The organism is Cryobacterium sp. TMN-39-2 (assembly GCF_004402745.1).
Lineage (GTDB): Bacteria > Actinomycetota > Actinomycetes > Actinomycetales > Microbacteriaceae > Cryobacterium > Cryobacterium zongtaii.
On record NZ_SOFX01000028.1, the window covers coordinates 1 to 110,493 of the forward strand.

Annotated in this window: 113 protein-coding genes; 53 read left to right on the plus strand and 60 right to left on the minus strand. The window is 67.9% G+C overall.

Annotated features, from left to right (window positions below; all coding sequences use genetic code 11):
* Positions 1-381: 381 nt before the first annotated feature.
* The 3 genes from E3O57_RS10260 to E3O57_RS10270 all read right to left on the minus strand — a co-directional run bounded on the left by E3O57_RS10260 (position 382) and on the right by E3O57_RS10270 (position 3,222).
* On the minus strand, positions 382-1,047 hold the full coding sequence (locus tag E3O57_RS10260) for a hypothetical protein (protein WP_103460704.1): 666 nt from the start codon (positions 1,045-1,047) through the stop codon (positions 382-384).
* 460 nt (positions 1,048-1,507) lie between these two features.
* Positions 1,508-2,548: a CU044_5270 family protein gene (locus tag E3O57_RS10265; RefSeq protein ID WP_103479634.1), complete on the minus strand. Its 1,041-nt coding sequence runs from the start codon at positions 2,546-2,548 to the stop codon at positions 1,508-1,510.
* On the minus strand, positions 2,545-3,222 hold the full coding sequence (locus tag E3O57_RS10270; protein ID WP_133159800.1) for an RNA polymerase sigma factor: 678 nt from the start codon (positions 3,220-3,222) through the stop codon (positions 2,545-2,547). The genes E3O57_RS10265 and E3O57_RS10270 overlap by 4 nt, the downstream gene beginning before the upstream one ends.
* Before the next feature lie 1,155 nt (positions 3,223-4,377).
* Between E3O57_RS10270 and E3O57_RS10275 the strand changes: the two genes are divergently transcribed.
* The 5 genes from E3O57_RS10275 (at position 4,378) to E3O57_RS10295 (ending at position 9,640) form a co-directional block, all read left to right on the plus strand.
* Positions 4,378-4,866, plus strand: coding sequence for a hypothetical protein (locus tag E3O57_RS10275; RefSeq protein WP_133159801.1), 489 nt, complete (start codon positions 4,378-4,380; stop codon positions 4,864-4,866).
* A 738-nt stretch (positions 4,867-5,604) separates the two neighbouring features.
* Positions 5,605-6,759, plus strand: a complete 1,155-nt coding sequence (locus E3O57_RS10280) for a hypothetical protein (RefSeq protein WP_103479635.1) — start codon at positions 5,605-5,607, stop codon at positions 6,757-6,759.
* Positions 6,760-6,898: 139 nt separating this feature from the next.
* Positions 6,899-7,507: a DUF4232 domain-containing protein gene (locus E3O57_RS10285; protein ID WP_165787964.1), complete on the plus strand. Its 609-nt coding sequence runs from the start codon at positions 6,899-6,901 to the stop codon at positions 7,505-7,507.
* Between the two features lie 1,115 nt (positions 7,508-8,622).
* A complete protein-coding gene (locus E3O57_RS10290; protein ID WP_133159802.1) occupies positions 8,623-9,054 on the plus strand; it encodes a hypothetical protein in 432 nt (143 codons plus the stop codon).
* A gap of 349 nt (positions 9,055-9,403) precedes the next feature.
* Positions 9,404-9,640, plus strand: a complete 237-nt coding sequence (locus tag E3O57_RS10295) for a hypothetical protein (protein WP_133159803.1) — start codon at positions 9,404-9,406, stop codon at positions 9,638-9,640.
* A 178-nt stretch (positions 9,641-9,818) separates the two neighbouring features.
* Here the strand turns inward: E3O57_RS10295 and E3O57_RS10300 are convergent, their stop codons facing one another.
* Both E3O57_RS10300 and E3O57_RS18965 read right to left on the minus strand, forming a co-directional pair.
* On the minus strand, positions 9,819-10,382 hold the full coding sequence (locus E3O57_RS10300; protein WP_103479636.1) for a DUF6578 domain-containing protein: 564 nt from the start codon (positions 10,380-10,382) through the stop codon (positions 9,819-9,821).
* A gap of 274 nt (positions 10,383-10,656) precedes the next feature.
* Positions 10,657-10,869, minus strand: a complete 213-nt coding sequence (locus E3O57_RS18965; RefSeq protein ID WP_133159804.1) for a hypothetical protein — start codon at positions 10,867-10,869, stop codon at positions 10,657-10,659.
* A gap of 701 nt (positions 10,870-11,570) precedes the next feature.
* Between E3O57_RS18965 and E3O57_RS10310 the strand changes: the two genes are divergently transcribed.
* Both E3O57_RS10310 and E3O57_RS10315 read left to right on the plus strand, forming a co-directional pair.
* Complete coding sequence (locus tag E3O57_RS10310) at positions 11,571-12,074, plus strand: hypothetical protein (protein ID WP_241990374.1); 504 nt, start codon at positions 11,571-11,573, stop codon at positions 12,072-12,074.
* Entirely contained in the window at positions 12,067-12,372 is a 306-nt protein-coding gene (locus E3O57_RS10315; protein ID WP_103460721.1) for a transcriptional regulator, read from the plus strand. The genes E3O57_RS10310 and E3O57_RS10315 overlap by 8 nt, the downstream gene beginning before the upstream one ends.
* A 198-nt stretch (positions 12,373-12,570) precedes the next feature.
* On the opposite strand, the gene E3O57_RS10320 is transcribed toward E3O57_RS10315, so the two are convergent.
* From E3O57_RS10320 to E3O57_RS10340, 5 genes are all read right to left on the minus strand, one after another.
* Positions 12,571-13,470, minus strand: coding sequence for a MerR family transcriptional regulator (locus E3O57_RS10320; protein WP_103479639.1), 900 nt, complete (start codon positions 13,468-13,470; stop codon positions 12,571-12,573).
* A 226-nt stretch (positions 13,471-13,696) separates the two neighbouring features.
* Entirely contained in the window at positions 13,697-14,275 is a 579-nt protein-coding gene (locus E3O57_RS10325) for a hypothetical protein (RefSeq protein WP_103460724.1), read from the minus strand.
* A gap of 187 nt (positions 14,276-14,462) precedes the next feature.
* Positions 14,463-15,728, minus strand: a complete 1,266-nt coding sequence (locus tag E3O57_RS10330) for an RNA polymerase sigma factor (RefSeq protein WP_198416826.1) — start codon at positions 15,726-15,728, stop codon at positions 14,463-14,465.
* Positions 15,729-15,760: 32 nt separating this feature from the next.
* Entirely contained in the window at positions 15,761-16,117 is a 357-nt protein-coding gene (locus tag E3O57_RS10335; RefSeq protein ID WP_103460726.1) for a YciI family protein, read from the minus strand.
* Between the two features lie 257 nt (positions 16,118-16,374).
* Complete coding sequence (locus E3O57_RS10340) at positions 16,375-17,370, minus strand: DMT family transporter (protein WP_103479640.1); 996 nt, start codon at positions 17,368-17,370, stop codon at positions 16,375-16,377.
* A gap of 72 nt (positions 17,371-17,442) precedes the next feature.
* Between E3O57_RS10340 and E3O57_RS10345 the strand changes: the two genes are divergently transcribed.
* A complete protein-coding gene (locus E3O57_RS10345; protein WP_103479641.1) occupies positions 17,443-18,360 on the plus strand; it encodes a LysR family transcriptional regulator in 918 nt (305 codons plus the stop codon).
* 305 nt (positions 18,361-18,665) lie between these two features.
* On the plus strand, positions 18,666-19,097 hold the full coding sequence (locus E3O57_RS10350; RefSeq protein WP_133159805.1) for a hypothetical protein: 432 nt from the start codon (positions 18,666-18,668) through the stop codon (positions 19,095-19,097).
* 533 nt (positions 19,098-19,630) lie between these two features.
* On the opposite strand, the gene E3O57_RS10355 is transcribed toward E3O57_RS10350, so the two are convergent.
* A complete protein-coding gene (locus E3O57_RS10355; RefSeq protein ID WP_103479643.1) occupies positions 19,631-20,089 on the minus strand; it encodes a MarR family winged helix-turn-helix transcriptional regulator in 459 nt (152 codons plus the stop codon).
* A 69-nt stretch (positions 20,090-20,158) separates the two neighbouring features.
* On the opposite strand from E3O57_RS10355, the gene E3O57_RS10360 reads away from it, so the two are divergent.
* Positions 20,159-20,527 carry a VOC family protein gene (locus E3O57_RS10360; RefSeq protein ID WP_103460735.1) on the plus strand — a complete coding sequence of 123 codons (369 nt, stop codon included), beginning with the start codon at positions 20,159-20,161 and terminating at the stop codon, positions 20,525-20,527.
* 337 nt (positions 20,528-20,864) lie between these two features.
* Here E3O57_RS10360 and E3O57_RS10365 read toward each other — a convergent pair whose 3' ends face one another.
* Positions 20,865-21,521 carry a CatA-like O-acetyltransferase gene (locus E3O57_RS10365; protein ID WP_103479688.1) on the minus strand — a complete coding sequence of 219 codons (657 nt, stop codon included), beginning with the start codon at positions 21,519-21,521 and terminating at the stop codon, positions 20,865-20,867.
* A gap of 362 nt (positions 21,522-21,883) precedes the next feature.
* Here E3O57_RS10365 and E3O57_RS10370 point away from each other — a divergent pair, with 362 nt between their 5' ends.
* Entirely contained in the window at positions 21,884-22,408 is a 525-nt protein-coding gene (locus tag E3O57_RS10370) for a hypothetical protein (RefSeq protein ID WP_133159806.1), read from the plus strand.
* Between the two features lie 127 nt (positions 22,409-22,535).
* Here E3O57_RS10370 and E3O57_RS10375 read toward each other — a convergent pair whose 3' ends face one another.
* From E3O57_RS10375 to E3O57_RS10385, 3 genes are all read right to left on the minus strand, one after another.
* The gene (locus tag E3O57_RS10375) at positions 22,536-23,492 is read right to left on the minus strand and encodes an aminoglycoside phosphotransferase family protein (protein ID WP_103479644.1); all 957 of its coding nucleotides are present in this window, start codon (positions 23,490-23,492) and stop codon (positions 22,536-22,538) included.
* Between the two features lie 544 nt (positions 23,493-24,036).
* Complete coding sequence (locus E3O57_RS10380) at positions 24,037-25,092, minus strand: DNA polymerase IV (RefSeq protein WP_103479689.1); 1,056 nt, start codon at positions 25,090-25,092, stop codon at positions 24,037-24,039.
* 50 nt (positions 25,093-25,142) lie between these two features.
* A complete protein-coding gene (locus E3O57_RS10385; protein ID WP_241990375.1) occupies positions 25,143-25,856 on the minus strand; it encodes a hypothetical protein in 714 nt (237 codons plus the stop codon).
* 153 nt (positions 25,857-26,009) lie between these two features.
* On the opposite strand from E3O57_RS10385, the gene E3O57_RS10390 reads away from it, so the two are divergent.
* The 10 genes from E3O57_RS10390 (at position 26,010) to trxA (ending at position 37,330) form a co-directional block, all read left to right on the plus strand.
* Positions 26,010-29,408: a BTAD domain-containing putative transcriptional regulator gene (locus E3O57_RS10390; RefSeq protein WP_103479646.1), complete on the plus strand. Its 3,399-nt coding sequence runs from the start codon at positions 26,010-26,012 to the stop codon at positions 29,406-29,408.
* 51 nt (positions 29,409-29,459) lie between these two features.
* Positions 29,460-29,888 carry an NAD(+)--rifampin ADP-ribosyltransferase gene (arr, locus tag E3O57_RS10395; RefSeq protein ID WP_103460744.1) on the plus strand — a complete coding sequence of 143 codons (429 nt, stop codon included), beginning with the start codon at positions 29,460-29,462 and terminating at the stop codon, positions 29,886-29,888.
* Positions 29,889-29,903: 15 nt separating this feature from the next.
* Complete coding sequence (locus E3O57_RS10400; RefSeq protein ID WP_103479647.1) at positions 29,904-30,668, plus strand: GAF and ANTAR domain-containing protein; 765 nt, start codon at positions 29,904-29,906, stop codon at positions 30,666-30,668.
* Positions 30,661-31,374: a GAF and ANTAR domain-containing protein gene (locus E3O57_RS10405; RefSeq protein WP_103479648.1), complete on the plus strand. Its 714-nt coding sequence runs from the start codon at positions 30,661-30,663 to the stop codon at positions 31,372-31,374. Before E3O57_RS10400 ends, E3O57_RS10405 begins: the two co-directional genes overlap by 8 nt.
* Before the next feature lie 23 nt (positions 31,375-31,397).
* Positions 31,398-32,054, plus strand: a complete 657-nt coding sequence (locus tag E3O57_RS10410) for a YigZ family protein (RefSeq protein ID WP_103479649.1) — start codon at positions 31,398-31,400, stop codon at positions 32,052-32,054.
* A gap of 58 nt (positions 32,055-32,112) precedes the next feature.
* Positions 32,113-32,745, plus strand: a complete 633-nt coding sequence (locus tag E3O57_RS10415; RefSeq protein ID WP_103479650.1) for a dihydrofolate reductase family protein — start codon at positions 32,113-32,115, stop codon at positions 32,743-32,745.
* An 80-nt stretch (positions 32,746-32,825) separates the two neighbouring features.
* Positions 32,826-33,434: a CueP family metal-binding protein gene (locus E3O57_RS10420; protein ID WP_174776335.1), complete on the plus strand. Its 609-nt coding sequence runs from the start codon at positions 32,826-32,828 to the stop codon at positions 33,432-33,434.
* Positions 33,435-33,535: 101 nt separating this feature from the next.
* A complete protein-coding gene (locus E3O57_RS10425) occupies positions 33,536-34,558 on the plus strand; it encodes an NYN domain-containing protein (RefSeq protein ID WP_103460758.1) in 1,023 nt (340 codons plus the stop codon).
* A 201-nt stretch (positions 34,559-34,759) separates the two neighbouring features.
* Positions 34,760-36,799, plus strand: a complete 2,040-nt coding sequence (locus tag E3O57_RS10430; protein ID WP_088455402.1) for a glucose PTS transporter subunit IIA — start codon at positions 34,760-34,762, stop codon at positions 36,797-36,799.
* 147 nt (positions 36,800-36,946) lie between these two features.
* On the plus strand, positions 36,947-37,330 hold the full coding sequence (gene trxA, locus E3O57_RS10435) for a thioredoxin (protein ID WP_088455401.1): 384 nt from the start codon (positions 36,947-36,949) through the stop codon (positions 37,328-37,330).
* A 55-nt stretch (positions 37,331-37,385) separates the two neighbouring features.
* Here the strand turns inward: trxA and E3O57_RS10440 are convergent, their stop codons facing one another.
* Complete coding sequence (locus E3O57_RS10440; RefSeq protein WP_103460762.1) at positions 37,386-38,036, minus strand: acetoacetate decarboxylase family protein; 651 nt, start codon at positions 38,034-38,036, stop codon at positions 37,386-37,388.
* Between the two features lie 59 nt (positions 38,037-38,095).
* Between E3O57_RS10440 and E3O57_RS10445 the strand changes: the two genes are divergently transcribed.
* Complete coding sequence (locus tag E3O57_RS10445) at positions 38,096-39,031, plus strand: alpha/beta hydrolase fold domain-containing protein (protein ID WP_103460765.1); 936 nt, start codon at positions 38,096-38,098, stop codon at positions 39,029-39,031.
* Here E3O57_RS10445 and E3O57_RS18690 read toward each other — a convergent pair.
* Genes E3O57_RS18690 through E3O57_RS10460 form a run of 5 tightly spaced genes read right to left on the minus strand, consistent with a single transcriptional unit; the run spans position 38,997 to position 41,488 of the window.
* Complete coding sequence (locus E3O57_RS18690) at positions 38,997-39,161, minus strand: hypothetical protein (RefSeq protein WP_165787965.1); 165 nt, start codon at positions 39,159-39,161, stop codon at positions 38,997-38,999. The two genes, E3O57_RS10445 and E3O57_RS18690, sit on opposite strands and share 35 nt — an antisense overlap.
* 56 nt (positions 39,162-39,217) lie before the next feature.
* Entirely contained in the window at positions 39,218-39,382 is a 165-nt protein-coding gene (locus E3O57_RS18695; protein WP_165787966.1) for a hypothetical protein, read from the minus strand.
* A gap of 48 nt (positions 39,383-39,430) precedes the next feature.
* Positions 39,431-40,096, minus strand: coding sequence for an SUMF1/EgtB/PvdO family nonheme iron enzyme (locus E3O57_RS10450; RefSeq protein WP_103460768.1), 666 nt, complete (start codon positions 40,094-40,096; stop codon positions 39,431-39,433).
* Between the two features lie 40 nt (positions 40,097-40,136).
* Positions 40,137-40,802: a hypothetical protein gene (locus E3O57_RS10455; protein ID WP_103479651.1), complete on the minus strand. Its 666-nt coding sequence runs from the start codon at positions 40,800-40,802 to the stop codon at positions 40,137-40,139.
* Between the two features lie 26 nt (positions 40,803-40,828).
* Entirely contained in the window at positions 40,829-41,488 is a 660-nt protein-coding gene (locus E3O57_RS10460; RefSeq protein ID WP_133159807.1) for a hypothetical protein, read from the minus strand.
* Positions 41,489-41,544: 56 nt separating this feature from the next.
* Between E3O57_RS10460 and E3O57_RS10465 the strand changes: the two genes are divergently transcribed.
* Positions 41,545-42,429, plus strand: a complete 885-nt coding sequence (locus E3O57_RS10465; protein WP_103460773.1) for a neutral zinc metallopeptidase — start codon at positions 41,545-41,547, stop codon at positions 42,427-42,429.
* 9 nt (positions 42,430-42,438) lie between these two features.
* On the opposite strand, the gene E3O57_RS10470 is transcribed toward E3O57_RS10465, so the two are convergent.
* Positions 42,439-42,624, minus strand: a complete 186-nt coding sequence (locus E3O57_RS10470; RefSeq protein WP_103460775.1) for a DUF1508 domain-containing protein — start codon at positions 42,622-42,624, stop codon at positions 42,439-42,441.
* 35 nt (positions 42,625-42,659) lie between these two features.
* Positions 42,660-43,340 (minus strand): TetR/AcrR family transcriptional regulator, encoded by a 681-nt coding sequence (locus E3O57_RS10475; RefSeq protein WP_103479652.1) that lies wholly within the window; start codon positions 43,338-43,340, stop codon positions 42,660-42,662.
* 117 nt (positions 43,341-43,457) lie between these two features.
* Here E3O57_RS10475 and E3O57_RS10480 point away from each other — a divergent pair, with 117 nt between their 5' ends.
* Entirely contained in the window at positions 43,458-44,972 is a 1,515-nt protein-coding gene (locus tag E3O57_RS10480) for an MFS transporter (RefSeq protein ID WP_103479653.1), read from the plus strand.
* On the opposite strand, the gene E3O57_RS10485 is transcribed toward E3O57_RS10480, so the two are convergent.
* Entirely contained in the window at positions 44,969-45,925 is a 957-nt protein-coding gene (locus E3O57_RS10485) for a DMT family transporter (RefSeq protein ID WP_103479654.1), read from the minus strand. The two genes, E3O57_RS10480 and E3O57_RS10485, sit on opposite strands and share 4 nt — an antisense overlap.
* Before the next feature lie 82 nt (positions 45,926-46,007).
* Between E3O57_RS10485 and E3O57_RS10490 the strand changes: the two genes are divergently transcribed.
* Entirely contained in the window at positions 46,008-46,556 is a 549-nt protein-coding gene (locus E3O57_RS10490) for a CGNR zinc finger domain-containing protein (RefSeq protein ID WP_103479655.1), read from the plus strand.
* 1 nt (position 46,557) lies between these two features.
* On the opposite strand, the gene E3O57_RS10495 is transcribed toward E3O57_RS10490, so the two are convergent.
* From E3O57_RS10495 to E3O57_RS10505, 3 genes are read right to left on the minus strand one after another with little or no spacing between them, the layout of a single operon-like run.
* Positions 46,558-48,555, minus strand: a complete 1,998-nt coding sequence (locus tag E3O57_RS10495) for an AarF/ABC1/UbiB kinase family protein (protein ID WP_133159808.1) — start codon at positions 48,553-48,555, stop codon at positions 46,558-46,560.
* Positions 48,556-48,608: 53 nt separating this feature from the next.
* On the minus strand, positions 48,609-49,139 hold the full coding sequence (locus E3O57_RS10500) for a GNAT family N-acetyltransferase (RefSeq protein WP_103479656.1): 531 nt from the start codon (positions 49,137-49,139) through the stop codon (positions 48,609-48,611).
* On the minus strand, positions 49,136-49,564 hold the full coding sequence (locus tag E3O57_RS10505; RefSeq protein WP_103479657.1) for a hypothetical protein: 429 nt from the start codon (positions 49,562-49,564) through the stop codon (positions 49,136-49,138). Before E3O57_RS10505 ends, E3O57_RS10500 begins: the two co-directional genes overlap by 4 nt.
* 119 nt (positions 49,565-49,683) lie before the next feature.
* On the opposite strand from E3O57_RS10505, the gene E3O57_RS10510 reads away from it, so the two are divergent.
* On the plus strand, positions 49,684-50,472 hold the full coding sequence (locus tag E3O57_RS10510; protein WP_133159809.1) for a LysM domain-containing protein: 789 nt from the start codon (positions 49,684-49,686) through the stop codon (positions 50,470-50,472).
* 11 nt (positions 50,473-50,483) lie between these two features.
* On the opposite strand, the gene E3O57_RS10515 is transcribed toward E3O57_RS10510, so the two are convergent.
* The gene (locus tag E3O57_RS10515) at positions 50,484-51,269 is read right to left on the minus strand and encodes a hypothetical protein (RefSeq protein ID WP_088455385.1); all 786 of its coding nucleotides are present in this window, start codon (positions 51,267-51,269) and stop codon (positions 50,484-50,486) included.
* A gap of 10 nt (positions 51,270-51,279) precedes the next feature.
* Positions 51,280-52,266 carry a DMT family transporter gene (locus E3O57_RS10520; protein ID WP_241990376.1) on the minus strand — a complete coding sequence of 329 codons (987 nt, stop codon included), beginning with the start codon at positions 52,264-52,266 and terminating at the stop codon, positions 51,280-51,282.
* An 83-nt stretch (positions 52,267-52,349) separates the two neighbouring features.
* Here E3O57_RS10520 and E3O57_RS10525 point away from each other — a divergent pair, with 83 nt between their 5' ends.
* Positions 52,350-52,937 carry a hypothetical protein gene (locus tag E3O57_RS10525; RefSeq protein WP_103479659.1) on the plus strand — a complete coding sequence of 196 codons (588 nt, stop codon included), beginning with the start codon at positions 52,350-52,352 and terminating at the stop codon, positions 52,935-52,937.
* Here the strand turns inward: E3O57_RS10525 and E3O57_RS10530 are convergent.
* Complete coding sequence (locus tag E3O57_RS10530) at positions 52,916-54,136, minus strand: low temperature requirement protein A (protein WP_103479660.1); 1,221 nt, start codon at positions 54,134-54,136, stop codon at positions 52,916-52,918. The genes E3O57_RS10525 and E3O57_RS10530 overlap by 22 nt on opposite strands.
* A 23-nt stretch (positions 54,137-54,159) precedes the next feature.
* A complete protein-coding gene (locus E3O57_RS10535; RefSeq protein WP_088455381.1) occupies positions 54,160-54,483 on the minus strand; it encodes a metal-sensitive transcriptional regulator in 324 nt (107 codons plus the stop codon).
* 134 nt (positions 54,484-54,617) lie between these two features.
* On the opposite strand from E3O57_RS10535, the gene E3O57_RS10540 reads away from it, so the two are divergent.
* Together E3O57_RS10540 and E3O57_RS10545 are read left to right on the plus strand one after the other, a co-directional pair.
* Positions 54,618-54,863 carry a heavy-metal-associated domain-containing protein gene (locus E3O57_RS10540; RefSeq protein ID WP_103460800.1) on the plus strand — a complete coding sequence of 82 codons (246 nt, stop codon included), beginning with the start codon at positions 54,618-54,620 and terminating at the stop codon, positions 54,861-54,863.
* A gap of 29 nt (positions 54,864-54,892) precedes the next feature.
* The gene (locus tag E3O57_RS10545) at positions 54,893-57,100 is read left to right on the plus strand and encodes a cation-translocating P-type ATPase (RefSeq protein WP_103479692.1); all 2,208 of its coding nucleotides are present in this window, start codon (positions 54,893-54,895) and stop codon (positions 57,098-57,100) included.
* Here E3O57_RS10545 and E3O57_RS10550 read toward each other — a convergent pair.
* Positions 57,097-57,564: a hypothetical protein gene (locus E3O57_RS10550; protein WP_133159810.1), complete on the minus strand. Its 468-nt coding sequence runs from the start codon at positions 57,562-57,564 to the stop codon at positions 57,097-57,099. The genes E3O57_RS10545 and E3O57_RS10550 overlap by 4 nt on opposite strands.
* 86 nt (positions 57,565-57,650) lie before the next feature.
* Positions 57,651-59,195: an MFS transporter gene (locus tag E3O57_RS10555; protein ID WP_088455378.1), complete on the minus strand. Its 1,545-nt coding sequence runs from the start codon at positions 59,193-59,195 to the stop codon at positions 57,651-57,653.
* A gap of 105 nt (positions 59,196-59,300) precedes the next feature.
* Here E3O57_RS10555 and E3O57_RS10560 point away from each other — a divergent pair, with 105 nt between their 5' ends.
* Positions 59,301-59,834 carry a TetR/AcrR family transcriptional regulator gene (locus E3O57_RS10560; RefSeq protein ID WP_103460807.1) on the plus strand — a complete coding sequence of 178 codons (534 nt, stop codon included), beginning with the start codon at positions 59,301-59,303 and terminating at the stop codon, positions 59,832-59,834.
* Between the two features lie 50 nt (positions 59,835-59,884).
* Here E3O57_RS10560 and E3O57_RS10565 read toward each other — a convergent pair whose 3' ends face one another.
* Positions 59,885-60,682, minus strand: a complete 798-nt coding sequence (locus E3O57_RS10565) for a gamma-glutamyl-gamma-aminobutyrate hydrolase family protein (RefSeq protein ID WP_241983625.1) — start codon at positions 60,680-60,682, stop codon at positions 59,885-59,887.
* A 210-nt stretch (positions 60,683-60,892) separates the two neighbouring features.
* Between E3O57_RS10565 and E3O57_RS10570 the strand changes: the two genes are divergently transcribed.
* Complete coding sequence (locus E3O57_RS10570) at positions 60,893-62,995, plus strand: TPM domain-containing protein (protein ID WP_198416827.1); 2,103 nt, start codon at positions 60,893-60,895, stop codon at positions 62,993-62,995.
* 154 nt (positions 62,996-63,149) lie between these two features.
* Here E3O57_RS10570 and E3O57_RS10575 read toward each other — a convergent pair whose 3' ends face one another.
* From E3O57_RS10575 to E3O57_RS10585, 3 genes are read right to left on the minus strand one after another with little or no spacing between them, the layout of a single operon-like run.
* Positions 63,150-64,259 (minus strand): FAD-dependent oxidoreductase, encoded by a 1,110-nt coding sequence (locus tag E3O57_RS10575; RefSeq protein ID WP_103479662.1) that lies wholly within the window; start codon positions 64,257-64,259, stop codon positions 63,150-63,152.
* Complete coding sequence (locus E3O57_RS10580) at positions 64,256-65,587, minus strand: M20/M25/M40 family metallo-hydrolase (protein WP_103479663.1); 1,332 nt, start codon at positions 65,585-65,587, stop codon at positions 64,256-64,258. Before E3O57_RS10580 ends, E3O57_RS10575 begins: the two co-directional genes overlap by 4 nt.
* The gene (locus tag E3O57_RS10585; RefSeq protein WP_165787967.1) at positions 65,587-66,138 is read right to left on the minus strand and encodes an alpha/beta hydrolase; all 552 of its coding nucleotides are present in this window, start codon (positions 66,136-66,138) and stop codon (positions 65,587-65,589) included. The genes E3O57_RS10580 and E3O57_RS10585 overlap by 1 nt, the downstream gene beginning before the upstream one ends.
* A gap of 104 nt (positions 66,139-66,242) precedes the next feature.
* Here E3O57_RS10585 and E3O57_RS10590 point away from each other — a divergent pair, with 104 nt between their 5' ends.
* The 6 genes from E3O57_RS10590 (at position 66,243) to E3O57_RS10615 (ending at position 71,367) form a co-directional block, all read left to right on the plus strand.
* Entirely contained in the window at positions 66,243-66,974 is a 732-nt protein-coding gene (locus E3O57_RS10590) for a PspA/IM30 family protein (protein WP_088455373.1), read from the plus strand.
* Positions 66,975-67,047: 73 nt separating this feature from the next.
* Positions 67,048-67,707: an NADPH-dependent F420 reductase gene (locus tag E3O57_RS10595; protein WP_088455372.1), complete on the plus strand. Its 660-nt coding sequence runs from the start codon at positions 67,048-67,050 to the stop codon at positions 67,705-67,707.
* Positions 67,708-67,765: 58 nt separating this feature from the next.
* On the plus strand, positions 67,766-68,599 hold the full coding sequence (locus tag E3O57_RS10600) for an arginase family protein (protein WP_103479694.1): 834 nt from the start codon (positions 67,766-67,768) through the stop codon (positions 68,597-68,599).
* A gap of 36 nt (positions 68,600-68,635) precedes the next feature.
* Positions 68,636-69,427, plus strand: coding sequence for a crotonase/enoyl-CoA hydratase family protein (locus E3O57_RS10605; RefSeq protein ID WP_103460817.1), 792 nt, complete (start codon positions 68,636-68,638; stop codon positions 69,425-69,427).
* A 48-nt stretch (positions 69,428-69,475) separates the two neighbouring features.
* Positions 69,476-70,957 (plus strand): NAD(P)/FAD-dependent oxidoreductase, encoded by a 1,482-nt coding sequence (locus tag E3O57_RS10610; RefSeq protein ID WP_241979933.1) that lies wholly within the window; start codon positions 69,476-69,478, stop codon positions 70,955-70,957.
* Positions 70,957-71,367, plus strand: coding sequence for a Fe-S oxidoreductase (locus E3O57_RS10615; protein ID WP_103479664.1), 411 nt, complete (start codon positions 70,957-70,959; stop codon positions 71,365-71,367). The genes E3O57_RS10610 and E3O57_RS10615 overlap by 1 nt, the downstream gene beginning before the upstream one ends.
* Here E3O57_RS10615 and E3O57_RS10620 read toward each other — a convergent pair.
* From E3O57_RS10620 to E3O57_RS10635, 5 genes are all read right to left on the minus strand, one after another.
* Positions 71,327-72,265 carry a siderophore-interacting protein gene (locus E3O57_RS10620; RefSeq protein WP_103479665.1) on the minus strand — a complete coding sequence of 313 codons (939 nt, stop codon included), beginning with the start codon at positions 72,263-72,265 and terminating at the stop codon, positions 71,327-71,329. The genes E3O57_RS10615 and E3O57_RS10620 overlap by 41 nt on opposite strands.
* 70 nt (positions 72,266-72,335) lie before the next feature.
* The gene (locus tag E3O57_RS18700) at positions 72,336-72,503 is read right to left on the minus strand and encodes a hypothetical protein (RefSeq protein ID WP_165787969.1); all 168 of its coding nucleotides are present in this window, start codon (positions 72,501-72,503) and stop codon (positions 72,336-72,338) included.
* Positions 72,504-72,623: 120 nt separating this feature from the next.
* A complete protein-coding gene (locus E3O57_RS10625) occupies positions 72,624-74,126 on the minus strand; it encodes a catalase (RefSeq protein WP_103479666.1) in 1,503 nt (500 codons plus the stop codon).
* Between the two features lie 38 nt (positions 74,127-74,164).
* Positions 74,165-74,644, minus strand: a complete 480-nt coding sequence (locus E3O57_RS10630) for a Fur family transcriptional regulator (protein WP_103479667.1) — start codon at positions 74,642-74,644, stop codon at positions 74,165-74,167.
* Between the two features lie 64 nt (positions 74,645-74,708).
* Positions 74,709-76,136 (minus strand): amidase, encoded by a 1,428-nt coding sequence (locus E3O57_RS10635; protein ID WP_103479668.1) that lies wholly within the window; start codon positions 76,134-76,136, stop codon positions 74,709-74,711.
* A gap of 55 nt (positions 76,137-76,191) precedes the next feature.
* On the opposite strand from E3O57_RS10635, the gene E3O57_RS10640 reads away from it, so the two are divergent.
* Positions 76,192-77,016, plus strand: a complete 825-nt coding sequence (locus E3O57_RS10640; RefSeq protein WP_240632383.1) for an SDR family oxidoreductase — start codon at positions 76,192-76,194, stop codon at positions 77,014-77,016.
* Between the two features lie 14 nt (positions 77,017-77,030).
* Here the strand turns inward: E3O57_RS10640 and E3O57_RS10645 are convergent, their stop codons facing one another.
* The 4 genes from E3O57_RS10645 to E3O57_RS10660 are packed head-to-tail and all read right to left on the minus strand — an operon-like array spanning position 77,031 to position 79,625.
* A complete protein-coding gene (locus E3O57_RS10645) occupies positions 77,031-77,609 on the minus strand; it encodes a GNAT family N-acetyltransferase (RefSeq protein ID WP_088455365.1) in 579 nt (192 codons plus the stop codon).
* A 25-nt stretch (positions 77,610-77,634) separates the two neighbouring features.
* The gene (locus tag E3O57_RS10650) at positions 77,635-78,354 is read right to left on the minus strand and encodes a uracil-DNA glycosylase (RefSeq protein ID WP_103479669.1); all 720 of its coding nucleotides are present in this window, start codon (positions 78,352-78,354) and stop codon (positions 77,635-77,637) included.
* 3 nt (positions 78,355-78,357) lie between these two features.
* Positions 78,358-79,089, minus strand: a complete 732-nt coding sequence (locus tag E3O57_RS10655; protein WP_103479670.1) for a Type 1 glutamine amidotransferase-like domain-containing protein — start codon at positions 79,087-79,089, stop codon at positions 78,358-78,360.
* Complete coding sequence (locus tag E3O57_RS10660; RefSeq protein WP_088455362.1) at positions 79,086-79,625, minus strand: phosphoribosyltransferase; 540 nt, start codon at positions 79,623-79,625, stop codon at positions 79,086-79,088. The genes E3O57_RS10655 and E3O57_RS10660 overlap by 4 nt, the downstream gene beginning before the upstream one ends.
* Before the next feature lie 88 nt (positions 79,626-79,713).
* Between E3O57_RS10660 and E3O57_RS10665 the strand changes: the two genes are divergently transcribed.
* Both E3O57_RS10665 and E3O57_RS10670 read left to right on the plus strand, forming a co-directional pair.
* Entirely contained in the window at positions 79,714-79,980 is a 267-nt protein-coding gene (locus E3O57_RS10665; protein ID WP_103479671.1) for a hypothetical protein, read from the plus strand.
* A 7-nt stretch (positions 79,981-79,987) separates the two neighbouring features.
* Complete coding sequence (locus tag E3O57_RS10670) at positions 79,988-80,596, plus strand: MOSC domain-containing protein (RefSeq protein WP_240632382.1); 609 nt, start codon at positions 79,988-79,990, stop codon at positions 80,594-80,596.
* Here E3O57_RS10670 and E3O57_RS10675 read toward each other — a convergent pair.
* From E3O57_RS10675 to E3O57_RS10695, 5 genes are all read right to left on the minus strand, one after another.
* The gene (locus tag E3O57_RS10675) at positions 80,529-81,374 is read right to left on the minus strand and encodes an NAD-dependent epimerase/dehydratase family protein (RefSeq protein ID WP_088455360.1); all 846 of its coding nucleotides are present in this window, start codon (positions 81,372-81,374) and stop codon (positions 80,529-80,531) included. The genes E3O57_RS10670 and E3O57_RS10675 overlap by 68 nt on opposite strands.
* 29 nt (positions 81,375-81,403) lie before the next feature.
* On the minus strand, positions 81,404-82,594 hold the full coding sequence (locus tag E3O57_RS10680; protein WP_103479672.1) for a bifunctional 2-methylcitrate synthase/citrate synthase: 1,191 nt from the start codon (positions 82,592-82,594) through the stop codon (positions 81,404-81,406).
* A 69-nt stretch (positions 82,595-82,663) separates the two neighbouring features.
* Positions 82,664-83,572, minus strand: coding sequence for a methylisocitrate lyase (gene prpB, locus E3O57_RS10685; protein WP_088455358.1), 909 nt, complete (start codon positions 83,570-83,572; stop codon positions 82,664-82,666).
* Entirely contained in the window at positions 83,572-85,107 is a 1,536-nt protein-coding gene (locus E3O57_RS10690) for an MmgE/PrpD family protein (RefSeq protein WP_103479673.1), read from the minus strand. The genes prpB and E3O57_RS10690 overlap by 1 nt, the downstream gene beginning before the upstream one ends.
* A gap of 26 nt (positions 85,108-85,133) precedes the next feature.
* Positions 85,134-85,817: a GntR family transcriptional regulator gene (locus tag E3O57_RS10695; RefSeq protein WP_240632381.1), complete on the minus strand. Its 684-nt coding sequence runs from the start codon at positions 85,815-85,817 to the stop codon at positions 85,134-85,136.
* A gap of 89 nt (positions 85,818-85,906) precedes the next feature.
* Here E3O57_RS10695 and E3O57_RS10700 point away from each other — a divergent pair, with 89 nt between their 5' ends.
* Genes E3O57_RS10700 through E3O57_RS10710 form a run of 3 tightly spaced genes read left to right on the plus strand, consistent with a single transcriptional unit; the run spans position 85,907 to position 89,873 of the window.
* Positions 85,907-87,898 (plus strand): AMP-binding protein, encoded by a 1,992-nt coding sequence (locus E3O57_RS10700; protein ID WP_103479674.1) that lies wholly within the window; start codon positions 85,907-85,909, stop codon positions 87,896-87,898.
* A complete protein-coding gene (locus E3O57_RS10705) occupies positions 87,895-88,242 on the plus strand; it encodes a DUF485 domain-containing protein (RefSeq protein ID WP_088455355.1) in 348 nt (115 codons plus the stop codon). The genes E3O57_RS10700 and E3O57_RS10705 overlap by 4 nt, the downstream gene beginning before the upstream one ends.
* Positions 88,239-89,873: a cation acetate symporter gene (locus tag E3O57_RS10710; RefSeq protein WP_240632380.1), complete on the plus strand. Its 1,635-nt coding sequence runs from the start codon at positions 88,239-88,241 to the stop codon at positions 89,871-89,873. Before E3O57_RS10705 ends, E3O57_RS10710 begins: the two co-directional genes overlap by 4 nt.
* A gap of 117 nt (positions 89,874-89,990) precedes the next feature.
* On the opposite strand, the gene E3O57_RS10715 is transcribed toward E3O57_RS10710, so the two are convergent.
* Positions 89,991-90,794, minus strand: a complete 804-nt coding sequence (locus E3O57_RS10715; RefSeq protein ID WP_103479675.1) for an SDR family NAD(P)-dependent oxidoreductase — start codon at positions 90,792-90,794, stop codon at positions 89,991-89,993.
* Between the two features lie 29 nt (positions 90,795-90,823).
* Here E3O57_RS10715 and E3O57_RS10720 point away from each other — a divergent pair, with 29 nt between their 5' ends.
* From E3O57_RS10720 to E3O57_RS10755, 8 genes are all read left to right on the plus strand, one after another.
* Positions 90,824-91,939: an acyltransferase family protein gene (locus E3O57_RS10720; protein WP_088457879.1), complete on the plus strand. Its 1,116-nt coding sequence runs from the start codon at positions 90,824-90,826 to the stop codon at positions 91,937-91,939.
* A 132-nt stretch (positions 91,940-92,071) separates the two neighbouring features.
* Complete coding sequence (locus E3O57_RS10725) at positions 92,072-93,400, plus strand: bifunctional o-acetylhomoserine/o-acetylserine sulfhydrylase (RefSeq protein WP_103479676.1); 1,329 nt, start codon at positions 92,072-92,074, stop codon at positions 93,398-93,400.
* A gap of 75 nt (positions 93,401-93,475) precedes the next feature.
* A complete protein-coding gene (locus E3O57_RS10730) occupies positions 93,476-94,669 on the plus strand; it encodes a homoserine O-acetyltransferase (protein ID WP_103479677.1) in 1,194 nt (397 codons plus the stop codon).
* Between the two features lie 47 nt (positions 94,670-94,716).
* The gene (locus E3O57_RS10735) at positions 94,717-96,189 is read left to right on the plus strand and encodes a DUF4389 domain-containing protein (RefSeq protein WP_103479678.1); all 1,473 of its coding nucleotides are present in this window, start codon (positions 94,717-94,719) and stop codon (positions 96,187-96,189) included.
* Positions 96,176-96,850 carry a hypothetical protein gene (locus E3O57_RS10740; protein ID WP_198416828.1) on the plus strand — a complete coding sequence of 225 codons (675 nt, stop codon included), beginning with the start codon at positions 96,176-96,178 and terminating at the stop codon, positions 96,848-96,850. Before E3O57_RS10735 ends, E3O57_RS10740 begins: the two co-directional genes overlap by 14 nt.
* A gap of 58 nt (positions 96,851-96,908) precedes the next feature.
* The gene (locus tag E3O57_RS10745) at positions 96,909-98,078 is read left to right on the plus strand and encodes a sensor histidine kinase (protein WP_103460844.1); all 1,170 of its coding nucleotides are present in this window, start codon (positions 96,909-96,911) and stop codon (positions 98,076-98,078) included.
* Positions 98,075-99,355: a hypothetical protein gene (locus tag E3O57_RS10750; RefSeq protein ID WP_103460847.1), complete on the plus strand. Its 1,281-nt coding sequence runs from the start codon at positions 98,075-98,077 to the stop codon at positions 99,353-99,355. The genes E3O57_RS10745 and E3O57_RS10750 overlap by 4 nt, the downstream gene beginning before the upstream one ends.
* A 55-nt stretch (positions 99,356-99,410) precedes the next feature.
* Positions 99,411-100,082 carry a response regulator transcription factor gene (locus E3O57_RS10755; RefSeq protein WP_255416771.1) on the plus strand — a complete coding sequence of 224 codons (672 nt, stop codon included), beginning with the start codon at positions 99,411-99,413 and terminating at the stop codon, positions 100,080-100,082.
* 28 nt (positions 100,083-100,110) lie between these two features.
* Here E3O57_RS10755 and E3O57_RS10760 read toward each other — a convergent pair whose 3' ends face one another.
* From E3O57_RS10760 to E3O57_RS10775, 4 genes are read right to left on the minus strand one after another with little or no spacing between them, the layout of a single operon-like run.
* On the minus strand, positions 100,111-101,388 hold the full coding sequence (locus tag E3O57_RS10760; protein ID WP_088455346.1) for an MFS transporter: 1,278 nt from the start codon (positions 101,386-101,388) through the stop codon (positions 100,111-100,113).
* Positions 101,389-101,446: 58 nt separating this feature from the next.
* Positions 101,447-101,758 carry a thiamine-binding protein gene (locus E3O57_RS10765; protein WP_088455345.1) on the minus strand — a complete coding sequence of 104 codons (312 nt, stop codon included), beginning with the start codon at positions 101,756-101,758 and terminating at the stop codon, positions 101,447-101,449.
* 2 nt (positions 101,759-101,760) lie between these two features.
* A complete protein-coding gene (locus E3O57_RS10770; protein ID WP_103479679.1) occupies positions 101,761-103,023 on the minus strand; it encodes a glycosyltransferase 87 family protein in 1,263 nt (420 codons plus the stop codon).
* A gap of 50 nt (positions 103,024-103,073) precedes the next feature.
* Positions 103,074-103,916, minus strand: coding sequence for an ADP/ATP-dependent (S)-NAD(P)H-hydrate dehydratase (locus tag E3O57_RS10775; protein WP_103479680.1), 843 nt, complete (start codon positions 103,914-103,916; stop codon positions 103,074-103,076).
* Positions 103,917-103,938: 22 nt separating this feature from the next.
* Here E3O57_RS10775 and E3O57_RS10780 point away from each other — a divergent pair, with 22 nt between their 5' ends.
* Positions 103,939-105,075, plus strand: coding sequence for an NADH:flavin oxidoreductase/NADH oxidase (locus E3O57_RS10780; protein WP_241990377.1), 1,137 nt, complete (start codon positions 103,939-103,941; stop codon positions 105,073-105,075).
* A 4-nt stretch (positions 105,076-105,079) separates the two neighbouring features.
* Here the strand turns inward: E3O57_RS10780 and E3O57_RS10785 are convergent, their stop codons facing one another.
* The gene (locus E3O57_RS10785) at positions 105,080-105,457 is read right to left on the minus strand and encodes a VOC family protein (protein ID WP_088455342.1); all 378 of its coding nucleotides are present in this window, start codon (positions 105,455-105,457) and stop codon (positions 105,080-105,082) included.
* A 105-nt stretch (positions 105,458-105,562) separates the two neighbouring features.
* On the opposite strand from E3O57_RS10785, the gene E3O57_RS10790 reads away from it, so the two are divergent.
* Positions 105,563-106,414, plus strand: a complete 852-nt coding sequence (locus E3O57_RS10790; protein ID WP_103460854.1) for a Cof-type HAD-IIB family hydrolase — start codon at positions 105,563-105,565, stop codon at positions 106,412-106,414.
* A gap of 1 nt (position 106,415) precedes the next feature.
* Here E3O57_RS10790 and E3O57_RS10795 read toward each other — a convergent pair whose 3' ends face one another.
* From E3O57_RS10795 to E3O57_RS10805, 3 genes are all read right to left on the minus strand, one after another.
* Positions 106,416-107,483, minus strand: a complete 1,068-nt coding sequence (locus E3O57_RS10795) for a hemolysin family protein (protein ID WP_103479681.1) — start codon at positions 107,481-107,483, stop codon at positions 106,416-106,418.
* Positions 107,480-108,850, minus strand: coding sequence for a hemolysin family protein (locus E3O57_RS10800; RefSeq protein ID WP_103460856.1), 1,371 nt, complete (start codon positions 108,848-108,850; stop codon positions 107,480-107,482). The genes E3O57_RS10795 and E3O57_RS10800 overlap by 4 nt, the downstream gene beginning before the upstream one ends.
* A 132-nt stretch (positions 108,851-108,982) precedes the next feature.
* On the minus strand, positions 108,983-110,422 hold the full coding sequence (locus E3O57_RS10805) for a GuaB1 family IMP dehydrogenase-related protein (RefSeq protein ID WP_088455339.1): 1,440 nt from the start codon (positions 110,420-110,422) through the stop codon (positions 108,983-108,985).
* Positions 110,423-110,493: the final 71 nt, after the last annotated feature.

Here is a 110,493-nt window from a genome sequence, read left to right on the forward strand (position 1 = left end):
GGCGAGAAGCGGCCCAGTACGTCCGTCGAAACCAAAGGGCTTGGGAGCGAGCGCTCTCGCAGTCGGAGTAGTCGACCCATCACTGTTTTTCTTGCGGAAAGCTTGTTCGGGAGGGACCGCTGAGCCGCCCTTGAGTCCCATTCCTGTGAGAGGTGTCTCGAAACGTCATAGTGTCGAAACACATGGGTTACGAGACGTCAAAGATCGCCTACTCGCGCGAACGAGCCGCACCTCACTTGTCTCGTATCTGGACCTGTCTCGCATCCGTAGGGTTTCGAGACACGAATCCGGGTTCGTGGAGTCATGCGCCTCGCATCTGACAGTCTCCGGTCGCTGGCTCGGCAGTGATCGGCGCCATCCCGCTCACTGCGTGCTGGCGCGCTACTCGTCGATGGGAGGAAGGACCTGCTCGGTGCCTACACCCATGGTGACTGGTGAGGTGTTTGTGGCATCAAACGCCACGCTGAAAGGCGGGTCGACGTCAATGGACTCGGCCAGCCCCGGGTCGATGGTCAGCGTCGGGTCGAGCGACTGGAAGCTAACTTCGATTAGGCCCGGCACATCCGAGGAGCTCTGGGAAACCTGCACCTGTCGTTCGGCAGAAACGTACTGGCGGGTCTGCCTGGTCACCTCGTTGGCCGCCGTTTGGTATTCAGCTGCGTTGAAACCCACAGACTCGACGATGACGAAGGGCAAGCCGGTGTTCTGTAAAAGTACGACGGCCTCGGCCGGAGCTGATCCCTTGAACGCGACATGCATAGTGGGGGTCTTGTCGAAGAATGCGTAGCCGAACTCTTCCGGAAATTGCTCCTCAATGGCTGCGGTGGCGGTTCCAAGCGGAGCGTAATTTGCTTCCCAGAACTCATCGTCGCCGGGAGTGGACGCGTCGGCGGGCGGAGTCTGTGGCAGGACCTGCTTGGTATCCACTCCCAATACAGCACCGGCCCCCGCAGCAGCAGCAGGTTCGGATACGGGAGGCGTAGCGCAACCGGACAACAACAGCGCGGCTAACCCGGCGGCAACGAAGTAGGAAGCGAGCTTGGTCATTTTGTTCCTTCAAAAGTTGTTGCCAGCATTGGCGGGAGCCAGTTGGTCGATCCGCGCCGAACGGATTCTCCCGTTCATTCAATAATGTCCGGAACATGCCGCTCGGGTCCCGCCTGCCCCGAACTGGGGTGTCCCCTGGACGCCTACGATGAATGGCCGAGCATTAATCCATGGCGGGTCCAACCGCATGCGACGCGGCAGCTGACTTGTCTCGAATCTGGACCCGTCTCGCATCCGTAGGGTTTCGAGACAGCACCGTTCGAAAAGGTCCACCAGCTCAGATCGTGCTCGTGCCAAGAAGGGGTGACAGACCGAGCGGCTCGAGGACTAATGTCCTCGAGCCGGCAGATATGTAGGTCTCTATCGATCGAGCATCTCTCGCACCGCGTAGGTAACGTCTATCCAATACGTCGCGGACGGCACCGATGCCGACTCTTGGTCCGTGATCATCCGCGTGTCTCTAGCCCTGCGGGGGCCGCACGGTGAAGGGACCAGTGGGGGCTTGATCAACCACCGTGGTTTCCAATGTCACGTTTCCACTCGTGCCAGCCGGTACGAATTGGCGGTCAATGAGTTGAACGCTTCTGGTCCCGATAAGTAGCCCTGTGGTTGGGTCGATGATGAGCTGGTGGGATTCCGAGTCGGAGTTGGTCTTGCGGCCGATTGCTACGCCGGTGCGGCCATCGACGGTCACTTCACCCTCCGCGACATAGACCCCCGGTATCTGGGCAAGAGCCTCATACATTGCAGCGCGTAGTTTCGCCGGCACCACACCCGTCGACAGGTGGTCACAGATGTCAACAAAGGCTTGTTCGTCTCGCGGGTTCTGGCCGGTGAGGTTGTTGTAGACGAACTCCAGCAGTTCGGTGGGATCTGTGGGCATGGATGCCATCTCCGGGTACGACCGGTCAGATCCGGCGAAGATACCGGCCGGCCCCTCGTAGAATTTCGCGTCACCGCGTCCCGGCGTGCTCCAGAAATCGTCGATCTCTGCTTGTGCCTTCACGGCATCACCGAAGATCTCGCCAGCGGGGAGCCACTGTATCTCTTCAATCCAGGTGTCTGCCCGGTCATAGGGGATGTACATAGCGCTGCGACGGTTGTCGATGTAGCCGTAGTCGTTGCCTCTCCCCAGGGCGCCTTCGGTGCGTTGGGTCATGAGGTATTGGCCTGGGCCGACGACCGGGTCGGCGGTGATGATGGTCGCGGCTGCGGCTGAACGGAGCACTTCCGCAGCCGTCGCGGTCGCTACGTTCGGGCTGAAGAGGTTGGCCCCCAACAGGGCCACGGTGATCGCTGCTGCTGCCACGGCCATGGCACCTGCCCACCGTCGCCGCGTCGTCTTCTTCGCAGGGTCGTGTATGGGCGTGACCGGAGCAATCAGATCGATTGATGGGGCGAGCTCGTCGGCGTCGATTCGTTCGAACAGGTCCTGCTTCATCCGGGTGAAAGCCTCGTCGTTCGGCAGGAGGTCGCTGCGCAGGTCAGTTGACTTGGTCATGAGGTTCCTTCCTCCAGGTGCAGTTCGTGGCGTAGTTGTGTGCGTGATCGGGCGAGTCGGTTTCGCACCGTGGCGTGAGTGATGCCGAGTTGGAGCGCGGCCTGTTCGTACGTAAGGCGGTCGACCAGGCACAGGTGCACAATGCTCTGTTCGAGAGGACCCAGATCGGCGATGATTTCTTCGAGCCGTTCGGTGAGCTGGCGTTCGGCGGCGATCGTCTCGGCGCTAGCCGAGGAATGGGTATCCACGTCGTCGTTGAGCGAGATCGTCGCCTCCCGGAAACGTGCCCGTTGGTGATTCATCGCGTGGTATCGGGCGGTCGCGATCAACCACGGTAAGGCCGATCCGTCGGTGAATCGCACCGTCGCCCGCTTCTTCCACAGCGTGAAGAACGTGTCTGAGGAAACTTCCTCAGCGTCGGCCGCGTTTCGCGTGGCCGTGATGGCGACGGCGTAGACGATTCGGCTATGTCGGTCGTGCAGGGTGCCGAAGGCTCGTCGGTCACCGTCAACGCTCTGCTGTAGGAGCTTCTCGTCTGTCACCGGCCCTGACGAGATCTCTGTCACGACCGCTGTTCGCATCTTTTTCTCACGCTGTCCCCCCAAAATTGTGGTCTTTCCAAAGAATGTCAGGAACGTTCGATTCGTCTCCGAAATTGCAGACCGTTCGAACAACTCGTCTGCCGGACGCAGCCATCATTTTCCGAACGTGGGCTGATGCCTGTTCTCGACTTCCTCGCTGACATCCATGTCGGACCACCGGTTCCCCCAACCACCTCGCGACTCAAAGCAGGAGTGTCTCGAAACCAAAGTGCCTCATATCCCATGCGATATGAGACTCGGTCGGGGCGACGAGCAAGAGGTGGCTTGTCTCGCATCCGGACGTGTCTCGCATCGGTAGGGTTTCGAGACAGATGTGGGCTATTCCAGCTCCGGTGGCAAGTGGGCCTTCAGAGTGGGCGCTAGCCGGTCCGACGGACATACATCAGGGGTGTGCCAACGACGAAGCACAGGATGCAGCTCCCGACCAGTGCCAGTACCAAGCCGCCTTGCGGGTGCCCCTGGATAGTGCCAATGAGAACTACAACCGCTCCAGCCAAGGCAAGAACGACGCCGCACAACACGAGCGCACCACCAAGACGAACTGATCGAGACAACCCCGATCGAGAGGTCCCCGCTGCAGTGATATCGCGGCCGGATCCGTCCGGCTCTCGCGGGAGCGTCGTCGGCGGTGTCAGTATCCGGTCACTGTGTCGTCTCGCAGTTTCGAAGGCCACAGGTGACGGGTGGGCGACGTAGCTGCCGGCCTGTGGGACGCCTGCGATAACCATGAAGTCATCGAATCGGTCCGGGCGAACCAGGTACATCGTGGGAACGGTTTTGTAAGTGGAGTACCGGCTCAAGCCAATGTGCTGTGCTGCGAGTGCTCCCGCACGCCGTTTCAAAACTGTTCCGACGACCATTGCACTCATCACGAGCGGGAGCACTCCCACGAAACCGACGACGAGTAGCGCAGCGCCGTACTGCTCCGGCGCAGACACCATACGGCCTACGAATGTAGCCAACATGATGGTTCCGATGCCCGCTGCCACCGCCCCAAACACGATCGGGTCGGCCTTACGGCGCACTCTCGCTGCTTCCGAGCCGATTCGCTGAACCCACGCGTCGGTTTCTTCGCCCTGAGGCATTGATTTCCTCGTTTCGGCGACTGTCGAGTGCGGAGTGGCAGGTGCTCGTATGCGCGACGATTGACACCTTAGGACATGGGACGGCAAACGCATGATCGATGTGCGTGACCAACGGCTCCGAGAGGTCGCATATGCTCGGGCCATGTCGCGAAGATTTTCGCTAGCCACCCGAACAACTCTTGGCTTGATAGGCGGGCTCGTTTCAGCGGGGCTGCTGGCGGGGTGCAGCCTCCTCGAGCTGAGGACGTCGTCTCCCGACGAGGTCGAGACAGCGAACCTGCGGATCTCAGCTGATCAGATCAGCTACTCCTTCGACGGCTACTGCGGAGTCGGAGTGAAAATCGAGAACCTCAGCCCCACGCCGATCAAGTTCAACGAAAGCGACCTTGCAGTCTTCGACGGCTCAAGCTCGACCGAGTGGGATCTTCCCTTCGGCGGTCGCGCCGGATCAGTGACGACGGAGCACCGAGGTTATGCGATCGGCGAGTTCCCCTCGATCATCGAGCCGGGCGCCACCGCTACGGATGCCTTCGTCGTGTACTGCAAGGAAGGCAACACGTACACAGTCACCGTCACTTCACTCGACGGCGACAGCGCCTCATTCGATTTCACCAGCGCGCCAGGCGGTTGACATGGGCGCAGCTACGATCGGGCACCTGCTGGTCGTCGGCCTGTTCATATGCGCCGGGTTGTTGTTCGGCGTATAGGTGCCGGGTTGTTGCGTACGGGTAGCCGCCTGCGGGTGCCGGCTCCTCCTCTGAGCCCAACCTCGGTGTCTCATAGCCTCGGTGTCTCGTATCCCATACGAACAGCGGCAGACGCTGCTACTGCGGCGTCCGCGGGAGCAATACCCACGAGACTTTACGCGTCGGTAGGGTTTCGAAACAGGCAAGCCCAACAGGCGTTGAGAAAGTTGCTTTGGGTCCGAGGGTCAAACCCCGAGCTGCGGGATTCCAACCAAATAGCCAGTGCAGCCGGGCTCTCGAACTTTCGCTTGGGGTGGGTGCGCTTCGCAGGATTGTGATCCGATCCCAACGGGCATGGACGGTTGCCGGTCATGGCAGGCCCTGGAGAATCTAGGCTGCCCGAATTGGGGGCAGAACGCGAGGAGTAGGGACCAGATAGATGGCGGAGCTTGCCTACACTGCCCACTACTCTCGCAAGAGGAGCCGTGTTGTTTTTTTCGGTCCGCCCGGACAGAAGAGAACGATCAGAGGGTCCGGTCCGTCGTTTCTACGCCGATGCAACTGCGGATAGGAACTGATGCGGATCGACTACGCGCGTTGGCCAGGCGACTAGGCATCTTCAGCGTCGTCGGCTAGAGACCCTAGATACACCTTCTGTCCGTTTCGTTCAAAGGATTCGCCGTATGCGCACGACCCGGACTGGCCGCATCGCCCTCACGCCGGCTGTTTTGCTCGCCATCGTGGTCCTCAGCGGATGCACTGCGGGGCCCCCGATAGAACCGTCAGCGTCCGTCGCACCAACACCAGCGGCAGCGAGCGTTTACACCTGCGACGACATTGCCGCCCTTGATGACGTGGCACCCGTTTTCGTCACCGCTGGCGGAACCGCGCCGACCCCGGTGGCCGCGATCCAGCCAGCGTTTAACCTCATTGACTACGTCGTGCCAGCCCTGGGCGGTCTGTCCTGCTCCTGGCGGGTCGGCCCCGCGGTCACCAACCCGTTGCTCGACCCGGTCGATTTCGACTGGGCTTACGTCAGCGTCAAGGTCGTTCCCGGCGGCGCCGACTCTTGGGCGCCCTACACGGTGGGCGACGACGCCTTATCGTTCGGCGACGGCCCTTCCGACACCGCGATGACCATCGGAGGCATTGAAGCGGCGACCGGGTGCGGCTACGACACCGGCTGCTTCATCAGCGCGCCGGTCGGCGATGCCTGGGTCGAAATCGTGTTGAGCACGAACTGGATCCAACGCGACGGTTGGTATTTCTCCGGGCTGACGCCCGGCGCGATTCTGGCGCAGATGCAGCCGCTCGCGGCATCCGTTTTCACCGCTCTGACGGATGCTCAGCCCGGCCAGTTCGTCTGGCCGACGGTCGATCTGGTCGAACACGAATCGGACTGCACCCGCGCGGTGGGGTCGGAGGGCATCGCCACGGCTCTCGGCGTCGACTCGCTCGAATACGAAGTCCGGTCCCCACCAAACGGCTTGACCTACTTTGAGAACTACGTGGCGCAGCGGGCCGGGGTATTCCAGTGTGATGTGGATGCCGCCGGCGTCCCGGTCGACTTGATCGCCGCCGGGGTTTTGGGTACGTCGGTCACGGTCGGTTACGACCTGGCCGGACTCGTCGACACGGTGGTCTCCACACCAGACAGCCAGGCCCTGCCGACGATTGCGCTGAAGGGCGCGGTCGAGGGTGAGCACGCCGTGCAGATGTGCTCCGACGTGACACCGTTCTGCGTCGTGATCTTCTCACTCGGCCAGTCGGCCTACCAGGTCGCGTCGAACAGCGACACGGTGGCTATCGCCGAAGCGATCATCGCCCACACCCGCTAGTGGTCATGTTTGTAAGTTCGTCGAGGGTTATTGACTGTCCGACAACGCGACACTGTCAATGGACGACAGCCTCCATCGTCTGGCTGGCAAAAGAGACCTTAGATGCACCTTCTGTCCGTTCATTCAAAGGATTCGCCGCATGCTCAAGACCCGGACTGACCGCATAGCCCTCATCGCGCTGCTGATGCTGCCCACTCTCGCGCTCGTAGGATGCGCCGAAGGGGCCGCCGAGGCTCCGGAGCCCACTGTGGCCAGCGCACCCGTGTCGAGCTCGACCCCGACTGCAACCCCCCAAGTCGAAGCGGCGGAACCTGTGTGGCCAAACGACCGGTGTCAGGACGAACAGCTCGCCGCTGAGCTTGTAGAGCGTCCCGACCTTTCTACAGCGACCCGGGAGGGGCTCGCGATCGTGCTCACGAACGTGTCGGAGCAATCCTGCTCCTACTACGGGGGACCAGGAGTGCTGTTGCTCGGCGCCGACGGCACTAATCTGGCCAGCCGTGACGACAAGATATTGGGCCCCATCGAGCCGGAGGCCGGGGCGCTCGCCCCGGGCGAGTCGGCCCAGGTGGAAGCGCTCCTCACGTACGTCGTCACGTACGACTGCACGCCGGCGAAAGTGACGACCATCCGGGTGCTCGTGACATCGGATGGTGCTGGCCCGGGCATCGACGCGCCAGCTGATCTGCAGGTCTGCGGCGACGCTTGGACCGACTTCACGGTCGGGTCACTCGTTCCTGCATCCTGACTCCGCCGGATGCCGCGCTGCGCTCGGCAGGCCGTCGTCCTGTTGAGACTGCACATCTGAAGCACTGTCTCGTTACTTATGTGTGTCATATCCCATGGGATACGAGACATGGAGATCGCTCCCGTCCACGAGATGAGCGGCAGACGACTTGTCTCGTATCCTGGCCTGTCTCGCATCGGTAGGGTTTCGAGACAGAATTACCGTCGTCGTCTGCTCTACGACCGCTTCTGCAGGCTCCACACACCGTGGATGGGAATCGGCATTCCCCGCGTTGGCGAAGCCTGAGCTGATTTGGGAGCCGGGGTAACGCGATTCGTGCGCCATCCTGGTGACCCTGCCGATTTGCGACGGGCCAGTGGTCGGTTCACCAGAGGTCGAGCATCCGTATTCGGTGTTCTGTTTGGTGCATCTTGCTTCCAGGGATCCATTTGACTCGTGGCTTCGCGATGAACGGTCGTAGTGGGCCGCGCTGGAGCGCAACGCAGAAATTCAGATCGAGCCAACCCAGGAATTGTCCGAGCGAGACATGTTTGAGCAGGAACCACGGCGACCCGAGCACCCAGGCGGCGAATCCGAGCGGGATGAGTATCCAGAGCAGAAGTGCTCGAGAAAACAGCATGAGGAGCGCGGGTAGGGGTTCTAGTGGTTGCCGACCTGTCTGGAGTGCGTGCTCGGTTCGCCAATCCGGTCGGAACTGATTCCCTCGCCATGATCTCCCCATGAAGAGATCGTATTGCTCCGGAGGCGGCATCGCGGCGCGGTCTTCGCAGACTTTGCCGTCTCGGCAGAAACGCAAAGAGAGCCTCAAACGATCCTTCCGCCGGGTGCGACCGTGACGCGATGAAATGTCTCGCAACCGAAGTGCCTCATATGCCATGGGATACGAGACTTGGGAAATCGCAGCTCAAACGACGATGCAAAGGAACTCGCTGAACGGCTACCGCCGTGGCCAAGGTCTCGCATTCGATAGGTTTAGCAAAGCCGCCCGCAGGTGAAGGACAAGGTCATCTCGGTTTCCTGAATCCACTCAGGCCGGTCGAGGATCTCCCGGACCGAATTTGAATAGCGGAATTTGTAAGTGGAGAACTTGTCGAGCGAGGGACAGGAGAGTCACCGTGGGAGCGAATGATGGCAAAAGTTCTGGCGCAGGATATGAAGATCCCCTGAGGGGACTTAGCGAGCAGGACCTGATCCTGGGCAAAAGAGCCGTGAAATTCAAAACGATTCTTTGTGTGGTTACTTTTGTAGTCTCTGCCGGGATCGCTGTTTTCGTATTTGTGAATGTGCCATGGGACACCCGAATGCCGTATGACGGGAAGTACAACCGGAGCGGCAATGGGATTCCGATGCAGATTGCACTGCTTCCCGTTTTGATACTTCTCTTTCGTCTGTGGCGCACAGGGAAGAAGCCTGATGCGCATCATATGGGCAAAGGATCCCGAGTCGGCTACTACATCCTTGCGCCGGCGATGATCTTGGCGTGTGGCGTTGCCCAGTGGGTTATGGGCCAAACGATTCTGACCAACGGTGGATATTTCGCTGGTTAGTGCACGTCGGGCTCGTTGAGTAACCCATCTTGGGGTTACCGGATCACAGTGTCTTGAAACCTCATTGTCTTGAAACCCATGGGATACGAGACAAAGGAGATCGCCTGTTCAGCGACGAGCGGCAGCTGACATGTCTCGCATCTGGACCTTTCTCGCATCCGTACGGCTTCGAGGCACATCACAGGCTTCGTTCGTGGGACCATACCGTCGGCGATAGGCGGCATCTCGATAACGACGGGTCGAAATCAGAGGGAACCCGTTATGGTTCGAAATACGTACGAGCCAAGGGGACGGGCCAAGCGATGCGAACGAAGACTGTCCAGATCGACTACTCGGGAGGCACATGCAGATGACCGACACCGAATATCGCCGCTCTTTGAAACGACGATTGTCCGTTCTGTTCTCGCCTATCCGTCTCGCCCTCTTCCTGGGGTCTGTGGTGTGGCTCATCGTGCTGAACTTGATCTACATCAGCAACTCCGGCAATCCGTCATGGGCTGGTCCCGCCTCGGCCTTTTCGATCCTGGTATGGGTGACGGTCATGCTGATCACGGACAGCCGTTATCGGAGGGCGGAGAAAACCTAGCTCGAGCATTTCGGTCAACCCTGAAAACGTCGAGCAATGCCATGGTCACCTTGGATGAGTTGAAGAGCTCCCTTCCTCCCTGAGCTGCCCCCTTCACGTGTCTGGCCAATCTGCCTCATATCCCATGGATGCGAGACATCGGGCACCTGCCGGCACTGAGTCCATGGGCCCTGAGCTCCTATTTCCGGACACGGACTATCCAGCCGACAAGTACACCGTGATGTACGCGCGGACTTTGCAGGCTCAAGACGCTGTGCTGCATGGCACCACCAGTTTCTGCCACCCTCACTCCGCGTTCCGCTGGGTCTTCCGACGGGTGAAAGCGCACGGAGATCTGGTCGATTCGAGTCACGCGACCGGTGAGGTGAGTCCAAACCAAAGTCTCCGTTGGGTGCCGCCGCGCTTCGGCGTAAGTGTCCAGCTGTAGAGAGATTGTTCGGCGGCCTGCAAACAACTGGGTCGCCCAGTCGTCGTCCATCGGCACGAGTTGCCAGTCGACGTAGTGATCGAGTGCGACGCCGAAGCCCTCCTCAGCGACCTGCCATTCGGTCAGCCACACATCGGTCTCGTGTGGACCGCTGCTCGGCTCGATGTCCTCCGCGTCGACCGCTCCTACATCTTCTTTGACGAGTGGGCGGAAGGAGAAGACGCCGAGACGCTCACCACTGCTCGCGCCGGGGGAATCATCACGTTGACTCCGCGCACGCATCGCCAAACGCCGCTCACTGCTCGGGACCGTCATTCAGCCAGAATACGAACCCCAGCAGCTGAGCACTACTTCTCTGCGGGAGGCCCGCCTACGTCACGAAGGTTGCGGACAATGCGAGGGGTTCGAGGCGTCTCATTACCTATGTGTCTGGTATCCCGTGGGATACGAGACATAGGGATGCGTTCTGGAGGCTGGACGAGCCGCGAATGAGATGTCTGCCTAAGGTTTCGAGGCACCGCCGGCCAGGCATTTCGAGCTGAGCGCCACGCTGGCTTGGGACACCTGGATGCGGCGGAGGCTGCGCTCGTCAGCCCGCTCGAATTAGGTCGACGATCTCCTTGGCGATGACATCCGGCGAGAGACCGATTTGTGCGTGATCGCCTTTCAACGCTTCCATCACCAGGACCGCAGCCTGCAGCTCGCCCCCGATCTTTATGACTAGGCGCGCCGAATCTCCGGCTCCGACGGCCTTCTCCGTGAGCGCGTGAAAGACCTCGGCCCCATCTTTGTCGAACGTCACATCAACCGTGTTCTGCCCGTCTTCGGAGACACTGGAATCCCTGACCCCGGCTTCTTCGAATCCAGACGGGAGCAGGACACTCGTACCGTTGACAGATACACACTGGGCATCCGACCCATCAGTGCACGCTTCCGAAATCGCCATCTCTATCATTTCCCCCGGTGCCCGGCGATGCCTCGTCGGCGCCAGCAGCAGCGGAGCAGGCGCTGAGCGCCAACACGGCGAGTACAGCCAAAGAGAGCCTGGGCGTTCGAGAAGTCATGAGGTCCTTCCTCGAGGCGGGAGCTGGACACTGACACCGACCCCGCTTGCGACCCTAGGTGACGGGACAGACAAGCACCAGCATCCAGTGGTTTGCGGGCTCCAGCTGTCACTCCGGTGTCAGCAACGTGTCTCGTTATGTATCTGGCCCGACCTGCTGACAGGCCGCCCCCACTTCGGGCAGCCCCAGAAGCGCACGGACCAATAACCACGGTCATGATTCCCACGGCCGGTATCGAAAACCGCCAAGCGCAATGTCGAGTGTCTCGAAACCTAGCGCCTCATTAGCCACGGGATATTAGGCACGGGAAACCCACTGAACGCATGATTCGCATCGTGCGGTGCCTGTGCCGTGCACGCGAGTGTGAGGACTCGTGCAGACGAGTGCGAGAAGCGACAATGGTCGTCAATTTCCGTGCATTGTCCAACGAGCAAGTCACTTGCCGTCATGGAAAGAAATCGTTACGCTTTCCAATATGGAAAATCACTTTCGAGATCCCTCACGAGCGGAAGCCGCGGCTGCCCTGAACGCGCTGTCGTCCGACCGGGAGCACCTCGCGGCGAGCGTGCACGCGCCCTGGACATTGTTAGCCGCCTTCGGAGGTGTCGGTGCGTGGTGGGTTTCGGCAGCAGCGGCCACCAACCCAGGTGCGAACTACGAACCGCCCTCATCGAGTTGGTTAGCCCTCGTCGGAACGCTCATCGTCCTGTATCTGATCCAACGTGAGACCGGCGTCCGCTTTCGAAGGATGGGCGCGCGTGCAGGCTGGGCGATAGTCGGAATCATCGCCGCTTGTCTCCTACTCTTTAGCGTGTCACTCGGCTTCGTATCGTTCGGAATGCACTGGGCCGTCGCGCCCACCAGTTTGGTCGCCTTTGCGACGACGACCTGGCTGGCCAATGTCGCTTATCGATCAGCGGTGGAGCACCTGCGCCATGGCTGAGACGCGGTTCGACGAAATCATCCACGCACCCGTACGACTTCGGATCTGCGGGCTCCTGCGACCGGTCGACCATCTCGACTTCGCCGTGCTCCGCGACACACTAAGTGTGTCCGACGCCACACTCTCCAAACACCTGAAGACCCTCGCCACAAGCGGATACGTCACCTCGCGCAAGGCCGTATCGGCAGGTCGCGACGACGCGCGCCGAATCACTTGGTTGGCCCTCACCCGTGCGGGACGAACTGCGTTCGACGCACACGTCCGCGCTCTTCAGGAGATCGCGACACCCTCCATCTGACATCGAATGTTGAAATTGGGCACCGCCGCCTGTACCCGCCAATACCAGGTAACCCGCGATGGATCATGGGAGTTCTCCGGAGCCAACGAACGCGCAACGATCGACTTCAGCGAAGACGGGCGCGTCCAGTGCGACCGAACACCCGTAAGCCCATGGTTCATCGAGTCGATCGGTACCTTGCCGACGCTGCCGGCCCACTTAGGGCGCCGGCGCCGCCGCCGCGCCGAGTTGCACCGCCAGCTCCATGCTTCGCAGGCGGGCCGGGGAGAAGTCGTAGGGCATGCTCCGGATGATCTCCGCCGCGCTCCTCCCGCGGGAGCCCTCTGCCGGGCCGGGGTCGGGCGCCGGGTCAGCGCCCTCGGGTGGGTGCAGCTCGTCCCAGGCGTCGAAGATGGCGTCGTCTTCCTCCAGCTGACCGGACTCCTCGATGACGCGCATCAGCGCGGTCTCGAAGGCGTGCCGCTCGGCCGCCACCTCCACCACCCGGGGGTCGTCGACGGCGACCGTGTCGTCCAGGGCCTCCTCGGCGGCGTCGACGCGGTCGGACTCCGCTCGCAGTGCCGGATCGGCGGCCAGAGCGAGGAAGCGGCCGGCCTGGACGGCGGCGCCGAGCGGACCGAAGATCCGCTCGGTGACCAGCAGGACGTCCAGGTCGTCCGGGCGCAGCGAGCCCTCGGGTGCGCCCTCGAGGCGGCCGGAGACGAGATCGTCGAGCAATCCCAGTCGGCTGCCGAGGGTCCGCATGCGCTGCACCGAGGCGCGCTTCCGCCGCAGCTCGGCCTCCTGCGCTGCGAGGGTGTCCTCCAGTCGCGCGAGGACGCCTGCGATCTCGTCCTCGCCGTCGGCACCGCTCGGTGCGGCGCCGTGGAAGGCGTCGCGGATGTCGTCGAGGGCGATCCCGGCGTCGGCCATGCGGCGGATCCAGAGCAGCCGGATGATCTCCGCGTAGCCGTACCGGCGGCGGCCGTCGCCGCCCCGCTCCCGCTCGGGCAGCAGGCCGACCTGGTGGTAGTGGCGGATCGTCCGCGGAGTGACGCCGACGAACGCCGCGGCGTCGCCGATCAGGACCTCTCGGGGCGGGGTCGGGAACGGGCGCATGGCAAACCTCTCGGATTGGGACGGGATGTGTTTCCAGCAGACCACATGACGCTACGGCAGGAGCAACCCCCTCTGACACAAAACGCCGACTCCAGGCGCGAGGGCCCGCAGTGCAACCCGCGTCAGCCTGCGCCTCGTACTCGCGAGCTTGCAGCTCGAGCACAACCGCCTGATCCACGCGCCCCGACCGTGCTGCGCAGCGCCGGGACTTCGAGGATGCGGATGATTACTCGACAACGACCATGTAGGCGTCGTGCGATTCGGCCCAGTCGGTAACCGCGGCCACCATCGCCTCTTGGTCGCTGGTGCCTGCTAGCCCGGTCCCGCCTGAAGCGTCGACGGAGGAGATCGAGCCCCAATAGCCGAAGTCGTCCCGGTAGACGATGACGACGATGCGACCAAGCTCGTTCGCGTATGAGCTTGCGACCTCGCGGATGCTTCTCATGCCCGCAATGGGCGCAAACTCGTCGGCGGTCTGTGCCTGGGCCGCGCCGGGCGCCGCATCGGCGGCTATCTGGTCGATGACCGGCTGCGGGAGGGGCTGACCGGGTGTTACGACGACGACGGTGCCATCGTGGAGGGTGATGTCGCGGGGAGCGTTCATCGTGAGCACCTGCTTCTCGAACTCGGAGAGCTTGCCGTCCCCGTTCGAGTCCCCTTCGATTGGCGCGGAGGCCGCGGCAGTCGCCTGCGGGGTCCTGTCGGTGTCGGGCAGAAACGAGGCGTCCCCAGTGGTACAGCCGGTGAGCACGGCGAGCACGAGCAGGCCAGCGCCGGCTGCTGTGGCGGCGCGGATGGTAGTCACTCGGTGGTCCCCCTCTAGCTGCACTGACCTGGAGGGTTGACTACGCGGGCCGCTGGGGGCTTGCCTCCGAGGCGTGTGGCGATCGGTGGCGATTGTAGTCGTGGAGCCAGGGTCCGGATGCAGCTGGCCATGCCGGTGAGGGATCCTCATACGGATACCCGCCCTCACTCCAATCAGTGGGCCGTACTCAAAGCCCGGCGGCGCGGCTGACCTCGGCCAGGCGCTGCTCCAGGAAGGCGCGCTCCGCGGCGTTCGCCGTGAGCTCCATCGCGCGCCGGTACGACTGAGCCGCGCCGGCGGCGTCGCCGAGGCGGCGCAGCAGGTCGGCGCGGGTGGCGGGAAGGTAGGGGTAGTCGGCGAGCCGGGGATCGGTCGCCAGCTCGTCGAGGAGCGGCAGGGCGGCGGCCGGACCGTCGGCGAACGCCACGGCGGCGGCCCGGTTGAGCGCGACCACCGGGGTGTTCCACACCGCCAGCAGCCGGTCGTAGAGGTGCACGACGCGCGGCCAGTCGGTCTGCTCCAGGGACGGCGCCATCGCGTGCACGCCGGCGATCGCCGCCTGCAGGGTGAACCGCCCCGGTGGGCCGGACGCCAGCGCCCCGGCCGTCATCGTGAGCCCCTCCAGAATCGCGCGCTGGTCCCAGCGCGTCCGGTCCTGGTCGGCGAGCAGGAGCAGCCGGCCCTGCTCGTCGGTCCGGGTGGCCCGGCGCGCGTCGGTGAGGAGCAGCAGGCCCAGCAGGCCGCGGGTCTCGGCCTGCTCGGGGAGCAGCGCAGCGAGGGTGCGCGCGAGGTGCACGGCCCGGTCGCAGAGCTCCTCACGGACGAGCGCGTCCCCCTCGCCGGCCGTGTGGCCGGTGCTGAAGAGCAGGTGGACGGCGGTGAGCACGCTGTCCAGGCGCTCGGGCAGCTCCGCCCGGCCCGGAACCCGGTAGGGGATCCGCGCCGCGGAGATCTTCTTCTTGGCCCGGGTGATCCGTGCCGCCATCGTCGGCTCGGACACCAGGAAGGCCCGGGCGACGTCGGGCGTGGGAACGCCGCAGACCAGGCGCAGGGTGAGGGCGACGCGGGCCTCGGGGGCGAGGGTGGGGTGGCAGCAGGTGAACACCAGCCGGAGCCGGTCGTCCGGCACCGCGGCGTCGGGCCAGTCCAGGTCGGCCGGGTCGTGCGGATCGACGGTCGCCGGCTCCACGAGCAGCGGGAGCTTGCGCCGGAGGGTGACCTCCCGACGCAACCGGTCCAGCGCGTGGTTCCGCGCCGCCGTGGTCAGCCACGCGCCGGGCCGCTCCGGGACGCCGTCCCGGGTCCAGGCCTGCAGCGCGCTGACGTACGCCTCCTGCGCGCACTCCTCCGCGACGTCCAGGTCGCCCGCGACGCGCACCGTGGCGGACAGCACGAAGGCCCACTCGGAGCGGTGGGCCTGCGCCAGCGCGGCAGCGACCGCGTCCGCCTGCATGGCGGACGCGGTCGGCTCGTCGCTGGGTGCGATCAGAACGGGTTCGTCGACGCGTCCACGAGCGGGCGAACCTCGACGCCGCCGCCGGGGGCCGGGCACAGCTTGGCGATCTCGACGGCGTGGTCGAGGTCGCGCGCCTCGACGATGTAGTAGCCGCCGAAGGCCTCCTTGGTCTCGACGAACGGGCCGTCCGTCACCGTGCCGCCACCCTTGATCGTGGTGGCCGTCGTCGTGGGCGCGAGCGCCCCGCCGCCCGCGAGGGACCCACCGAGCTCGGAGACCTGCTTGGTGAACGTGTTGTGCGCGTCGATCACCGCGCCCCACGCCTCGGGCGACGCGTTTGCGTAGAACGCCGGGTCTTCGTAGATGAGGATTGCGTACTGGGACATGGAGCTGCCTCCTGTATTAGGTCGCGGGCCGGCCTGTCCGGCTCCGTCATTAACTACGACGAACATCCTGCCGCCGGATCGACAGCTAGACCTGGATTTTCTTCAAGATTTTTCCGGCGCCGCCGCCGCCGTGCGTGCCGGAGTCGGCTTTGCGTGCTGAAGTGCACTCTAGCGGCCCCACCTGACGCTCCGTCTCGCCGCGGAGCGGCGCGACGGGATGCCGCCCGCTGACGCCTAGATGTACTCGCCTGACACTTTCATGACAGTCGGCTGATCGGGGGAAGGCCTCTGATGGATGAGCGGCGTCGTCCAAAACCTGCAGATACCGCTCGTAAGTCTCGACGGTCACGTGGGGCCAGGGTGAGTTGGTGCCGTTGCTCGATGGAGCGACCCCATGCCGTTCCCGCGAGGATGAGGGCGACACCTAAATATCCAGTGACGGTCACGAAGTCACGAGCAATCGTAATTCCGATGATCACGGCCCAGACGGGCTCAGTTCCCAGGAGGAGGCTCACTCTCGATGGCGATGTTCGCCGGACCGCCCAGGTTTGCACCAGGAAGGCGAAGACTGTGCAAGCGACGACGAGGTAGAGGAACATGACCGCGCGTCGCGGGTCGAGGTCGGTCAGGAAGTGTGGGATTGGGTCGCCGTAGAACAGTGACGCCACCGAAAAGACTGTCGCGCAGGTAACGAGTTGAACCGTGGTGAGGTGAAGCGAGTCCATCGGTTTGTTGCCGGTGAGTTTAGACATCGACGTGACGTGGATGGTGCGCACGATTGCCGCAATGAGGATAAGTAAGTCGCCAAGGCTTGGCGTCTGAAAAGTGCCGTTGCTGGCGAGAAGCGCAACACCGATGACGGCGATCATTGCGGCAAAGAAGAAACTGCCGGGCAGAGGTCGACCGGATACCGCGGAATCGAGAAGAGGAGTGAACACGATTGTCAGGCTGATGATGAGGCCGGCATTCGTTGCTGACGTGTGGGCGATCCCGAAAGTCTCGAATGCGAACACTGAAGCCAACACCATCCCGAGGATCACACCCGCTCGCAGTTCGGCTGCAGTTACACGGTGCCGCCGGGCGGCCACGATTGCCGCCATGAGGGCCCCGGCGAGCAGCATGCGCAGCGCGAGGAGTGCCACTACGGAATCGAGCGTGACTAGCTCTTTGGCCACGAGGTACGTCGATCCCCACGAGGCGGCGACTAAGAGCAGGAGTAGGTCGACACGGAATCGGCTGAGTGGAGCGGTCATTCCACCATCGTCCGGTTTGCTTTCACGTAAGACAAGAGAGAAGTTTCGTCATGGATGGTTTAGTTTGAACTTATGGAACTGGGTCAGCTTCGCGCCCTAAGAGAGTTGGGTGACCGGGGCAGTATTACCGCCGTCGCTGCGGCGCTGTACGTCACGCCGTCGTCGGTCTCGCAACAGATCAGCGCCTTGCAACGTCACTCGGCCGCACCGTTGACTTACAGGGACGGACGGCGGACAGCGCTCACCGACGCAGGGCGCGCCCTGGCGATGGCGGCGATCGACGTGGAAGTGGCGCTCGAACGTGCCCAGCAGGCAGTGGCCCGCTTCCAAGACGATCGCTTGGGCGCCGTTTCAGTGGCGGCTTTCCATAGCGTGGGCCTTGCGGTCTTTGGCGCCCTGATCGCCGCATGTGGCAGTCCAGATCAGCCCGATGTACGGCTGAGTGATTTCGACGTAGCCCAGGAGGATTTTCCACCTCTCACGGCCGATCACGATCTTGTCCTTGCGCACAGGCTGGTCGGTAGCCCGTCGTGGCCGGGGTCGGTGCGTGTGGAACCGCTCCTGTACGAGCCTCTGGATATCGCTATCCGACAAGATCACCCCCTCGCAGCGAAAGCCGCGATCCAACCGGCAGACCTTCAGGACGAAGCATGGATCGCTGTACATGAAGGATTCCCGCTCAAGCAGGCTCTCTCAGTAATCTCAGGAATCGGTGGGAGTGAGGCGCGCATCCTGCACCGGATCAACGAGTTCTCCGTAGCTGCCGCAGTTGTCGAAGCGAGCGGTTGCATCGCGCTCATGCCCCGATACACAACCAACATCCGCGACCACCCGGATCTGGTTCTTCGTCCGCTCGCCCACCCTGGGCTGGGCCGGCACATCGACTGCCTTGCTCGACCGGAAACTCTGGAGCGAAACAACGCAAAGGCGGTCCTTTCACAGGTCAGGGCCATAGCAACGGCCCTCACCCAACGACCGCCCGGCGTCTAGAACCGGTGTCGCGTGGGGAGTTCCTCTTGTGGGGAACGTCACGACAGTGGCCAATTCACTCTTGTCTCGTAACCTCCGTGTGACCGCCTGTTCGAGCGTCGAACATCAGGCGACTTGTCTCGTATCTGGACCTGTCTCGCATCCGGTGGGGTTACAAGACACGAAATCATGTCGCAGATAATGCACCCTTACATCCCGACCGATTACCGACCGCCCATTGGGCAAGGTCGGTGGTCCGAATTCGGCCGCAGAACTGGCTCTGCGCGACTGTGCCCCAGTTCACACCCGTACCGTAGCCTCGAATCGTGATTGAGGAGCACCCTGTAAGTGGAAGTGACGGCCGGTACCGCCGCGTGGTTGACCCGGGGACGCAGATTGAGATACTCGTGCCCGCGGAAATCCCAGACGATCGCGCCGTCGACCATGCCCGGCGGGAGCAAGCAGGCGAGCTGCACCGGATCCGGTTCTTCCTGGACTGGGGCCATGACTATCCGTTATGGGAGAGCTTCACTGACAAGTACGCCATGGAGCCGGACGATTATGGCATCTCCTCTGAACTGGGCCGACGCCTCAACGACTGGTCGCTTTTCTGGCAACGTCACTTTGACCCGTTTGACGGCTGGGACGAATCCAGGAATCAGACTCGATGGTTGGCGACGGGAGATGAGTTAGTGCGTCTGCTTGAGGTTGAGGTCTACGACATCGCGGTGGTTTTGCCCCAATTCCGCCCCAGCTGAAGAAATCGNGGATCGCTATTTGCGGAATCTTAACTCGAGCACACGAGACGCCTCACAAGCCATCGGATGCGGTACAGCCGAGCAACACGGCATGCTGAGGCCATGCCCAGTCGCACGCAGGGTGCACGCTCATCGACAACCAAAGCGCGCTCACCGTCGAGGCAGTGGTGAATGCTGAGTACCAACCGGATGCCACGACCAATCCTCAGGATGTCACCGCGGATAAATGCGGAGCAACCGTTGACTGAGTCGAGGCCTTCGCGGGTCATGACGCCCCCATAGAAAGTCAACGGTGGGCGATGGAAGCGCTCGCTGGGACTTGGCAAGACTACGAGGGAACCTTCCCCGCACGGTAGACGCCCGAAGCCGCGGGGTGTCGCGTAACTTCTGTGTCGCGTGTCCCATCGGATACGAGACATCAGAGGTCGGCCGCCAAGGTCCTTGCCGGCGTCGCGGTGTTTGCACGTTCTGGGTCGTTTGGCCCAGCCGGTCCAGAGTCGCGATTACGAGAGTGAATCGCCGGGCACAGCCACTTACCGCGATCCACTCTCGCCGTCATTGCGCAGAGAGTGGATCATGCTCCGCAGGATTCTGTGCGCACCGGACTGCTCTTCTTGGGTCATGCCGCCCAGCATCCTGACCTCGACGGATCGGACCGCAACGGTCGCCTTCTCGAGGCTCCGTCGACCGCGTGGCGTGAGCTGCGCGGGAAGGACTTTACCAACGCGGGCCTCCGCCGGCCGGGTCACGTCTCCGTCTCGTTCCAAGGCTTGCAGCAGCACATTCATCGATTGCCGCGTCACGAACGCTCCTCGCGCGAGCTCGGAATTGGACAGGCCAGGGCGCTGTGCGAGCAATTCGAGGCAGGAGTAGTGCGTCACGCTCATTCCGAGCGGGCGCAGTACTGCCTCCATGGCGGCGCGGAGGCCGCTCGAGGCCTCTTTCAGCAGGTAGCCCAGTGACGTCTCCAGGTCTATACCGTCTTGACTCATGTCAGTATTTTGACATACATTGGTCTGTGTCAGATAACTGACACTGTCACAACTGAAAGTAGCATCCCCATGCCCGTAACCGGCCCTGACTTCATCTCCCTTCAAGCTCGCGATCTCGCCGCGTCGCAGGCGTTCTACGAGCAGTACCTCGGCCTCGTTCGCTCGCAGACGGGCCCACCCCATGCTGTCGTCTTTGAGACGACCCCGATCGCGTTTGCGCTTCGAGACATCGTTCCCGGCACCGATCTCGCGTCCGTTGCTCAGCCCGGTATCGGGGCCGCGATCTGGCTCCACGCCACCGACGTCCAAGCCATCCACGACGCTCTCGTCGCCGACGGCCACACGATCGTCTCGGCCCCGATCGACGGCCCTTTCGGTCGAACCTTCACCTTCTCCGACCCCGACGGCTACCAGGTCACCCTCCACGACCGGCCCTAAGGCGCCGAACGCCGCCGCACGGCTGGTGAGCCGCAAACTAGGCGGGGACAGCGCCTCAGCATTTGGAGCGCTCGCTGAGCGTGCGGCGTGAGTGTCACCAACGTCATGCCTCAGTACACCTAAACGGCACTCCAGCCGGATCGACGAGCGGCACTTCACTTGTCTCGTATCTGGACTTGGCTCGCATCCGTAGGGGTTGCGGACAACGGATGACGTGCTCAAGCTCGTGCGTATGGTGTCCCGCCATCTGGCTTATTCTCGGGACGGTCAAAACTTGTACCGTCGTAATCCGGCAGGCGCGGAACCGCCTGGCTCCGGGCGATGAGTTGAAAGTCAGTTACGTGGCGAGCCACGAGGGGTCGGAAAACAGTTCTTGCAGCTCGTGGACAAGGCGAGCGGTGTGGAAACCGTCAGCGGCCGCATGGTGCACCTGAATGGCGACGGGCATCGTGGTTCGCCCCCCAGACTCCCTGTACCGACCCAGGGTGAATATCGGCAGAAGATGCTTCCAACCGTCGCGTATCTGCAGGCTGAACCCAGTGAACGACGTCCACGGAACGCTTGATATATCAAACACATTTGCGGGCATGTCTGGTTGCGGCTGAAACGACGTGGAGGTGCGGTATCTGGCCAAGACGTCGGCCGCGTGTTCATGGAAGGTAAAGAAGTCGGCGTGAAAGGGAGACCAGACGTTGGAGAACGTCTCTCGCTCGGGATTGAAGACGGTGAATGCAGGGTGAACGATGTCCCAGGTCGCCGGGCCGTTCCCCTCAGTGAGGGTCATCCGGAATTCAACGTGACTATTCACTACTGACGCGATGGCCCACATCTGCGCGATATAGCTCTTCCATGGACGGACACGAAGCGCCGCTACCAACTCTGTGACATCGAGTTCGACCGTGATGGCATAAGTGCACTCGACGCGGGTGAGGTAGTGCTCGAAGTGCTCCCGCCGAGGCCAATTGTCCATATCGATCGCACGTGTATGTGTCATGCTCTCGAGCCTAAGTCGGGTAGGCAGCTCCACCGGTCGGCTACGTGGTCGGCAGCGTCGGGCTGGCTTTCGTCTGGCTGTTGGGGGCTCTCTCTTTCTCCGCACCCGGCGGCCAACGCCGCGCGTGGGGAGTGTGTGCCGGCCCGCAGCACTCTGGGCAGGTGACGCCAGGGCGCAATAGGGTGGGCGGATGAACTGTGATGGTGTTGTTGGCGGGGCGACATGAGCAGGACGCCTTGAGTCCGAGGGGCAGAGCGCTTCTGAGTCTGAGCGTCGGCTTCGTTGCATCCGTTTTTGCGGGAAGTGGCTTTCTGCTGGGACTTGTGCGGGAGGACCTACATTTCCAGTGCAGTTTCCATCAAATGGGCAGCGATGATCCTGGCTCGTTCTATTGCGCAGACGGCATCAGTTACATCGGCGTTGGAGTGGCCACGTATGGTGTGTATGGCGTTATTCTGCTGATCGCTCTCGGTATTGCCATGGCGGACTTGAAGTCGTCGGGAATGCAGTCGCGGCTCCTGGCAGGCATCTCGATTCTGCCCATCGCCATGTTCAGCTGGTCCACCTGGTACGCGACGAGTTCCCGTCCTATCGATCAGGCGCCGGGTGCCAACTACTGGATCCAGCCCCTTCTCCCCGTGACGGCAGTCTTGGTCACTGCCGTGATCGTCATCCTGGCAGCCGGGCTTATTCCTCGACCACGGTTACGCACCGCTGGATTCCGGCTGGCAATGGCACTGTTCGTCGCGGCTGCGCTCATTCAGCCTGGCAGTCTCTCGGCCGTCGCCGTCACCCTCGGGACATTGGCTGCGGCAGTGTGTCTCGAGTGGCGAGTGCCAGACGAGGTCGAAACCCCCACGGTCACGTCCGCCAGGAAACCCCTCTAAGACAAACCGCAGCATCCGACGGCAAAGGCATAGCCCGTGTGATGTCTCGCAACCTGCTCCCAGATGTCGGATGATCCCCCGCTACTCATTGCACGGAAGGGCGGTTCATCCCCGTGCACCCAAGGACTCAGACCAGCGGAGCCAGCAGTAGCGCTGCCCGCCTCAGTCTGGCCACGTTAGCGGATGCCCCCTCGTTTTGTGACTCCCAGTAGTACGACCCGACGTAACGCGCGAAAGAGAGAGCTTGAGCCCAGGTGTAGTCGACTCCTGCCGTCTCGGTAAAGCGTCGAGTCCAGTCGGCCAGGACTGCGACAGGGGCGTCAGCGCTCATGGCGGTACTCAAGTGGCTTCTAACCACTGTGTGTGCTTCGTTGGCCGAGGTCCCGATCAGCAGGAGGGGGTCGATGGCGACCCAGCGATCAGAATCCGCCTGAAGGATGTTGGAGAGACTGAGATCTCCATGGGTAAGGGTCGATGTGCCGTCTGACGCGAGCTGCTGAACAATCCGGACAGCCAGCTGCAGGTGCTCGTCTGACATCGCAGAACCAGATTGTTGTGCGACCTCGTGCTGTTCGCGCAGTTGGGCCAACCAACCACACGCCTGTCCGGCGAGGCCAGGCGCACCGGCCGGTGAAGTCGCAGTGGCCAACTCGTGACTGAGCTGGCCGGCAATCGCCATCGCGGCACCTTTGTCCGCCATCTCGCTAAGCGCTGGGCCGTCTATCCACTCAAGCAACATCGCTTGACGCGTGGTGTCCGCATCCAGCAAAATCACCGCCCCCAGACCCCCAAACGCGGATAGCGCTGACACCTCGGCCTCGATACGGACCACCGGACTCACGAGCTTCACCGCGGCGCGGATGCCAGTCCGTGTGACCACTGGAACGACGAGTGAGGTTGCGCCGGTCCGTGGGGATCCGACAACGTCCAAGCCCCATGCCGCCGCCAGGCTTCGCCAAAGTCCAGGTAGACCCTCAAGCCACTGGGCCGCTAAGGCATCACGGCGGGTAACCTCCGCTCTGAAAGCAGAACTGATCTCTGGGAAGGTATCCATTCCCCCCATCTTCTCGTCATTCAGCTGCACTGACCCGCTTTTGGTGTGAGGCTATAGCCAACAACTCTGTTTGAAGGCCACGAAGGGAACTCCTATGACCGCCGGCGCTCTCATGATTGTGCTCATCGCCGGGGGTGGTCTAGGTCTCGCGCTCGTCATTCTGGCGGCCTTCTACCTGCTGTCTTCGCGGCGGCGACTCAACCCATCGGCAGCTCGGGATCTTCGAGGTTCTGACCCGGAGTTGGCTCAAGCCTTGTCGGACGTTCGAGCAGACATCGAGAGAGGCCAGCGCGGGTTCTAGGGGTTTAGGCGGTCAAGAGTGCGGGTCTGAGCATCAAGAATGCTTCGTCGAGCAATTGCCGAGATGACACGTCGCCGCCGCGGTGCACCCACTCGGCTGAGCAGACGTCCAGGCAAGTCAGGGCGCACAGGGTGACCGCCCGCGCCTGGTAGTGCCGATCCGCCTCGGGACCAGTCAGGGCGTCAGCGACCAGCGGCTCGAGGCCGGTCATCCAAGCCAGGTGCTTCTCCGTGTCATCGATTCCAGGCCTTGCGCCAGGCGGGAACGTCGCTGTCACCAACCGCCACGCGTCGGCGTATGGCCCTGTCGGGCGTCGTCGGGCATCGCCATCTCGGCTCGCAGGCCTAGGAGCCGGATCGGACGGCCCGCTTCGATCCCGGCCGCGAGATCCAGGGCCCCCGCGAGGATTTCGCTCCGGTCAGATGTGTCGGGGATCTTTCTCGCGCGTGTCGTGGTGACGAACGGCGCATAGCGAATCTTGAGGGTCAGCCCGATGACGGGCCGCCCTTCGGCCAGGACATCCTCGAGCACCCGCGCCGTCAGCTCACGCACGGCGTCGTCCACCTGGGCGGGGTCGGTCAGGTCGCGTTGGAAGGTGGTCTCCCGGCTATGCCCGCGGGCGACCCACGGGGTGTCATCCACAACACTGGCACCGTCCCCGCGTCCGAGTTCCGCGTACCACGGCCCCATCTTGGGCCCGAACTCCGGGATCAGGTGCTGGGGGTCGGTCGAAGCGAGTTCGGCGACGGTTTTGATACCGAGTTTCGCCAGCCGGCCAGACACTTTGCTTCCCACGCCCCACAGATCCTTGGTGGGCCGGCTGCCCAAGACACCGAGCCAGTTCCCGGCCGTGAGACGGAAGACGCCGGCCGGCTTGGCAAAACCGGTGGCGACCTTGGCGCGGACCAGAGTGTCGCCGATGCCCACACTGCACTGCAGCAGAGTCCGCTCCAGAACGGCAGCCTGCACCTGCCGGGCGTAGCTTTCCGGATTCTCGGTCTCTATGCCGACAAAGGCTTCATCCCAACCCAACACCTGCACGGTGGCTCCGGGCTGCGCACGCAGGGCAGCCATCACAGTTTCCGACGCCGCGAGGTACGCCTCCTGATCAACCGGCAGGATCACGGCGTCGGGCACCTTGCGGGCCGCAATGCGCAGGGGCATCCCGGAGCCCACGCCAAACGCCCTGGCTTCGTAAGAGGCGGTCGACACCACCGCTCGTTCCGTGGGGTCACCCCGACCGCCGACGATGACCGGCCGGCCGGCAAGTTCCGGTCGTCGGAGCACTTCGACCGCCGCAATGAACTGGTCAAGATCGACGTGCAGTATCCAGGGGATTCCGCTCACGCCGCCAGTCTGCCCCGACCTCGTCGAGAGTGTCACTCTTCACGGACGAACTCGATCGAATCGAAGACGGCGCGCGCCTCTTCCGTCAACTCGTCAGTGACCGATTGGAACTCACCCACCGCGAAGAGAGCGAGCTCGCCATTCAGGTCGAGCACCCGCTCGGTCTCGCGTTCGGTCACCATTGAGTACCCGCGTGTGCAGTCGGTGGCCTGTTCCGACCAGAGGCAGACGTGTTCCTTGCCGCAGTCGTTGATGTTGATGCCGCTCTCGACGGAGTAGTCGAACTCGAAGCCTGAATAGTCGCCCATCACGACCTCAACCGGCGGTGTGGTCTCCGTTGAAGCCTGCGCGGTCATCGCAGCGACAAAGGCCTCAGGCGACGGGTCCACGGCGACGAGCGCGTTCTGCCAGGCGCAGGCATCCGTCGGCACATAGCCGGGGCTCAGGAAATTCACGAAGACCTCCCAATCCTTCAGGACACCCCAGCCGAAGGATTCCCAGCCGTCTGGAACGGTGACCTCGAAGGGTGCTGTGAAGCCGTAGACGACGTACGTGCCGGCGTCGATGGCACCGGTCGCCGGCAGCGGTTTGGTCGTTTCAGTCTCCGCGGTCGGTGCGGGGGCGGGCGTCTCGGCCGCTGCGGTGCAGGCCGCGAAACCGGCGCACGCCAGCAGGGCGACCACGACACCCGCCAGCGGCGAGCGCGTCCGATGAGTGGCGCCGGAGCGCCGGGATGATGTCCACATGTCTGATCCTTCCGTTCGGACCGTGCAGCGAGATGGCTGCAAAGTCAGTAAAGGACGCGCCGATATCAGCTGCATACCGGAAGCCCAGCCGGCCGGTATCAGCCCGGTATCGGCCGTCTTGACTGATGTCGGAGGCGAGCGCACAGTGGCGTCATGGAGATACGCGTCCTTGGATCGCTGACTCTTGACGACGGTCGGATTCCTCTTGCTCCGCGCGATCGTGCGGTGATGAGTGCGCTCACGGTCCGCCTCGGTGAATCCCTGTCGGTCGAGTCCCTCGCGGCGGCGCTCTGGGGCGACAACTTGCCCGCGTCGTGGTCGCACGTCATTCCTGGATGCATCATGCGGTTGCGCCGGCTGATCGCACCGGCGCAGATCGAGACCACCGCACTCGGATACCGGCTGTCCGCGGAGCACCTCACGGTCGACGCCGATCAGTTCGAGCGACTCGTTGCGCGGGGCACTCAGCAACTGGAGCTCGGTGAACCCGAGCGTGCCACGCATACGTTTTCGGAGGCGCTCGCGCTGTGGCGAGGTGAGCCCTTCGTCGACCTCATTGACTGGGCGCCGGCAGAGATCGAGTCCGGTCGTCTCGAGGAGATGCGGTTGGGGGTCGAGGAGCTTCTCCTCGACGCACGGCTCCAGGCCGGCGAGGTTCAGGAGGTCGCCGCATTGGCGCGCGCCCGCGTCGCCGAAGCTCCACTGCGGGAGCGACGATGGGTGGTGCTGAGCGTGGCGCAATATCGCCAGGGGCGGCAGGCGGAGGCCATCGCCACCGTACGCAGGGCGCGAGGGCTTCTCGCTTCCGAGCTGGGGCTGGATCCGTGCACGGAGCTCGCTGAGCTGGAACAAGCTATCCTCCGGCAAGATCCATCCCTGCTGTCCGACCGAGTGTTCCGGCCCGGGAGTACCGAGTGTCCGTACTTCGGTCTGCCTCACGCGCGCGTGGAGGACGCCGAGCGGTACTTCGGTCGCGAGCGGGAGCTGTCCGGGGCGCTGCGAGCGCTCGACGAACACGGCGTGCTGCTCGTCACCGGCTCATCGGGTGTCGGCAAATCCTCGTTCGTCAGGGCGGGGATCGGCGCGGAGATGATCGCCCGCGGCAGAGAAGTCGCCATCGTGACGCCCGGCGAGCATCCGATCGATGCACTGCGCGATGTTGGTCTCACGCCCGGAAACTCACTGCTCATCGTTGATCAATGCGAGCACGCGTTCGCCGCGGACGACCCCGCCGAGATTCGGGAGTTCTTCGGCGCCCTGCAGCGCATGGTCTACCGTGGCCTGCTCGTCATCGCGATCCGCGCAGACCGTCTCGGCGACTTGGCCGATCACGACGGCTTTGCCGGGATCATTCAGTCGCACATGCTCATGCTCACCGCGCTCGGCCCCGACGGGCTCCGGGCCGTGATCGAAAAGCCCGGGGAGCAGGCCGGGCTCATCCTGGAGCCGGGCCTCGTCGAGATCCTCGTCCGCGACGCCGATGGGCGAAACCTTCCGCTGCTGTCCCACGCCCTGCGCCAGGTGTGGGCACGGCGTGAGGGCCGCGTCCTGACCGTCGACGCCTATCGGGCATCCGGTGAGATCAAGGGCGCCGTCGCGAAGACGGCTGAAGAGGTCATCGCCGCGCTCCCGGCTGAGGACAGGCATTTGCTGCGCGACATCCTCCTCCGACTCGTCGAAGCGTCCGCGGACGGTGCGGTCGTAGCTCGTCGGATTGAACGCTCACGGATTTCGATCGACGACGCCCACGCGAGGATTGTCGATCGGTTGGTCGATGCGCGCCTGCTCACCACCGACGAGGAATCGGTGCAGTTGTCGCACGAAGCACTCGCACGGGAATGGCCCCGGTTGAAGGACTGGCTAGCGGACGATGTCGAGGGCCAGCGGATCATGCGACACCTTGGAGCCGCGGCCGCCGCCTGGGATGCGATGGGACGACCCGAAAGCGAGCTCTATCGCGGCGGCCGGCTGACGGCGACCCAGCATTGGAGGGATGCGGCCGATCCCGCACTCACGCCGGTCGAGCGAGACTTCCTCAACGCGGCGGCTGAGCAGGAGTCCGCCGGACTCGAGGCCGCCCAAAGGCAGCTGCGGAAAGAGCGCCGGATGGTGCGACGTCTGAAATGGGTGTCGGCCGGCGCGGCGGGTCTCGCGATCCTCGCTGTCACGGCGGGCCTCATCGCGGGCTTCCAGACGAACCTCGCGGGCGAGCGTGCGACGGTTGGGGAGGCACGCCGCGTCGCCGCGTCGGCGCTCGAGGAGCCGCACTTCGATCGCGCGCTGCTGCTCGCGGTCGAGGCCATCCAGCTCTGGGACAGTTCCGAAACACGTGTCAATCTTGTGCGGGTCTTCGCGCGCGCGCCCCGCTTGACGAGCATCATTCGAATCCAGGAAGACGGTGTGGCTGCGAAGAGCATGTCGGTCGCGGAGAACGGGACTCGAGCAGCGGTGATCGATAGCGATGACGATGTGCGCCTCTTCGATCTTGACAGCCGCTCGCAGCTCGGCGAGTACGGCCCCTTCGGCGGGAATGTGGTGTCATCGGCCGTCGACCCCGCTTCGGGCACCGTCGCGTACAGCGCCACCTCGGACCTGTGTAGCGTCCTCCCCTGTCCTAGTGGGCGAACGGGAACGGTGGATCTCGCGGACGGAGGACGCTCGTCCGTGACGACCTTTGCGGGCCTGGCTGGGACAGCGGCGGATGTCGAGTACTCCGCCGACGGATCCCTGTTCGCTGCGCTCGCGGCGACACGCCCGTTCGAGCCGTCCGGGAGGGTCGCCCTGTGGCGAGGCGGAGGGGAGAACCCGTCCGGCCCGACAATCCTGAGTTTGGACGTGAGCGGTTCAGAGCTCGCCGCCCCAATCGGGTGGGTCGGCCAGTTCGGCGCGGTGAAGTTCTCGCCGGACGGTTCGCGGCTGTACGCCAGCCGATTCGGACCGACCGTGGTGTACGAGACGACATCGGGTGCCGTGCTGGATCGGATCGCCGGCGCCGGGATTCTGGCCGTCAGCCCGGACGGCCGTCGGATCGCGGTCCGCGATGGCTTACTCGCGGCGCGCATCGTCGACTCGTCCGGGGGCGCAGCGCCCGTCACCGTCCCGCTGACTGACTTTCCATCGGTGGCCGATTTCAGCCCTGACGGCAGTCACCTCGCTGTCGCCGCCGGCACCGGCGTCGTGGTGTTCAACACCGAGACCGGAGACGTTGCGGAGTCGCTTCGTAATCACGAAGGCGCGGTCACCGCGATCGAGTACCGGCCGACCGGTGAGCTGGTGGCCGCCGGGGAGGACGGCGCGATCATCACGTGGGACCTCGGCGACTGGTCGGCGGGTTTTCGCACCGACCAGTTCGTCGTGCGGAGGTCGGCCGGCGCGGAGAGCAGCGAACGTACCCTGGCTCTTGAACGATCCGATGGGAGTACGCAGGTGGTCATCGCCGACCCGGCGGCCTGGGAGGAACGCGCGTGTCAGGTCGCGGGACGGGTACTGACCGAACAGGAGTGGGGGGAGCTCCTGGGCGCTCGGCCCTACTCGCCGGCCTGCCGCGATTGATCCCCGCCGTCAGCCGATTCGCGCGTAGGTTGGAAACGGATTGGGGGCCTCATGACCGGTGAACCGATACCGTTCGAAGCGCACGAAACGGGTGCGCTGTTCCACGGCACGAAAGCCGACCTGGCGGCGGGTGAACTCCTGATTCCGGGCCGTCGTTCGAACTTCGGCGGCGGACGGAGCGCGAACCACGTCTACGTGACCGCCACACTGGATGCGGCAACCTGGGGCGCCGAACTGGCCGCCGGCGAGGGCCGTGGTCACATCTACATCGTGCAACCGCTGGGCCCTCTCGAAGACGATCCCAATGTGACCGACAAGAAGTTCCCCGGCAATCCGACCCGGTCATACCGCACCCGGGAGCCGGTGAAGGTCATCGGTGAGCTCACGGACTGGGTCGGACACACACCCGAACAGCTGCAAGCCATGCGGGACGGCCTTGCTGAGCTGGAGCGTCAGGGTATTGCCGTCATCTACGACTAACCGCGCCGGAATGCAATGGGTTGGCTAGCCGATCTCTGCCGCGTACTCTGGCTAAAAACAGGAGGAATAGCAGTGATGGCGAATGATCCGTTCCTGATGGCATCGGATGCCCTGTCCGATAGCGGAGCCCGGATCTCCGAGCTTGCCCGTCCATTCCTGCGGTTTCTGCCCATTTCTGGCGCCTCGATCTCGACCTTCGGATCGTTTCTTGGCGCCGAAACGATTTCAGCCACGGATGCCCGCGCCGGGCGTGTGGATGAACTGCAATTCGACCTCGGTGAAGGTCCGTGCTGGGACGCATTGGTCAACCGGGAACCTGTTCTCGAACCCGACCTTGCCTCCACGACCAGCGTCTCCTGGCCGACCTTCCTGGACGCCATTCGTGAGGAGGAGATCGGGGCGATCTTCGCCTTTCCGCTTCTCTTCGGCCCGCTGGAGATCGGCGCCGTCGACCTGTACTCCATAGCCCCGGTCTCCCTCACCCCCGAGCAACAGGGGCAGACGCTCGCCCTCTCAGCCCTGGTCAGCCGGATTATCCTGCGCCACGCCATCAGCACCGACAGCATCCCCGACGATACGACGACATTCTCACGGCGACTCATCCATCAGGCGACGGGCATGGTCCTCGCCCAACTCGGAACGACCGCCGAGGACGCACACCTGATCATCCAGGCGCGGGCCTTCGCCGAGAATCGTCCGATGCGCCAGATCGCCCAGGACGTCATCGAACGGCGGATCCGCTTCACCGCGCTGACCAACACGGGCCGATCTCATGAATGAAACGACCCGCCTCGAATTGCTCTTTGATGCCTTCGCCACCTTCGCGGACACCCTCGTTGTCGGATATGACGTCCTCGAGCTCTTGCAAACCCTGGTGGAGACCTGCCGCGATCTCCTCGACGTCGATTCCGCCGGAATTCTCCTGGCCAATGCCGCAGACAAGCTCGAGGTCGTCGCCTCCACCAGCGAGGCGAACACCCTCGTGGAAGTGATGCAAATCGACGCTGACGCGGGGCCCTGCCTGGAGTGCTTCCGCACCCGTGCCGTGGTGTCCTTGCCGGACATCGACGTCGGTTCCTCCCGCTGGGCAGCGTTCTGCGAAACCGCCCGCTCGCAGGGCATCCACTCGGTCTATGCCATCCCCCTGCGACTCCGGGAGACGACAATCGGCACGTTGAATCTCATGCGGAACGAGCGAGGAGAGCTCAATCAGTACGATATCCGGGCCGCACAGGCCCTCGCCGACGTGGCGACCATCGGCATCCTGCAGGAGCGCACCATCCGTGATGCCTCAACGCTTCGCGATCAGCTGCAGAAAGCCCTCTCAAGCCGGATCATCATCGAGCAGGCCAAGGGCGTCGTCGCGGAAACCGCCAACGTGTCGATTGAGGCGGCTTTTGACCTCATTCGCCGACACGCCCGTTCGCACCAGACGTCCCTGACCCTGGTCGCACAAAGTCTCGTCACCCGGGAGCTCAGCCTCTGATCCAACTGCGCGAGACTGGGCACATGTCTGATCTCACTCTGCGCGGCGGCCTCGGCAGCCATGTTGAGGCCGAAATCGACGTCAAACGATCCAGATTCCTCTGCAGTCTCGTCAGAATCGACACCGAGGATGCCGCGCGTGCGGCGATCGACGAAGCGCGCAAGAAGCACTGGGGCGCCCGCCACCACTGCTCGGCATTCGTGATCGGGCCGTGGGGCACACCCGATCAGGTGCGCCGCTCGAATGACGACGGGGAACCCTCCGGAACCGCGGGGCGACCGATGTTGGAGGCGCTGTCCGGACGCGGATTGGTCGACTGCCTGGCTGTCGTCACTCGGTACTTCGGTGGCACGCTCCTCGGTGCCGGCGGTCTTGTGCGCGCCTACTCGGAGGCCGTGACCACCACGATCGATCGGGCCCAGGCCCTCGGGGTGCTCGTGGGACGCGAGCGCCGTGAGTTGTTCACGCTCACCCTCCCCCATGCGGATGCGGGCCGCATCGAGGCCGAGTTGCGCCAGCGGGGTGTGCTCCTCCTGGGCACGGACTATGGGCGGGACGCGGTGATGCACATCACCGATACTGACGCCGAGCGGCTCGCCGCGATCGTCGCCCACGTCACGGCCGGAAGCGCGCACCTGAAGGCCCTCGGCCACGAATGGGTCGACGTCGAACCCGCCTGACGCCCCGCCGGGGCAACAGAGGCCTACAGTGGGCTGCATCGCGCCGAAGGGAGATCATATGTCCGGTCGGATTCACATCGACCACTTCACCACCCTCGACGGGGTCGCCCAGGCTCCCGGCGGTCCCGACGAAGACACGGATAGCGAATTCGCGTTCGGCGGGTGGCAGGCCCCTCTGCTCGATGAGACCGTTGGCGACCAGGTCGACGCGGGCATCCGGGCCATGGACGCGTTGCTGCTGGGACGGCGCACCTACGACATCTTCGCCGCGTATTGGCCCCATCAGCTCGACGGGCCCGCCGCCGGCATCGCCCGCAAGTTCGACACGATCCCCAAGTACGTCGCGTCACGGGGTAGGCCGGAACTCGGCTGGCGCGACTCGCACCTGCTTGTGGGTGATCTCGTCGCGGAGCTGACCGCCCTGCGCGAGCGGCACCGGGAGATCCACGTGATCGGCAGCATCGATTTCGCCCGCACCCTCGTCGCCGGTGGCCTGTTCGACCAGCTGAACCTCTGGGTCTACCCGATCGTGCTCGGGGCGGGCAAACGCCTGTTCCCCGACGACGGTCCGCCTGCCGCCCTGCACCTGCTCGCCGCCGAGCCCGTCTCGGAGAAGGGAGCCGTTCTCCTCCGATACGCCTCGACGGGTTTGGTGCCGACGACGGGCGACATGACCCGAGCCGACCCGTGAACCTCGGAAAAAGCTGAGCATCCTCGCTCCCGGGACCTTGGTCACTGGGACCGGCGACCGGCCGGCATCACGCTGGAGGAATGTTCCGTTCACGATCTGCAGCGAGCCTCGGCACGCTAGTCCTCCTCTTCTCCATCTCAGCGTGCGCCGGCGGCGGTGCGACGAGCCCCACATCCACTGCGGGCTCGATCGGCCTGGGGGCGGATGCCGATGCCATGCTCGCCGAGTTCGACATCGCGGCGCCCACAGACGTGAAAGATCTCATTGAGCAACTCCAGTCACAGCCGCTGGCCGAGCGCCCGGCCGGCTTGATGGCCTCGGTCCGTGTCGACGAGCTCCTCCTCAGCAGCGGGGACGACGAGGTCGGCGTCCCCCTCCCGACCGACGACTTCCACCTCTCCGTCGCGCCCTATCTGAACGACACCCACGACTGCTACTTCCACTCGCTGACGACCTGCGTCGGGGAACTCGCCGACGAGGAGCTGCAGGTGACGATCACCGACGACGCCAACAACGAGGTGTTCCTCGACGAGACCGTCACCACGTTTGAGAACGGATTCTTCGATGTGTGGCTCCCGGCCGGGCGCGAGCTCACGATGCGCATCGACGACGGTGAGAACACCGCAGAGGTGCCGGTCGGCACCGGCACGGACGATCCCACCTGTGTCACCACCGTGCAACTGAGTTGACCGACCGCGGGCGCTCCGAGTTGCTCTCGCCGCACCACGCGCACCAGACTGGAACCACCGGATCGCTATTGAGTTTTCCGCCTGTGGCTAAGGAGCTCACCATGACCGAACCGAACGACGCACGCGTAGGCCTGTACATCGACTTCGACAACATCGTCATCTCGCGCTATCAGCAGCTGCACGGCCGCAACGCCTTCCAGCGCGACGGCATCCGCAACTTCGACAAGACGAGCCGGGATGCCGACCCCGAGGTCGCCGCCCGGCTGGCCGCCGCGACGGTCGACTTCAACGCCATCATCGACTTCGCCGCATCCTTCGGCACGCTGGTCGTCAACCGCGCATACGCCGACTGGTCGGTGCCCGTGAACGCTAGCTACCAGCGCCAGCTGATGTCCCGCGCGGTGGACCTCACTCAGCTGTTCACCACCACCACCCGGGGAACGAAGAACGGCGCCGACATCCGTCTGGCCGTCGACGTGGTCGAAGACCTCTTTCGGCTGCCCGATCTCACCCATGTCATCATCATCGCCGGTGACTCCGACTACATCGCCCTCGCCCAGAAGTCGAAGCGGCTGGGCCGCTTCGTCGTCGGCATCGGTGTCGCCGGGTCCACCAGCACCTCTCTCGCGGCCGCGTGCGACGAGTTCGAGGACTACGACTCGCTGCCCGGAATCGTGAAGGTCACCGCGAACGCCGACGCCGACACCGCCCGTGCGGACAAGCCCAAGGGTGGCCGCCGAGCTGCCGAACCCGTTGAGGTGGAGCCCGCACCGCCGGCCAGCACGACCCGCAAGCTCACGACAATCCCGATGTTCTCGCACACCGACGATTCCCCCTACGACGAGCCGGAAACGGCCGAAGACATCGACCCGCAGTCGCTCGCGACGGAGCTCCTCGTTCGTGCGCTGCAGATCGGTCACGCCAAGGGCGATGACGACGAGTGGCTGAACACGGGCACGGTCAAGAACCAAATGCGTCGGATGGACCCGTCTTTCAACGAGAAGCCGCTCGGCTTCCGCTCCTTCACCGACTTCCTCTCCTCACGCAGCGACCTGGCCGAGCTGGCCGAGGACGGCTCGCAGCGCCTCATCCGGCTGCGCCCGGAGGCGAACGCCGGACACTGAGCCGTCGGCGTTTCGGGCCCCGCGGCGGGCCCATACCCCCACCTTGCGGGACTAACGACCCAGCGCGGGCCGCGCTGAGCGTGTAAATTCAACTGTTGTGTGAAATTTAACAGGAGAAACTCAGTCGGCTAACCCGGTTCGACTGAGCTGTGTACCAAGCGGGAACCACGCGTTTGGCATCCACACCGTAAGGAGATTCAGGTGGCGTCCTCGCCCGCTAAAGACATTATTGAGAGCATCGGAGGGGCCGCGAATGTCGTCGCGCTCACTCACTGTGCCACCCGACTGCGCTTCACACTGAAGGACGCATCGGGAATCGACCTGCCGACTGTTGAGGGTATCCCCGCAGTCCTGGGTGCCGTTCCCCAGTCCGGAGACCGCTTCCAGGTCGTCATCGGCGGCGCGGTCGAGACCGTGTACAACGAGATCCTGGCTCTGCCCGAGATGAAGAAGGTCGGAACGGGCGAAAGCGCCGACGACATCAAGGCCGCCGAGCGCGCCAAGGGCCCCCGCGGCAAGTTCGCCGGGCTCGACACCTTCTTCGAGGTCCTCTCCGACTCCTTCCGCCCGATCCTGGGCGCGCTGCTGGGCGCTTCACTGTTCATCACCTTCATGGCGCTGATGGCCACCCTCGGTGTCATCCCCGCATGGAACGCGCCGGGCGTCACCTTGGAACCGGGCTGGGCGTTCATCAACCTGATGTGGCAGGGCGTGTTCGTCTTCCTGCCCCTCATGGTCGCCTACAACGCCTCCAAGCGCCTCGGCGCCGACCCGTGGGTCGGCTTCGGCATCATGGCCGTCGTCATGCTGCCGGGCTTCTCCGCCCTGGCCGCCTCTGACGGAGCCCAGACCGTCTTCGACGGCAAGGCCGCCATCGTCTCGATCTTCGGCCTGCCGCTGACCGTCACCGACTACAGCTCGCAGGTCTTCCCGCCGCTGCTGATGGCTGCCGCTCTCGGTCTCCTCACCAAGGGCCTGAAGAAGATCATCCCGGCCAGCGTCCAGCTGATCTTCGTGCCGTTCCTGAGCATGCTCGTCATGATCCCCGTCACGGCCTTCCTCATCGGCCCGATCGGCGTCTTCGGCGGAGCGGCCATCGGCGAGTTCCTCAAGTCCATCAACGACTTCTCACCGCTCATCTTCGCCATTGTCATCCCACTGGCCTACCCGTTCATGGTTCCGCTGGGCCTGCACTGGCCGCTGAACGCCGTCATGCTGCTGAACATCCAGTCCTTGGGCTATGACTTCATCCAGGGCCCGATGGGCGCCTGGAACTTCGCCTGCTTCGGTGCCACGGCCGGCGTACTCTTCCTCGCCATCCGCGCCAAGAACAGCCAGATGAAGCAGACCGCGACGGGTGCTCTTGCCGCCGGTCTCCTCGGTGGTATCTCCGAACCGTCGCTGTACGGCATCCACCTGCGGTTCAAGCGCATCTACCCGCGCATGCTCGTCGGTTGCCTCGTCGGTGGTGTCATCATCGGTCTCGGCGGTGGCGTCACGACCAACGCGTTCGTGTTCACCTCGCTGCTGACCATCCCGGCGTTCAACAACATCCCGTTGTACGCACTGGCCGTTGCCGCGTCGTTCTTCACCGCGATGATCCTCGTGATCCTCTCCGGCTACCTCTCGCCCGAGCAGAAGGCCGAAGCGGCCGCTCAGCTCGCCGCAGACACGGCTGCTGAAGAAGCCAAGCACGCGCCCGTCGCCCCGGTTGCCGCACCGGTTGCCGCTGCAGCTACCGCCGCACCTGCCGCCGGCGGCACGGCGACCATGGTCGCCACCGTCCTGGCCACGATCGGTTCGCCGGTCGCCGGCATCGTCGTCCCGCTCGCCGACGTTCCCGACCCCGTGTTCAGCAAGGGCATCGTCGGACTCGGCGTGGGCGTCGACCCGACCGAGAACACCGTGTACGCACCCGCCGCAGGCAAGGTCCTGGTCGCTCAGCCGACCGGACACGCCTTCGGACTGATGCTGGACGGCGGCATCGAAATGCTCATTCACGTGGGCATCGACACCGTCAACCTCGCCGGTAAGGGCTTCGACGTCAAGGTCAAGGCCGGCGACAGGGTCGAGGCGGGTACCCCGCTGGTGACCTTCGACCGCGCCGTGATCGAGGAAGCCGGCTACTCGCTGGTCACCCCGGTCCTGGTGACCAACCCGAAGAAGTTCGGCTCGATCGACCAGGCCGCTTCCGGCCAGGTGAGCGTCGGAAGCCCGCTTCTCACGGTGACCGCCAAGTAACACCCCGCACGAACAAAGGTGGGCAGAGAGTTCTCTGCCCACCTTTGGTGTACCCGCCGGCGCCGGTCGCCGCCGCCCATGGAATACCGGGGAGGTGCCCACGGTTGTAACCAATTCGTCCGCGACAACCTCAGCAAGGAGACCTACATGAGCACCCTCGACGTGACCGAGACCACATTCGGCGAGACCCTGTCAGCCAACGACATTGTTCTGGTGGACTTCTGGGCCGACTGGTGCGGCCCGTGCAAGCAGTTCGCGCCGACCTATGCGGCGTCCTCCGAGCAGCACCCCGACGTGGTGTTCGCCAAGGTCGACACCGAAGCCGAGCAGCAGCTGTCCGCGGCCGCCGGCATCCAGTCGATCCCCACGCTGATGGCCTTCCGTGAGGGCGTCCTGGTGTTCTCCCAGCCCGGAGCGCTGCCGCCGGCGGCACTCGAGCAGGTCGTGACCGCGGTCAAGGCGTTGGACATGAACGATGTGCACCGTCAGGTGGCGGAGCAGAAGGCCGCCCAGCAGACCGCACAGGCCTGACCCCGCGGGCTGGACTGGTACGCGGCGCGAGCCGCCGGGTCACCGCCCAGGTCTGTCATGACCGCCTCACATCCATGCCGAAGATGATCGCCGCATCGTGCACGGCAATGTTGAGGACCGGCCGGCGCCCGCTCAGGTAGCCCAGCGGGCCGTTTTCGGGAAAATGCCATGCCGCACGCAAACCCGCCATCCGGCCGATGACCCGGTTGTGTGACAGCGTCACCCGGCCGTCGAGGTCTTGCAGGACCGGCAGCGTGAGCTGGCGCATCCCGGGCAGCAAGGGCAGCCCGCGGCGAGCGCGCAGGCCCGCGACCGCGGCACCGTCGACCGACATGGTCATACTCGTGACACCCCTGCGGTCGCTCTGCCGAAACACGGCCAGGTGTTTGGGGATGCCCCAGAGGTCGCGCCCGCCGCGCACCGACGTGGGGCTATCGACCCAGATCTGCGGGATGGTCACGCGCAGGCCACCGCGCCCGAGACTCGGCACCGCCACCAGCAGCTCGTCGTAATCGAGCACCCCGCCGGGCAGATAACGCACAGCGGCGACCCCCACGACGACCCGTGAACCCAGACGCAGCGCGCGCCGCCCGCTCGGCAGCTCGAACCCGGCAGGCAGGCCGGCCGCCGGCACGAGGAACACCGACACGTTCAGGGAACCGCCGAGATACCAGGGCTCGGGCGGGTACCCGGTGCTGTCGGTCATGGGAGGTCCCTTCGCCTGGTGCAGGTCTCGTTTTCAGTGTGGCATGCAGAATGGATGGCATGGTCACCGTTCCGAGCAGCCTCATCGCCCCCGCTCTGCGTCTCATGCGCGCGAACCGCGTGTTCGCCACGGCCGACGGGGCGCGCCGCCGGGTGCGCGAGCTCGAACTCCGGCCGACCCCATACGGGCCACCGAGCAGAATGCGCCGAGATGTACGGATAGACGTTTCCAATCGGAGCTGGCCGGTCTACACCATCACCCCCTTCGGCAGCACCCCGACCGGAAGCGTGGTGTACGTGCACGGCGGCGGCTGGCTGAATCAGATCGCTGGGCAGCACTGGCATCTGGCCGCCCAGATCGCCGCGGAGGCGAACACCGTCGTCACGGTGCCGATCTACCCACTCGTGCCCTTCGGGACCGCAGCCGTCGTGGCCGCCGGAATCGTCGACCTCGTGCTGGATAACCTGCAGTGGTACGGCGCCACCTGCATCGCCGGGGATTCCGCCGGCGGCCAGATTGCCCTGTCCACCGCGCTCGCACTGCGGGATGAGCACGGCATCACGCTCCCCCAGACCGTCTTGGTCTCACCCGCCCTCGATCTCAGCTGGAGCAACCCGCGCATACCGGCCGTGCAGCCGAGCGACCCCTGGCTCGCCACTCCCGGCGGAGAGGTTCTGGCCCGCCTCTGGAAGGGCGACCGGGACATCCTGGACCCCGTGGTGAGTCCGTTGATGGGCGACCTGGCCGGGCTGGGACCGCTCACCCTGTTCAGCGGCTCCAGGGACGTGCTGAATCCGGATGCGCACCTACTCGTCGGCAAGGCCGCAGCAGCGGGGGTTGACCTGGATTTCCACGAGGCCGTGGGGCAGCTGCATGTGTACCCGTTGCTCCCCACGACGATCGGCGGCGATGCCCGTGCGACGATCGTGCACGCGCTGCGCCGGGGAGTGACCACACCGCTCAGCGTCGGCGAGACGCCACCTGCGCCCCGATAGCCAGGGTGAATGCGCCAAGCGCGGGGAGGAGGCCCAGCGCAGCGATCTCTCCGATCACGACAAAGCCCACCATCGACACGACAAAGAGCACTGCGGCGAGGAGCAGGCTGGCGATGGCAAGAATGCGCATGCGCCCATCCTGCTACATCGCCGTGAACTACACCCGGCCCGGCAGTTAACGGCGGATCAGTTGGGCCAGAGACCCGGCACGACGATCGCGAGCTTGCAACGCGGGCAGCGGTGGCAGGACTCGAGACCCTCGGCCGTGTCGACGCCGTCGGGGCTCATCTCGATGCCGCAGGCCGGGCAGAGCGGGCCGGGCTCGTCGAAATCGAATCCGTCGTCGTCCATAGGTGAGCTAAGCCTCGCATGCCTACCGTCGCCAGTCGACCAGGCCGATCAGGAGTTCCGGGCGATCCGGAAACCGACGTCGTCGATCTGGAGGCCCGGGTAGCTGCCCCGCCGCACGGAAGCACGGCAACTCCAGTGCTGGTCGAACCAGCCGCCGCCGCGCAGCACGCGGTAGGTGCCGTACCGCTCGGGGTCGGCGAAGTCCCAGCACCACTCCCAGACACTGCCCAACGTGTCGTACAGACCCCAGGCGTTCGGCTGCTTGCCGCCGACGTCGTGCGGGTGTTCGTCTGAGTTGCCGCGGTACCAGGCGATCTCGTCGAGGTCCCCGTAGCGAGGTCCGGCGGTTCCGGCACGGCAGGAGTGCTCCCATTCCGCCTCGGTCGGCAGCCTGTAGCCCTCCGCTGCGGGGTCCCAAACGATGGCTTCGTCGGCGCCCAGCCGATACGCCGGGGTGAGGCCGGCCCGCTCCGATAGGGCATTGCAGAAGCGGATCGCGTCCCACCACGACACTCCCTCGACGGGCAGCCGTGCGCCCAGGGTCGCGGCAGGCCGAAGACCGGTGACCTGGGCGTACTCCTCCTGGGTCAGCGGATACGCTGCGATCTCGATCGCGGCGACATCGGCGCTCCAGCTGCGGCGGGTGCGCGCATCCGTCATGGTCACGGTCCCCGAAGGAACGGCGACCAGGCTGGGGGCGGCATCCGTCGGCATACCTGCACGGTACCGGCCCGCGCGCCAGGGCACCGCTGTGTTACGCCGGGGTGGCGACAAGGACCAGGGCGCGCAGGGTGGGCTGATCCGACCACGTTCCGGCGAGCACCTCATGGGCCGAATCCGGAGCCTGGTTCGCCAGGACGTCGTCGTCGCCGAGCACACGTGCCACGATTATCCGCAGCGTTCCGGCAGTCACGACGGTGGCGCCGGGCTCCTGCCGGATGCTGATCTCGGCCACCGCGGGCGGTGTCACGGCGGCACCGCCGGGCGTGCCGCTGCCTGCGACGACGGCGGTGGGCTCACGCACCACCATCTGCCGGTCGATCTCGATGGTGAGCTCGGCCTGGTGGCCTCCGGTGAGCGCGGCGGTAGCGACGGCCGCGAGGTAGGCCGGGTCGCCGGTAGCGTCGTAGACCCACCGCTCCCCCAGCACCGAGTGCTGCATGGTGGTGATGAGTGACGCGTCAGCGCCGGCGAGCGGGGCGTCCCGGTACGTGACGGGAATCTGCAGTACCGGGCCGGCGCCGGCCGTGATGAGGATGGTCTCGATGCCGACCTGTCCGTCCGGATCGTCGAACCTGTAGGCGGCGAGGTTCGTCACGCTCACGCCGGCATCGCCGACGAACCAGGGCTGGGTGGGCGCCCAGCGGCTGAGCATGTCGATCTTGGTCGGGGTGATGTCAGCTTGGTGAAGGAGGGCCATGAACCGATCCTACGGCGGCCGGATGATCACTCGGCGTCAGTCAGGGCGGACTGCACGGCGACCACGCCCGCACCCCACTGGTCGTCGAAGAACCGCTGGATCGAGCCGTCGTCGTAGATGACCGAAATCCAGAGGTAGCCGTTTTGGGTCCAGTTGGAGAGGATCGGCATCTCGGACCAGTCCGAGGCCGTGGCCGGGCTGTAGTCGGCGGCGTTCAACTCGTCCTGCAGGCGCAGCAGGGTACTCTCCTCGCTCGGGCCGGGCGTGGCCTCGTCGAGCCGCGGATCGATCTGGGCGAGCGGGTCGTAGAGCGATAGCGGGATGGGCGGCCGGGTCACCGTGAACGCGGCGGCGTCCCAGGTTCCGGTGACGGCGTAGCTGCCCCAGGTGACGCCGGACTGCGTCTCGGACTGGTCAACAGTCGCCCAGTCCCAGCCGAGGATGGGTGGTCCGCCGCACTGGGGCGGGAGTGACTGAGCGACTGCGCCCAAGCAGAGTTGCGGGGCCTCGCCGTCCTTCTGCAGAACCGTGGCCTGCGCGAGGACCTCACCGGCGGCCGCGGGGCGGGGAAACTGCCCCGGGACCGCGGAGGACCGAGGCCCCCGCGCGTCACTGCCGGCGCATCCGCTGACGGTGAGCAGGGTGACGGTGACGCCGGCGAGCACGAGGAGCCCCGAGATTCTCATAACCGCAGTGTGGCAGGCGGGCGCGACAGCCGCCAGCAATCATTTATTGTCGAGGAATGACTTTTAACGACGACGCCAAGTACTCCGGCCAGGGTGTGCGCAAATCGGGCCGCCGCACCGGCCTCGCCGTCGGCGGTGGAGGCCTGGGCCTCGTCGCCATCGTGCTGCTCTCCCAGCTGCTGGGGGTCGACCTGTCCGGCCTGCTGGGCGGCGGCACAGCCGGTGGCGGCGACGAGGGCGACACCACTGCGCTGACGAATTGTGAATTCGGCGCCGACGCCAACGCGGACGTGGAATGCCGGGTGGGTTTCACCCGCGACTCACTCGAGGACTACTGGGCCGAGCAGGCGCCGGCAATGGGCATCAGCTATTCCTCGCCCCTCATTCAACTTTTCACCGACGGGGTGGACACCGGCTGCGGCGCAGCCACGAGCGCCGTCGGGCCGTTCTACTGCCCGGCCGACCAGCAGATCTACCTCGACACCGCGTTCTACGACACACTGCGCACCGAGTTCGACGCCACGGCGGGTCCGCTGTCCCAGCTCTACGTCGTCGGACACGAGTGGGGCCACCATATCCAGAACCGCGCCGGCACGTTCGCCAGCACTGACACGTCCGAGGCCGGCCCCAGCTCCGACGCCGTCCGCGTCGAGGTGCAGGCCGACTGCTTCGCGGGCGCCTGGCTCGGCTCAGCGGCCGAGACCACGGATGCCGACGGCACCCGCCTGCTCGAACCGATCACCGACGCCCAGATCGCGGATGCGCTCAACGCGGCGTCCGCCATCGGAGACGACCGCATCCAGGAGAAGGCCCAGGGCCAGGTGAACCCGGAGACCTGGACGCACGGCTCCAGCGAGATGCGCCAGAGGTGGTTCCAGACGGGCTACACAAATGGGGCAGAGGCCTGCGACACCTTCGCCGTGGCCGACGCTGAGCTGTGAGGCGAGCTGTTACTTGGGCTCGGTCAGATCGACGACGCGGCCCTTGGCGTCGGCCTTGACGACTTCAATGCCCTTGAGCGCCGCTGCTTTGGTCTGGTAGCTCTCCGAGGTCATCAGCACTTCACCGCTGTGGGTCTTGAGCCTGAAGACATAGCCACCGGATCGGTCTGCAGTCAATTCATACTTGCCGGACATGACACGCTCTCTTCGTCGAGATGGAACTCCGCCGGCTACGAGGCCGGTGGCGCAACCTTACCGCGCCCAGCCAGGGCGGTATCGCCGCGCAGGCCGAGCGCCGGCAGCAGCACCCCGTCGATGAGCGTGATGAGGAAGTCCCGGTCAACGGGCTTGCGTTCGATGAGGGTGCGGTAGGCGGCCATCGACGGGGTGACCAGGCAGAGGGTGTCGATGTCGCACTCGGGCGAGATCTCGCCGCGGTCGATTGCCCGCTGCATGAGGAATCGGTTGGCCGCCGCCCGCGGTTTGACGATGGCGTTGTTCGCCGCGTCGGCCATCTCGGGCGTCGCCGAGAGCATCGACATCAGCCCGGCCATGATCTGCATCTTCTTCTCGCCGTCTTCGATGGAGCGTGGCTTGATCATCGCCACGAAGTCTCCGCGCAGGGTTCCGGTGTCGGGCAGGCTGGCCTGATCCAGGTCGCCCTGCTTCATGCAGGCGACGGCGTCGATGACGAGTTCGTTTTTCGAGGGCCAGCGCCGGTACAGCGTGGCCTTGCCGGCCTTGGCCCTGGTGGCGACCATGTCGATGGTCATGCCGTCGAAGCCGGTCTCGGCGAGCACCTCGAGCGCCGCGGCCAAGATCTCCGGGTCACGGGTGTGGTCACGCTTGCGACCCAGTTTGGTCTCGGCCGCGGTGGTCTCGGCCGCCCCGGCGGGTTCGAGCTGCGTCATTGCGTCGACCTCCTTTTCGGTGACGGATCAATCCTGTATGCCTCCACATGTTACCGGGGCGTAAATTCAGGAACTGTTAAGATCCGGAACTCCACAGTATCGTATAGAGTCGCGTTTATGTCTGAAACGATGCCAGCTTCGTCTGTCGCGACGAGCACCCCCGTGCCACACTCCCGCCGGTGGTGGACCCTCAGCGTGGTCGCCCTCGCCCAGCTCATGGTCGTGCTCGACTCCACGGTCGTGAACATTGCCCTCCCCTCCGCCCAGGCCGACCTCGGCTTCTCCAACGGCGACCGCCAGTGGATCGTCACCGCGTACTCGCTCGCCTTCGCCAGCCTGCTGCTGCTGGGTGGCCGGCTCTCCGACCTGATCGGGCGCAAGCGCACCTTCATCATCGGCCTGATCGGCTTCGCGATCGCCTCCGCGCTCGGCGGCGCGGCCGGAACCTTCGGCTGGCTGGTCGCCGCCCGGGCCCTGCAGGGCGCATTCGGCGCACTGCTGGCCCCGACGGCCCTGGCCGTGCTCACCACGACCTTCACCATCCCCAAGGAGCGGGCGCGGGCCTTCGGCGTCTTCGGCGCGATCGCCGGTGCGGGCGGTGCCGTCGGACTGCTGCTCGGTGGCTTTCTCACCGAGTACTTCGACTGGCGCTGGAACCTCTACATCAACGTGGTCATCGCCATTGTCGGGGTCATCGGCGCCGCGATCTTCGTCGACCACCTGCAGCGCACCGGCCCCCGGCCCAAGCTCGACATCCCCGGCACGATCCTAGTCTCGGCCGCGCTGTTCGGCCTGGTCTTCGGCTTTTCCAACGCCGAGACGGATGGCTGGGACTCGCCGCTGACCTGGGGCATGCTCGCGGGCGCCGTGGTGCTGCTCGTCGCGTTTGTGCTCTGGCAGCGCAAGGCCGCGCATCCGCTGCTGCCGCTGCAGATCGTGCTCGACCGCAACCGCGGTGCCGCCTACCTCTCGGTGATGATCGCCGGTGCGGGCATGTTCGGCATCTTCCTGTTCGTCACGTATTACCTGCAGACGTCGCTCGGCTTCACACCAATGCAGACCGGTTTCTCGTTCCTGCCGATGATCGCGATGCTCGTGCTCGCTGCGCAGCTGTCGACGAACATCTTCGTGCCGCGGTTCGGCCCCAAGGTCATGGTGCCGTTCGGCATGGCGCTGGGTGCGACCGGCATGATCCTGCTCACCAATCTCAACCTCGACAGCACCTATGCGGCCAATGTGTTGCCGCCGCTGATGATTCTCGGCTTCGCGATGGGCTCGATCATGCCCGCCTCGATGCAGACCGCCACCCTCGGCGTCGACCGCCAGTTCGCCGGCGTCGCGTCGGCGATGGTGAACACCAGCCAGCAGGTCGGCGGCTCGATCGGCACGGCCCTGCTGAACACCCTGGCGGCCACCGCGGCGGCCGACTATGTGGCCTCGCACCTGCCCGCCACGGCCGAGGTGGCCGCACAGGCCGCGGTGACCAGCTACGCCGTCGCGTACTGGTGGGGCGCCGGTTTCTTCGCCGTCGGCGGCATCATCGCGGCGCTGCTCTTCCGCCGGATGGGCCACGGCCTGTCCCTGTCCAACGCGCACCTCGCCGCCGAGACCGAGCCGGTGGTCGCCCGCTAGGGTCGGTTGCTCTCAAGCAGGGGAACGGACGCCGGCTCGAGCGCGGCATCCGTCTTCTCGGAGCGCACGAAGCCGATACCGATCAGGATCAGCAGCCCGCCGACCAACTGCGGACCGGTGAGCTGTTCGCCCAGCAGGAGCCAGGCGTAGAAGGTGGCGGCCACCACCTCGAGTAGACCTACGAACGAGGCGAGCCTGGAGCCGAGCATTTCGCTCGCGGCGATGCTGGTGGAGTAGGCGATGGCCGTGGCCACCACGCCGATGATGATGAGCGGCAGCCACCACGGCACCGTTCCGCCGAACATCGCCACATCCGCGGTGGAGGTGGTGAAGGGCACCAAGCCGCTCAGCCCCACGGCACCCAGCAGCACGCCGCCGAGCAGCAGACCGAATCCGGCCAGCGCCACGGCCGGCAACCCCTCGCTGGGCTGCGCCGCCACGAGGTAGTAGATGGCGCAGCCCACCATGGCGGTCAGCGCCAGAGTGAGGCCGAGCACGTCCAGCCGCACCGACCCGGTCGGGTTCACCACGAGGATCAGGCCGGCCAGCGCCACGATCGAGCCGACGAGCACGACGCGCTTGGGCATCCGCCGGCTGCGCGCCCAGGCCCAGACGACGAGCAGCAGCGGGGCCATGTATTCGATGAGCACCGCGGTGCCGACCGGGATACGTTCGATCGCAGCGAAATAGGCGAGCTGGGTGCCGGCCACGCCGATGACCGCCATCGCGGGCACCCGCCACCGGGCACGCCAGAGCGTCGCCCAGCGGCCGTGTAGCGCGATGACGGCCACCGGGGCGAGCACGATGCCGCCGATGAGCACCCGCAGGGTCACGGCCGCGGCGGGACTCCAGCCACTCTCGAGCAGCGGCTTGGCCAGGGCGCCGGAGAGGCCGAACGTGGCCGCGGCGATGAGGGCGATGACCAGGCCGAGCGAGGTGGACGGGCGAGTCATGGGGCTCCACACAGACAGACAGACGACGGAATTGAAGGGGTGTTGATCATGAAGATAGTGTGGTCGTGAGTAAGGAGTCAATGTGCATTTTGCCCCTGACACCGAGGCGAGTCTGGCGTTCACGGTCGACCTCGCCAACACCGTCGCCGGCGCCACCAAAAGCGGTCTCGACGAGCTCGTCACGCCCGTCCAATTGACGGCGCTCTTTGTGGCCCACCGGTTCTCCGGCCGCCTCGATGGGACCGAGGCCGAACCGGCCGAGGTGCGCGCCACCCGTGAGCTGTTGCGCCACATCTGGCTCCTCGGCCGCGACGACGCGGCCGTGGAGCTGAACGCCATGTTGCGAAACGCCAGGGCCCTGCCCCGGTTGATGCGCCACGACGGACTCGACTGGCACCTGCACGCCACCGACCCGGCTGCTCCGCTGGCCGAACGCATCCGGGTGGAGGTGGCCCTGGCCCTGGTCGATGTGATCCGCACCGACGAGACCGGCCGGCTGCGCGCCTGCGCGGCCCAGGACTGCGCCGGCGTTCTGGTGGATCTCTCCCGCAACGGCTCGAAGCGGTTCTGCAGCATCCGCTGCGGCAACCGGATGAATACCATCGCATTCCGGCAGCGCGCCGCGGGCTAGGTCAGGGGTGCGGCCGGCGCAGGAACAGCTGGCGCAGGGCTCGGATGAGCAGGATGAAGCCGACGAGGCCGATCGAGGCACCGAGGAAAGCGAACAGCCGCACCCCCGCCACGAGGTCAGGACCGGTGTCGGAGACCACCAGCACGATGCCCAGGCTGACGGCGGTGATGCCGATCAGTACTCCAATGGCTTCGGTGACGACCGAGCCGATCCACCACCTGTCATCGGGCTCGGCGAAGGCGCGGATGCGCAGGCTGAAGGTGCCCTTGGCCAGGGAAGAGCTGATGGTCTCCAGCCGACGTGGCAGCCGACGCGCCGTGGCCTGCAACACGGCGGCCTGCGCCTGGAGCGAACCGAGAAGGCTCTTGGGAGTGACGAGCCGCCGCAGAAAATGCGGCACCCTGGCCAGCGCCGTTTCCACCATGTCGAAGTCGGGGTCGAGGATGTCCAGGCAGCGTTCCAGGGTGATCAGGGACCGCAGCGCCTGGCCCAGCGAGGTCGGCACGGCCAGGTGGTGGTCGCGGATGGTGTCGAGCATCGCGGCGAAGATCGAGCCGTTGGCGCTGTGCCGGTTCAACGTCAGCACGCGGCCCAGGTCGCGTTGCAGCGAGAGGATGTCGGCATCCGGCGGCGCCTCCACCACCAGCAGCAGGGCATCCGTCGTGGCGATATCGTCGTCGTTCGTCGCCGCGAGCAGCAGCGTCACCAGGCCCTCCCGCATGCTGCGCTCCAGCACGCCCACGTTGCCGAAGTCGATCATGCCCAGCATGCCGTCGGCCCGCAGCATCAGATTGCCGGGGTGCAGGTCGGCGTGGAAGATGCCCGTCACGATCACCTGCTCGAGAACCGCATCCAGCAGGGCCGCGGCGAGCGCCCCACGATCCTCGGGGTCCATCCGGCTCAGCCGCTCGCCCGCGGCGTTCAGCGGGAGACCGTCGATGAGGTCCATGGTCAGCAACCGGCGGGAGCTGGCCTCGGCGTACACGCGGGGCACCACGAGAACCTCGTTCTCCGCCGACGACGCCACCACGCTGCCGATCTGTTGGGTGCTGCTGAACTCGATGCGGTAGTCCAGCTCGTCTCGCAGCGACCGGCCGAAGCCCTCGGCCAGGGTCACCACGCCGAAGTCGCGCCCCCAGCTGGTCTGGTTCTCAATGCGCTGCGCGAGCCTGACGATGATGTCGATGTCCGCGGCGACCTGAGCCGCCGCGGCCGGTCGTTGCACCTTGAGCACCACTCGGGTGCCGTCCAGCAGGGTTCCGGCGTGTACCTGAGCGACGGATGCCGCCGCGAGCGGCAGTGCGTCGACCTGACTGAACACGGTCTCCAGCGGGCCGCCGATCTCGGCCTCGATCACCTGACGGATAGCCGGCCACGGCAGCGTCGCCGCGCCGGACTGTAGCGAGGCGAGCGCCCGGGTGTAGCTGGCCGGCAACAGATCGCGCCGGGTGGAGAGCAACTGGCCGAGTTTCACGAAGGTGACACCGGCCTCGTTGATGGCCGAGACGAGGGCATCCGGGGTGCGCCCGCCCTTCTTACCTTCGCGGGGAGCGCCGCCCGGCCTCTCGTTGAGGATCCAGCCGATGCCGTGTTTGGAGAGCAGCGTGAGGATCTGCAGGTAACGCTTGGTGCGCCGGCGCCGGTGCAGGGCCGCCCGGAAGGCGTCGATCGGGTTGGCGGCCGTGGTGGGCCAGAGCGCCTCGGTGGCCACCAGCATGGCCATGCCGAGCGCGAAGACCCAGCCGAACGCGAGGGCCACGAAGAGCAGCACGACCACGATCGGCACCGTGGGCGTGCCGTCGGCGGCGATCACCTGGGCCTGAATCGAGACGAAGTAGGCGAACGGCCAGCACCCGACGAAGACCAGCAGGCCCACCAGGAAGGTGCGCAGCCAGCCCACCGTGGTGCCGAGCAGGGAGCGGGTGGCGAATCCGATGGCGACGGAAAAAACGAGGGCGACCAGGATGATGACGACCCACGTCCAAAACGATTCCAACAACCCGTGCCCCGCAATCTCTCGCCGTTGGGGCTCAGGCTACCGCGCTGTTGAAGTCAGTGCAGCAGGAGTGCATACCGCACCATGTCCCGGGGTGTTCCGCCCACAGACCGCCAGGCCGGCATCAGCTCGGCGCGCTCGAAACCGGCGCGCTCGGCGGTGCGGGCGGAGCCCATGTTCCAGGGCTCCACGTAGAGTTCGAGCCGCGCCAGCGCCGGCAGGGTGCCGGCCCAGTCGACCAGCGCTCCGAGCGCCGCGGCCGCGTGGCCCTGACGGCGAGCGGTGGGGCGGATCCAGTAGCCCACGCTGGCGGAGCCGGGGTCGGCGCGCGGCCAGAGTCCGATCTGGCCGACGGCCCGGTCGGCCGGATCGGCGATGGCGAACGAGTAGCCCTCCCCGGTGCGGGACCGTTCGTGCTGCCGGTCGATGAAGGCCAGCGCGGCAGCGTGATCATTGGTGGCAGGCACGCTGGTGATCAGCGGAATCAGCTCGTCCCTCGATGCCTCTTGGATCAGCGGCGCATCCGTGGCCCTGAAGGCACGGAGGGTGACGCCGTCGCCGGGCACAACGGGCAGCCGCAGCGTCACGCGGCGCTCCGGGCCAGCAGGGTGAACGCCGCGGTGGCACGCGGGTTGTCGGCCGGGCACTCACTGCGGAAGCGGCGGGTGGCCACCCCGGCCTCGTAGGATGCGAACTCGATGTCGAAACCCGACCCCAGCTGCACGGCCAACCGCATCGCCAGGCGGATGCCGGTGGCGGTGAACTCGGCGGCCAGCTCCGGGGTGCGCCAGCCGAAGTCCTCGGTCAGCGCGTCGTAGTAGTCGATCTCCCAGCGGATCAGATCGGTGACCAGGGCGGCATCGAGCTGCGTGGCAGCGTACACGACGGGGTGCGGGCACCAGAGCACCGTGCCGGCGTAGTCGGGCAGGAGGCGCACGAGCACCGCCGACGATGACGTGGACTCACTGACGCAGTCGTCGATCGACCGGCCAGCCCTCTTCTCACGTTGCATGATCGCGCTCCCCCCAGCGTGCTGCCGTCTCTCACATTCCCCGGTACCTACGATTTCAGGTGTCGATGATCTGCGCAATTCGCGGCGGGTGCGCTGCTAGATTGCAGCGGGGGTTGATGATGACGATCAAAACAGGCCGGGTCGCGGCTGCGCTGCTGACCGTGGCGATGTTGAGCGGATGCACGGCAGTCGGTGTGCGCGAGCTGACCGCCACTCCCACGCCCGGTGCCGCTGCCGATCGGCGCGGCCTGGCCCCCGGCATCGTCGTCGCGACGGGCACCTTCACAGGGTTCGTCGACGGTAGCGGCACCACCGCGCCCCGCCCCGAGGTGCAGGGCACGATCGAGGTGTCCACGCACAACGGTCGGTTGATGGTGAGCCTGCTCGACCTCGACGTCGGCCCGGTGGCGAACACCACCATCCTCGAGCTGAATGCCCTCGACGGCAACGCGACCAGCGGTGACTTCAGGGTCGCGACGAGCTACCTGGGCGACAGCGAGGTCACCACGGCCACGACGCAGACCTTCGACCTCGGCTACGACACCGAGATGGTGACCACGGACCCCAGCTGGATGCGCACGGCCGTGATCTGGGAACGGGTCGACGGCATCGGCACTCTCGGTCGTGCGCTGGCCACTGCCCCGCTCACCTGGACTCTGCCCGACCAAGACCCCGACCTGACCGTGACGGACGCCGGCGCTGGGGACCTGGCCAGGGGCGAGGTGCACTACGACAGCGCCGGCAACCCGTCGGCCTACGTCGTGGCACCCCTCGACGCGCTGGAGACCATCGCCATCCGGTTCGGCATCACCGAGCACGACATTCTCTGGCTGAACCCGATGCGAGGCTATGGAATGGCACGGGCCGGGGAGACCCTCAATCTGAGCCTGTATGAACGCGGCCGTTGAGCGCCGGCTAGCTAGCGTCCGCTGGTGCTGACCACCGGGGCTCCGCCGCAGGAGGAGGTCTGCGCCTCGGCGACTCGAGGGTCGTCCTCTGGCAGGGCGCCCGACACGGCGGTGTATCCATTGATGGCGGTGAGCCCGTCTGTCGACACCGTGATGCCCGTGGCCATCAGGGAATAGCTGTCGTCGCGGTTTTGGGTGACCTGGAGACCGTTCAACTCGACACCGCCTTCGACGTCGAGGCATCCCACCCCGGTGCCGTTGTCGTGGGTATTCTGCATGTCGAAGGTGTACGGCCGGGCGTCCACACCGATGGGGGTCACGAACTCGCAGTCCACCAACGCGTGCAGGGTGGCACTGCGGCTGTCGTCGAGCACCGTCACGACCACACCATTGTGCAGTGTCGCCGTCCAACCGTTGTGCCCGCCGGGGCCGGCCAGGTCGTCGGCGAGGGTGACGGTGGCGCCGGAGGCCGTGCTGATGCCGAAGGTGAACGGCGAGGTCGTCTCGTCGTACCACTCGGTGTCGTTCTCGCCGTCGCCGTCGACGTCGGCGATCTCAGCGCTGACCGCCTCGGCCGGCATCGACTCGGCCGTGGCGGGACAGCCCGTGGGCATGGCGACGGCGGGGTCGACCGACGAATCTGGTGTCGCATCCGCGGAGTCGCCGGGCTCGGCCGGCGTCACGGCGCTGGTCTGGGCCGCGCCGGATGCCGCGCACCCTGAGAGAGCAAGGGCCAGGAACCCGGCGACGACGAAATACCGACCGGCGGTCCTGGTTTTCGAGTGAACGGTTGACATCAGGATGATGCTACCGACGTTGTCTGGGGGGCCTCCGTGTTTCGGGCCCGCTTTCGGAGGCGATTGCCAGCGTGGACTGCGGGCGGTGCCTGGAGAGCCCGACAACACCGTAGGCCGCGATCGCGCCGGCGATGACAAAGGCGATCAGGGCGTACGGCGGGGCCTCGGACGCCTCACCGAGCACGACGATGCCGATGCCGACCGCCACCAAGGGATCCACCACCGTGAGACCGGCGATCACCAGGTTGGGCGGACCCGTGGAGTACGCGACCTGCACGAACACACCGCCCACGACCGCCGCCGTGAGAATGCCGCCGACACACAGCAGGGTGAGCAGCGACAGGTCGCCGGCCACCAGCTGGGTGATGGTGAGTTTGGCCAGGGTGGCGACGAAGGCGTAGAGCACCCCGGCACCGAGCACGTAGGCCACGGCGGTGAGGCGGGCGCGGAGCAGCGTGAAGATCAGGCCGCAGACGATCAGGACGACGCCGAGCAGAATCAGGATGATCACCACCTGGGGCGGCTGGATGGGCCGATCGGTGGCGTACACGGCAGCGATGGAGACGAAGATCACGATGCCGCCCACGGACAGGGCCACCGAGCGCAACACGGTTCCGTCAAGCCTGGTGTGCGCGAGCCGGGAGTCCACCACGGTGGACAGCACCAGGGCGGCGACCCCGAGCGGCTGCACAACGAGCAGCGGAGCCAGGCCGAGGCTGGTCAGCTGCAGCAAAATGGCGAAGCCCAGCAGCAGCGTGCCGAGCAGCCAGGACGGTCGTCGCAACAGGGCCAGCAGCTGGCCGATACTCATCTTCTGCTGGTCGCCGGGGCGCATCCTGGAAGTCTTGCCCACGCCTCGGTGCTGCAGCTGAGCGCCGAGGGCCAGGAACACCGTGCCGGCGAGCGCGACGGCGATGCCGAGGTTCTTGCGGGCGACCGGGTCGAGAAACGACACCATCGCATCGGTGGCTTCGGTGGGCATTACGGGCACGAGCACATCCAGACCTTATTTCAGTGCGGCTGCCGCCGACGATTCGGGCGGGTCTCCGCCTGGTCGGCGGTAGGTGTTAGCGTGCCCCCATGAAGCAGAGAGAGCTCTTCCTCCAGGCGGATGCCGCGTTGCGCTCCGTCATCGACCGGATCACCCCTGACGAGCTGATGCGGCCCGCACCGGCCGACTGGGCGGTGACGTCAAACCCCACCGTACGCGACGTTGTGGCCGCGCACGCCCGCGACGAGGCCTGGGTGCCCGATGTGCTGCTCGGCAGAACAATCGAGGATGCCGGCGGCACCTACGACGGCGACCTGCTCGGCGGCGACCCGATCGCCGCCTACGACCGGCTCAACGACACGGCCACCGCGGCCGTGCAGGAAGACCTCAACCCGGAGAAGGTCGTGCACCTGAGCTATGGCGACTTCACTCTTCGGGAGTATCTCGAGCACATCAGCATCTACCGGGCGTTCCAGGCCTGGTCCATCGCCCGCCACCTCGGCTGGGACTTCGCGTTGCCGGCCGCGTTGGTGGAGACCCTCGAAGAGGTCATCGGCCCGCAGATCGACGGTTTCCGAGAAATGGGGGTGTTCCCGCCCGCGGTGCCGGTGCCCGAAGATGCGGACCGGGAGACCCGGCTGCTGGGGGCGGTGGGCTACTGGGTGCCGAAGGACTGACCGGCCTCGGCGGCCGACCGGGACCGGCGCGCCCGGTCGGCCAGGGTGATTGCTACTACGAGCACGCAGACTGTCGCGACCAGGACCACCACCACGGTGACTCCCGTGACCGAGGCGAGCAGCGGCACCAGCAGCACCAGCGCCGCCGCGGGCAGGATCACCAGGGGCTGGATCTGCGACCTGGACACCAGCACCGCGTGCACGGCCCACAGCAGCACCAGGAAGACGCCCGCCGGCAGGGCCACCGCATAGCCCAGCGCCACCGGTGACACCTCCAGGTGATGACCGGCCTCGGCCACCGCCACCTCGAGTCCGGCACCGAGGGCCGCGAGCGCGGCGAACACGCCGTAGTGGCCGTACCCCCACAGGAAGGAACGGCTGCGTTTGACGGAGAGCCCCTCCCCCGCGGGCTCGAGGAAGTAGAGCCACCAGATCGCGAACAGTGTCACCAGTGCCGCAGCGGACACGAGAACCAGGTCGCCGCTCACGCCGCCCTCGCTCAGGGCGTCCTGGACGCCGTAGGTGGCCGCCAGCACGCTCTCGCCGAGCAGGATGATGGTGAACAAGCCGTATCGCTCACTGATGTGGTGCGGGTGCCAGAAGGTCATGCCGGTGCGTTCCGCCCAGAGCGGCACGGCCAGGTCGAGCGCCGCGAAGACGAGGAACGAGAGCACGCCAACCTCTTCAGGCAGGGCCAACCGGGCCAACCAGCCCAGTTGCACGAGGCTGACCCCCGCCGCATATCGCCAGGCCGTCACCCGGCTCGCCGGATGCTCGAAGCCGGCGCGCAGCCACTGGGCCACCAGGCCGATGCGCATGATGAGGTAGCCCAGCGTGATCGCGCGAAAGTCCTGCTCGGTGAACGCTGCGGGCACCCCGGCGGCGAGCACGAGTACCCCACCCATCTGCAGCATGGTGAGCAGCCGGTAGGGCACATCGTCGGTGTCGTAGGCCGACGCGAACCAGGTGAAGTTCATCCAGGCCCACCAAATGGCGAAGAACACCATCAGGAACGGGCCGACCTCTTCGAAGCCGTGGCCGCCCTCGATGCCGTGCGCGAGCTGCACCACAAGCTGAGCCACCGCAACGACGAAGGTGAGGTCGAAGAGCAGCTCGAGCGGGCTCGCCGCCCGGTGTGCCTCGCCGGTGTCGCGGGCGCTCATGCGCCGGTGGAGTCTGAAGCCGCCCGCATCCGTCATGCGCACAGCATATTGACTGGGCGTTACGAACGCACGAGCCGGGCGATGGCGTCGCCGGCTTCCTTGAGCTTGGCCTGGGCCTCGTCGCCGCCGACGGCCACGGCGTCGACGACGCAGTGGCTGAGGTGGTCGTTGAGCAGGCCCAGGGCCACCGACTGCAGGGCGCTGGTCATGGCCGAGACCTGGGTGAGGATGTCGATGCAGTACTTGTCGTCGGTGACCATGCCCTGCAGCCCGCGGGCCTGGCCCTCGATACGGCGCAGGCGCTTGAGGTAGTCGTCCTTGTTGGAGATATAGCCGTGCGGGCCGTCGTGGGTGTGGTCTGCGGGGTGGTCTGCGGTCGTCATTGTGCGCTCCTGGCTGTCGGCTGACCTTATACCCCCTCACGGTATCACGATGGTGCGCTAGAGTACCCATAGGGGGTATCCCCATTCCGCAACATCCGTACGCAACATCCGTATCGTAAGAGAAGGTTCGCATCATGGCTCAGACAGAAACCGTCACCGACTACCTCGTCACCGGCATGACCTGCGGCCACTGCGTCGCCAGTGTCATCGAAGAGGTGTCCCTGGTGCCGGGGGTCAGCGCGGTGACCGTTGACCTCGCCGTAGGCGCCGCCAGCACCGTGCACGTCACGAGCGCAACCGCCCCCGCTCGGTCCGACATCCGCGCCGCCATCGATGAGGCCGGCTACGAACTGCAGACCACCGCGGGCGCCGCCGCGTGAACGAGCCCGTCGACCTCGTGGTCGGCGGCATGACCTGCGCGTCCTGCGCCGCCCGCATCGAGAAGAAGCTCAACCGGCTGCCCGGCGTGGTGGCCACCGTGAACTACGCCACCGACAAGGCCACCGTGCGCCTGCCGCAGGGCACCAGCATCGACGACGCCATCGCCACGATCGTGGCCACCGGCTACACGGCGCGGCTGCCCGCACCGCCCGTCGCCGCCCCGGCCGCCGAGCCGATCGAGCTGGATGCCGACACCCTCGCCCTCCGCCAACGCCTGCTGATCTCGACGATCCTGGCGATCCCGGTGGCGGTGCTCTCGATGGTGCCGGCCCTGCAGTTCACCAACTGGCAGTGGCTTGCGCTCACGCTTGCCGCCCCGGTGGCCGTCTGGGGCGCCTGGCCGTTCCACCGTGCCGCCGCACTCAACGCCCGGCACGGTGCCGCGAGCATGGACACCCTGATCAGCGTGGGTGTGCTCGCCGCGTTCGGCTGGTCGCTCTATGCCCTGTTCCTCGGCGATGCCGGAATGGCCGGCATGACCATGCAGATGGACCTGAGCATGACGGGGTCAGGGTCCGCCGAGATCTACCTCGAGGTCGCCGCCGCCGTGACGGTGTTCATCCTCGCCGGGCGCTACGTCGAGGCCCGCGCCAAGACCCGCTCCGGCGCGGCCCTGACGGCGCTGGTGAACCTGGGCGCCAAGGACGTCGCGGTGCTCCGCGGAACGCTGGAACAGCGCATCCCGATAGCCGAACTCGTCGTCGGCGACGTGTTCGTGGTGCGCCCCGGCGAGAAGGTCGCCACCGACGGCATCGTCGTCGACGGCGCCTCGGCCATCGACACCAGCCTGCTCACCGGCGAGACCGTGCCCGTGGAGGTGGGCCAGGGCGACACCGTGGTGGGTGCCACGGTCAACGCCGGCGGCCGTCTCACGGTGCGCGCCACCCGGGTCGGCGCCGACACCGAACTGGCCCGCATCGGCCGCCTGGTCGAGCAGGCCCAGACCGGCAAGGCGCCGGTGCAGCGGCTCGCCGACAGGGTGTCGGCGGTGTTCGTGCCCATCGTATTCGTCATCGCGCTAGGCACCCTGGCCACCTGGTTGGCTCTCGGCGCCACCGCCGAGCAGGCCTTCACGGCCGCCGTGGCCACCCTGATCATCGCCTGCCCGTGCGCGTTGGGCCTGGCCACTCCCACGGCGTTGCTGGTGGGCACCGGCCGGGGCGCCCAGCTGGGCATCCTCATCCGCGGGCCGCAGATCCTGGAGTCCACCCGCCAGGTGGACACCATCGTGCTTGACAAGACCGGCACCGTCACGACGGGGCGAATGTCGCTGCTCGGCGTGCACGTCACGGCGGCGGTGTCCGCCGACGCCGGCGAGACCGAACTCCTGCGGTTCGCGGGCGCGGCCGAGGCCGGCTCCGAGCATCCGATCGGCGTTGCCGTCGTGACCGGAGCCGCAGCTCGGGTCGGCGTGCTGCCGGCGGCCACCGACTTCGCCTCGGCGCAGGGCTTCGGCGTGCAGGCCGTCGTCGACGGGCACCTGGTGCTCGTGGGGCGGCCACGCTGGCTCGCCCACGAGTGGCAGATCACCCTGCCGAACGATCTGCAAGCCACGCTCGACACCGTCGAGGGTGCCGGCCAGACGGCCGTGGTCGTGGCTTGGGATGGCGAGGCCCGGGGCATCCTGACCGTCGCCGACGAGGTCAAGCCCTCCAGCGCCGCGGCCGTCGCACAGCTGGTGGACCTGGGCCTCAGCCCGGTGCTGCTCACCGGGGACAATCCCACCGTGGCACGTTCCGTGGCCGACCAGGTGGGAATCGGCGAGGTCTTCGCGGGAGTGCTGCCCGCGGAGAAGGTGGAACGGGTGCGTGCCCTGCAAGCCGCCGGCCACGTTGTGGCGATGGTCGGGGACGGGGTGAACGACGCCGCGGCTCTGGCCGCCGCCGACCTCGGCATCGCGATGGGTACCGGCACCGACGTGGCCATCGAGGCCAGCGACATCACCCTCGTGCGGGCCGACCTGCTCGCCGTGGTCGACGCCATCCGGCTCTCGCGGCGCACCCTGGGCACCATCAAGGCCAACCTGTTCTGGGCGTTCGCCTACAACGTGGCCGCGATCCCGCTCGCCGCGCTCGGTCTGCTCAACCCGCTCATCGCGGGCGCGGCGATGGCACTGTCGTCGGTGTTCGTGGTCACCAACAGCCTGCGCCTGCGCGGGTTCCGGGCGTCGAGCTAGCGCCCTCCGCCGGCCGTGCCGTGCCGGGCGGCCGGCAGTCGCCAGGCCAGCACGGCCGTGACCAGACCGACGATGCCGAACACGACCTGCAGCGGGTGGAAGCCGATCAGCGAGAACTGCACGATCTCGAAGAGCACCAGGCCCACTCCGGCGGCCAGCGAGAGAAGGCGGGCGTAGGGGCCGCGGCGCCACTGCCAGACGGCGGTGACCACGAAACCGAGCCCAACTAACAACGCCAGGGCGGCGCCGGGCAGCAGCCAGGTCTCGAACGCGGTGCCCTCGAGGGCCGCGGAATCGGCCATCAGGAGCGAACCGTCAGGGGCCAGCATCAGCAGCACCCCGCCGGCCAGCGCGGTCACGCCGGTGGCGGCCTCCAGCACGATCAAGGTTCTTTCTGATCCGGTGCGGGTGGGGGTCGGGTTTCGATGGGGGGCCTGGATGCGGTGCGTGCCGGTTGCCGTCATTCCCCGAGTATCGTCCGGCGGCCGGTTGAGCGCGAGGGGCGGCGAGCACGGTACGGCACGGCGGCACAGCACGCATCCGGCGCCCCCTAGCCGCGGGGACGGCGGGTGCGCATGCTCAGCTGCACCGCCACCGCGGCGATCAGCATCAGCACCACGGCAATGATCGACGTGACACCCACCCCGCTGTCGAACGCGGCCTTGGCCGATTCGGTGAGCGCGTGAGCGTCGGCGGCGGGCAGCTCGCCGGCCACGCCGAGCGCACCACCGAGGGTCTCGCCGGCCTGGGCGGCCGCGCCCCGGCCGAGCCCGTCGGGCAGCACCACGCTGGCCCGGTAGGACGCCGCGAGGATCGCGCCGAGCACGGCCGTGCCGAGCACGGCACCCAGCTCGTAGGCGGTCTCGGAGACCCCGGCCGCGGCACCGGCCTTGTCCGGCGGCACCGAGCTGAGGATGGTGTCGTTGGAGATCGTCTCCGCCGCGCCGACGCCCACCGAAAGGATGCCGAAGGCCAGAACCACGACGCCGGCGGTGAGGTTCTCCCGCAGCAGCACGATCAGGCCGAAGCCCACCGCGGAGAGCAGGATGCCGCCCACGATCACCAGGCGCGGCGGCACCCGCCGCACCACGTAGGCCGAGGCCAGGCCGGCCACGACCGACAACACGGCCCCGGGCAACAGCAGCAGGCCGGCGGCGAGTGGGTCGAGGCCGAGCACCAGCTGCAGGTGCTGCGACACGAAGAACAGGAAGCCGACCAGGCTGAACACGGCGAGGAAGTTGGCCAGCACCGACCCGGCGAACGGGGCGTGCTGGAACAGGGTGAGGTCCAGCAGCGGGTTGTCGATCCGCAGCTGGCGGCGCAGGAACATCGCCCCGGCCAGCAGGCCCAGCAGCAGCGCGCCGACACCGAGCACCCCGACACCGTCGTGGGTGAGGGTCTTGATCGCGAAGACCAGCGGGGCGAGGGTGAGCAGCGACAGGGCCACGCTGAACAGGTCGATGCGGAGCGGCGCCGGGTCCTTCGACTCGGGGATGAGCACCCCGGCGAGGGCGACGAGCGGCAGCAGGAACGGTACCGCGATGAGGAACACCGCACCCCAGTGGAAGTGCTGGAGCACCACGCCGCCGACGATGGGGCCGAGGCTGGAGCCGGCCGCGAAGGCGCCGGCCCACACCGCGATCGCCAGAGTGCGCTGACGGGCATCCAGGAACAGGCTGCGCAGCAGCGACAGCGTGGAGGGCATGATCATGGCGCCGAAGAAGCCCATCACCGCGCGGGCCACGATGAGCATCTCGGCGGTGGGCGCGAACGCGGCCAGGGCCGAGACCACGCCGAACCCGGTCGCGCCGATCAGCAGCAGCTTGCGGCGGCCGACCCTGTCGCCGAGGGTGCCCATGGCCACCAGCAGCCCGGCGAGCACCAAGGGGTAGATGTCGACGATCCAGAGCAGAGTCGTGCTGCTCGGGCGCAGGTCCAGGCTGATAGCCGGCAGGGCGAAGCTGAGCACGGTGTTGTCCACCGAGATCAACAGCACCGGCAGCATCAGCAGCACCAGGCCCGCCCATTCGCGGCGGCCGGCGCGGGGTACGGCGGTGGAGAGGTCGGAGGTGCGGATGTCGTCTGTGGTGCTCATGTCTACCTGGCTGAAGATTCGGGGTTCCGGGGAACGGCGAGTTTTACTGCACCATCGGGTACAGCAGATTTAGACTATACCACCAAGTACAGTAAAGTGGCGGTCATGGCCCAACACCGCGACAGCGCCCGCGAGAGCATCCTCACCGCGTTCCAGGAACTGCTCATCGACACCAGCGGGTCCGGCGCATCGCTGGACGCCGTCGCCCGTGCAGCCGGCGTCACCAAAGGCGGGCTGCTCTACCACTTCGGTTCCCGCGACGGCCTCGAGACGGCGCTCATCGACCGGCTCGAGAGGCTGGCCGACGCCGAATACGAACGGATGCGCGCCGCCCCGGCCGGCGCCGCCGCGTCCTACGTGGCGATGGCTGAGTACGTGAACAGCCCGCTGGACCGGGCGACCCTGGCCGGCGGATCCCTGGCCCGCCGCAACCCGCGCGCCCACGCCGTGATCGTGGACATGCGGCGACGCTACTTCGACATCCTCAACGAGGATCTGCGCGACCCCGACCTGGCCCGGGCCACGATGCTTCTGGCCGACGGGCTCTACTACGACGCCACGACGATCGGCGAGCCCTTCGAACATGAGCTGGATATCCCCGCGTTCCTGGCCCGCCTCACCCCGCGAACTGTGAGCTAAGCACCAGAAACCGCTGGTTTTCGGGGGTCAAGTCTCAGCTCGCGAGCGGATTAGGCGGCCTCGGCGACCTCGGCGGCGGCGACCGCCCGATAGAGGGACGCCAGCAGCAGGGGCAGCTGGCTGGCTGGCGCATCCGGTGCCTCGGGGTGCCACTGCACGCCGGTGATCGGGAGGGTGCGGTGCTCGACGGCCTCGACCAGACCGTCGGGGGCGGTCGCCACGGGAGTGAGGCCGGCGCCCAGCCGGCCGACGCTCTGGTGGTGGGCGCTCTGCACCGAGATGCGGGTGTCGCCGAGCGCCGCGGCGAGGGTGCTGGTGGAGCGGAGGACGACGGCGTGGGTGGAGAGAATCTCGTCGATGGGCACGCCGATGTTGCGGTGGATGCCGTCGTCGATGTGCTGGACGAGGTCGCCACCGAGGGCGACGTTGATGATCTGCAGTCCGCGGCAGATGCCGAGCACCGGGGTGCCCCGGTCGGCGGCGCGCTGCACGAGCGCGATCTGGCCCTCGTCGGCGTCGATGAAGTGCGGCGTCTCGCCCGGGTAGCCGGCCCGTGCACCGTAGAAGCGCGGGTCGATGTCTTCGCCGCCGACGATCACGACGGCATCGGCCGAGTCGGTGAGGTCCAGCAGCGCGGGGGCGTCGAGGTCGGCGGCGGCCAGGCGTACGACGGTCCAGCCGCCGTCGGTGCCGGCGTCGACGACCGTGGCGTTGAGGGTCTGCACCTTGGCGTGGTACTCCGGGCGATCGGGCCGGCTGCGGGTGACCTCGATGACGGCGAGGGTGGGCCGTTCGGGCAGCGACGGCGCGGGCAGGGCGGTCATGGTGGCGAGCTGGGTGGTGGTCATGACTCGCCTCCGTGACGGGATCGGGTGGTGGGGTGCGGATGGTGCGGGTTCCAGTGTGCCTGAGCCGCGCCATCGGCATCCGGTTCGCGGTAACAGGGCGCAACAGTGCCGGGGGTTCTATGCTCGACACGTCACCGCATCCGAGGGAGATCATCCATGCAGCCCAGCCGTACGCGCATACGACCGGCACTCCCCCGGATAGGCGCGGCCGTGCTGCTCGGGGCCGTCCTCGCCGTGCTCGGGGTAGGAGTCGGCGAACCGCAACCCGCCAGGGCGGATGACCCGGTGACGTTCGATCAGAGTCACATCGTCGACACCGTCGGAGCGCTCGGCGACCGGGAGCCCGAGGTGGTCGCCGCCCTCGATGAGCTCTTCGCCGGCACCCAGATCGACCTGTTCGTGGCCTACGTGTCGAGCTTCGACGGGGTGGACGACACGTCGACCTGGGCCGACCAGACCGCCGTGGACAACGGGTTCGGCGACAACGATGTGCTGCTGGCCGTGGCCACGGATGACCGGCAGTACCAGCTGTCGGTCGCCACCGACTTCGTGCTCGACGAGGCCCAGCTCGCCGAGGTGCAGAACACCGCCATCGAACCGTCGCTGCGGGAGAACGATTGGGCCGGCGCCGCCATCAACGGTGCCGCAGCCATGGAGCAGAGTGTGGCCGGCGAGCCCCTCAGCGCCCCCGTCATCACTCCTGGCGAGGCCAGCCCGAGTTCCGGCGGCTCCGGCGGCGGTTTTCCGCTCTGGATCGCCGTGTTGCTGGTGCTCGCCGTGGTTGGTGGCATCGTCGCGATCGTGATCGTGGTGCTGCGGCGGCGCGGCACCGCCCCCGTCACCGGCCAGGGCAAGCCCACTGACGAGGTGCCGACGGCCGAGCTGAAACGGGAGGCGTCGAGCGCGCTGATCGAGACTGACGACGCCATCAAGACCAGCGGCCAAGAGGTGGGCTTCGCGCTCGCCTCGTACGGGGCTGCCGCCGCGGAACCCTTCCAGGCCGCCGTGAGCGGCGCGGCCGGCAAGCTCAGTCAGGCGTTCACTTTGCAGCAGCGCCTCGACGACGCCGAACCCGACACCGAGGAGCAGGTGCGGGCCTGGTTCCGCCAGATTATCGCCCTGTGCGCCGAGGCCAACCGTGCCCTCGACGAGCAGGCCGCCGCCTTCGACGAGTTGCGCCAGCTGGAGGCTAACGCCCCGGCCGCCGCGGCCGAGCTCGACACCGAGCTGGCTGCCGTCGATGCCCTCCTCGACCAGGCCGAGGCCCGTGTGGTGGAACTCGCCACTCGGTACGCCCCCGCCGCGATCGACACCGTCGCCGACAACCCCGAGCAGGCCGCCGAACGGCTCACCTTCGCCATCAACGCGCTGGCCGAAGCCCGCACCCAGCTCGCCGCCGGCGAACCGGGCGCCGCGGCCGTGGACATCCGCGCGGCTGAGGAGGCCATCGACCAGGCCAAACTGTTGGTCGACGCCGTCGACAGGCTGGCCGCCGACCTGCAGCGGGCGGAGGCCGGCATCCCTGCGATGCTCGCCGACCTCGACACCGATCTGGTCGCCGCCCGCTCGCTGCCCGCTGCGGGCGAGGCGTCGGCCGCGGTTCCCGGGGTGATCGCCCGCACCGAGCAGACGCTGGCCGAGGTGCGCGCCAGCCTGGCCGCGCCGCCGATCAACCCGATCGAGCTGCTGCGCACCCTCGAGGCCGCGAATGCCGCCATGGATGCCGCGCTGCAGGGGGTGCGCAACGCCCAGTTGCAGGCGCAGCGCCTGCAGGCGGCGTTGGCCCAGAGCCTGCAGTCCGCGCGCAGTCAGGTGTCGGCGGCGGAGGACTTCATCACGGCCCGGCGCGGTGCGGTCGGCGCCGAGGCGCGCACCCGCCTGGCGGAGGCCGGCCGGTTGACCGCGCAGGCCGACTCCCTCGTTGCCAGTGACCCGGCCGCCGCGCTGGCCGTGTCCCAACGGGCCGGCTCGCTGGCCGCGGAGGCGACGGCCCTGGCCCGGCGCGACGTGGACAGTTTCTCGACCAATGACGATGACTTCGGCGACTTCTTCGGCGGTGGCGGGGCCAGCCGGCGCGGCGGCAGCAACGGCTCGATGGGAGCCGTGCTCGGCGGCATCCTGATCGGCCAGATCCTCGGCGGCGGCGGTGGGGGCGGCGGCATGTTCGGTGGCGGTGGCGGCGGTGGCGGCTTCGGAGGGATGGGCGGTGGCGGTCGGCGCAGCAGTGGCGGCGGCTTCGGCGGTGGCGGACGCCCCGGCAGCTTCGGCGGCAGCGGCACCCGCGGCCGGCGGGGCGGTGGCGGCCGCTTCTAGAACTCGCCTCAACCTCCCGCCGCGAGATGACAGTTGAGGCCCCTTCGATGCTCAGGAAGGGGCCTGAAGTGGCGGTGGTGTCGGCATGCCGCAACAGACCCTTTCAGCGAGCTGGAAGGGACACTTTGCCGCAACTGGGCGCGACAACCAGGCGTTACCGCCCGAGCGCGAACAGGGGCGGGGCGGGCACGTCGACCGTCAGGTCGGCGAGGATCCGGCCGACGGTGGGGGTGAACTTGAAACCGTGGCCGGAGAAGCCGGCGCCCACGATCACCGGGCCGCGCCGGTCGAGCACGAAGTTCGAGTCCGGCGTGGTCGTGTAGGTGCAGCTGATCGCGGCGAAGTCGTCGGGGTCGGCGCCGGGCAGCCATTCGCGGGCGTAACGGCGCAGGGCCAGCAGCTGCTCGGGCTCGGCGGTGAAGTCCCGGCGGTCGGGGTCGACGACGGGGCCCACGCCGTGCCAGCCGGCCTTGATTCCCTCCCCCGGTGTGTGCATGCCGTAGACCGGGGACCGCCAGTACTCGTAACCGGGCGTGCCGGGCCGGTAGCCGTGATTGAAGCCCGGCCAGGTGAAGCTGGTGTCGAGCACGGCGAAGTGCGCCGGCTGCTCCTGGGTGACCACCAGGCGCGGCAACGGCAGCAGCCCGGCGAGCAGGGTGTCGGTCCAGGCGCCGAGCGTGACGATCACCCGTTTGGCCTCGAACTGTTCGGTGTCGGTGTCTACCAGCACCCTGTCATCGCCGATCACCGTGAGCCGGGTGGCCGGCATTCCGTGCTCGATGCGCGCGCCGTGGGCGGCCGCAGCGCTCTGCAGTGCGTCGACCGACGCATCCGCGTTCAGGCGGCCGGCCTCCGGCGTGTAGAGCACCTCGGTGTCGAAGCGGATGCCCGGCCAGCGTTCCCGCGCGGCGTCGACGGCCAGCAGTTCGGGGTCGAACCCCACCGAGGTGAGGGCCGCGTGCACCGCCGCGAACGGTTGACCCTGGCCGTGGTTGACCAGGCCCACCTGCTCGAGCAGCGTGGTGTCGGCGTCGTCCTCGAGCTCCCGCCAGAGCCGCAGCGCCTCTACCAGCATGGCCACGTAGGTGGGGTCGGAGTAGCTGAGGTTGAAGTTGCGGGAGGCGCCGTGCGAGGCGCCGGTGGTGTGCCCCCGGTCGAAGCGTTCCAGCAGGGTCACCTCGCGGCCGCGGCGGGACAGCTCCCAGGCGGCCGCTGAGCCCATGGCGCCGCCGCCGAGCACCAGGGTGTCGACACGGGTGGTCATCCGAGCACCTGGCGCACTGTGAAGTCGAGGGCGGCGACGGTGAGGGCGATCGAGGCCACGTCGATGCGTTCGTCGTTGCCGTGGAACAGCATCCGGAAGGTGCCGTAGTCCCAGCGCGGGCTGAGCAGGCCGAAGCCGTAGGCGGGGATGCCGCGGCGCCGGTAGAACCGGGCGTCGGAGCCGCCGACGCTGAGCACCGGCAGCAGGTCGGCGTTCGGGTAGGCGCGGGCGACCGCAGAGCTCAGCGCGGCGAACAGCGGGGTGTCCACCGAGGAGCGGGTGGCGGCCTCGAACCTGTCGCCGACGATGTCGATGTCGACCATCAGCTCGCCGAGGGCGTGGCGCAGGTAGGCGTCCACGTGGCCGGCGTCTGTGCCGGGCAGCACCCGGATATCGAGGTCGACGGTGGCCAGCGACGGGATAACGTTTTCCTTGGTGCCTGCGCGCACGATGTTGGGCGAGATGGTGGTGTGGCTTGAGGCGTGCGCGAAGCCGGCCAGGGTGCCCAGCGCGTGCACGGCGTCGTCGATGCGGGCCGGGTCGGTGAGCCGCTCGGCCAGCTCGGCGGGAAGGCCGAGCACCGACACGTAGTGCCGCCAGTCCGCGGTGATCTGCACCGGCGCTTCGAACCGGGCCAACCGGCTCACGGCCTCGGCGGCGATCACGGCGGCGTTGCGGGCGCCCCAGGGCGCCGAGCCGTGGCCGGGGGTGCCGTGCACGACCAGGCGTCGGCCGGCAATGCCCTTCTCCCCCACCGTGGTGGTGATCGACGGCCGCACGCCCACGGGCGCGCCGCCGGATTCGGTGAGCACAAAGTCGGCGTCGATGAGGTCGAGGCGGTGCTCGGTGAGCCAGCCCACTCCGTGCCGGCTGCCGCTCTCCTCGTCGGCGACGGCCGCGAAGACCAGGTCCCCGCGCGGCCGGAACGGGCCCATGGCGAGATCGCGGATCACGACGGCGTAGCTGGCCGTGAGGTAGAGCATGTCCAGGGCGCCCCGGCCCCAGATCTCGCCGTCGACGAGCTCGGCGGTGAACGGGTCGCGGCTCCAGCCGTCCAGGTCCACCGGTACGACATCGGTGTGACCGACCAGTGCGAGCGACGGGGCGGTCTTGTCGGTGCCGCGGAGGCGGGCGATCAGCGATGCCCGGCCGGGGTGCGGTTCCACCACCTCGAGCTCGAGCCCGGAGCCGGCGAAGAACCCCTCGAGGGTGCGCACGCTGCGGATCTCGCCGCCGGAGTCGGCGGTGCCGTCGTTCACGCAGGCGTTGCGGATGAGATCGCGCAGCAGGTCGACGGTCTGGCGGGTGAGCACATCCGGGTCGGTCATCAGCGCACCATTCCCGCCAGGCTGTGGGCGAACTCGTCCAGAATGGCCCGGCCGGCCGGCCAGGCGCCGAGCTTGCTGGCCGCGTTGAGGTGCCCGGCATTGCCCACTTCGACGAAGCCGGCGCCCCATGCGGCCGCCAGGTTACGGGCGGTGCCGAGAGCGCAATACGGGTCGTCAGCACTGGCGATCACCAGGGCGGGGACGCCGAGCAGGACCGGTTCGGCCGAACGGAAGCTCGGCGCCGCCTGCGGGAACCCGGCTCCGAACCGATCCGGCGGCGCCACCAGCAGGGCGCCGCGCACGCGGCCGGGGTTCTGCGCCAGCCAGGCCGCGGCGGCCAGGCAGCCCAGGCTGTGCGCCACCAGGATCGTATCCGGCGTGGTGACGGCCGCGTCCACGGCGGCGATCCAGTTCTCGAGGTCAGGCTCGTCCCACGAGGCCGGGCGGATGCGCACGGCATCCGTCTGTGTCGCCTGCCAGCGGGACTGCCAGTGCTTCTCGTTGGAGTCGTTGATGCCCGGCACGATTGTCAGGCTCAGGGGGGTCGGCATGCAACACACACTATCCGCCGCGGCGACGCTGCCGATGAATCGGGCGAAGGTGCAGGGGAACGCGGTAGCTTCTTAGCGTTGACACCCTTCGAAAGGACACTCACATGACCAAGCAGTCGATCTTCGGCCGCATCGCCCAGCTCACCCGGGCGAACATCAACGCGATGCTGGACTCCGCGGAAGACCCCCAGAAGATGCTCGACCAGATGGTGCGTGACTTCACCAACAGCATCGCCGATGCCGAAAGCGCGATCGCCGAGACCATCGGCAACCTGCGAATGCTCGAAGACGACCACCGCGAAGACGTGCAGGCCGCCGGCGAGTGGGGCCGCAAGGCCCTCGCCGCCAGCCGCAAGGCCGACGAACTGCGCACGAATGGCAACGCCGCCGACGCCGACAAGTTCGACAACCTGGCAAAGGTGGCCCTCGGCCGCCAGCTGCAGTCCGAGAAGGAGGCGAAGGACGCCGAACCGCAGATCATGAGCCAGACCGCCGTCGTGGAGCAGCTCAAGACCGGCCTGAACACCATGAAGACCAAGCTGGGCCAGCTCACCGCCAAGCGCAGCGAGCTCATCGCCCGGTCCAAGACCGCTGCCGCGCAGTCGCAGGTGATGGATGCCGTGAAGAGCATCGACATGATGGACCCCACCAGCGAGGTCAGCCGGTTCGAGGAGAAGATCCGCCGCGAAGAGGCCAAGGTGCGTGGCGCCAGCGAACTCGCCGCATCCAGCCTCGACGCGCAGTTCGAGAGCCTCGACGACCTCGGTGAGCTCACCGAGGTGGATGCCCGCCTCGCCGCGCTCAAGGCCGGTTCGCCCTCCTCGATCGAGCAGTAGCGCACCGCCTCACACAGCGTGAATCCGGAACGGCCACGGGAATACCCCGGGGCCGTTCTGCATTGTCACCACCATGACTACTCTCGGAATCATCGGTGCCGGTCATATCGGCAGCCAGCTCGCCCGCCTCGGCGTAGCCAACGGATACGACGTCGTGGTGAGCAACTCCCGCGGCCCGGCGACCCTCGAGGGCCTGGTGGCCGAACTCGGGCCGCGGGCCCGCGCCGCCCTGCCCGCAGAGGCCGCCGCGGCCGGAGATCTGGTGATCGTCACGATCCCGCTGCACGCCATCGACACATTGCCGCTGCCCGAACTGGCCGGCAAGCTCGTGATCGACACCAATAACTACTACCCCCAGCGGGACGGCAACATCGTGGCCCTCGACGAGGAGACCTCGACGACCGCCGAGCTGCTGCAGGACCTGCTGCCGGACGCCAGGGTCGTGAAGGCGTTCAACCACATCTACGCCGCGGACCTCACCACCGACGGCCAGCCGGCCGGCTCGGCGAATCGCCGTGCCCTCGTCATCGCCGGCAACGACCCCGAGGCCCGCGCGGTCGTCACTGCGCTGCTGGACGACTTCGGTTTCGACACCGTGGACCTCGGCCCGCTGAACGAGGGCTGGCGGATCCAGCGCGACACCCCGGGCTACGGCCCGCGGATGGACGAATTCGAGCTGCGCGAGGCGGTGAGCGCGGCCATCCGTTACCGGGACATGCCGCAGGCGGTCTAGGCCGACGCCCCCGAACTGGCAGATGCGCCCGGCCGGGGCCGAGGGGCATACTGGGGTGGTGTCCCCCAACTACGTGGTCGTGCCGCAGTGGCAAGGTTCGGTTTCTCCGCGCGCGATGCGCCTGGTCGACGGGGCGGAGGCGATCCAGGGCGACCTGCCCTCCTCGGTCACCTTTCCCGTCGACGTGCCCGCCGAAGCGGGCGATGCCCTGGACACCGGCATCCACCGGTTCTCGGCGCTGCTGACGGTGCGTGACCGGCAGTTGGCCGTGCTCCGCGCCGGTTCGGAGCCGGTGCTCACGATAGGCGGCGACTGCGGGGTGTCCTTCGGCGCCGTCGAGCACGCCTCCCGCCGGCACCCCGGCGACATCGCGCTGGTCTGGTTCGATGCCCACCCCGACCTGCACACCAGCGAATCCTCGCAGTCCGGTGGCTTCGGTGGCATGGTGCTGCGCGCCATCCTCGGTGACGGCGTCGACGGTCTCGCGCTCGACGCCGATGCCCGGCTCAGCCCGGACCGGGTGGTGCTGGCCGGCGTGCGCGACATCGACCCGGCCGAAGATGTCTACATCACGGAGCAGGGCATCCCGCTGGTGCCGGTGGAGGATTTCGGCACCCCGGCGGCGGTCGTGGCCGCGGTCAAGCGCACGGGCGCCGCGCACGTGTATTTGCACATCGACCTCGACGTGCTCGATCCTGCCACGATCGTCGGCCTGTCGAACATCTACCCGTTCGGTCTGGCCGTGGAGGGCCTCACCGCTGCGATCACGGCGCTCCGCGCCGAATTCTCGCTGGCCGGCGCCACCATCGCCGGCTTCGCGCCGTCCTCCCCCGAGGCTGCCAACGACGACCTGCCCAGCATCCTGCGCATCATCAGCGCGATCACCCGCTGACGACCTTTTCGCTTGCCTGATCGAAGGAGATCAACCATGACCACGGAGGACTTGAGAGTCGTGACCGAGCGGCGCGGGCACCTGCTGCTGATCGGGCTGAATCGGCCCGAGAAGCGCAATGCGGCTGACTTCGCCATGTTGCAGCAGCTCGCGCTGGCCTACGGGGAACTGGAGCGTGACCCGGAGCTGCGCGTGGGTGTGGTGCACGCTCTCGGCGAGCACTTCACCGCCGGGCTCGACCTGGCCGATGTGGGCCCGCGGCTCGGCCCCGACGGTATCGACATCGTGCCTGAGGGCGGCATCAACCCCTGGCAGGTCGACGGCACCGCGCTGACCAAGCCCGTGGTGATCGCCGTGCAGGGCACCTGCCTCACCCTGGGCATCGAGCTGATGCTGGCCAGCGACATCGTCGTCGCCGCCGAGTCCACCCGGTTCGGCCAGATCGAGGTGAGCCGGGGCATTCTGCCGTTCGGCGGCGCCACGATCCGGTTCCCGCGCGCCGCCGGCTGGGGCAATGCCATGCGCTGGCTGCTCACCGGGGACATGTTCGACGTCAGGGAGGCGCACCGGATGGGGCTGGTGCAGGAGATCGTGCCGAACGGTCGCGAGCTGCACCGTGCCATCGAGCTCGCCGAGCGCATCGCCGCGCAGGCGCCGCTGGCCGTGCAGGCCACCCTCGCCAGCGCCCGCACGGCGCTCCGTGACGGACCCGCAGCGGCCGAGGCCGAGCTGCAGCCCGCCCTGGCGCGCCTGGCCGGGTCGACGGATGCCCGCATCGGCATGGAGGCGTTCCTCTCGCGCCAGCCCGCCGCGTTCCAGGGACGCTAGTCTGGCGAACTCTGGATTCCTCCCGGGAACGGTCGGTAGGCTGCGACGATGACCGACTCTGCAGCGATGCCCGCCACCCGTAGCTATGACGTCATCGTGATCGGTGCCGGCGCCGTGGGCGAGAACGTGGCCGACCGCACCGTGCAGGGGGGCCTCCGCACCCTCATCGTGGAGGCCGAACTCGTCGGCGGCGAGTGCTCATACTGGGCCTGCATGCCCTCCAAGGTGCTGCTGCGCAGCGGCGCCGCCCTCGCCGCGGCCCGCCGGGTGGCCGGCGCGGCCGAGGCGGTCACCGGGCAGCTCGACGTGGCTGCCGTGCTGGGGCGCCGCACCACCTTCACGCACGACTGGAACGACGACAGCCAGGCCGACTGGCTGGCCTCCGCGGGCATCGACCTGCTGCGCGGCCACGCCAGGCTCAGCGGCGTGCGCGAGGTCACCGTGCAGACGACGGATGGGCCGGTGGTCGTCACTGCCAGGCACGCCGTGGTCCTCAGCACCGGGTCCAGCGCCTTGTTGCCCGACATCGACGGCCTCTCCGACGTGTCACCATGGACCAGCCGGGACGCCACCTCGGTGACGAACCTGCCCGGCCATCTCGCCATCATCGGCGGTGGTGTCGTCGCCGTGGAGATGGCCGCCGCGTACCGGTCGCTTGGCGCCGAGGTGACCCTGCTCGTGCGCAGCTCCCTGCTGCGGGACCAGGAACCGTTCGCCGGCGAGCTGGTGGCCGCCGCCCTCGCCGACGCGGGTGTCCAGGTGCTCACCGGCGCCAGCCCCACCGCCGCCCGCCGCATCGATACCGGCCAGGTGGCCCTGGTGCTCGCCGACGGCCGCACCATCACGGCCGACGAGGTGCTCGTGGCCACCGGCCGGGCGCCGCGCAGCCAGGACCTCGGCCTCGAGAACGTGGGCCTCACCCCGGGCGACTGGGTCGACGTGGACGACACCCTGCTGGTCACCGGCGACTCCGCCGCCCTGGCCGGCGACTGGCTCTACGCCACCGGCGACGTGAACCACCGGGCGCTGCTCACCCACCAGGGCAAGTACCAGGCCCGTGCGGCCGGCGACGTCATCGTCGCCCGCGCCAGGGGCACGGTGGTCGACGACGCCCCATGGGGCACCCACGTGGCCACGGCCGATCACGCCGCCGTGCCGCAAGTCACCTTCACCGACCCCGAGGTGGCCTCGGTCGGGCTGACCGCCGCCGCGGCCGAGCAGGCCGGCTACCGCATCCGGGTGCTCGACTACGACCTGGCCGGGGTCGCCGGCGCCAGCGTGCTGGCCGACGGCTACAGCGGGCAGGCCCGCGCCATCGTCGACCTCGACACCGAGGTGCTGCTGGGTGTCACCTTCGTGGGCGCCGGTGTCGGCGAGCTGCTGCACGCGGCCACCATCGCCGTGGTCGGCGAGGTACCGATCAGCCGGCTTTGGCACGCTGTGCCCAGTTACCCCACCCTCAGCGAGGTCTGGCTGCGGCTGCTCGAGGCCTACGGCCGGCCGCCGGCCAGCAGCGACCGGAGCCTCTGATGCGACGGCTTCTGCTCGATTCCCCGCTCAGCCGGGCCGGGTATCTGTACGCCACCGCGGTCGGCCTGGTCTGGGGTGCGATCTGGAGCACCGGCCGCGTCGAACACCGGAACGGCCTGTTCGTGTTCCGCGGGCTGCCCGCCTGGTCGTTCGGCCGCGGCGGCTCCTGCGTGGGCGCCGTCTACCTCACCAACCAGAACGTGACGGCAGATGTGCTCGAGCACGAGGCCGTGCACAAGGTGCAGTGGCAGCGTTACGGCATGCTTTTTCCGCTGCTGTATCTGCTCGCCGGGCGGGACCCGTTGAAGAACCGGTTCGAGATCGAGGCGGGCCTGGAGAAAGGCGGCTACCTACGCCAGAAGCGTGCGGCTACGCGTGCTCCGCGCGCCCGTCACGCCAGTACCCCATGAAGGCCACCTGGCGACGGTTGATGCCGACCTCGGAGACGAGGAAGCGGCGCAGCCGCTTGATCACACCGGCTTCACCGGCCAGCCAGGCGTAGAGCTCGCCGTCGAGAGCCGATCCGTCCGGCACCTCCCAGAGGATGCTCTCGTCGATGTCGATGTCGGGCAGCTCGGTACCGCTGTGGTGTGCGGTCAGGAAGCGGGCCGTCCAGCCCCGAACGGCGGATTCGAGCGCGGAACCGTGGGCGGCGCCGTTGCGGGCCAGCCAGGTCACGGTGACCCCGTCGGGAGCGTTGGTCTCGTGCGCGTCGCCGTCTTCGGGCACCTCGATGTAGGCGCAGCCCCGAGCGGTGCGCGGCAGGGCCGAGAGGATGGCGCAGATCGCCGGAGCGGCGGTCTCGTCGCCGGCGATGAGCACGGTGTTGGCGTTGCCCGGGGCCCACTCGATGCCCACGATCGGGTTGTCGCCGTCGGCGACAGGTCCCACGATGGCGACCTCGTCGCCGACGATCGCGGCGCGCACCCAGCGCGATGCGGGGCCGGCGTCGCCGTGGGTGACGAAGTCGATGTCCACCTCGCGGTGCTCGGGGCGGGCGTGCCGCACGGTGTAGGTGCGCAGGGGGTTCCGGCGCTCCGCGGGCAGGTCGCGCCAGGTCTCGTACCAGGAGTCGCTCTGCGGGAAGGACGAGACCCCGACGCCGGGCAGCGGGAGGACGAGCTTGATGCGCTGATCGAGGCCGGCGGTGCCGAATTCGTGCAGGTCGGGGCCGGTGAAGGTCACCCGGGTGAAATTTGTCGACAGACGTTGCACGCGGGCCACCGAGACGGCGAACGGGCGGTAGCTGGGGCGCGGTGCCCGCACGCGTGCGGCGGCCGGCGCGGGAGCGACTGTCGAGGTAAGCATGGCCTAAGTATGGCATGCCTTACCTATGTTTCACCTAGCGATTTCCGGTGAACGGTTCCGAGGTGGGTCGTTACGCGGCGGTGACCCACTCGCTGGCGACGTAGCTGCCCGCGCCGCGCCGCGTGGCCGGGCTGACGTAGCCGGTGGGGATCGCGGCGGGCTGTCCGCTGCTCACGTAGCCGGCCGGCTCGGCTGAACGATCGGTGCGGGGGCCGGCGATGCTGATGTAGGAATTCATGATGCTCCTGTCGGGTGGGGCTGGTTTCGACGCAGAGCTTCATTGGACGCGTGCTGGTGGTGGTGTGTGATCGCGCGGCCGGCCGGCTGGGCCGGCCGCGCGAGTGAGGTGGTGCGGGTGTTACTCGCCGACGCCGACGGGCTCAGCGGCCACGTTGGCCGAGCCGGCCGCAGCGTCGGTGGCCAGGTTCAGCCTGAGGCTCGCGCCGAGGGTGGTGTCCACGTTCGTCCAGTACTGGATGGCGCGTTCCTTGACCTCGGGGCGGGTGACGCCACCGACGGCACCGGTGATGGTCTCCAGGAACCGGGCCTTGGCCGCGTCGTCGAAGACGTCGCGGTAGAGGGTGCCGGCCTGGCCGAAGTCGTCGTCCTCGGAGCGGAGGGTGGCGGCGCTGCGCACCAGCGCACCGTCGAACTCCCAGCTGCCGTCGCCCGCGAGGGCCGGATCGGCGACGGGGCCGCCGAGCGAGTTGGGCGCGTAGACCGGGGCGCTGGCGTCGTTGAAGTGGTACCGGGCGGCGCCATCCTGCGAGTAGTTGTGCACCGGGGCCTGGGGCGCGTTCACCGGCAGCTGGTTGTAGTTGGTGCCCACGCGGTAGCGCTGGGCATCCGGGTAGGAGAAGATACGAGCCATCAGCATCTTGTCGGGGCTGGCGGCGATGCCGGGCACGAAGTTGGCCGGCGAGAACGCGGCCTGTTCGATCTCGGCGAAGAAGTTGCCCGGGTTGCGGTTGAGGGTGTGCGTGCCCACCTTGATGAGCGGGAAGTCCGCGTGCGGCCAGACCTTGGTGAGGTCGAACGGGTTGAACCTGTAGGTCTTGCCCTCTTCGTAGGGCATGACCTGCACGTGCACGTCCCAGGACGGGAAGTCGCCGGCGTCGATGGCTTCGTAGAGGTCGCGCCGGTAGTAATCGGCGTCGGCGCCGGCGATGAGCTCGGCTTCTGCGCCTTCCATCTCGATGTTGCCCTGGTTGGAGGTGAAGTGGTACTTCACCCAGAAGCGCTCACCGGCGGCGTTGATCCACTGGTAGGTGTGCGAGCCGAAGCCGGGCATGGTGCGCCAGGACCGCGGCAGGCCGCGGTCGCCCATCAGGTAGGTCACCTGGTGGGCGGACTCGGGCGAGAGGGTCCAGAAGTCCCACTGCATGTCGGCGTCGCGGAGGCCGGAGCCGGGCAGGCGCTTCTGCGAGTGGATGAAGTCGGGGAACTTGATGCCGTCGCGGATGAAGAACACCGGGGTGTTGTTTCCGACGATGTCGTAGTTGCCCTCCTGGGTGTAGAACTTCACCGAGAAGCCGCGCACGTCGCGCCAGGTGTCCGGGCTGCCCTGCTCGCCGGCGACGCTGGAGAAGCGCTGCAGGGTGTCGGTGCGCGCGCCGGGCTGGAACAGCGCCGCGCGGGTGTATGCGGACACGTCACCGGTGACTTCGAAAACGCCGTGCGCTCCGCCGCCCTTGGCGTGCACGATGCGCTCCGGGATGCGCTCGCGGTTGAACTGCGCGAGCTTCTCGACCAGGTAGCGGTCGTGCAGGGCGGTGACGCCGTCGGCGCCGGCGGTGAGGGAGTGCTCGTCGCTGGGAACCGGGGTTCCGGTCTGGGTGGTGGTGGGGGGCAGTGTTGTCATGGTGCTCCTTCGTGTCATGTGCTGGTCGTTCGCGTCGTTTAGAAGTCGGTGGATGTCGAGGGGAGCGTCGTGCCGGTCTGGCAGTCCGGGCAGAGACCCCAGAAGGTGACCTCGGCGGTCTGCACGACGAAGCCGGCGGTGTCAGACGGGGTCAGGCAGGGAGCTTCGCCGGTCACGCACTCCACGTCGCGAACGCTGTGGCAGTTCGTGCAGACGATGTGGTGGTGGTTGTCGCCCACCCGGCGCTCGAACAGCGCGGCGGAGCCGGCCGGTTCGATGCGGCGCACCAGACCGGCGGTGTTGAAGGCGCCGAGCACACCGTAGACCGCCTGCAGGGAGGTGCCGGGCAGTTGCCGGCTGACGGCCTCGAAGAGCTGGTCGGCGGTGGCGTGCGGAGACGCGGCGAGCCCGCCAAGCACGGCCAGCCGGGGTGCGGTGACCTTCAGTCCCGCAGCGCGAATCTCGGCGGCATGGTCGGCGGCGTGGTCGAGGGCGGCTGGTATCGCCTGGTCGTCCATTCCGTGTCTGTGCATGCCCTCACGCTAGCAGTTGTTTTGAATCACTCAAAACAAGACACGCCGGTCACAGGCCGGCCGGCACCCGGTCCTGCCAGCGGAGCCTGCGCTCCAGTTGCGCCCCGAGCGCCAGCAGGGTGGCCTCGCCGCCCGGCCGGCCGATCAGTTGAACACCCATCGGCAGCCCGTCGGCGGTCTGCGCGACGGGCAGGGTGATGGCCGGCAGGCCGCAGACATTCACCATCGAGGTGAACGGCGTGTACTGCACCTGCTGGGCGAAGTTGCGTTCGCCATCCGTGGCGTCGTACCAGCCCACAGGTCGCGGGGTCAGCGCCAGCGCGGGCGTGAGCACGGCGTCGAAGCGGGCCAGCTGACGGATGAACGAGCGCTCGTAGGCGGCCAGGGTGCTCAGCGCCTCGGCCACGGCGCTGCCGGTCAGCGAACGGCCGCGGTGCATCAGCCACCGGGTGAGGGGTTCGAGCAGGGCCTCCTGCTCCGGGGTTTCGGCGGGGATCCGGGCCGCGCTGAGCTGCCACAGCGCCCGGAAGGCCGGCGCGTAGCTCGGGTCTGCCGTGAGGGCGGTTTGTTCGATGCCGTGCCCCATCGCCGCGAAGCCGTCCACGGCCGAGGTGAGCGCGGCCAGGGCCTCCGGAGCCAGGCTGATCTCGTAGGCGTCGTCCCAGGCCGAGGTGGTCATCACGCCCAGCTGGTACCGGCCCTCACCGCGGATGGCGGCGCCGAGCAGCTGCTCGTCTCCCCCGGGCGCCCGCACCGAGAACGGATGCTCCGGCCGGCCGCCGCCCGGCGCGATCATGGCGTCCAGCAGCAGGGCCGCATCCGCCACGGTGCGGGCCAGCGGGCCGGCCACCGGCAGTCCGCCGGGCACGTCGAGGCCGCTCGCCGCCGGAATTCGGCCCCGGGACGGCTTCAGGCCGACGAGGCCGCAGGCGGCGGCGGGGATCCGCACCGAGCCGCCGCCGTCACTCCCGGGTGCGAACGGCAGCATCCGGGCGGCCACGGCCACCGCGGCGCCGCCGCTGGAGCCGCCGGCGCCGAAAGCGGGGTTCCAGGGATTGCGGGCCGGCGGGGCGGCCAGGCTCTCGGTGTAGGAGGGCAGACCGAACTCGGGTGTATTGGTCTTGCCCAGGCTGATTCCGCCGGCGGTGTCGAGGGCCTGCACGAGCAGGTCGCTGGTTTCGGGCACGTTGTCCCGCATCAGCCGGGAGCCCAGGCGCGCGGGCACGCCGGCGCGCAGCTGCAGATCTTTGTCGCCGAAGGGCAGGCCCCATAGCGGTGCGGTGCGGGGAACCTCGTTCTCCACGAACCGGGCCCTGGCCAGGGCGGCCTCGGCGGTCACGGTGACAAAAGCGCCGAGCCCGGGGTTCAGCCGCTCGATGCGGGCCAGGTAGTGCTCGGTGAGGTCGGTGGGGCTGATCTCGCCCCGCTGCAGCGACCGCCACTGGTCGAGGGCGGTCAGTTCGAAGAGGTCGGCCATCCCCCGAGCCTAGCCATGCTGGCGCCGGAAACCCCGGCGAGGGTAGCCTCGGAGGATGACCCGCACCAAGACTGCCGCGCTGTACAACCCGATGGGCACGACCGCCCTGGTCACCGGCGCGTCCAGCGGGCTGGGGGTGGGCTTCGCGCACGAGCTCGCCCGCCGCGGCGCCGACCTGGTGCTCACCGCCCGGCGGCTCGACCGCCTGGAGGCCCTCGCGGTGGACCTGGCCGAGAAATACGGCACCGTGTCGACGGTGATTCCGCTCGACCTCGCCGAACCCGGCGCCGTACCCGAGCTGGTGCGGGACCTGACCGAACGCGACATCCGGGTGGCCACCCTGGTCAACAACGCCGGCTTCGGCCATTTCGGCGCCCTGGTGGATGCGCCGGCCGGCCGGGTGCACGACCAGGTCGCCGTGAACGTGGCGGCGCTGACGGATCTCACCCACGCCCTGCTGCCCGGTCTTCAGGCCGCGGCCCTCGCCCATCCGCACGGGGCCGCACTGGTGAACCTGGCCAGCACCGCAGCGTTCCAGCCGGTGCCGCGGCTGGCCGTGTACGCCGCCGCCAAGGCCTACGTGCTCAGCCTCACCGAGGCGCTCTGGTACGAGACGCGGGCCACCGGCCTCAAGGTCACCGCGGTGTGCCCCGGCCCCACCGAGACCGAGTTCTACGCCGTCGCCCGGCGGTCACCGGACGGGCCGCGGCGTCTGATGAGCGTCGACGAGGTGATGCACACGGCCTTCGCCGCTCTCGACGCGGCCACGACTCCCCCGCACACCGTCGTCGGCGGCCAGAACCGGGTCGTCGCCTGGCTGGCCGGAACAGCACCCCGGCGCGCCGTGGTGACGGTGACCGGGCGGTTGTCGCGCCGCTGAGTTGCCGGCTGCCGCTACTTCAGGCTCTTCTGAAGCAGCACGGTGCCCAGCCAACGCTCGAACTTGAAGCCGACCTTGCCCATCCGGCCGATCTCCTCGAAACCGAAGTCCTGGTGCAGCTTGATCGAGGCGTCGGCGCCCTGGTCGGCGATCACGGCGATGATCTCCTTGAGGCCGGCGGCCCTGGACCGCTCGATGAGTTCGGCCAGCAGAACCCGGCCCAGCCCCTTGCCGGTGGAGGCGGCACCGAGGTAGATGGAGTTCTCGACGGTGAACCTGTAAGCCTTCTTCTGCTTCCACGGGCTCACCAGGGCGTAGCCGAGCAGCTGGCCGGCAGGGGACTCGGCGACGATGAACGGCATGCCGAGCTTGGCCAGGTAGTGGAACTTGTCGCGCCATTCGGCAAGCGTCATCGCATCCTCGTCGAAGGTGACGGTGCTGTTCGCGACGTAATAGTTGTAGATCTCCTGAATATGGGGCAGGTCGGTCTCCACCGCGTCGCGCAGCGCGTACTCGAACGGCGCCTCGGGCGCCGGCGCCGGAGACAGGTGACGCGGCAGCCGCCGACGGGGCTGGTATTCCTCTTCTAACACCGGACGGGTCCTCTCCACATGCTGTTCAGGCTACCGTCAGCGACCAGTCGATGGGCGCGGCGCCCTGCGCGGCCAGCAGCGCGTTCGCCCGGCTGAACGGGCGCGATCCGGTGAATCCACGTCGGGCCGACAGCGGGCTCGGATGCGCGGAGACGATGGTGGGGGTGTCTCCCAGTAGCGGGGCGAGGTTTTCGGCGTCCTTGCCCCAGAGGATGGCGACCAGCGGCGTGCCGCGGGCGGCCAGCGCCCGGATGGCCTGCTCGGTCACGGCCTCCCAGCCGTGTCGCCGGTGCGAGCCCGCGGCGCCGGCCCGCACCGTGAGCACCCGGTTGAGCAGCAGCACGCCGTGCCGGGTCCAGGGGGTGAGGTCGCCGGTGGCCGGGGTCGGCAGAGCGAGGTCGTCGTGCAGCTCGGTGAAGATGTTGCCTAGGCTCCGCGGCACCGGGCGCACCTCAGCGGCCACCGAGAAGGCCAGGCCCACCGGATGCCCTGGGGTCGGGTACGGGTCCTGGCCCACGATGAGTACTCGCACGTCGGCGAACGGCTGCCGGAAGGCCCGCAGGATGTGCTCCGGCGCGGGCAGCACCCGTTCGCCGGCCGCGGCGTCGGCCCGCGCGAAGGCGAGCGGGGCCGCGAACGGGTCCACGGTGTTCACGTCGACCGGCGCATCCCCCGCGCCGGGGACGCCGAAGGCGCGCGCCCAACCGGGTTCGATCGGCGCCGCGATCAGCGCGGGTTCTGCCATCCGCTAGGCGCCGAAGGTACTCACCAGCACCCCGCCCTCGGATTCGCTGACGGTCCAGACACTGCCGGCGCCGGCCACGCCGAGGGTGCCCTGGCCCACGATCAGCACGGTGCCCTCGTCCACGGCGAGGCCGCCGCGGATGAGTCCGGCCTCGGTGGCGGCGACCATGCGGCTCAGGGTGCCCCACTGGGCGACGTGCACGTCGACGGTCACGTCGAGCAGGCCGATGCCGTTCTCGATGGTGATCTCGTCGAGGTCTTCCGAGGCCTCCTGCGGGCTCACCGGCACGCCGCCGATGCGCCAGCCGCCGAGCAGGGCTCGCTCGGCCGCGATCATCGCGCCGGCGGAGTAGCCCAGGTACGGGATGCCGGCGGCCACCTGGCGGCGGATCTCACCGGCGATGGGCGCGACGGCCGTGAGATAGGCGGGGGTGAGGCCGCCGCCGATGACGATGCCGTCGGCATCCGCCACCGCCAGCAGGGTCGCCAGGCCATCGAGGGCCAGCGACGTGATGACGGGGTCAAGCGGGCCGGCTGCTTCGAGCGCGGCGACAAGTTTGGCGGCGTGGTCGTCGCCGTCGCCGTTCCGCACCACGACGATCGCGATCCGCGGGTCGGTGCGGCCGGCGGCGGTGGCCCGCAGGGCGGCCTCGGCCAGGAACGGCCCGAAGACCGCCGCGTCGTTCTCGGTGTCGTTTTCGGGGGCCCAGCCGCCGCCGACGAGGTGGATGCTCATGCGTCGACCACCGAGGTGAGCGGGGTGGCCGTGACGGGCGGGAGCGACGACCAGGGGAAGACGATCCAGCCGTCGGTCTCGCGCCAGGTGAAGTCGGGCACGTGCACGGTGCGCGGCTTGGTGTACAGGGTGGCGGAGCGCACCTCACCGGCCGATTCCTTGAGGATGCCGACCACGAGGGCGAGGGTGTGGCCGGAGTCGGAGACGTCGTCGACCAGCAGCACCCGCAGGCCCGCGAGGGCCGGGGCGTCGAGCATCGGGCCGGACAGCACGGGCTCGGGCAGGCGCTCGTCGATGCCGCTGTAGAACTCGACGTTGATGGAGCCGCAGTTCTTGGTGCCGAGGGCGTAGGAGATGGCTCCGGCGAGCAGCAGTCCGCCGCGGGCGATGGCGATCACGACATCGGGCTGGAAGCCGCTGGCCAGCACCGTCGAGGCCAGCGACCTGGAGGCGTCGGCGAAGTCGGTCCACTCCAGCACCTCGCGCGGCGGGTCGATGGTGGCGGGGGGCGCGGTTTGCTGCTGGTCGGGTTGCATTTGTCAATGGTAGAACCTCGGGCGGCCGCAGTGCGCGGCCGAAGGGCCCGGTTCCGCGGCGACGCCCCGGTTACAGGAGAATTGACCCATGATCACACTGCACCAGGACGCCCACGGTTTCATCCGCATGAACCGCCACTTCCCCAGCAAGACCCCCATCGCGATTCTCTTCACCGACGGCACGACCGGCGAGTACACCGGCGCTCGGCTGAACGACCTGTACGACGCGGCGCTGGCTACCTTCCGCGCCGAGAACCGCCTGGATGCCAAGGGCTTTTCCCGCGCGCCGGCGAAGACCGTGCACCCCACCAACAACGTGGAATTCGTGCCGGTCGAGTCCGGGATGGCGCCGTAACCGTCTTGTGAGCCTTCTGCCGCACAGCGCCGAGGTGGAGATCGTGCTGCTCCTGGCCTCCCCCGTGCACCGCTACGAGGGGCGCCCGGCCGACGGGCCGCTGCCGATGGTCGGCGCGGAGAGCCACCCCAGCGTCCGCCTGCGGGCGGGCCTGGGCATCGTGGGCGACCGGCACTTCGCCAAACCGGCGCACGTACACGCGTCGGTCACCGTGATGAACGCCGACGTTCTGGCGCAGGTGGCGGATGACCTCGGCCTGCCGCGCACTCTGGACCCGGCCGCCACCCGGCGCAACGTCCTGCTGCGCGGGGTGGATATCGACTCTCTGCGCGGCGCCACGTTCTCGCTCGACACCGGCGACGGCCCGGTCGAGTTCCTGGTCAACCGGCCGGCGAACCCGTGCGCCTGGATGGACGTGGTGCTGGCTCCCGGCGCGCACCGGGCCCTGCGGGGCCGCGGCGGCATGCGCTGCGAACCGCTGACCGACGGGATGCTGCGGCTCGGGCCCGCCCGGCTGCGCTGCAGCAGCCCCCTGACCGGTGTGGGGCTTACGGGTGCCGAACCGCCTGGCCGGCCAGCACGGCCCGGTAACCCTCCCGGTAGCTCGGATAGGTGAAGCTGAACCCGGTCTCGAGGATTCGACGGTTGCTCACGCGTTTGTCGCCGCCGCGGCGGCCGCCGGTCTCGACGATCTCCGGGTGGGGCAGGCCGAGTTCGTCGGCGAGGAAATCCAGCACCTCGGTGGCGGGCACCGGCGTCGAGTCGACGCCGAGGTAGAGCGGGTCGGGCGCCGTGTCCCGACAGACCAGGTGCACGATCATGGCCGCGGCGTCGTCGCGGTGGATCCGGTTACTGAGACGGCCGCGCGCGGCAATCGTCGCCCGCCCCTCGCGGACCTGCCTGATCAGGCGCTCCCGGCCGGGGCCGTAAATGCCGCCCAGGCGCAGCACGACGGCGGCCGGGATCCGGCTGCGCAGCAGCTGCTCGGCCTCGAGCAGGATCGAGTCGGTGCCCGGTCCCGGGGCCGCCGGGGTCTCCTCGTCGACAGTGCTGCCGTCGTTCACGTCGTACACCGCGGTGGAGGACACCAGCAGGAACCGGCGCGGGGTGACCCCGGTCGCGTCGAGGGCGTCGAGGAGGTTGGCCAGGCCGGTCACATACGCGGCCCGGTACACCGCGGGGTCTGGGTTGCCCGCGGCGACGGTCACGATCACGATCTCGGTGTCCGCCGGCACCTCGGGCCGCTCGCGGCTCAGGTCGACGGACTGCCCGTTGAGGGCGACCGGGAGCACCCCGGCCTGGCGGCGCACTCCCACCACTCGTTGGCCGAGGGCGACCAGGCGGAGGCCCACCTCGGTGCCGAGGTCGCCGCATCCGGCTATCAGTACAGTCATGACTCCAGTATGGAGCGGCTCGCGCGGCGTCAGAGCACGTCGCCGTCGGCCGCCGGCGGAACGTGGCGTTCCGGCGTGCCGTTGTAGACCGACAGCGGCCGGATCAGCGCGTTCGCGGCCAGTTGCTCCATGATGTGCGCGGTCCAGCCGGTCACCCGGGCGGCGACGAAGATCGGCGTGAAGCTGGCGGTGTCGAAACCCATCAGGTGGTACGCCGGGCCGGCCGGGTAGTCCAGGTTGGGCAGGATGCCGGTGCGGGTCTTCATGCCGTCGGCGAGCGATTCGTAGAGGTCGAGCAGGTCGGGCCGGTCGAAGTGGTCGATCAGGGTGAGCAGCGCCGCGTGCATGGTGGGCACCCTGGAGTCGCCGTGTTTGTACACCCGGTGGCCGAAGCCCATCACCTTGCGCTTATGCGCGAGGGTGTCCTCCAGCCAGAGTTCGGCGCGCTCCGCCGACCCGTCGCCCAGGCCGATCTCGCTGAAGATGTGCATCACGGCCTCGTTCGCGCCGCCGTGCAACGGGCCCTTGAGCGCCCCAATCGCCCCGGTCACGGCGGAGTAGAGGTCGGAGAGGGTGGAGGTGATCACCCGGGCCGTGAACGTGGACGCGTTGAAGGAGTGCTCGGCGTACATGATCATCGACACGTCGAAGGCTTCGACGACCTCGACCTCCTGCACCTCGCCGAAGGTCATGTAGAGGAAGTTCGCCGAATAACCGAGGTCGTCGCGGGGTTCGACGAGGTCGAGGCCGTGCCGGCGGCGCTGATCGTACGAGACGATCGCCGGCAGCTGCGCGAACAGGCGCAACGACTTGGCCAGGTTGGCCTCCACCGACGAGTCCGGGGTGCTCAGGTCGTTGGCGCCGATCACGCTCACGGCGGTGCGCACCACGTCCATCGGATCGGCGGAGGTGGGGATCTCGTCGATCACCCGGCGCACCGAGTGATCCAGGCGCCGGAGTGACCGCTCGGCGACCTCGAATGCGGCCAGTTGCACATCGTCCGGCAGCTCGCCGTGCCAGAGCAGGTAGGCGACCTCTTCGAAGCTCTTCTGCGCGGCCAGTTCCTGCACCGGGTAGCCGCGGTAGAGCAGCGAGTTGGAGTCGGGGTTGACCCTGGACACCGCCGTCGTATCGGCCACAACCCCGGCCAGGCCGCGGTGGATCTCCGGCACGACCGGCTGTTGCACCGGGGCCGTGTGGGTGGGCTGGTTGATAGTCATTTCGCTCCTTTGCGTCCTGAGGTACTTGGCCGTGCTGGTACTGCTTCGTGGTGCCGTTGTGGTGCTGGGCTAGCCGTCGTGACCGCTCAGAGTGAAGTTGAAAATCCCCGAATCGAAGCGATTGTAAGCCTCGTAGTCCAGCAGCCGGTAGAGCTCGGCGCGGGTTTGCATGTCCGGCAGCCGGCTGGTCAACGAGCCCTCGGCGAGGATGGTGTCCAGGCCCGCAACGGCTGCGCCCATCGCCAGGCGCAGCAGCGACACCGGGAAGATCACCAGGTTGATGCCCACGTCGGCGAGCTGGTCGACCCTGAAGAGTTCGCTCTTGCCGAACTCGGTCATATTGGCCAGGATCGGCACGTCCACCGCCGCCCGGATGGCTTCGAATTCGGCCAGGGTGCCCATGGCCTCGGGGAAGATCGCGTCGGCGCCGGCATCCACCAGCGCCTTGGCCCGGTCGATCGCTGCGGCCAGCCCGTCGACGGCGCGGATGTCGGTGCGCGCCATCACGAGCAGGTTCGCATCCCGCCGGGCGTCGACGGCCGCGCGGATGCGCTTGAGGGCCGTGTCGGTGTCGACGACCTGCTTGCCGTCCAGGTGCCCGCAGCGTTTGGGGTTGACCTGGTCCTCGATGTGCAGGCCGGCCACGCCGGCATCCTCGAGGGTCTGCACGGTGCGGGCCACATTCATCGGCTCGCCGAAGCCGGTGTCGGCGTCGACGAGGGTGGGCAGGTCGGTCATCCGGGAGATCTGCTGACTGCGGCCGGCGACCTCGGTGAGAGTGGTCAAACCGATGTCGGGCAGACCGAGGTCGGCGGCGAGCACGGCACCGGAGATGTAGACGCCCTCGAATCCCTTGGCCTGGATCAGTTTGGCGCTGAGCGGGTTGAACGCGCCGGGGAAACGCAGCAGCTCGCCGCCGGCGAGGTCGGCGCGGAGTTGCGCGCGCTTGGCGGCGGGGGTGAGTCCGGAGTAGAGCATCAGAAGATTCCGTTCAGGCTGGGCAGCGGTTCGAGGAGGCCGGGGCGGGCCACCAGGGTGAGGCCGCCGAGTTCGGCAGCGGTCAGCTCCGGCAGCCGCTGGGCGAGGTCCAGGAACCGCTCGATCTCGGCCGGCTCCAGGGCGTTCGCGGCGAGCAGCCGGAACTTGGCGACGTAGTCGGCGCGCACGAACGGGCGGGCGCCGAGCGGATGCGCATCCGCGACGGCCAGCTCGTCGACCAGACGGCTGCCGTCGGCCAGCAGGATCTCGACACGGCCGCCGAACGCCTTCTCGGCGGGGTCGCTGGAGTGGTACCGGCGGGTCCACTCGGCATCTTCGCTCGTGCTGACCGTGTTCCACAGGGCCACGGTGTCGGCCCGGCCGGCGCGCTCGGGCCGGTAGGAGTCCTCGTGATGCCAGGAGCCGTCCTGGAGCGCGACGGTGAAGATGTACGGCACCGAGTGGTCCAGGGTTTCCCGGCTGGCCAGCGGGTCGTACTTCTGTGGGTCGTTGGCTCCGGAGCCGATCACGTTGTGGGTGTGGTGTGAGGTGTGGATGACGATGCTCGCCACCGCGCCGGGCACCAGGATTTCGGGGTGCTCGCGGTGCAGCTTCCGGGCCAGGTCGATGAGCGCCTGGGCCTGGTACTCCGCGGAGTGCTCCTTGGTGAAGCTGTCCAGGATCGCCCGTTTGGGCTCACCCGCGGCCGGCAGGGCTACGTCGTAAGCGGCATCCGGTCCGTCGAGCAGCCAGGCGATCACGCCGTCCTCACCCTCGTAGATCGGGGTGGGGCTGGTCTGGCCGCGCATGGCCCGGTCGACGGCCTCGACGGCCATCTTGCCGGCGAACGCGGGAGCGTATGCCTTCCAGGAGGAGATTTCGCCCTTGCGGGACTGCCGGGTGGCCGTGGTGGTGTGCAGGGCCTGGCCGACGGCCTGGAAGATCGTGTCGGGGTCCAGGCCCAGCAGGGTGCCGAGGCCGGCCGCGGCCGACGGGCCCAGGTGGGCGACGTGGTCGATCTTGTGCTTGTGCAGGCTGATCGAGCGGGCCAGGTCGATCTGCACCTCGTAGCCCGTCGCGATGCCGCGCACCAGGTCGCCTCCGGTGAGGCCGCGGCGGGCGGCCAGGTGCTGGGCGACGGCGATGAGCGGCGGGATGTTGTCGCCGGGGTGCGAGTACTCGGCGGCGAGGAAGGTGTCGTGGTAGTCCAGTTCCCGCACGGCCACCCCGTTGGCCCAGGCCGCCCACTCCGGCGAGACCCTCTCGGTGTCGGACGGGCCGAACACCGTGGCGCCGTCGCCGCCGGTCGACCGGGGATGCGCCAGCGCCTGCGACCGGGCGGCGGCGACGGCGGCACGGGTCAGCGAGGCCGCGGCGACGGCGGCGTTGTCGATCACCCGGTTGATGATCATCTCGGTGACATCGTCGTCGACCGGGACCGGGTCTGCCGCGCAGGCGGCGATCTTCCAGGCCAGCTGGTCGGTCTTGGCGGGGCTGTTCTCGCTGGGGTGCACGCGCACGGAGGTTGTCTGCACGAGGGTGGTCCTTTCGAATCGGGAGGTCAGGAGGTCGTTTCGGTGGCCTCGAGCACCGCGAGCACACTCGCGAGGCTGAGATGCAGGTGCACGTGGGTGGCGTGCGCGGCGAGCGCAGCGTCGCCGTGGATGATCGCGTCGAGGATCAACAGGTGTTCGGCCGCGGCGGCCCGCAGCCGCACCGGGTTTCCCCTGGCCACCCGGCGGATGCGGGCCAGGTGGGTGCGCACGGTGACCAGGGCGCCCACCAGGAAGGAGTTGTCGACGGCGGCGTCGATGGCGGCGTCGAACTCGTCGATCAGCGCGTAGTACTCGTGGATGCCGTCTTCGCCCGCATCGAGCAGGGCCGGGGCGGCGACGAACCGGTCGCGCAGCATCCCGAACGCGGTGCGGTCATCGCGGCGCGCGGCCAGCGTCGCGGCCCGCTCCTCGAGGGCCTCGCGCAGCTCGTAGAGATCGTTGATCGACTCGACCGACATCTCGGTGACCGAGAAGCCCCGGCCGCTGCGGCCGGCGACGAGACCGGCGGCCACGAGCCGCGCCACGGCGGAGCGCAGCGGGGTGCGGGAGACGCCGAGCCTGGCGGCCTGTTCCACCTCGAGCAGCACCGTGCCGGCCGGCAGGACTCCGTCGAGGATCTCGTCACGCAACACCCTGTAGGCCCGGTCGCTCGCCCGCTCCGGTGCGGATTTCACGGTCTCTGTATACACACGCGCATTCTATTCCCCTATTGCCCGGCGTGTGCAAGACTAACCGCACCTTGTGTATACATGAGAGCTTCAATGGAGAGGTTCGCACCATGATCGAAGACACTGGAACCACTCGCACGACCCCCCAGGGCTACCGCGATGTCTGGCGGCGGAGCATCGACGAGCGCGATGACTTCTGGCTGCAGGCCGCCGGGCTCGTCGATTGGGTCAGCGCGCCGACCACGGCGCTGACAGAGCGCTCCCCCACTGACTACTCCTGGTTCGCGGACGGCACCCTCAACACCAGCTACAACGCCCTCGACCGGCACGTCCTGGCCGGCCGCGGCGATCACACGGCGCTGATCTACGACTCCGCGATGACGGGCACCCGCATCCGGCTGAGCTACCGCGACCTGCTCGACCGGGTCGCCAGGTTCGCCGGGGTGCTGCGGGCCAATGGCGTGGGCCGGGGCGACAGGGTCATCGTGTACCTGCCGATGATCCCCGAGGCCGTCGTGGCGATGCTCGCCTGCGCCCGGATCGGGGCCGTGCATTCGGTGGTGTTCGGCGGCTTCGCGGCCAGCGAGCTCGCCGTGCGCATCGACGATGCCCGGCCCGCGGTGATCGTCACGGCCTCCGGCGGCCTGGAGCCCGGCAAGGCGGTGCCGTATCTCCCCTTGGTGCAGAAGGCGCTCGAGCTCAGCGCCGGCTCGGTGCACACCGTCATCGTGCGCGACCGTGCCACGATCGACGGATCTGCCGCCGACTACGCCGGGGACCCCGCCGACGATGCCGCCGTGCGTTGGCTGGACTGGGCGGACGCGGAGGCCGCCGCCACCCCGGCCGACCCGGTCACCGTCGCAAGCACCGACCCGCTCTACATCCTCTATACCTCCGGCACCACCGGAAACCCGAAGGGCATCATCCGCGACAACGGCGGTCACGCCGTTGCGCTGACCTGGTCTATGCGGGGCATCTACGACATCGGGCCCGACGACGTGTTCTGGGCGGCGTCGGACGTCGGCTGGGTGGTCGGCCACTCCTACATCGTCTACGCACCGCTGCTGGCCGGCGCCACCACGATCATCTACGAGGGCAAGCCCATCGGCACCCCGGATGCCGGCGCCTTCTGGCGCGTCGTGGCGGACTACAGGGTGAACGTGTTGTTCACCGCGCCCACGGCCATCCGGGCCATCCGCCGGGTCGACCCCGACCTGGCCGAGCTGGCCCGCCACGACGTGTCCAGCCTCACCGCGCTGTTCCTGGCCGGTGAACGGCTCGACCCGGAGACCTTCCACTGGGTCAACGACGGCCTGCACTGCCCGGTCGTCGACCACTGGTGGCAGACCGAGACCGGCTGGGCCATCTGCGCCAACCCGCGCGGAATCCAGGAGCTGCCCACCAAACCCGGCTCCACCGCGGTGCCGGTGCCCGGCTACGACATCGCGATTCTCGATTCGAAGGGCGCACCCATCACCAAGCCGGGCAAGGACGGCAACATCGTCATCCGGCTGCCGCTGCCGCCGGGCTCCCTGCTGGGCATCTGGGGCGGCGCCGACCGCTTCGTCGACGCCTACCTCACCGCCTTCCCCGGTTACTACGCCACCGGGGACTCCGGGCACCTCGACGCCGACGGCTATCTCTACGTGATGGGCCGTACCGACGACGTGATCAACGTCGCCGGCCACCGGCTCTCCACAGGGTCCCTCGAGGAGGTGCTCACCCGGCATCCGGCCGTTGCGGAGTGCGCCGTGCTCGGCGTGCACGACGCGCTCAAGGGCCAGCGGGCGGCCGGTTTCGTCACCCTCAAGGCCGGCGCGGTGGTCGACCACGATCTGCTCACGGCCGAGCTGGTCAACCTGGTGCGGGAGCACATCGGCCCGGTGGCGGCGTTCCGCGACGTGAGAATCCTGGACCGGCTGCCCAAGACCCGCTCAGGCAAGATCCTGCGCAAGACCATCCGCCAGATCGTCGACGGCGAGCCGTACAAGGTCCCGCCCACCATCGAAGACCCCGCCGTGCTCGACGCGCTCGCCCTTGCTGTCCGGCCCCACCAACCGACTAACATCCACCCATCTCACCGGAGCAAAGGAGCCCCATGAAGGAATCACTGAACGACACCAGGCCGGAGGACTCGATCGACTATGTCGCCTTCGAGACCAGCGACCGCTTCGTCAACCTGCAACGCCGGCGCCGGAGGTTCGTGGTGCCGATGGCGGTGTTCTTCCTGGTCTGGTACTTCGCGTACGTGCTGGTGGCGGCCTACCTGCCCGATGTGATGGCGCGGCCGGTCTTCGGCAGCATCAACCTGGGCCTGGTGCTCGGCCTCGGCCAGTTCGTCACGACGTTCGCCATCACCATCTGGTATGTCGCCTTCTCCAACCGGGTGCTCGACCCGCTGGGCGCAGAGCTCCGCGCCGAGCTCGAAGCGAAGGTCGCCGCATGAGCGCCCTGGGAATGAGCCTGACCGCTGTCGCCGCAGCGGTCGAGCCCACGGAGAACAACCCGGTCCTGAACATCTCGATCTTCCTGGCCTTCGTGGCCGTCACCCTGGTGATCGTGATCCGGGCCGGCCGCAACAACCGCACCGCCGCCGATTACTACACCGGCGGTCGCTCCTTCACCGGGCCCCAGAACGGCTTCGCGATCGCCGGCGACTACCTCTCGGCGGCATCGTTCCTCGGCATCGTCGGCGCCATCGCCGTGAACGGCTACGACGGGTTCCTCTACTCGATCGGCTTCCTGGTGGCCTGGCTGGTGGCCCTGCTGCTGGTGGCCGAGCTGATGCGCAACACCGGCAAGTTCACCATGGCGGATGTGCTCTCCTTCCGGCTGGCCCAACGGCCGGTGCGCGTCGCCGCGGCCACCACCACCCTGGCGGTGTGCTTCTTCTACCTGCTCGCGCAGATGGCCGGCGCCGGCGGGCTCGTCTCGCTGTTGTTGGGCATCAACGACAAGCTCGGCCAATCCATTGTGGTGACGGTGGTCGGCGGGCTGATGATCATGTACGTGCTGATCGGCGGCATGAAGGGCACCACCTGGGTGCAGATCGTCAAGGCGTTCCTGCTCATCATCGGCGCTGGCGCCATGACGGTGTGGGTGCTGGTGATCAACGGGTTCAACCTGTCCACCCTGCTCGATGCCGCCGTCGCGAACGCCTCGGTCACCCCGGCGGAGTCGATCCTCGCGCCCGGCCTGCAGTACGGCGGCAACCCGCTGGACTTCATCTCCCTGGCCATCGCCCTGGTGCTCGGCACCGCGGGCCTGCCGCACGTGCTGATGCGCTTCTACACGGTGCCCAGCGCCAAGGAGGCCCGACGCTCGGTGGTCTGGGCGATCTTCCTGATCGGGGCGTTCTACCTGTTCACGCTGGTGCTCGGCTTCGGCGCCGCGGCCCTGGTGGGTGCGGACACCATTCTCGCCTCGCCCGGCGGAGTGAACTCCGCGGCGCCGCTGCTGTCGCTGGCGCTGGGCGGCCCGCTGCTGCTGGGCTTCATCTCGGCCATCGCGTTCGCCACCATCCTCGCCGTGGTCGCCGGTCTCACCATCACCGCGGCCACCTCGTTCGCGCACGACATCTACGCCAGCGTGATCAAGAAGGGCAAGGGTGACCCGGACGGCGAGGTCAAGATCGCCCGGCGCACCGTCGTGGTGATCGGCATCCTCGCCATCGCCGGCGGCATCGGCGTGCAGGGGCAGAACATCGCCTTCCTGGTGGCGCTGGCCTTCGCCGTCGCGGCGAGCGCCAACCTGCCCACCATCCTGTACTCGCTGTTCTGGCGCGGTTTCACCACCCGCGGGGCCCTGTGGAGCATGTACGGCGGGTTGGGGTCGGCGATTCTGCTGATCGTGTTCTCGCCGGTGTTCTCCGGCACACCCACCTCGATGTTCGGTGAGGGTGTGGACTTCGCGATCTACCCGCTGAACAACCCGGGCATCATCTCGATCCCGCTGGGCTTCTTCCTCGGCTGGCTCGGCTCGGTCACCAGCACCCGCCGTGAGGACCCCAAGCTGGCCGCAGAGATGGCGGTGCGCTCCCTCACCGGGTTCGGCGCCGAGAAGGCGAGCGAGCACTAGCCCCGCTCCCCTCCCGCTCCCCTCCCCGCGGCCGCGACTGTGGCCGATGCGGACGATTGCGCCCGGTACGCCGGGCGCAATTGTCCGTTCGGGCAACAGTTGGGGGCGGGTGTGGGTTTAGACGCGGGGCAGCAGCGGGCCGCGGGCGACCAAGGTGGTGGAGGCCTGGGCGACGGGTTTGACCACGACGAGGTCCAGGTTCACGTGCGCGGGCAGTTCGACGGCGGCCAGGATGGTGGCGGCGACGTCGTCGGCCACGAGCGGGTGCACCACGTTGGTGTAGGCGGCGGCCGCCTTCTCGGGGTCGCCGCCGAAGCGCACCAGACCGAATTCGTCGGTCTGCACCATGCCGGGCGCGATCTCGATCACCCGGATCGGTTCGCCGCTGAGCTCCAAGCGCAGCACCTCGGTCAGGGCGTGCGCGGCGAACTTGGCGGCGTTGTAGCCGCCGCCGCCGATGTACGCCGTGTGCCCGGCGGTCGAGGTGATGTTGACGATGTCGGCGGACGCGGCAGCGCCGGCGGCCGCGGCATCCGTTGCGGCGGCGATCGAGGCGCGCAGCAGCGGCAGCAGGGCGGTGGTGACCCGTTTCAGCGCGAGCACGTTGATCTCGTACATCCAGGCCCAGTCGTCGATCGACCCGACCTCGACGGAGTCGAGCCCCTTGGCGCCGCCGGCGTTGTTGACCAGAGCGTTCACCGGGCCGGAGGCGGCGAGGTAGTCCCGCAACGAGTCGACGTCGGCCTGCACGGTGAGGTCGGCGGCGAACACCGCCGCGCCGGTCTCCTGGGCCAGCGTCTCGAGCCTGTCGGCCCGGCGGGCCACGCCCACCACATCCCAGTCGTGCTCCCGGAACAGGCGCACCGTCGCCGCTCCGATTCCCGAACTCGCACCAGTGACCACGACTCTTTTTTTGCCCATTGCCCCATTCTGCCCGGAGAATAGACCCGATGAGTTCGCCGACAGAGACCCCGCACCACGCCGGCCCGCACAAGCCGAAGCGCCGCGTACCGCTGTGGGACAACGCCCGCTGGATCGCCATCACCCTGATGGTGATCGGTCACGCGATACTCAAGCTGATCGGCGAATCCGACACCGCCTACGGCGTCTACCTGTTCATCTACGCGTTCCACGTGCCGGTTTTCGTGGCCGTCAGCGGCTACTTCGCCAAGTCAGGACCGCCGGGCCCCCGCCAGATGCACCGGCTGATCACCGACGTCGTCTTCCCGTACCTGATCTTCGAAAGCATCTGGACGCTGGTGGAGTGGGCGCTCAGCGGCACCCTCAAGGTGGACTACTCCACCCCGTCCTGGACCCTCTGGTTCCTGATCGCCCTGGCCATCTGGCGGGTGGCGCTGCCCTACCTGGTTCTGATGCGGTATCCGCTGCTGATCAGCATCGCCATCTCGGTGGGCGCCGGCTACGTCGGTGACATCGACAGCACCTTCTCGTTGTCACGCACGCTGGGGCTGCTGCCGTTCTTCGTGTTCGGCTGGAAACTGCGCCAGTGGCCGCTCACCGCCCGGTGGATGCACCTGCGCCCGGCCGCGGTCTGGCGCTGGCGTTCCGGCGCGATCGCCCTCTTCGGCGCCCTCGCCCTGGCCGTCACCGTCAATATCATCGGCGTGCGGGACCTGCGGCTGCGGAGCTTCACCCTGTACGACGAGGCGTACTGGCAGTTCGGCTACGACCAGTTCTGGGCCGGGGTCATCCGGCTGGGCCTGATGATGGCGTCGTTCCTGTTCATCCTGGCCTTCCTCATGCTGATGCCGCGCCGGGCGACCTGGTTCACACCGCTGGGCGCCGCGACCATGTACATCTACCTGCTGCACACCTTCCTGCTCTACCCGCTGCGGGAAACCGGGGTGCTCGACGGTCCGCAGCAGCCCTGGGTGCTGCCGGCCGTGATCCTGCTGGCCATCCTGATCTCGGTGGTGCTGTCGTTGCCCGTCGTGAGGCGCGTTTTCCGGCCGCTGGTGGAACCGCGACTGCGCTGGCTGTTCAGGCAGGAGCCGTCCACCCACACGGGCACCATCGTGCTGCCGCACGGGCCCGGCAGCAGATGACGTAGTGTTTCGCGAACCGTTGTCGCGCGGCATAGCCCTGCCTATGGTTGCAGCAGAGCAACGGAGCGTCTGGTTCCGCCGCTGTAGATTCCTCGGGCTTTCCGGCCCGACCACGAACAGGGAGACCGACCCATGAGCGATTCCGCAGACTGGAAGTTCGAAACCAAGCAGGTCCACTCCGGGGCCCGCCCAGACCCGGTGACCAACGCGCGGGCCACGCCGATCTACCAGACCACCTCCTACGTCTTCAACAACGCCGAACACGCCCAGAACCTGTTCGCGCTGGCAGAGTTCGGCAACATCTACACCCGCATCCAGAACCCGACCCAGGCCGTGGTCGAGGAACGGGTCGCCGCCCTCGAAGGCGGCACCGGCGCTCTGCTGGTGGCCTCCGGCCAGGCGGCGTCGACCTTCGCTGTGCTCAACATCGCCCAGGCCGGCGACCACATCGTGTCGTCCAGCTCGATCTACGGCGGCACATACAACCTCTTCAAGTACACCCTCGCCAAGCTCGGCATCGAGACCACCTTCGTCGAAGACCAGGACGACGCCGCGGAGTGGGCCAGAGCGGTGCGGCCCAATACCAAGCTGTTCTTCGCCGAGACCATCGGCAACCCCAAGATCAACGTGCTCGACATCGCGCTGGTCGCCGAGGTGGCGCACACCAACGGGGTGCCGCTCATCGTCGACAACACCATCGCGACGCCGTACCTGATCCGCCCGTTCGAACACGGCGCCGACATCATCGTGCACTCGGCCACCAAGTTCCTCGGCGGCCACGGCACCATCATCGGCGGCGTCGTCGTCGACGGCGGCCTGTTCGAGTGGTCGGCCAACGTCGAGAAGTTCCCCGACCTGACCGAACCGGACCCGTCCTACCACGGCGCCAGCTACACCACCGCGGTCGGCGACGCCCTCGCGTTCATCATCAAGGCCCGCGTGCAGTTGCTGCGCGACCTCGGCAGCGCCATCGCCCCGGCGAGCGCCTGGCAGCTCATCCAGGGCATCGAGACGCTGAGCCTCCGCATCGAACGGCACGTGTCCAACGCGCAGACCATCGCGGAGTTCCTCGAGAGCCACCCCGACATCGCGTCGGTCAACTACGCGGGACTGCCGTCCAGCCCCTGGTACGCGGCCGCCAACAAGTACGCCCCGCTGGGCGTTGGCGCGGTGCTGTCGTTCGAGCTCAAGGGCGGGGTGGATGCCGGGCGCGCGCTGGTGGACAACCTCAGCCTGTTCAGCCACCTGGCCAACATCGGTGATGTGCGCTCGCTGGTGATCCACCCGGCGTCGACCACGCACGCCCAGCTCACCCCGGAGCAGCAGCTCACCGCGGGCGTCACGCCGGGCCTGGTGCGCCTGTCACTGGGCATCGAGAACGTCATCGACCTGCAGGCCGACCTCGAGGCCGGCCTGGCCGCCGCCCGCGCCGTGGTCGCGGCGTCCCGCGCGAACGCGTAGAGCTCGCCGACGTTCACCCGCCCGCATGACGTAACAATCGGCGGCCACGGCCGAACATGGCCACAATGGAGCCGTATGGAATGGCAATACTCCGCGGACACCGTCCCGTCCAGCCTGGTCACCGACGCGCAGGCGCGCTCCCTGCTGGGTAAGCCGCCCGTCACGGGCGCCTGGCGTGACGGTGACCCTGTGGGCGGCCGTCGGTTCGTGGACATCGGCGCCCTCGACCTCGAGGCGGGCGGGCACCTGGCCGGCGTGCGGATCGCCTACGAGAGCTGGGGCGAGCTGAATCCGGCCGGCGACAACGCAGTTCTGGTGCTGCACGCTCTCACCGGGGACAGCCACGTCGTCGGCCCGCCGGCGGCCGGGCATCCGACCGCCGGCTGGTGGAGTGGCATCGTCGGCCGGGGCCTCGCGATCGACACCGACCGGTGGTTCGTGGTGGCGCCGAACATGCTCGGCGGCTGCCAGGGCAGCACCGGCCCGGCGTCCCTCGCGCCGGACGGCTCCGAGTGGGGCCCCCGGTTCCCGTATCTGAGCATCCGCGATCAGGTGGCGGCGCAGGTGGCCTTCAGCGACCGGATCGGCGTCGAACGCTGGGCCGGGATCGTCGGCGGTTCCATGGGCGGCATGCACGTGCTGGAATGGGGCATCGAACACCCCGGCCGGGTGGCCCGGCTGGGCATCCTGGCCGCCCCGCCGGTCACGACGGCCGACCAGATCGCCCTCAATTCGGTGCAGATCGAGGCCATCCGCACCGACCCGCTCTTTCGTGCGGGCGATTACTACGACGCCGAGCCCGGCGATGGCCCGAGCCGCGGCCTCGCCCTGGCCAGGCGGATGGCGCTGCTCAATTACCGCAGCCCGTCGGAACTCAACTCCCGGTTCGAGCGCAGCTGGCAGAGCGACATCACCCCGCTGGGCGGGCACGGCCGGTTCGCCGTGGAGTCCTACCTCGACTTCCACGGCAACAAGTTCACCCGGCGGTTCGACGCGAACAGCTACATCACCCTGGTCGAGGCGATGAACTCCCACGACATCGGACGTGGCCGGGGCGGCGTCGACGCCGCACTGGCCCGCATCACGGCCCGCACCCTCGTCGTCGGCATCGACAGCGACAGGCTCTTCCCCCTGGACGGCCAGCGTGTCATCGCGGCCGGACTGGGGAGCGGCGGCGACCCCGTGGTGATCGAGTCCGGCTACGGTCACGACGGATTTCTCATCGAGGACCAGGCCATCGGCGACCAGCTCCGGTGGCTGCTCGGCTGAACCGCGGAAGGGTTGACACGCAGTGCGTTCGGGAGAACTCTGGCGCCATGAAACCCGGCCCGCTCATCATGTTGCTGATCGGCACGATCCTGACCCTGATCGGCTTCGGACTGACCGCCACCGGCACCGTTGCCGCCGTCGCCGCCGGCGTGCAGGGTGAAAACGGCTACTTCTCCACCCGCACGGTGCCCCTCGTCACCAACTCCTACGCACTGACGAGTCCTCCGCTCGGTCCCGTCACGACCACGGGAACGACCCCGCCGCTGAACCTGGACATCGCCAGGATCCGGTTGGTGGCGACGGGAGCCAACGACGACCCGGTGTTTCTCGGCATCGCGCCGCAGGCCGACGTCGACAGCTACTTGGCGAACGTGGCACACACCGAAGTGCGCGGCATCGAATCCACGCCGCTCCGCGCGCGGTACGCAGACATTCCCGGCTCAGACCGGCCCCAACCGCCCGCCGAACAGGACTTCTGGACCGTCAGCGCAGTCGGGCCCGGCAGCCAGGAGATCACCTGGCCGGTGCAGCCCGGGGCCTGGGCCGTCGTGGTGATGAATGCCGACGGCAGCAGCCCGGTCGCCGTGCAGGTCAGTGCCGGTGTGCGCTCAGGTCTCCTGGCGCCCGCGGCGATCACCCTGCTGCTGGTCGGCATCATCACCCTGGTGATCGGGCTGATCCTGGTGATCCTCGGTGTGATCGGCCTGGGCCGCAACGGTCCGGCGCCCTCCAGCCGCAGCGGCGCCACGCCAGCACCGGGCGGTGCGACCGGCCAGCCCGGCGCCGACCCCGACAGGCCGGGCGCCGACTATCCCGCACGACTGAACGGATGGCTCGACCCCGACGTCTCGCGGGCGCTGTGGCTGGTCAAGTGGATCCTGGTCATCCCGCACGTCATCGTGCTGTTCTTCCTCTGGTTCGGGCTCTGGATCGGCACGATCGTGGCCGGGTTCGCCATCCTGTTCACCGGACGTTACCCGCGGGCGATCTTCAACTACAGCGTCGGCGTGCTGCGCTGGAACTGGCGGGTGAGTTTCTACTCGTACTCCGCGCTCGGCACCGACAGGTACCCGCCGTTCACCCTCGCCGCCACCGACTATCCGGCCGACCTCGAGGTGGACTATCCGGCCCGGCTCTCGCACGGACTGGTCCTGGTCAAGTGGTGGCTCCTGGTGATTCCCCACCTGTTCATCGTGGCGATCCTCACCGGCGGCAGCTGGGGCTGGACCGCGAGCGGCAACAACGGCTGGACCACCGCCACCAGCACCGGTTTCTCGCTGCTGGGCATCCTGGTCCTCATCGGCGCCGTGATCCTGCTCTTCAGCGGACGCTACCGGCGCGGGATTTTCGATCTGGTCATCGGACTGAACCGCTGGCTGTACAGGGTGATCGTCTATGCCGCGCTGATGCGCGACGAGTACCCGCCGTTCCGGCTCGATCAGGGCCCGCTCGATCCAGGCTCCGCCGTGGCTGGACCACCCGCACCGGCCGCCCCCGTCGCTTCCCATGACGGTCGATAGGCCGCTCCCCGGCCCCCGGCCCCGCAGCGGTCCCGATCGTGCCGACAGGTTCCTACGCAATTGGCTGCTGTGGGTCAGCCTCGGCGAAAGCGTCGGGTTCCTCGTCCCGGCCCTGGCCCAGCTGACCCTCGCCGGTTCATCCGTGCTGGCGCCGGCGTTGATCTTCGCCGGCGCCGCCGAAGGCACCGTGCTCGGCTGGACGCAGGCGACCGTGCTCCGCAGCCGGGTGCCGGCACTGAACCGCCGCCGCTGGGTCGGCGCCACGGCCATCGCCGGCGCCGCGGCCTGGTTCATCGGGCTGTTGCCCGCCGAGTGGGCCGAGGTCTGGCAGCGCTGGCCGGCAGCAGCCCAATTCACCGCCGGAATCCTGCTCGCCACTGTGCTGCTGTGCGCTCTCGGCTTCGCCCAGTGGTTCGAGCTCCGTCGGCACCTCAGGGGTGCCGGCTGGTGGATACTCGGCAGCGCCGCCGCCTGGGGCGCCGGCCTGGCCGTGTTCTTCGCCGTGGCCACACCGCTGTGGCAGCCGGGCCAGCCCGGCGCGCTCATCCTGCTCATCGGGGTTCTCGCCGGGATGTTCATGGCGGTGGCCACGGCCCTGGTCAGCGGCGTGGTTCTGCACCTGCTTCTGCGCCGGAAAGAAAGTCCACGTCAACAGCCGTAAATCCGCCACCGGGGCCGATAAGGTGACGGATAGGGCACTCATGAGGAGTACTGCAGCCATGCCACGTATTGCCAGAGAGCGTGATCGCGTCCTTCGTCGGACCGCCCGGATAACCGGGCTGACCGCTTCGGTGACGTCGCTGGCCTACCTGGCCGTGCCGGGCGGGCTCGATATGCCCGTGGTCCTGTTCGCCGGGTCCCTGATCCTGTTGATGGTCGGGTGCCAATACGTCCTCGGTCAGAGCGGCGCACTCCGTTGGGCGGTGTGCATCGTGCTGCTGAGCAACGCCGTCATCCTCGTCGTCGGGCTGGCCGCCAGGGTTGATGTCGGTCTCAACCCCGTCGAGGAGGCCCTGATCGCCACCCTGGCTGCCGGCGCGGCCAGCTGTGTCGCGCCGGTGCTCGTCGTCGGCCCCGGACGCCAGCTCATCCTGTTCGGGTCGTTCGGCATGACCGTGGCCGGGGTGGCGTTCGTCACCATCTCGTCTGGCGGGTCGGTGCTGCCCCTGGTCCTGACCGTGTGCGGCTGGGCCGCCCTGTCCCTGGGCGGCTGGTGGATTGCGCAGAGCGTGCCCCGGGTGCTGCAGCGGGTCGCCGCGATCGGGCGCGCCCACCAGGCCGAACGTCATGCCAGCGAACTCGAAGCGCAACGCCGGCAGGGCGCCAGGTTGCTCCACGACACCGTGCTGGCCACCCTCACCCTCCTGGCGCATTCGGGTGTGGGCGTCAGCCCCGCCGCTCTGCGACAACAATCCGGCGATGACGCCCGTCTGCTCCGCCAGTTACGTCTGGGCGCGCTGCCCACCCCCAGCCGTTCCGGGGTCTACACGCTGGAACCGTCCAACACGTCGATGCTCGGCAGCACCCTCGAGTCGGTGAAGCAGCGTTTCGGCCGGATGGGACTCGAGGTCGACTGGCACGGCAGCGGCCAGGTGCTGCTGCCCAGCGACGTTCTCGACTCGTTCCTTCTCGCCCTCGGCGAGTGCCTCGAAAACGTGCGCAGGCACTCCGGCGTCACCAGGGCCGACGTCACGATCTCCGACGACGACACGACGGTGCGCGCCATGGTGACGGATGCCGGTCGGGGGTTCGACCTCAGCGCCGTCGGCACCGAACGGCTCGGGTTCGCCGAGTCCGTCGTGGCCCGCCTTCGCGACGTCGGCGGCAGCGCACGCCTGTTCTCCTCCCCGGGCTCTGGCACCACCGTCGTGCTCGAGGTGCCCAAGTGACATCGGCGGCGACCCCGGCACCGCCGCACTCCGGCAGCTCGTCGGCCCGAGCGCACAAGCAGTTGCTCGACGACCAACGCGACGAGCGACGCCGCACCTTTCGCCGGCCGCAGCGCACCGTTCAAACCACCCTGGCCAACCGCACCGGGCTCGGTAGCCGCCACCTCGGCTTCGGCATCTCCCTGAGCAGCGGGTTCTTCGCCGTGTTCCTGCTGTGGCGGTTCGCGAGCCAGTGGGAGCGATATCCGAACCCGTTGCCGACCCTGGCGGCCTGGATCGTTCTGCTGCTCGCGGCCGTCGTGACGCTGATCCTCGTCAACAGGCTGCCCGACCGGATGCCGACCTGGTTGTTCCTCGCCGTGCTTGCCCTGGGCGAGGTCGTCGTCGGGCTCGACCTGGCCGGGTACGGTCAGGGCACCGCCGCGGGCACCTATCCCACCGCCGCCGCCGCTGTCGGCGCCCTGCTTGCCATGCTGGTCTCGGTGCGGCGCGGACGGGAGATCGTTGCCGCGACGCTGGTCCTCGGCGCCGTGATCGCGGCGGGCTCGGTCACCGCGGCACGCTACGACCCCGAGCTGATGGCGCCGGCCATCCTGACCATCGGCCTGTGCGTGTTCCCGCCGCTGATCGGGGCGTCGGTCGTGCGCGGATTCCGCCGCATCGTGCAGCGTGAGTTGGACCTGGTGCTGGTGCAGAGCACCATCAGCCAGCCGTCCTCCGCCGTGGGCATGCTCGCATCCGAGGAGCTGGCCCGCATCGACCTCGACGCCGAAACCCTGCTCGACGACGTCGCCACCGGACGCACCGCCCTGCCGCTCAGTTCGGCGAAATCGGCGGCGGCGGCGATGCTCGCCACCCAGTTGCGACTGCACCTCATCGAGGGCCGCCGGGAGACCTGGCTGCACCACGCCCTCACCGAATCCGAGTTCCTCGGCCCCGCCGTCAATCTCGATGACCCGTCAGGGTTGGCCGGTCAGCTCTCGCCGGCTCAGCGCGATGCGCTGTTGCTGGCCATCTGGCTCCTGATCAGCGACACCGACGGTGCCGAACCGACGGTTTCGCTGGTTTTCGGACCTTTTGGCCGTACCAACGGCCATATTATCGGTGAAATGCTTCGGTTTCCGATCAAAATGATCATCGAGGGGGTGCCTCGTCGACGGGTGGACCCGGAGACATGGCAAGCTATCCGAGTAGTGGGCCCTCATATCGATTCGGTGCGCAGTGGACATCTCCACGTCGACATCGAATGCAGTATAGACAATCCTGCGGACGCGTGACCGGGCCGGTTGGCCCGGGATGCTCCGACAGGGAAAAATGCAACAGGAGGTAGCAGTGACGAACACAGCAGCGACGCTCATCGACAATCCCATCCGGTTGGCCCTGGTCGACGACCACCGGATGCTCCTGGGAGCGCTGACGGAGTGGATCAGAGGCGCCGCGGACGACATCAACATGGTGGCCGCCGTGACCACCTGGCCCGAGCTTCTCACCCACCCGGAGTTCCCGGTCGATGTGGTGTTGCTCGACCTGGACCTCAAGGACAACATCCCGGTCTCGCTGAAGATCTCCACCCTCAAGACGGCCGGGGTGAAGACCGTGCTGATGAGCACCTACTCCGAGCCGGCTCTCGTGCGCGAGGCCCTCGCCGCCGGCGCTCTCGGCTACCTCGTCAAGACCGAGGAGGCCAGCACCATCGTTGAAGCCATCCACGCCGCGAACGTCGGCGAGTCCTACATCTCCGCCGAACTCGACCTCGCCCTGCACGCCGGAGCCGCCGGCAGCTCGCCGCGGCTGAGCGCCCAGGAACGCCGGGTGATGGCGTTGTACGGAGCCGGTGAGCCGGTCAAGGCCGTCGCCCACCAGCTGGGCATCTCCGAGGAGACGGCGAAGTCGTACCTCAAGCGGATCCGCGAGAAGTACCGTCTTGCCGGTTTTGATGTCGGAACCAAGGTGGCCCTACGGAAGCGCGCCATCCACGACGGCATCCTGCTGCAGTCCGACTAGAACGCCACCGGCCGGGTCGGCGCGGCGCTCAGTCCGTGCCGACCACCGTGATCAGTGCGGTGCCGTACGGTACGTGCTGCCCCCGCTTGCGACGGACCCTGTCGATCGCGAAGGTGACAACGGCCAGCGCCAACCCCACCACGCTCAGGCCGAACCCGACCCAGATCGGGGCGAGATAGCCCAGCCCGCCCGCGATGACGATGCCGCCCAGAAACGCGCCGAGCGCGTTGCCGAGGTTGAGCGCCGAGTGGTTGAGGGCCGCGGCGATCGACTGGCTGTCGTGTGCGACATCCATCAGCCGGGTCTGGATGGTCGGCGACAGCGCCGCCGCCGACGCGCCGACCAGGAACACCCCGGTCAGCAGCCCGGCCAGGTGCTGCGCGGAGAAGGCAAGCAGCAGCAGGGCCGCGAGCATGATGGCGAAGAAGGCGTACATGCTGCGCCGCACACTGCGGTCGGCGAACACGCCGCCGGCGAAGTTGCCCACGGTCATTCCCAGGCCCACCACGACGAGCACCAGCGGCACCGCGAGAGCAGGCAGCCCGGTGACCTCGATCACCAGCGGGGCCACGTAGGTGTAGACGGCGAACAGACCGCCGAACCCGACGGCGCCGATCAGGAGCGCGAACCAGACCTGCAGGCGCCCGAAGGCGCGCAGCTCGTTGCGCATGGTGGCGCCGGGGTTCCCGGCCTGGAACGGCACGGCCACGATCACGGCGACGAAGGTCACCGCGAAGAGGGCGGCCACGGCTATGTAGGCGACCCGCCAGCCCGCAACCTGGCCGAGCCAGGTGATCGAGGGCACGCCGATGACGTTGGCGATGGTGAGGCCGGAGAGCACGATCGCGACACCGCGTGCCCGCTTGCCCGGGCCCATCAACTCGGCGGCGACCAGCGACGCGATGCCGAAATAGGCGCCGTGCGGCAGGGCGGCGACGAACCGGGCCACCAGCACCAGGCCGAAGGTCGGCAGCAGCGCGGAAGCGATGGTGGCCAGGGTGAAGCAGGCCAGCAGAACGAGCAGCAGCTGTTTGCGTGGCCACCGGGCCGCGGCCGCGGCGATCGTGGGCGCCCCGACGACGACACCGAGAGCGTATGCGGAGATGAGCCAGCCGACCTGGGCGTTGGCGGCATCAGGCGACGACGCGTAGAGGCCGGGCAGCAGGTCGGCGGCCAGATTGGGCAGCAGTCCCATGGCGACGAACTCGGTGGCGCCGATCGCGAAGCCGCCGAGGGCGAGAGCCAGGAGGGCGAGGCGAACGCGGGTCGGCGACAGGCGCGTCGACCCGTCAGAGAGTGAGGGCATCAATCCAGACTACGGGGCGGTCGTGTCTGGACGGTGACGCGGCGGCGCCAGGCCGGTGTCAGGATGCTCCGCCGGCCTCATCCATAGCCGCCTCGAGGCGGTCCAGCTTGGCGGTGAGCTCGCCGGAATAGCCGGGGCGGATGTCGGCCTTGAGCACCAGCGACACCCGGGAGCCGAACGCGCCGACGGCATCCGTCGCCGCCTTGACGACGGCGAAGACCTCGTCCCAATCGCCTTCGATGGTGGTGAACATCGAATCGGTGTGGTTGGGCAGGCCCGATTCGCGGACGACTTTCACCGCAGCGGCGACGGCATCGTGCACCGAATCGGTGGGGCCGCCGGAGGGGGCGACCGAGAATGCGACGAGCATGACTACTCCTTGAGGATCGGGCGATGCGCTGTGGCACCGGGACTGGCGGCGGCGCTCTCTGACAGTGTTGCGGAGGCGGCGCCGAGCCGCCAGATGCGAACGAGCATCCAGCCCAGCAGCACCAGCTCCAGGAGGTTGCGCACCGACAGGATCAGCACCATGGCCGGGGTGGTGGCCAGCAGGGCGTTGTAGAAGTACGGGTAGACGATCTGGGTGAGCGCCGCCATCGCCAAGGCCGTGAGCGCCGGGCCCCGCCAGGCTCGCCAGGACGAGACCAGGCCGAGGATCAGCGGGGCGGCCAGCCAGGTGATGAACTGCGGCGAGCCCACCTTGTTGACCGCGATCAGGGTGAGCACCAGGGCCAGCAGCAGCGGCGGGAACAGCAGGTCGGCCGATGCACCGGCGCGTTGGGCGCGCCAGCCCAATAGCAGCACCACGCCGACGCAGAGTGCCAGAAGCGGGGTCAGCACCGCCGCCGCGAGGTCGGTGCCCGCACCGATCACCTGGTAGGTCAGGATCTGCTGGTCGTAGTACACGACGGCGCCGGGGATGCCCAGGGCCGACTGCCACAACCACCAGGACGCCACCGGCGCCTCGATCTGGATCCCCCGGTTGGTCTGCTCGGTCACGAAGCTGAGGATCGTGGCCCCGCTGCCGGCGGCGAGGGCCGCTCCGATGATCAGCGCGGAGGTGCCGGCGAAGGCGGCCAGCACCTGCCAGCGCCGCCTCGAGGCCACCACCAGCGCGATGATCGCCGCGACCGGCCAAACCTTGACCCAGGTGGCGACGGTCAGGAGCACCGCTCCCCAGAACGGCCGGCTGCGCAGCCAGAGCAGGCCCAGAATCGCCAGCGGTACGGTCACGGAGTCGATCCTGGCCAACGCGATGGGGCCCAGCAGCAGCAGGAACAGCAGCCACCACCAGGCGGCCAGGGCTGCCGCCGAACCCGGCCGGCGACCGGTGAGCGCGGCGAAGGCGACCCCGTTGAGCACGGTCACCAGGCCGAGCCAGGTGAGCGCGTACGGCCCGGCGCCGAAGACCAGCGATGCGAGAATCGGGGCGAGGGCCAGGATCGGGTAGACGAAGTCGGTGTTGATGCCCAGGCTGACGGCGCCGGATGTCGTGGCCTCGGCCCAACCCAGGTACACCCGTTCCACGTCGCCGAGTGGCCAGCCGATGCCGCTGAGGTTCAGAGCGATGAGCACCGCGTGCACGATCGCGAAGCCGCACCACAGCAGGGCGGGGCGGCGCAGGAATTCAGGCACGCTCCACTGTGGCACACTCCACTGCGGCACACTCCCCCGGCGCCGCCGGGTCAGGCCAGCAGCGCCGCGATCGTCGCCGGAACGGCCAGGGCCACGTCGAGCGCCACGATCGGGCCACCGCCGGACGCCCGGTGCGCCGCCGCCGCGTGCACGAATGCGGCCGTGGCGGCGAGCGCGGCGAGCGCGTCGGCATCCGCCTGGATACGCCCGCTGTTCGTGGCCAGCAGGGCACCGAGGATGCCGGCCAACACGTCACCGGAACCGGCCGTCGCCAGCCAGGCGGGGGCGCCGGATACCGTCAGGCGGATACCGGACGGTGAGGCCAGGTGGGTGACGCTGCCCTTCACCAGCACCGTGACATCGAGCAGGACGGCGGCGCGGATCGCCCACTCCCCCGGCTCACCGGCGATGTCGTCGACGGTGACATTCTCGCCGGACCGGCCCAGCAGAGCGGCCAGTTCCCGGTAGTGCGGGGTGATCAGCCGGGGGCCGGTGCCGGCACAGACCAAATCGAGCGCGCCGGCGTCGAGCACCGTCGGCAGACCCTGACGGAGCGCCTTCTGCAGCTGTTTGGTGGTCTCCGGGCTGCGGCTGCCGGCGTCCATGCCCGAGCCGAGCAGCCAGGCCTGCACCCGGCCGTCGACCGTCACCACCTCCGGACGGCGCTGCATCACGAGGGTCCCGACCCGGCGGGGACCGAGGTAGCGCAGCATGCCCACCCCGGTGCGGCTCGCGGCTTCCACACCGAGCACCGCCGCGCCCGGGTACTCGGTGGAACCCGTGCGCACGCCCAGCACGCCGCGGCTGTACTTGTCATCGGTCGCCTGCGGCACCGCGATCCAGTCGCGGGCCTGGGCGGCCTCCCATTCCAGCCATCGTCGAGGTTTCGCCATGCACTCACGATAGGTTGTTTCGGTGTCCGATATCAGCACCGTCCTCGCCCCCGCCGCAGCCGATTCCGCCGCGGCGGTCTCCCTGTTCGACCCGATCAGCCTGCGCGAGGTTGTCATTCGCAACCGGCTCTGGGTCGCGCCGATGTGCCAGTACTCCGTCATCGAGCGGGACGGCGTGCCGACCGACTGGCACCTGGTGCACCTGGGCTCGATGGCCGCGGGCGGCGCCGGGCTGATCGTCACCGAGGCCACCGCCGTCAGCCCGGAGGGCCGCATCACCGACCGGGACACCGGGATCTGGAACGACACCCAGGCGTCCGCCTGGGCGCACATCGTCGACTATCTGCACGGGCAGGGCGCCACCGCCGGCATCCAGCTCGCCCACGCCGGCCGGAAGGCGTCCACCTGGCCGGCCTGGGGCACCAGCCTGCACGGCAGCGTGCCCGCCGACCAGGGCGGCTGGCCGACGCTGGGGCCCTCCGCCATCGCCTTCCCCGGCTACGCGGCACCGATGGCACTCGACCACGCGGGCATCGATGCCGTCGTCGCCGACTTCGTCACGGCCGCTCGACGCGCCATCGTCGCCGGCTTCGACGTCCTGGAACTGCACGCCGCCCACGGCTACCTCTTGCACCAGTTCCTGTCCCCGCTGAGCAATCAGCGCACCGACGAGTTCGGCGGCTCACTGGAGAACCGGGCGCGCCTGCTCCTGCGCGTGGTGAAGGCCGTCCGGGCCGAGGTCGGCGAGAGTGTTCCGCTACTGGTGCGGTTCTCCGCCACCGACTACACAGTCGACGGTTGGAGTGTGGAGGAGACCGCCGTCGTCGCCGGGTGGGCCGCCCAGGCCGGGGCCGACTTCTTCGACGTGTCCTCCGGCGGCAACGTCACGGGCGTGCAGATTCCCCTGACCCCCGGGTACCAGGTTCCCCTGGCGCAATTCGTCAAGGACACTGCCGCCGTACCGGTCAACGCCGTCGGGCTCATCACGACAGCCGCACACGCTAACGAGATCGTTGCCTCCGGCGCGGCGGATGCCGTCATGCTCGGCCGCGAGTTCCTTCGCGACCCGCACTTCGCCCTCCGCGCCGCCGCCGAGCTGGGCGTGCCACTGGACTACTGGCCCGGCCAGTACGCCAGGGCAGCCTGGCCGGCGGTCTAGCGACCTATACCTCCTGGGCGACGCAGAGGATGTTGCCCTCCGAGTCCTTGAACCAGGCGGCACGTTCCTGGTCGGTGGTGGCAATGCCGTTCTCGGTTTTCAGGCCGGGCAGGTCGTACTCCTCGAACACCACCCCCGCCTCCCTCAGCCGGGCGACCTCGGCGTCGACGTCGTCGGCCATCCAGATCAGGGCCGTGTTCTTGGCCGTGCCCGCGTTCTCGGTTTCGTACACCAGCACCGACCCGCCGGAGGGGGTGCGGAAGCGCATCTCGCCCTCGCGGACGTCGGTGGGCTCCAGGCCGAGCTTGTCGGTGTAAAAGGACCGGGCCCGCTTGATGTCCCTGGCGGGCAGGACCGCCACGGTTTCCAGTTGACTCAACATGAGTGTGTCCTCGCTTTCCAGCTATGCCTGTCAGGGTACGCCGGGTGCCCCAGGCCCACGAGGGGGCCCGGTCGTCGCCGGGCGAGAAGAACTAGGCTGGACCGAATGACCCACCCGAGTGAGACCGCCACCAGCCGGCCGACCGACATCCGCCTGATCGCCAGCGACATGGACGGCACCCTGCTCGACGCCGACGGAGCGGTCCCCGAGCGCTTCTGGCCGCTGCTGGAGAGCATCCTGGCGGCCGGGATCCTGTTCTCCCCGGCAAGCGGGCGTCAGTACCAGACGCTGCAGGCCGTCTTCGGCGACCGGGACGGGCTGGTCTACATCGCCGAGAACGGCACCAACATTGTGCGGGACGGCGTCAGCATCGCCATCGAACCCGTCGTCGGATCGATCATCGCCCCGGTCGTCGAGTGGGTGCGGGCCCAGGCCGCCGCCGGCGCCGACCTGGGCATCGTGGTGTGCGGGGCCAGGTCCGCGTACATCGAACGGACCGATGAGGCTTTCGTCGCGCAGGTGCGTCCGTACTACGCGGCCCTGGCAACGGTCGCCGATGTCACGGTGGCCGCCGCGGACGATGACGTGCTCAAACTGGCGATCTTCGACGCCGGCCGCGCCGAGACCCGCACCGGACCGGCCGTTCGCGCCCTCGACCTGGCCGCCGATGTTGTCGTCTCCGGCGCCAACTGGGTCGACATCATGCGGCCGGGAGCCAACAAGGGTACGGCGCTCATCCGTCTGCAGCAGCACCTGGGCATCAGCCGGGAGCAGACCATGGCCTTCGGCGATTACCTGAACGACGCCGAGATGCTCGACGCCGCCGGGCACTCCTATGCCGTCGCCAACGGCCACCCGAGCATCCGCGCGCGGGCCAGGCACCAGGCTCCGTCGAACCTGGATGAGGGCGTCATCACGAGCATCCTCGCGGCGTTGCCGGCGCTGGCAACGGCCTGACCTAGAGCCGGCGGGTGGCGTCCTGCACTTCGCCGACGAGCTCCTCGATGATGTCCTCCAGGAACAGCACTCCGGTGGCGTCACCGGTGACGGTGAAGGTGCGGGCCAGGTGTGCGCCGGAGCGGCGCATGGTGGCCAGGGCATCCTCGAGGTCGGTGTCCTCGAAGATCGACACCAGTTGGCGGATCAGCTTGGCCGGGATCGGGTCGGTGTAGCCGGTCTTGCCGGTGTCGACGGGGTCGACCGGGTCGACGTCCAGGCCGAGCACGTCCTTGAGGTGAATGTAACCGCTGGGCTCGCCGGATTCGTAGTCGAGCACGTAGCGCGAGAATCCGTGCCGGGTGACGGCCTTCTCCACGTCGGCGGGGGTGGCCGATTCCGGCAGGGTGACCAGCTGGTCCAGCGGCACGGCGATGTCCTTGGCCGTCTTGGTGGTGAACTCGAACGCCGCTGACAGCGCGCCGGAGTCGTCGCTGAGCACGCCCTCCCTGGTGGACTGCGTGACGATGGTTGCCACCTCGTCGAGGGTGTAAGTGCTCGTAGCCTCGTTCTTGGGTGCAACACCGAACAGGCGCAGCACGCCGTTGGCGGTGGAGTTCAGGGCCACGATGACGGGCTTGACGAGGCGGCCGAAGAACACCAGCGGCGGGGCCAGGATCAGGACGGCCTGGTCCGGGATCGAGAATGAGAGGTTCTTGGGCACCATCTCGCCGAAGACGACGTGCAGGTACGACACTATGAGCAGCGCCATGATGAACGCGATGGTGCCGATGGCCTCTTCGGGGAGCCCGGTGAGCTTCAGCGGGATCTCCAGCAGGTGGTGGATCGCCGGCTCCGACACGTTCAGGATCAGCAGCGAGCACACCGTGATGCCCAGCTGGGAGGTCGCCAGCATCAGCGTGGCATGCTCCATGGCCCACAGCGCGGTCTTGGCGCTGCGCTTGCCGGCCTCCGCGAGGGGTTCGATCTGGGAGCGGCGCGCTGAGATCACGGCGAATTCGGCGGCGACGAAGAACGCGTTGCCGAGCAGCAGCACGAACAGCCAGCCGAGTCCGGCCCAGTCGTTCATCGGCCGCTCACCCGCTTGGTCTGTGATGAAGTGGTCACTGGTGCCTTCTGGATGGTGCGCACGGCGCCGGTCGCGGGCGCGCCGGGTTCGACAGGGTCAGGGGTGTAGCGCAAGCGGTCGATGCGACGGCCGTCGAGCCGTTCCACCCGCAGTTCACCGGTGGCGATGCGCACGAGGTCGCCGACGACGGGCAGCCGGCCGAGTTCGCTCATCACGTAGCCGGCGACGGTCTCGTATGGGCCGTCCTCTGGCACGGTCAGGCCGGCCCGCTCGTGCAGCTCGTCCGGCCGCAGCATGCCGGGGAAGGTCAGGGAGCCCTGCGAGCGCACGATGCCGGCCCTGGTGCGGTCGTGCTCGTCGGCGACCTCGCCGACGAGTTCCTCCACCAGGTCCTCCAGGGTGACGACGCCGGCGGTTCCGCCATATTCGTCGACGACGACGGCCATCTGGAAGCCGCGGCCCCGCAGCTCGCCGAGTAACCCGTCGAGCTTCATGGTCTCCGGCACGCGCAGTGCTTCGGACTGCAGGGCCGACACCGGCACGTCCGAGCGTCGTTTGCGCGGTACGGCCACGGCCTGCTTGACGTGGACGATTCCGACGACGTCGTCGGCGCTCTCGTCGATGACGGGGAAGCGGGAGTAGCCGGTCTGCCTGGTGAGGTCGATGACGGCCTGCGCGCTGGCGTTGCGCTGAATGCTGGCGAGCCGGGGGCGGGGGGTCATCACGTCGGATGCGGTGTGCCCGGAGAACAGCAGGGTGCGGTGCAGCAGGGTCGCCGTGTCGGCCTCGAGCAGGCCGGCGCTGGCGGACCGGCGCACGAGCGAGGAGAGTTCCTCGGCAGTGCGGGCCCCGGAGATCTCTTCCTTGGGTTCGATGCCGACCATCCGGAGGAGGCCGTTGGCGCTTTCATTCAGCACGGTCACCGCGGGCTTGAACACCGTGGTGAACACGGTCTGGAACGGGATGACGACCTTGGCGGTCTGGATCGGCAGCGCCAGGGCGAAGTTCTTGGGCACGAGCTCACCGACGATCATCGAGACCAGGGTCGCGAGCACGATGGCGACGGCCGATCCCACCACCGGCACCGCGGGCTCGGGGATGCCGACCAGGCCCAGCGGTCCCGCGAGCAGGGAACTGATCGCGGGCTCCAGCGCATACCCGGTGAGCAGGGTCGTCAGGGTGATACCCAGCTGGGCGCTGGAGAGGTGCGTCGAGGTGATCTTGAGCGCGGCGATGGTCATCGCCAGGCGGGTTTCCCCGCGGTCGCGGCGCGCCTCGAGGTCGGATCGGTCGAGGTTGACCAGCGCGAATTCGCTGGCCACGAACAGGCCCGTGCCCAGGGTCAGGATCAGGCCGATCCCGAGCATGATCCACTCATACACGGGCAGCACCGCCGCGGGTCACGGGCGAGGGTTTATGGTCGGGTGAATTCGCAGAAGGGGGGTCGTCCATTAGAGGGTCAACTATACCGGGGCTGCCTGTGCGGTAGCACGCCTGCGTTACCAGGAAACCACGAGCGCCTTGCCCTCTTCATAGCCGGCTGCGGACTGGATTCCGACCTTCGCCCGGTCGTGGAATTCGGCCACGCTGGCCGCCCCCGCGTAGGTGAACGAGCTGCGCACCCCGGACGTGATCATGTCGAGCAGGTCTTCGAGCGAGGGACGCAACGGGTCCAGGTAGATCTTCGAGGACGAGATGCCCTCGGCGAACAGGGTTTTGCGGGCCAGTTCGTAGGCGTCGAGCCTGTCGAAGCGCTGCTGCACGGCCTTGGTCGATGCCATGCCCCAGCTCTCCTTGTAGAGGGCGCCGGATGCGTCGGTGTCCAGGGTGCCCGGCGCTTCGATGGTGCCCGCGAACCAGGACCCGATCATCACCGACGCGGCCCCGGCGGCGAGCGCGAGCGCCACGTCGCGTGGGTAGCGCACCCCGCCATCCGCCCAGACGTGTGCGCCGAGCTTGCCGGCGGCTTCGGCGGTCTCGATCACGGCGGAGAACTGCGGGCGACCCACGGCCGTCATCATGCGGGTGGTGCACATGGCGCCGGGCCCGACGCCCACCTTGATGATGTTCGCCCCGGCGCCGACGAGGTGCTCGACGGCGTCGGCGGTGACCACATTGCCGGCCACGATGGGGATGCCGAGCTTGAGCTCCGAAACCGTGCGCAGCGCGCGGATCATGCCGGCCTGGTGGCCGTGCGCGGTGTCGAGCACGAGCACGTCGACGCCGGCGGCGGCGAGCGCGCGGGCCTTGGCGGCGACGTCGCCGTTGATCCCGACGGCGGCGGCGACGAGGAGCCGGCCGGACGCATCGACGGCCGGCTGGTACAGCGTGGAGCGCAGGGCGCTCTTGCGGCTGAGCGTGCCGATCAGCTTGCCGCGCAGCAACACCGGCGCGAAGTCGAGGTCGGCGGCCGTCATCACGTCGAAAGCGCTGCGCGGCCCGTCGATGTCTTCGGCGTCGAGGGAGGTGAGCGGGCCGTGCAGCAGATCGCCCAGGCGGGCGTCCGGTAACGCCGAGGCGAGCCTGGCCGCGTCGATGCAGCCCAGGTAGGTATCGTCACCGTCGTGGATGACCAGGCCCTGACCGGTGACCGGCGGGACCTGGCGCAGCGCGTCGGCCACGGTGGCGTCGGGGGCGAACACGAACGGGGTGTCGTACTGCACGGGCTGCGACTTCACCCAGCGGATGGCCGCATCCAGGTCCTGCAGGTGCATGTCCTGCGGCAACACGCCGAGGCCGCCACGCCGGGCGAGAGATGCCGCCAGGCGGGGACCGGTCACCGAGTTCATATTGGCCGAGACGATCGGGATCGTGGCCGCGGTGCCGTCTCCCGGCGCGAGGGACACGTCGAGCCGACTGCTGATCGCAGACTGGCTGGGCACCAGGAAGACGTCGGAATAGGTCAAATCGTGGCGGGGAACCGCTCCATAGAACTGCATGTTTTTAACGCTAGTCCTCCCAAGCCGTACCGGTGCAGCACCTCGATGGGATTAGTCTTGATATCAACACA

Coding starts and splice junctions, on each gene's coding strand:
- E3O57_RS10540 (WP_103460800.1), top strand. CDS start 54,618: ATGGCTCAGACAGAAACCGTCACCGACTACCTCGTCACCGGCATGACC.
- E3O57_RS10510 (WP_133159809.1), top strand. CDS start 49,684: ATGACGATCAAAACAGGCCGGGTCGCGGCTGCGCTGCTGACCGTGGCG.
- E3O57_RS10335 (WP_103460726.1), bottom strand. CDS start 16,117: ATGTCCCAGTACGCAATCCTCATCTACGAAGACCCGGCGTTCTACGCA.
- E3O57_RS10730 (WP_103479677.1), top strand. CDS start 93,476: ATGGAATGGCAATACTCCGCGGACACCGTCCCGTCCAGCCTGGTCACC.
- E3O57_RS10525 (WP_103479659.1), top strand. CDS start 52,350: ATGAAGCAGAGAGAGCTCTTCCTCCAGGCGGATGCCGCGTTGCGCTCC.
- E3O57_RS10790 (WP_103460854.1), top strand. CDS start 105,563: ATGACCCACCCGAGTGAGACCGCCACCAGCCGGCCGACCGACATCCGC.
- E3O57_RS10800 (WP_103460856.1), bottom strand. CDS start 108,850: ATGCTCGGGATCGGCCTGATCCTGACCCTGGGCACGGGCCTGTTCGTG.
- E3O57_RS10475 (WP_103479652.1), bottom strand. CDS start 43,340: ATGACGCAGCTCGAACCCGCCGGGGCGGCCGAGACCACCGCGGCCGAG.
- E3O57_RS10720 (WP_088457879.1), top strand. CDS start 90,824: ATGAGTTCGCCGACAGAGACCCCGCACCACGCCGGCCCGCACAAGCCG.
- E3O57_RS10605 (WP_103460817.1), top strand. CDS start 68,636: ATGACCACGGAGGACTTGAGAGTCGTGACCGAGCGGCGCGGGCACCTG.
- E3O57_RS18700 (WP_165787969.1), bottom strand. CDS start 72,503: ATGAATTCCTACATCAGCATCGCCGGCCCCCGCACCGATCGTTCAGCC.
- E3O57_RS10300 (WP_103479636.1), bottom strand. CDS start 10,382: ATGACGGTCCCGAGCAGTGAGCGGCGTTTGGCGATGCGTGCGCGGAGT.
- E3O57_RS10615 (WP_103479664.1), top strand. CDS start 70,957: ATGCGACGGCTTCTGCTCGATTCCCCGCTCAGCCGGGCCGGGTATCTG.
- E3O57_RS10480 (WP_103479653.1), top strand. CDS start 43,458: ATGTCTGAAACGATGCCAGCTTCGTCTGTCGCGACGAGCACCCCCGTG.
- E3O57_RS10805 (WP_088455339.1), bottom strand. CDS start 110,422: ATGCAGTTCTATGGAGCGGTTCCCCGCCACGATTTGACCTATTCCGAC.
- E3O57_RS10555 (WP_088455378.1), bottom strand. CDS start 59,195: ATGAGCACCACAGACGACATCCGCACCTCCGACCTCTCCACCGCCGTA.
- E3O57_RS10280 (WP_103479635.1), top strand. CDS start 5,605: ATGCGCACGACCCGGACTGGCCGCATCGCCCTCACGCCGGCTGTTTTG.
- E3O57_RS10640 (WP_240632383.1), top strand. CDS start 76,192: ATGACCCGCACCAAGACTGCCGCGCTGTACAACCCGATGGGCACGACC.
- E3O57_RS18690 (WP_165787965.1), bottom strand. CDS start 39,161: ATGCGCATTCTTGCCATCGCCAGCCTGCTCCTCGCCGCAGTGCTCTTT.
- E3O57_RS10330 (WP_198416826.1), bottom strand. CDS start 15,728: ATGCAGGCGGACGCGGTCGCTGCCGCGCTGGCGCAGGCCCACCGCTCC.
- E3O57_RS10485 (WP_103479654.1), bottom strand. CDS start 45,925: ATGACTCGCCCGTCCACCTCGCTCGGCCTGGTCATCGCCCTCATCGCC.
- E3O57_RS10735 (WP_103479678.1), top strand. CDS start 94,717: ATGAAACCCGGCCCGCTCATCATGTTGCTGATCGGCACGATCCTGACC.
- E3O57_RS10610 (WP_241979933.1), top strand. CDS start 69,476: ATGACCGACTCTGCAGCGATGCCCGCCACCCGTAGCTATGACGTCATC.
- E3O57_RS10595 (WP_088455372.1), top strand. CDS start 67,048: ATGACTACTCTCGGAATCATCGGTGCCGGTCATATCGGCAGCCAGCTC.
- E3O57_RS10775 (WP_103479680.1), bottom strand. CDS start 103,916: ATGGCGAAACCTCGACGATGGCTGGAATGGGAGGCCGCCCAGGCCCGC.
- E3O57_RS10585 (WP_165787967.1), bottom strand. CDS start 66,138: ATGCCGACCCCCCTGAGCCTGACAATCGTGCCGGGCATCAACGACTCC.
- E3O57_RS10665 (WP_103479671.1), top strand. CDS start 79,714: ATGATCACACTGCACCAGGACGCCCACGGTTTCATCCGCATGAACCGC.
- E3O57_RS10650 (WP_103479669.1), bottom strand. CDS start 78,354: ATGGCAGAACCCGCGCTGATCGCGGCGCCGATCGAACCCGGTTGGGCG.
- E3O57_RS10315 (WP_103460721.1), top strand. CDS start 12,067: ATGGCTGAGACGCGGTTCGACGAAATCATCCACGCACCCGTACGACTT.
- E3O57_RS10370 (WP_133159806.1), top strand. CDS start 21,884: ATGGGCAGCGATGATCCTGGCTCGTTCTATTGCGCAGACGGCATCAGT.
- E3O57_RS10455 (WP_103479651.1), bottom strand. CDS start 40,802: ATGGCCCTCCTTCACCAAGCTGACATCACCCCGACCAAGATCGACATG.
- E3O57_RS10635 (WP_103479668.1), bottom strand. CDS start 76,136: ATGGCCGACCTCTTCGAACTGACCGCCCTCGACCAGTGGCGGTCGCTG.
- E3O57_RS10450 (WP_103460768.1), bottom strand. CDS start 40,096: ATGCCGACGGATGCCGCCCCCAGCCTGGTCGCCGTTCCTTCGGGGACC.
- trxA (WP_088455401.1), top strand. CDS start 36,947: ATGAGCACCCTCGACGTGACCGAGACCACATTCGGCGAGACCCTGTCA.
- E3O57_RS10680 (WP_103479672.1), bottom strand. CDS start 82,594: ATGACTATCAACCAGCCCACCCACACGGCCCCGGTGCAACAGCCGGTC.
- E3O57_RS10535 (WP_088455381.1), bottom strand. CDS start 54,483: ATGACGACCGCAGACCACCCCGCAGACCACACCCACGACGGCCCGCAC.
- E3O57_RS10340 (WP_103479640.1), bottom strand. CDS start 17,370: ATGACCGCTCCACTCAGCCGATTCCGTGTCGACCTACTCCTGCTCTTA.
- E3O57_RS10660 (WP_088455362.1), bottom strand. CDS start 79,625: ATGCAACCCGACCAGCAGCAAACCGCGCCCCCCGCCACCATCGACCCG.
- E3O57_RS10405 (WP_103479648.1), top strand. CDS start 30,661: ATGAATGAAACGACCCGCCTCGAATTGCTCTTTGATGCCTTCGCCACC.
- E3O57_RS10355 (WP_103479643.1), bottom strand. CDS start 20,089: ATGAGTCAAGACGGTATAGACCTGGAGACGTCACTGGGCTACCTGCTG.
- E3O57_RS10785 (WP_088455342.1), bottom strand. CDS start 105,457: ATGTTGAGTCAACTGGAAACCGTGGCGGTCCTGCCCGCCAGGGACATC.
- E3O57_RS10440 (WP_103460762.1), bottom strand. CDS start 38,036: ATGACCGACAGCACCGGGTACCCGCCCGAGCCCTGGTATCTCGGCGGT.
- E3O57_RS10425 (WP_103460758.1), top strand. CDS start 33,536: ATGACCGAACCGAACGACGCACGCGTAGGCCTGTACATCGACTTCGAC.
- E3O57_RS10275 (WP_133159801.1), top strand. CDS start 4,378: ATGTCGCGAAGATTTTCGCTAGCCACCCGAACAACTCTTGGCTTGATA.
- E3O57_RS10560 (WP_103460807.1), top strand. CDS start 59,301: ATGGCCCAACACCGCGACAGCGCCCGCGAGAGCATCCTCACCGCGTTC.
- E3O57_RS10320 (WP_103479639.1), bottom strand. CDS start 13,470: ATGCGCCCGTTCCCGACCCCGCCCCGAGAGGTCCTGATCGGCGACGCC.
- E3O57_RS10385 (WP_241990375.1), bottom strand. CDS start 25,856: ATGTGGACATCATCCCGGCGCTCCGGCGCCACTCATCGGACGCGCTCG.
- E3O57_RS10550 (WP_133159810.1), bottom strand. CDS start 57,564: ATGACGGCAACCGGCACGCACCGCATCCAGGCCCCCCATCGAAACCCG.
- E3O57_RS10795 (WP_103479681.1), bottom strand. CDS start 107,483: ATGAACGACTGGGCCGGACTCGGCTGGCTGTTCGTGCTGCTGCTCGGC.
- E3O57_RS10675 (WP_088455360.1), bottom strand. CDS start 81,374: ATGACTGTACTGATAGCCGGATGCGGCGACCTCGGCACCGAGGTGGGC.
- E3O57_RS10575 (WP_103479662.1), bottom strand. CDS start 64,259: ATGACCACCCGTGTCGACACCCTGGTGCTCGGCGGCGGCGCCATGGGC.
- E3O57_RS10285 (WP_165787964.1), top strand. CDS start 6,899: ATGCTCAAGACCCGGACTGACCGCATAGCCCTCATCGCGCTGCTGATG.
- E3O57_RS10725 (WP_103479676.1), top strand. CDS start 92,072: ATGAGCGATTCCGCAGACTGGAAGTTCGAAACCAAGCAGGTCCACTCC.
- E3O57_RS10505 (WP_103479657.1), bottom strand. CDS start 49,564: ATGCAACGTGAGAAGAGGGCTGGCCGGTCGATCGACGACTGCGTCAGT.
- E3O57_RS10620 (WP_103479665.1), bottom strand. CDS start 72,265: ATGCTTACCTCGACAGTCGCTCCCGCGCCGGCCGCCGCACGCGTGCGG.
- E3O57_RS10545 (WP_103479692.1), top strand. CDS start 54,893: ATGACCTGCGCGTCCTGCGCCGCCCGCATCGAGAAGAAGCTCAACCGG.
- E3O57_RS10760 (WP_088455346.1), bottom strand. CDS start 101,388: ATGCCCTCACTCTCTGACGGGTCGACGCGCCTGTCGCCGACCCGCGTT.
- E3O57_RS10465 (WP_103460773.1), top strand. CDS start 41,545: ATGACTTTTAACGACGACGCCAAGTACTCCGGCCAGGGTGTGCGCAAA.
- E3O57_RS10590 (WP_088455373.1), top strand. CDS start 66,243: ATGACCAAGCAGTCGATCTTCGGCCGCATCGCCCAGCTCACCCGGGCG.
- E3O57_RS10345 (WP_103479641.1), top strand. CDS start 17,443: ATGGAACTGGGTCAGCTTCGCGCCCTAAGAGAGTTGGGTGACCGGGGC.
- E3O57_RS10445 (WP_103460765.1), top strand. CDS start 38,096: ATGGTCACCGTTCCGAGCAGCCTCATCGCCCCCGCTCTGCGTCTCATG.
- E3O57_RS10365 (WP_103479688.1), bottom strand. CDS start 21,521: ATGACACATACACGTGCGATCGATATGGACAATTGGCCTCGGCGGGAG.
- E3O57_RS10460 (WP_133159807.1), bottom strand. CDS start 41,488: ATGAGAATCTCGGGGCTCCTCGTGCTCGCCGGCGTCACCGTCACCCTG.
- E3O57_RS10625 (WP_103479666.1), bottom strand. CDS start 74,126: ATGACAACACTGCCCCCCACCACCACCCAGACCGGAACCCCGGTTCCC.
- E3O57_RS10705 (WP_088455355.1), top strand. CDS start 87,895: ATGAAGGAATCACTGAACGACACCAGGCCGGAGGACTCGATCGACTAT.
- arr (WP_103460744.1), top strand. CDS start 29,460: ATGACCGGTGAACCGATACCGTTCGAAGCGCACGAAACGGGTGCGCTG.
- E3O57_RS10630 (WP_103479667.1), bottom strand. CDS start 74,644: ATGGACGACCAGGCGATACCAGCCGCCCTCGACCACGCCGCCGACCAT.
- E3O57_RS10745 (WP_103460844.1), top strand. CDS start 96,909: ATGCCACGTATTGCCAGAGAGCGTGATCGCGTCCTTCGTCGGACCGCC.
- E3O57_RS10360 (WP_103460735.1), top strand. CDS start 20,159: ATGCCCGTAACCGGCCCTGACTTCATCTCCCTTCAAGCTCGCGATCTC.
- E3O57_RS10515 (WP_088455385.1), bottom strand. CDS start 51,269: ATGTCAACCGTTCACTCGAAAACCAGGACCGCCGGTCGGTATTTCGTC.
- E3O57_RS10740 (WP_198416828.1), top strand. CDS start 96,176: ATGACGGTCGATAGGCCGCTCCCCGGCCCCCGGCCCCGCAGCGGTCCC.
- E3O57_RS10530 (WP_103479660.1), bottom strand. CDS start 54,136: ATGACGGATGCGGGCGGCTTCAGACTCCACCGGCGCATGAGCGCCCGC.
- E3O57_RS10765 (WP_088455345.1), bottom strand. CDS start 101,758: ATGCTCGTCGCATTCTCGGTCGCCCCCTCCGGCGGCCCCACCGATTCG.
- E3O57_RS10400 (WP_103479647.1), top strand. CDS start 29,904: ATGGGTTGGCTAGCCGATCTCTGCCGCGTACTCTGGCTAAAAACAGGA.
- E3O57_RS10655 (WP_103479670.1), bottom strand. CDS start 79,089: ATGAGCATCCACCTCGTCGGCGGCGGCTGGGCCCCCGAAAACGACACC.
- E3O57_RS10715 (WP_103479675.1), bottom strand. CDS start 90,794: ATGGGCAAAAAAAGAGTCGTGGTCACTGGTGCGAGTTCGGGAATCGGA.
- E3O57_RS10415 (WP_103479650.1), top strand. CDS start 32,113: ATGTCCGGTCGGATTCACATCGACCACTTCACCACCCTCGACGGGGTC.
- E3O57_RS10260 (WP_103460704.1), bottom strand. CDS start 1,047: ATGACCAAGCTCGCTTCCTACTTCGTTGCCGCCGGGTTAGCCGCGCTG.
- E3O57_RS10580 (WP_103479663.1), bottom strand. CDS start 65,587: ATGACCGACCCGGATGTGCTCACCCGCCAGACCGTCGACCTGCTGCGC.
- E3O57_RS10420 (WP_174776335.1), top strand. CDS start 32,826: ATGTTCCGTTCACGATCTGCAGCGAGCCTCGGCACGCTAGTCCTCCTC.
- E3O57_RS10710 (WP_240632380.1), top strand. CDS start 88,239: ATGAGCGCCCTGGGAATGAGCCTGACCGCTGTCGCCGCAGCGGTCGAG.
- E3O57_RS10470 (WP_103460775.1), bottom strand. CDS start 42,624: ATGTCCGGCAAGTATGAATTGACTGCAGACCGATCCGGTGGCTATGTC.
- E3O57_RS18695 (WP_165787966.1), bottom strand. CDS start 39,382: ATGGACGACGACGGATTCGATTTCGACGAGCCCGGCCCGCTCTGCCCG.
- E3O57_RS10410 (WP_103479649.1), top strand. CDS start 31,398: ATGTCTGATCTCACTCTGCGCGGCGGCCTCGGCAGCCATGTTGAGGCC.
- E3O57_RS10700 (WP_103479674.1), top strand. CDS start 85,907: ATGATCGAAGACACTGGAACCACTCGCACGACCCCCCAGGGCTACCGC.
- E3O57_RS10565 (WP_241983625.1), bottom strand. CDS start 60,682: ATGACCACCACCCAGCTCGCCACCATGACCGCCCTGCCCGCGCCGTCG.
- E3O57_RS10295 (WP_133159803.1), top strand. CDS start 9,404: ATGACCGACACCGAATATCGCCGCTCTTTGAAACGACGATTGTCCGTT.
- E3O57_RS10390 (WP_103479646.1), top strand. CDS start 26,010: ATGGAGATACGCGTCCTTGGATCGCTGACTCTTGACGACGGTCGGATT.
- prpB (WP_088455358.1), bottom strand. CDS start 83,572: ATGCTCTACTCCGGACTCACCCCCGCCGCCAAGCGCGCGCAACTCCGC.
- E3O57_RS10265 (WP_103479634.1), bottom strand. CDS start 2,548: ATGACCAAGTCAACTGACCTGCGCAGCGACCTCCTGCCGAACGACGAG.